This is a genomic window from Paracidovorax sp. (assembly GCF_057642795.1).
The window spans coordinates 110657-224357 of record NZ_JBXYZY010000040.1; the positions used below are offsets into that span (position 1 = coordinate 110657).

At 68.2% G+C, this 113701-nt stretch carries 92 protein-coding genes (2 of these 92 cut by a window edge); 46 read left to right on the plus strand and 46 right to left on the minus strand.

What is annotated here, in order from left to right; translation table 11 throughout:
* On the plus strand, window positions 1–469 hold the 3' portion of the coding sequence (locus tag AC3A84_RS16665; RefSeq protein ID WP_487971150.1) for a LysR substrate-binding domain-containing protein. Its footprint begins 449 nt before the window's first position; the window shows 469 of its 918 coding nt (coding positions 450–918); its start codon lies beyond the left edge, outside the window; it ends in the stop codon at window positions 467–469.
* Between the two features lie 42 nt (window positions 470–511).
* On the opposite strand, the gene purT is transcribed toward AC3A84_RS16665, so the two are convergent.
* From purT to AC3A84_RS16680, 3 genes are all read right to left on the minus strand, one after another.
* Window positions 512–1753, minus strand: a complete 1242-nt coding sequence (gene purT / locus AC3A84_RS16670; RefSeq protein ID WP_487971151.1) for a formate-dependent phosphoribosylglycinamide formyltransferase — start codon at window positions 1751–1753, stop codon at window positions 512–514.
* 179 nt (window positions 1754–1932) lie between these two features.
* Window positions 1933–2376: a cyanase gene (cynS, locus tag AC3A84_RS16675; protein ID WP_487971152.1), complete on the minus strand. Its 444-nt coding sequence runs from the start codon at window positions 2374–2376 to the stop codon at window positions 1933–1935.
* Between the two features lie 106 nt (window positions 2377–2482).
* Entirely contained in the window at window positions 2483–4075 is a 1593-nt protein-coding gene (locus AC3A84_RS16680) for a GMC family oxidoreductase (protein WP_487971153.1), read from the minus strand.
* A gap of 167 nt (window positions 4076–4242) precedes the next feature.
* Between AC3A84_RS16680 and AC3A84_RS16685 the strand changes: the two genes are divergently transcribed.
* The 4 genes from AC3A84_RS16685 (at window position 4243) to AC3A84_RS16700 (ending at window position 7563) form a co-directional block, all read left to right on the plus strand.
* Window positions 4243–5091 (plus strand): 3-hydroxybutyryl-CoA dehydrogenase, encoded by an 849-nt coding sequence (locus AC3A84_RS16685; protein WP_487971154.1) that lies wholly within the window; start codon window positions 4243–4245, stop codon window positions 5089–5091.
* A 259-nt stretch (window positions 5092–5350) separates the two neighbouring features.
* Window positions 5351–5830 (plus strand): MarR family winged helix-turn-helix transcriptional regulator, encoded by a 480-nt coding sequence (locus AC3A84_RS16690; protein WP_487971155.1) that lies wholly within the window; start codon window positions 5351–5353, stop codon window positions 5828–5830.
* 99 nt (window positions 5831–5929) lie between these two features.
* Window positions 5930–6346, plus strand: a complete 417-nt coding sequence (locus tag AC3A84_RS16695; RefSeq protein WP_487971156.1) for an organic hydroperoxide resistance protein — start codon at window positions 5930–5932, stop codon at window positions 6344–6346.
* Between the two features lie 143 nt (window positions 6347–6489).
* On the plus strand, window positions 6490–7563 hold the full coding sequence (locus tag AC3A84_RS16700; protein WP_487971157.1) for a serine/threonine protein kinase: 1074 nt from the start codon (window positions 6490–6492) through the stop codon (window positions 7561–7563).
* 46 nt (window positions 7564–7609) lie between these two features.
* Here AC3A84_RS16700 and AC3A84_RS16705 read toward each other — a convergent pair whose 3' ends face one another.
* The 7 genes from AC3A84_RS16705 to AC3A84_RS16735 all read right to left on the minus strand — a co-directional run bounded on the left by AC3A84_RS16705 (window position 7610) and on the right by AC3A84_RS16735 (window position 17981).
* The gene (locus AC3A84_RS16705; RefSeq protein ID WP_487971158.1) at window positions 7610–10549 is read right to left on the minus strand and encodes a YjbH domain-containing protein; all 2940 of its coding nucleotides are present in this window, start codon (window positions 10547–10549) and stop codon (window positions 7610–7612) included.
* Between the two features lie 34 nt (window positions 10550–10583).
* Window positions 10584–11258, minus strand: coding sequence for a YjbF family lipoprotein (locus tag AC3A84_RS16710; RefSeq protein ID WP_487971159.1), 675 nt, complete (start codon window positions 11256–11258; stop codon window positions 10584–10586).
* A gap of 82 nt (window positions 11259–11340) precedes the next feature.
* Window positions 11341–11637, minus strand: coding sequence for a hypothetical protein (locus AC3A84_RS16715; RefSeq protein ID WP_487971160.1), 297 nt, complete (start codon window positions 11635–11637; stop codon window positions 11341–11343).
* Between the two features lie 134 nt (window positions 11638–11771).
* Window positions 11772–13730 (minus strand): molecular chaperone HtpG, encoded by a 1959-nt coding sequence (gene htpG, locus AC3A84_RS16720; RefSeq protein WP_487971161.1) that lies wholly within the window; start codon window positions 13728–13730, stop codon window positions 11772–11774.
* A gap of 144 nt (window positions 13731–13874) precedes the next feature.
* Window positions 13875–14603 (minus strand): pseudouridine synthase, encoded by a 729-nt coding sequence (locus tag AC3A84_RS16725; RefSeq protein ID WP_487971270.1) that lies wholly within the window; start codon window positions 14601–14603, stop codon window positions 13875–13877.
* Between the two features lie 379 nt (window positions 14604–14982).
* Window positions 14983–17349, minus strand: coding sequence for a putative bifunctional diguanylate cyclase/phosphodiesterase (locus AC3A84_RS16730; protein WP_487971162.1), 2367 nt, complete (start codon window positions 17347–17349; stop codon window positions 14983–14985).
* A complete protein-coding gene (locus AC3A84_RS16735; protein WP_487971163.1) occupies window positions 17346–17981 on the minus strand; it encodes a methylamine utilization protein in 636 nt (211 codons plus the stop codon). Before AC3A84_RS16735 ends, AC3A84_RS16730 begins: the two co-directional genes overlap by 4 nt.
* Window positions 17982–18260: 279 nt before the next feature.
* Between AC3A84_RS16735 and AC3A84_RS16740 the strand changes: the two genes are divergently transcribed.
* A complete protein-coding gene (locus AC3A84_RS16740; RefSeq protein WP_487971164.1) occupies window positions 18261–19973 on the plus strand; it encodes a methyl-accepting chemotaxis protein in 1713 nt (570 codons plus the stop codon).
* Here the strand turns inward: AC3A84_RS16740 and AC3A84_RS16745 are convergent.
* The 3 genes from AC3A84_RS16745 to AC3A84_RS16755 all read right to left on the minus strand — a co-directional run bounded on the left by AC3A84_RS16745 (window position 19960) and on the right by AC3A84_RS16755 (window position 23287).
* Window positions 19960–20763, minus strand: a complete 804-nt coding sequence (locus AC3A84_RS16745) for a Crp/Fnr family transcriptional regulator (RefSeq protein ID WP_487971165.1) — start codon at window positions 20761–20763, stop codon at window positions 19960–19962. The genes AC3A84_RS16740 and AC3A84_RS16745 overlap by 14 nt on opposite strands.
* A 145-nt stretch (window positions 20764–20908) precedes the next feature.
* Window positions 20909–21610, minus strand: a complete 702-nt coding sequence (locus AC3A84_RS16750; RefSeq protein ID WP_487971166.1) for a general secretion pathway protein GspB — start codon at window positions 21608–21610, stop codon at window positions 20909–20911.
* Window positions 21611–21616: 6 nt separating this feature from the next.
* Window positions 21617–23287: an ExeA family protein gene (locus tag AC3A84_RS16755; RefSeq protein WP_487971167.1), complete on the minus strand. Its 1671-nt coding sequence runs from the start codon at window positions 23285–23287 to the stop codon at window positions 21617–21619.
* 250 nt (window positions 23288–23537) lie between these two features.
* Between AC3A84_RS16755 and AC3A84_RS16760 the strand changes: the two genes are divergently transcribed.
* The 8 genes from AC3A84_RS16760 to AC3A84_RS16795 all read left to right on the plus strand — a co-directional run bounded on the left by AC3A84_RS16760 (window position 23538) and on the right by AC3A84_RS16795 (window position 33666).
* The gene (locus AC3A84_RS16760) at window positions 23538–25475 is read left to right on the plus strand and encodes an AMP-dependent synthetase/ligase (protein ID WP_487971168.1); all 1938 of its coding nucleotides are present in this window, start codon (window positions 23538–23540) and stop codon (window positions 25473–25475) included.
* A gap of 35 nt (window positions 25476–25510) precedes the next feature.
* Window positions 25511–26299 carry an ABC transporter ATP-binding protein gene (locus AC3A84_RS16765; RefSeq protein ID WP_487971169.1) on the plus strand — a complete coding sequence of 263 codons (789 nt, stop codon included), beginning with the start codon at window positions 25511–25513 and terminating at the stop codon, window positions 26297–26299.
* 8 nt (window positions 26300–26307) lie between these two features.
* The gene (locus AC3A84_RS16770; protein WP_487971170.1) at window positions 26308–27237 is read left to right on the plus strand and encodes a branched-chain amino acid ABC transporter permease; all 930 of its coding nucleotides are present in this window, start codon (window positions 26308–26310) and stop codon (window positions 27235–27237) included.
* A gap of 31 nt (window positions 27238–27268) precedes the next feature.
* Complete coding sequence (locus AC3A84_RS16775; protein WP_487971171.1) at window positions 27269–28345, plus strand: branched-chain amino acid ABC transporter permease; 1077 nt, start codon at window positions 27269–27271, stop codon at window positions 28343–28345.
* A gap of 182 nt (window positions 28346–28527) precedes the next feature.
* Window positions 28528–29853, plus strand: coding sequence for an ABC transporter substrate-binding protein (locus AC3A84_RS16780; protein WP_092941250.1), 1326 nt, complete (start codon window positions 28528–28530; stop codon window positions 29851–29853).
* A gap of 205 nt (window positions 29854–30058) precedes the next feature.
* Window positions 30059–30868: an ABC transporter ATP-binding protein gene (locus AC3A84_RS16785; protein ID WP_487971172.1), complete on the plus strand. Its 810-nt coding sequence runs from the start codon at window positions 30059–30061 to the stop codon at window positions 30866–30868.
* A 319-nt stretch (window positions 30869–31187) separates the two neighbouring features.
* A complete protein-coding gene (locus tag AC3A84_RS16790) occupies window positions 31188–32435 on the plus strand; it encodes a phenylacetate--CoA ligase family protein (protein ID WP_487971173.1) in 1248 nt (415 codons plus the stop codon).
* A gap of 241 nt (window positions 32436–32676) precedes the next feature.
* Complete coding sequence (locus tag AC3A84_RS16795) at window positions 32677–33666, plus strand: tripartite tricarboxylate transporter substrate-binding protein (RefSeq protein WP_487971174.1); 990 nt, start codon at window positions 32677–32679, stop codon at window positions 33664–33666.
* A gap of 112 nt (window positions 33667–33778) precedes the next feature.
* Here AC3A84_RS16795 and AC3A84_RS16800 read toward each other — a convergent pair whose 3' ends face one another.
* Complete coding sequence (locus AC3A84_RS16800; RefSeq protein WP_487971175.1) at window positions 33779–34102, minus strand: DUF1840 domain-containing protein; 324 nt, start codon at window positions 34100–34102, stop codon at window positions 33779–33781.
* 22 nt (window positions 34103–34124) lie between these two features.
* A complete protein-coding gene (locus AC3A84_RS16805) occupies window positions 34125–35417 on the minus strand; it encodes a class I SAM-dependent methyltransferase (protein WP_487971176.1) in 1293 nt (430 codons plus the stop codon).
* 161 nt (window positions 35418–35578) lie between these two features.
* Between AC3A84_RS16805 and AC3A84_RS16810 the strand changes: the two genes are divergently transcribed.
* Window positions 35579–35749: a hypothetical protein gene (locus AC3A84_RS16810; RefSeq protein ID WP_175518563.1), complete on the plus strand. Its 171-nt coding sequence runs from the start codon at window positions 35579–35581 to the stop codon at window positions 35747–35749.
* Between the two features lie 108 nt (window positions 35750–35857).
* Here AC3A84_RS16810 and AC3A84_RS16815 read toward each other — a convergent pair whose 3' ends face one another.
* Window positions 35858–36541: a DNA-3-methyladenine glycosylase I gene (locus AC3A84_RS16815; protein WP_487971177.1), complete on the minus strand. Its 684-nt coding sequence runs from the start codon at window positions 36539–36541 to the stop codon at window positions 35858–35860.
* Window positions 36542–36594: 53 nt separating this feature from the next.
* Between AC3A84_RS16815 and AC3A84_RS16820 the strand changes: the two genes are divergently transcribed.
* Window positions 36595–37767: an aminopeptidase gene (locus AC3A84_RS16820; protein WP_487971178.1), complete on the plus strand. Its 1173-nt coding sequence runs from the start codon at window positions 36595–36597 to the stop codon at window positions 37765–37767.
* Complete coding sequence (locus tag AC3A84_RS16825) at window positions 37760–38086, plus strand: polyhydroxyalkanoic acid system family protein (RefSeq protein WP_487971179.1); 327 nt, start codon at window positions 37760–37762, stop codon at window positions 38084–38086. The genes AC3A84_RS16820 and AC3A84_RS16825 overlap by 8 nt, the downstream gene beginning before the upstream one ends.
* Before the next feature lie 86 nt (window positions 38087–38172).
* On the opposite strand, the gene AC3A84_RS16830 is transcribed toward AC3A84_RS16825, so the two are convergent.
* From AC3A84_RS16830 to AC3A84_RS16845, 4 genes are all read right to left on the minus strand, one after another.
* Window positions 38173–38427, minus strand: coding sequence for an acyl-CoA-binding protein (locus tag AC3A84_RS16830; RefSeq protein ID WP_343592272.1), 255 nt, complete (start codon window positions 38425–38427; stop codon window positions 38173–38175).
* Between the two features lie 64 nt (window positions 38428–38491).
* On the minus strand, window positions 38492–40117 hold the full coding sequence (locus AC3A84_RS16835; RefSeq protein WP_487971180.1) for a methyl-accepting chemotaxis protein: 1626 nt from the start codon (window positions 40115–40117) through the stop codon (window positions 38492–38494).
* Between the two features lie 276 nt (window positions 40118–40393).
* Window positions 40394–41614 (minus strand): M20 aminoacylase family protein, encoded by a 1221-nt coding sequence (locus AC3A84_RS16840; RefSeq protein ID WP_487971181.1) that lies wholly within the window; start codon window positions 41612–41614, stop codon window positions 40394–40396.
* Window positions 41615–41760: 146 nt separating this feature from the next.
* Entirely contained in the window at window positions 41761–42903 is a 1143-nt protein-coding gene (locus tag AC3A84_RS16845; protein ID WP_487971182.1) for an ABC transporter substrate-binding protein, read from the minus strand.
* 203 nt (window positions 42904–43106) lie between these two features.
* Between AC3A84_RS16845 and AC3A84_RS16850 the strand changes: the two genes are divergently transcribed.
* Entirely contained in the window at window positions 43107–45167 is a 2061-nt protein-coding gene (locus AC3A84_RS16850) for a molybdopterin-containing oxidoreductase family protein (RefSeq protein WP_487971183.1), read from the plus strand.
* 111 nt (window positions 45168–45278) lie between these two features.
* Here the strand turns inward: AC3A84_RS16850 and AC3A84_RS16855 are convergent, their stop codons facing one another.
* From AC3A84_RS16855 to AC3A84_RS16870, 4 genes are all read right to left on the minus strand, one after another.
* Entirely contained in the window at window positions 45279–46019 is a 741-nt protein-coding gene (locus tag AC3A84_RS16855; RefSeq protein WP_487971184.1) for an SDR family oxidoreductase, read from the minus strand.
* Window positions 46016–46990 carry a Bug family tripartite tricarboxylate transporter substrate binding protein gene (locus tag AC3A84_RS16860; RefSeq protein WP_487971185.1) on the minus strand — a complete coding sequence of 325 codons (975 nt, stop codon included), beginning with the start codon at window positions 46988–46990 and terminating at the stop codon, window positions 46016–46018. Before AC3A84_RS16860 ends, AC3A84_RS16855 begins: the two co-directional genes overlap by 4 nt.
* Window positions 46991–47068: 78 nt before the next feature.
* Window positions 47069–47839, minus strand: coding sequence for an SDR family NAD(P)-dependent oxidoreductase (locus AC3A84_RS16865; protein ID WP_487971186.1), 771 nt, complete (start codon window positions 47837–47839; stop codon window positions 47069–47071).
* Between the two features lie 10 nt (window positions 47840–47849).
* Window positions 47850–48695 carry an ureidoglycolate lyase gene (locus AC3A84_RS16870; protein WP_487971187.1) on the minus strand — a complete coding sequence of 282 codons (846 nt, stop codon included), beginning with the start codon at window positions 48693–48695 and terminating at the stop codon, window positions 47850–47852.
* 93 nt (window positions 48696–48788) lie between these two features.
* Here AC3A84_RS16870 and AC3A84_RS16875 point away from each other — a divergent pair, with 93 nt between their 5' ends.
* Window positions 48789–49739, plus strand: coding sequence for a LysR family transcriptional regulator (locus AC3A84_RS16875; RefSeq protein ID WP_487971188.1), 951 nt, complete (start codon window positions 48789–48791; stop codon window positions 49737–49739).
* Between the two features lie 26 nt (window positions 49740–49765).
* Here the strand turns inward: AC3A84_RS16875 and AC3A84_RS16880 are convergent, their stop codons facing one another.
* Window positions 49766–50731, minus strand: a complete 966-nt coding sequence (locus tag AC3A84_RS16880) for a LysR substrate-binding domain-containing protein (RefSeq protein WP_487971189.1) — start codon at window positions 50729–50731, stop codon at window positions 49766–49768.
* A 119-nt stretch (window positions 50732–50850) separates the two neighbouring features.
* Between AC3A84_RS16880 and AC3A84_RS16885 the strand changes: the two genes are divergently transcribed.
* From AC3A84_RS16885 to AC3A84_RS16905, 5 genes are all read left to right on the plus strand, one after another.
* A complete protein-coding gene (locus AC3A84_RS16885; RefSeq protein WP_487971190.1) occupies window positions 50851–51879 on the plus strand; it encodes a TRAP transporter substrate-binding protein in 1029 nt (342 codons plus the stop codon).
* 111 nt (window positions 51880–51990) lie between these two features.
* Complete coding sequence (locus tag AC3A84_RS16890; protein ID WP_487971191.1) at window positions 51991–53772, plus strand: IlvD/Edd family dehydratase; 1782 nt, start codon at window positions 51991–51993, stop codon at window positions 53770–53772.
* Between the two features lie 16 nt (window positions 53773–53788).
* Window positions 53789–54973 (plus strand): fumarylacetoacetate hydrolase family protein, encoded by a 1185-nt coding sequence (locus AC3A84_RS16895; protein ID WP_487971192.1) that lies wholly within the window; start codon window positions 53789–53791, stop codon window positions 54971–54973.
* A 94-nt stretch (window positions 54974–55067) separates the two neighbouring features.
* Complete coding sequence (locus AC3A84_RS16900) at window positions 55068–55685, plus strand: TRAP transporter small permease (protein WP_487971193.1); 618 nt, start codon at window positions 55068–55070, stop codon at window positions 55683–55685.
* 14 nt (window positions 55686–55699) lie between these two features.
* Entirely contained in the window at window positions 55700–56980 is a 1281-nt protein-coding gene (locus AC3A84_RS16905; RefSeq protein WP_487971194.1) for a TRAP transporter large permease subunit, read from the plus strand.
* Between the two features lie 138 nt (window positions 56981–57118).
* On the opposite strand, the gene AC3A84_RS16910 is transcribed toward AC3A84_RS16905, so the two are convergent.
* Window positions 57119–57841 (minus strand): pirin family protein, encoded by a 723-nt coding sequence (locus AC3A84_RS16910; protein WP_487971195.1) that lies wholly within the window; start codon window positions 57839–57841, stop codon window positions 57119–57121.
* A gap of 162 nt (window positions 57842–58003) precedes the next feature.
* Between AC3A84_RS16910 and AC3A84_RS16915 the strand changes: the two genes are divergently transcribed.
* Both AC3A84_RS16915 and AC3A84_RS16920 read left to right on the plus strand, forming a co-directional pair.
* Entirely contained in the window at window positions 58004–58906 is a 903-nt protein-coding gene (locus tag AC3A84_RS16915) for a LysR family transcriptional regulator (RefSeq protein WP_487971196.1), read from the plus strand.
* A 307-nt stretch (window positions 58907–59213) separates the two neighbouring features.
* The gene (locus tag AC3A84_RS16920) at window positions 59214–60386 is read left to right on the plus strand and encodes a GGDEF domain-containing protein (RefSeq protein WP_487971197.1); all 1173 of its coding nucleotides are present in this window, start codon (window positions 59214–59216) and stop codon (window positions 60384–60386) included.
* A gap of 54 nt (window positions 60387–60440) precedes the next feature.
* Here the strand turns inward: AC3A84_RS16920 and AC3A84_RS16925 are convergent, their stop codons facing one another.
* Window positions 60441–60590 carry a hypothetical protein gene (locus tag AC3A84_RS16925; RefSeq protein ID WP_487971198.1) on the minus strand — a complete coding sequence of 50 codons (150 nt, stop codon included), beginning with the start codon at window positions 60588–60590 and terminating at the stop codon, window positions 60441–60443.
* A gap of 463 nt (window positions 60591–61053) precedes the next feature.
* Here AC3A84_RS16925 and AC3A84_RS16930 point away from each other — a divergent pair, with 463 nt between their 5' ends.
* From AC3A84_RS16930 to AC3A84_RS16940, 3 genes are all read left to right on the plus strand, one after another.
* Window positions 61054–62337 carry an AAA family ATPase gene (locus tag AC3A84_RS16930; RefSeq protein WP_487971199.1) on the plus strand — a complete coding sequence of 428 codons (1284 nt, stop codon included), beginning with the start codon at window positions 61054–61056 and terminating at the stop codon, window positions 62335–62337.
* Window positions 62338–62562: 225 nt separating this feature from the next.
* Window positions 62563–63327 carry a hypothetical protein gene (locus AC3A84_RS16935; protein WP_487971200.1) on the plus strand — a complete coding sequence of 255 codons (765 nt, stop codon included), beginning with the start codon at window positions 62563–62565 and terminating at the stop codon, window positions 63325–63327.
* The gene (locus tag AC3A84_RS16940) at window positions 63324–64979 is read left to right on the plus strand and encodes a DUF262 domain-containing protein (RefSeq protein ID WP_487971201.1); all 1656 of its coding nucleotides are present in this window, start codon (window positions 63324–63326) and stop codon (window positions 64977–64979) included. Before AC3A84_RS16935 ends, AC3A84_RS16940 begins: the two co-directional genes overlap by 4 nt.
* Window positions 64980–65483: 504 nt before the next feature.
* Here the strand turns inward: AC3A84_RS16940 and AC3A84_RS16945 are convergent.
* The 4 genes from AC3A84_RS16945 to AC3A84_RS16960 form a co-directional block, all read right to left on the minus strand.
* Window positions 65484–66200, minus strand: a complete 717-nt coding sequence (locus AC3A84_RS16945; RefSeq protein WP_487971202.1) for a type 1 glutamine amidotransferase domain-containing protein — start codon at window positions 66198–66200, stop codon at window positions 65484–65486.
* Window positions 66201–66322: 122 nt separating this feature from the next.
* The gene (locus AC3A84_RS16950) at window positions 66323–67306 is read right to left on the minus strand and encodes a Bug family tripartite tricarboxylate transporter substrate binding protein (RefSeq protein WP_487971203.1); all 984 of its coding nucleotides are present in this window, start codon (window positions 67304–67306) and stop codon (window positions 66323–66325) included.
* A gap of 108 nt (window positions 67307–67414) precedes the next feature.
* Complete coding sequence (locus AC3A84_RS16955; RefSeq protein ID WP_487971204.1) at window positions 67415–68461, minus strand: TraB/GumN family protein; 1047 nt, start codon at window positions 68459–68461, stop codon at window positions 67415–67417.
* Between the two features lie 5 nt (window positions 68462–68466).
* On the minus strand, window positions 68467–69477 hold the full coding sequence (locus tag AC3A84_RS16960; protein WP_487971205.1) for a fumarylacetoacetate hydrolase family protein: 1011 nt from the start codon (window positions 69475–69477) through the stop codon (window positions 68467–68469).
* A gap of 106 nt (window positions 69478–69583) precedes the next feature.
* On the opposite strand from AC3A84_RS16960, the gene AC3A84_RS16965 reads away from it, so the two are divergent.
* The 3 genes from AC3A84_RS16965 to AC3A84_RS16975 all read left to right on the plus strand — a co-directional run bounded on the left by AC3A84_RS16965 (window position 69584) and on the right by AC3A84_RS16975 (window position 72309).
* Window positions 69584–70402, plus strand: a complete 819-nt coding sequence (locus tag AC3A84_RS16965; protein WP_487971206.1) for an IclR family transcriptional regulator — start codon at window positions 69584–69586, stop codon at window positions 70400–70402.
* 24 nt (window positions 70403–70426) lie between these two features.
* Window positions 70427–71728: a DUF3108 domain-containing protein gene (locus tag AC3A84_RS16970; protein ID WP_487971207.1), complete on the plus strand. Its 1302-nt coding sequence runs from the start codon at window positions 70427–70429 to the stop codon at window positions 71726–71728.
* Between the two features lie 287 nt (window positions 71729–72015).
* Window positions 72016–72309, plus strand: coding sequence for a BTH_I0359 family protein (locus AC3A84_RS16975; protein ID WP_487971208.1), 294 nt, complete (start codon window positions 72016–72018; stop codon window positions 72307–72309).
* 33 nt (window positions 72310–72342) lie between these two features.
* On the opposite strand, the gene AC3A84_RS16980 is transcribed toward AC3A84_RS16975, so the two are convergent.
* Both AC3A84_RS16980 and AC3A84_RS16985 read right to left on the minus strand, forming a co-directional pair.
* Window positions 72343–73002 (minus strand): nitroreductase family protein, encoded by a 660-nt coding sequence (locus tag AC3A84_RS16980; RefSeq protein ID WP_487971209.1) that lies wholly within the window; start codon window positions 73000–73002, stop codon window positions 72343–72345.
* Window positions 73002–75467 carry an adenosylcobalamin-dependent ribonucleoside-diphosphate reductase gene (locus AC3A84_RS16985; protein WP_487971210.1) on the minus strand — a complete coding sequence of 822 codons (2466 nt, stop codon included), beginning with the start codon at window positions 75465–75467 and terminating at the stop codon, window positions 73002–73004. Before AC3A84_RS16985 ends, AC3A84_RS16980 begins: the two co-directional genes overlap by 1 nt.
* 253 nt (window positions 75468–75720) lie before the next feature.
* Here AC3A84_RS16985 and AC3A84_RS16990 point away from each other — a divergent pair, with 253 nt between their 5' ends.
* A complete protein-coding gene (locus AC3A84_RS16990) occupies window positions 75721–76380 on the plus strand; it encodes an NAD(P)H-dependent oxidoreductase (protein WP_487971211.1) in 660 nt (219 codons plus the stop codon).
* Window positions 76381–76484: 104 nt separating this feature from the next.
* On the opposite strand, the gene AC3A84_RS16995 is transcribed toward AC3A84_RS16990, so the two are convergent.
* Window positions 76485–79109: a sensor domain-containing protein gene (locus AC3A84_RS16995; RefSeq protein ID WP_487971271.1), complete on the minus strand. Its 2625-nt coding sequence runs from the start codon at window positions 79107–79109 to the stop codon at window positions 76485–76487.
* A gap of 146 nt (window positions 79110–79255) precedes the next feature.
* On the opposite strand from AC3A84_RS16995, the gene purU reads away from it, so the two are divergent.
* From purU to AC3A84_RS17015, 4 genes are all read left to right on the plus strand, one after another.
* Entirely contained in the window at window positions 79256–80104 is an 849-nt protein-coding gene (gene purU / locus AC3A84_RS17000) for a formyltetrahydrofolate deformylase (RefSeq protein WP_487971212.1), read from the plus strand.
* A gap of 10 nt (window positions 80105–80114) precedes the next feature.
* On the plus strand, window positions 80115–81062 hold the full coding sequence (locus AC3A84_RS17005) for a LysR substrate-binding domain-containing protein (RefSeq protein ID WP_487971213.1): 948 nt from the start codon (window positions 80115–80117) through the stop codon (window positions 81060–81062).
* Between the two features lie 104 nt (window positions 81063–81166).
* Window positions 81167–83170: a UvrD-helicase domain-containing protein gene (locus AC3A84_RS17010; RefSeq protein ID WP_487971214.1), complete on the plus strand. Its 2004-nt coding sequence runs from the start codon at window positions 81167–81169 to the stop codon at window positions 83168–83170.
* Between the two features lie 198 nt (window positions 83171–83368).
* Entirely contained in the window at window positions 83369–84892 is a 1524-nt protein-coding gene (locus AC3A84_RS17015; protein WP_487971215.1) for an FAD-linked oxidase C-terminal domain-containing protein, read from the plus strand.
* Window positions 84893–84933: 41 nt separating this feature from the next.
* On the opposite strand, the gene AC3A84_RS17020 is transcribed toward AC3A84_RS17015, so the two are convergent.
* The 4 genes from AC3A84_RS17020 to AC3A84_RS17035 form a co-directional block, all read right to left on the minus strand.
* Complete coding sequence (locus AC3A84_RS17020; protein WP_487971216.1) at window positions 84934–86250, minus strand: DUF445 domain-containing protein; 1317 nt, start codon at window positions 86248–86250, stop codon at window positions 84934–84936.
* Window positions 86251–86311: 61 nt separating this feature from the next.
* Window positions 86312–87445 carry a pyridoxal-phosphate-dependent aminotransferase family protein gene (locus tag AC3A84_RS17025; protein WP_487971217.1) on the minus strand — a complete coding sequence of 378 codons (1134 nt, stop codon included), beginning with the start codon at window positions 87443–87445 and terminating at the stop codon, window positions 86312–86314.
* 261 nt (window positions 87446–87706) lie between these two features.
* Window positions 87707–89056, minus strand: a complete 1350-nt coding sequence (locus tag AC3A84_RS17030) for a sulfatase family protein (protein ID WP_487971218.1) — start codon at window positions 89054–89056, stop codon at window positions 87707–87709.
* A 17-nt stretch (window positions 89057–89073) separates the two neighbouring features.
* Complete coding sequence (locus tag AC3A84_RS17035; protein ID WP_487971219.1) at window positions 89074–90027, minus strand: tripartite tricarboxylate transporter substrate-binding protein; 954 nt, start codon at window positions 90025–90027, stop codon at window positions 89074–89076.
* Window positions 90028–90253: 226 nt separating this feature from the next.
* On the opposite strand from AC3A84_RS17035, the gene hemE reads away from it, so the two are divergent.
* A complete protein-coding gene (gene hemE / locus AC3A84_RS17040) occupies window positions 90254–91369 on the plus strand; it encodes a uroporphyrinogen decarboxylase (protein WP_487971220.1) in 1116 nt (371 codons plus the stop codon).
* 633 nt (window positions 91370–92002) lie between these two features.
* Window positions 92003–94180, plus strand: a complete 2178-nt coding sequence (priA, locus tag AC3A84_RS17045; protein WP_487971221.1) for a replication restart helicase PriA — start codon at window positions 92003–92005, stop codon at window positions 94178–94180.
* A gap of 204 nt (window positions 94181–94384) precedes the next feature.
* On the opposite strand, the gene AC3A84_RS17050 is transcribed toward priA, so the two are convergent.
* From AC3A84_RS17050 to AC3A84_RS17065, 4 genes are all read right to left on the minus strand, one after another.
* Entirely contained in the window at window positions 94385–96355 is a 1971-nt protein-coding gene (locus AC3A84_RS17050) for a gamma-glutamyltransferase family protein (RefSeq protein WP_487971222.1), read from the minus strand.
* 186 nt (window positions 96356–96541) lie between these two features.
* A complete protein-coding gene (locus tag AC3A84_RS17055) occupies window positions 96542–97372 on the minus strand; it encodes a ChbG/HpnK family deacetylase (RefSeq protein ID WP_487971223.1) in 831 nt (276 codons plus the stop codon).
* Between the two features lie 35 nt (window positions 97373–97407).
* A complete protein-coding gene (locus tag AC3A84_RS17060) occupies window positions 97408–98442 on the minus strand; it encodes a glycosyltransferase family 2 protein (protein ID WP_487971224.1) in 1035 nt (344 codons plus the stop codon).
* A 66-nt stretch (window positions 98443–98508) separates the two neighbouring features.
* Window positions 98509–100047, minus strand: coding sequence for a glycosyltransferase family 39 protein (locus AC3A84_RS17065; protein ID WP_487971225.1), 1539 nt, complete (start codon window positions 100045–100047; stop codon window positions 98509–98511).
* A gap of 143 nt (window positions 100048–100190) precedes the next feature.
* On the opposite strand from AC3A84_RS17065, the gene AC3A84_RS17070 reads away from it, so the two are divergent.
* The gene (locus AC3A84_RS17070; RefSeq protein WP_487971226.1) at window positions 100191–100475 is read left to right on the plus strand and encodes a cupin domain-containing protein; all 285 of its coding nucleotides are present in this window, start codon (window positions 100191–100193) and stop codon (window positions 100473–100475) included.
* Window positions 100476–100539: 64 nt separating this feature from the next.
* Here the strand turns inward: AC3A84_RS17070 and AC3A84_RS17075 are convergent, their stop codons facing one another.
* Complete coding sequence (locus AC3A84_RS17075; protein WP_487971227.1) at window positions 100540–101502, minus strand: AEC family transporter; 963 nt, start codon at window positions 101500–101502, stop codon at window positions 100540–100542.
* A 170-nt stretch (window positions 101503–101672) separates the two neighbouring features.
* Here AC3A84_RS17075 and AC3A84_RS17080 point away from each other — a divergent pair, with 170 nt between their 5' ends.
* The 3 genes from AC3A84_RS17080 (at window position 101673) to AC3A84_RS17090 (ending at window position 106245) form a co-directional block, all read left to right on the plus strand.
* The gene (locus tag AC3A84_RS17080; RefSeq protein WP_487971228.1) at window positions 101673–103739 is read left to right on the plus strand and encodes an ATP-dependent helicase; all 2067 of its coding nucleotides are present in this window, start codon (window positions 101673–101675) and stop codon (window positions 103737–103739) included.
* 669 nt (window positions 103740–104408) lie between these two features.
* Complete coding sequence (locus tag AC3A84_RS17085) at window positions 104409–105635, plus strand: phospholipase A (protein ID WP_487971229.1); 1227 nt, start codon at window positions 104409–104411, stop codon at window positions 105633–105635.
* 223 nt (window positions 105636–105858) lie between these two features.
* Window positions 105859–106245: a hypothetical protein gene (locus AC3A84_RS17090; RefSeq protein ID WP_487971230.1), complete on the plus strand. Its 387-nt coding sequence runs from the start codon at window positions 105859–105861 to the stop codon at window positions 106243–106245.
* 58 nt (window positions 106246–106303) lie between these two features.
* Here the strand turns inward: AC3A84_RS17090 and AC3A84_RS17095 are convergent, their stop codons facing one another.
* Window positions 106304–106798, minus strand: a complete 495-nt coding sequence (locus AC3A84_RS17095; RefSeq protein ID WP_487971231.1) for a universal stress protein — start codon at window positions 106796–106798, stop codon at window positions 106304–106306.
* A 96-nt stretch (window positions 106799–106894) separates the two neighbouring features.
* Between AC3A84_RS17095 and tgt the strand changes: the two genes are divergently transcribed.
* From tgt to AC3A84_RS17110, 3 genes are read left to right on the plus strand one after another with little or no spacing between them, the layout of a single operon-like run.
* On the plus strand, window positions 106895–108067 hold the full coding sequence (gene tgt, locus AC3A84_RS17100; RefSeq protein ID WP_487971232.1) for a tRNA guanosine(34) transglycosylase Tgt: 1173 nt from the start codon (window positions 106895–106897) through the stop codon (window positions 108065–108067).
* 16 nt (window positions 108068–108083) lie between these two features.
* Window positions 108084–109631, plus strand: coding sequence for a GGDEF domain-containing protein (locus tag AC3A84_RS17105; protein WP_487971233.1), 1548 nt, complete (start codon window positions 108084–108086; stop codon window positions 109629–109631).
* A gap of 31 nt (window positions 109632–109662) precedes the next feature.
* Entirely contained in the window at window positions 109663–110352 is a 690-nt protein-coding gene (locus AC3A84_RS17110; RefSeq protein ID WP_487971234.1) for a glutathione S-transferase family protein, read from the plus strand.
* A gap of 395 nt (window positions 110353–110747) precedes the next feature.
* On the opposite strand, the gene AC3A84_RS17115 is transcribed toward AC3A84_RS17110, so the two are convergent.
* Entirely contained in the window at window positions 110748–112274 is a 1527-nt protein-coding gene (locus AC3A84_RS17115; RefSeq protein WP_487971235.1) for a chemotaxis protein CheW, read from the minus strand.
* Window positions 112271–113701: the 3' portion of a PAS domain-containing protein gene (locus tag AC3A84_RS17120; RefSeq protein ID WP_487971236.1), read on the minus strand. The gene runs 654 nt beyond the window's last position; the window shows 1431 of its 2085 coding nt (coding positions 655–2085); its start codon lies beyond the right edge, outside the window; it ends in the stop codon at window positions 112271–112273. The genes AC3A84_RS17115 and AC3A84_RS17120 overlap by 4 nt, the downstream gene beginning before the upstream one ends.

Genomic DNA, 113701 nt, shown 5'->3' on the forward strand with positions numbered 1-113701 from the left:
CGACGGCGCCTACCCGGGCTTTCAGAGCACCCCGCTGGTCGAGGAAGACATTTTCCCGGTCTGCGCGCCCGAGCTGCTGCAGGGCCGCCCCGCCCTCACCCGCCCGGAGCAGCTGGCTCACTACCCGCTATTGCACGACATGACCGCCTGGCGCGGCAGCCAGCCCTATGCCGAGTGGGAACGCTACCTCAAGGCCGTGGGCGCGCCGCAGGTGGATGTGCGACGCGGCTACATGTTCAACCGCAACCACATCACCATCCAGGCGGCCATGGCGGGCATGGGCGTGGCGATCGCGCGGCGCATGCTGACCACCAACGAGATCGCCAGCGGCAAGCTGCTGGCACCCTTCGGAACGCAGGCCGTGCCCACCGGCAAGCGCTATTGCCTGGTCTATCCGGCCGGCGCCCTGGACGACCGGCGGGTGCAGGCGGTGCATGACTGGATCGTGGAGCAGGCACTGACCGCCTGACCGAGTGACCTCCTGAGCGCGGCCGGCTGGCCGCCCCGCGGATCAGGCCTGGCGCGGCTTGACCTTGCTCGCGGCCAGCTTGGCGTTGGCGCGGGCCGTGTCCACATCGGCTGCGCGGGCGACGGCCACGCCCATGCGGCGCTTAGTGAAGCTCTCGGGCTTGCCGAAAAGGCGCAGGTCGGTGCCCGGCACGGCCAGGGCTTCATCGACGCCGTCGAAGGCGATGCCCAGGGCATCGACGCCACCGTAGATCACGGCGCTGGCGCCGGGGTTGCGCAGGCTGGTGTCCACTGGCAGGCCCAGGATGGCGCGGGCATGCAGCTCGAATTCGCTCTGGTGCTGGGTGGCCAGGGTGACCAGGCCCGTGTCGTGCGGGCGCGGGCTGACTTCGCTGAACCAGACTTCGTCGCCCTTGACGAACAGCTCCACGCCGAAGAGGCCCAGGCCCGAGGGCTGGCCGTCCAGGCCCCGGCCCAGGTCGTCGGTCACGGCCCGGGCGATGTCCTGGGCGCGCTGCAGCGCGAGGGACGGCATGGGCTGGGGCTGCCAGCTTTCCACGTAGTCGCCGCTGACCTGCTTGTGGCCGATGGGTTCGCAGAAGGAGGTCTGGATGCTGCCGTCGGCGGCCTTGGCGCGCACGGTGAGCAGGGTGATCTCGTATTCGAAGTCGATGAAGCCTTCGACGATGACGCGGCCATGGCTCACGCGGCCGCCGGCCATGGCGTAGTCCCAGGCCTTTTGCACATCGGCCGGACCGTCGAGCTTGCTCTGGCCCTTGCCGGAGCTGCTCATCACCGGCTTGACCACGCACGGAAAGCCGATGGCGGGCTGGCCATCGGTACCGTCGATGGCGGCCTGCAGTTCCTCGGCCGAATCGCAGAAGCGGTAAGGGCTGGTGGGCAGGCCCAGGGTCTCGGCGGCCAGGCGGCGGATCCCTTCGCGGTCCATGGTCAGGCGCGCGGCGCGGGCGGTGGGGATGACGCGCACGGTGCCGGCGGCTTCCAGCTCTTCGAGCATGGGCGTGGCGATGGCCTCGATCTCGGGCACGACCAGGTGCGGGCGTTCGGCCTCGATCAGGCTCTTGAGCTGCGCCGGATCGCTCATGGTGATGGTGCGCGCGTGGTGGGCCACCTGCTGGCCGGGCGCGTTCTCGTAGCGGTCCACCGCCGTGGTTTCGACGCCCAGCCGCTGCAGGGCGATGAGGACTTCCTTGCCCAGTTCACCGCTGCCGAGCAGCATCACTTTGGTGGCGGAGGGCGAGAGGGGGGTGCCGAGGGTGGTCATGGGCGAAGCGGTGCAAAAGTATGGACAAGGAGGGACCGGAGAGTGCCCGCCGGGCGGGTACTGCAGCCGGCGATGATAGAGCGACTGCGTGTCCCCGCGCCCATGCAGTTCACGCCGCGGCCTCCCGCACCCAGACGCTGCGGGAAAAGCCGCGCAGCCGCCCAGGCGGCGTGTTCCCCTCAATAGGCCTTGTACGGCAGGAACTTGCCCGACAGCACCACGTTCACGCGGTCGCCCTTGGGGTCGGCCTCGCGCTGGATGTCCATGCTGAAGTCGATGGCGCTCATGATGCCGTCGCCGAACTCCTCGTGGATCAGCTCCTTGATGGTGCTGCCATATACGCTCACCACCTCGTACCAGCGGTAGATCAGTGGGTCGGTGGGCACGGGCGTGGGCAGCGACCCCTTGTAGGGCACCACCTGCAACCACTTCTGCTCTTCGTCGGTCAGATCGAAGATCTTGCCCAGCACTTGAGCCTGTTCGGGCGATGCGGTCATCTGGCCCAGGCAGAGCGCCGTCGTCCATTCCTTGGACTGGCCGACCTGGCTCGCGATGTCGTGCCACTGCAGGCCTTTGAGCACCTTGGTGCCGATGATTTTCTCGGTGACGTCGTTGCGATTCATGGGCTGAAAACTTCCGTGTCGGATAGGCCCCCAACCCAAGCAACGTGCGTGCCACCAGACATGTTCTTGAGCACATCCAGCGGCGCAGCCACCGCCCTTTCGCGCTTCAGCCGCCGCCGTGCAGCAGGTCCACCGCCTTCTCCGCAATCATGATCGTCGGCGCGTTGGTATTGCCGCTCACGATGCGCGGCATGACGGAGGCATCGACCACGCGCAGGCCCTGCAGGCCATGCACGCGCAGCTGCGCATCCACCACGTCGAGCGGACCGGGGCCCATGCGGCAGCTGCCCACCGGGTGATAGACCGTGTCGGCATGCCGGCGGATGAAGGCGGCAATCTCGGCATCGCTCTGCGCACCGGCGGATCGGGCCAGCTCGCGCCCGCCCAGGCCGGCCAGCGCGGGCTGCGAGAGGATCTCGCGCATGCGCCTTACGCCACGCACCAGGCGATGCAGGTCGTCTTCGTCGGCAAGGAAGGCAGGGTCTACCAGCGGCAGGGCGTGGGGGTCGGCACTGGCCAGCGTCACGCGACCCCGGCTGCGCGGCTGCAGCAGGCAGACGTGGCACGAATAGCCGTGGCCCCAGCTCAGCTCGCGCCCGTGGTCCAGCAGCTTGGCGATGACGAAGTGCAGCTGCAGATCGGGCGCGGGCTCCTCTGGGCCGCTGCGAATGAAGCCACCGGCTTCCGCGAAGTTGGTGGTGAGCGCGCCGGTGCGGCGCGCGCGCCATTCGAGCGCGCCGCGCAGCAGCTGGCGCGCCCCGGTGAGCGAGAGGCCGAACAGATCGGTGAGCGCGGGCGCATCCACCACCTGCACCACATCGGGATGGTCGTGCAGATGCTCGCCCACGCCGGGAAGTTCGTGCAGCACGGCGATGCCGTGGCGTTGCAGCTGCGCAGCCGGGCCCACGCCCGAGAGCATCAGCAGCTGGGGCGAAAGCAACGCGCCTGCCGACAGCAGCACCTCGCGCGCGGCGCGCACGGTGTGCAGCGTGCCGCCCTGCAGGTACTGCACACCCACGGCGCGGCGGCCGTCGAAGAGGATGCGCGTGGCCCGGGCGCCAGTTTCCACACGCAGGTTGGCGCGGCCGAGGTGGGGCGTGAGATACGCCTTGGCGGCGCTGAAGCGCTCGCCCCCGCGGTGCGTGACCTGGTAGAGGCCCACGCCTTCCTGCGCGGGGCCATTGAAGTCCGGGTTGTGCGGGTGACCGGCCTGCACGCCCGCCTGCACGAAGGCGCGCGCCACCCGGTGCGGCGCCTGCAGGTCGGCCACATTCAGCGGGCCGCCCGTGCCATGCCAGTCGCTGGCGCCACGTTCGTTGTGTTCGGCGCGCAGAAAGTAAGGCAGCACGTCGCGCCAGCCCCACCCAGGATTGCCGGCCTGCTCCGCCCAGTGGTCGTAGTCGGCCGGCTGGCCGCGCACGTAGATCATGGCGTTGACGGAGCTGGAGCCGCCCAGCACCCGGCCGCGGGGCTGCAACCCACGGCGCCCGCCCAGGCCGGGCTGCGGCGTGGTGTGCTGGTTCCAGCTGAGCGAGGGGATGCGGTTCAGCCCGGCCAGCCCGCCCGGGCAGTGGATGAAGGCGCTGGCGTCGGGCGGCCCGGCTTCGAGCAGGCAGACCCGCACGGCCGGGTCCTGCGTCAGCCGGCCCGCCAGCACGCAGCCGGCCGAGCCGCCGCCGATCACGATGTAGTCGAACATGGTGGATGCCTCCTGCCTGCGCTTGTACCACTGCGGGACCGACCGGGCCATGGCGGGCTGTCACCCGCATTGCGGCCGCTGCGTGGATTGCCGATTACCATGCGGCAGGGCCTGCCGGCCCCCCCTTTTCCTTCCAGCCAACCAGACAGACACGCAAGGACATTCACATGACGATCACGACCGTCGGCATCATCGGCGCGGGCACCATGGGCAACGGCATCGCACAGGCGTGCGCGGTGTCGGGCATCGACGTGGTGATGGTGGACATTTCCGAGGCCGCCGTGCAAAAGGGCCTGGCCACGGTGGCCGGCAGCCTGGACCGGCTCATCAAGAAGGAAAAGCTCACCGCCGCCGACAAGGACGCGGCGCTGGCGCGCATCAAGACATCCACCCGCTATGACGACCTGAAGGCCGCGCAGCTCATCATCGAGGCAGCCACCGAGAACCACGAACTCAAGGTGAAGATCCTCACGCAGGTGGATGCGATCGCAGCGCCCGAGGTGATCGTCGCCTCCAACACCTCGTCGATCTCCATCACGCAGCTGGCCGCGTCCACCTCGCGGCCCGACCGCTTCATCGGCATGCACTTCTTCAACCCGGTGCCGATGATGGCGCTGGTGGAAATCATCCGCGGCCTGCAGACCAGCGACGCCACGCACGATGCGGTGAAGGCCCTGGCCGAGCGCCTGGGCAAGAGCCCCATCACGGTGAAGAACGCGCCGGGATTTGTGGTCAACCGCATCCTGGTGCCGATGATCAACGAGGCCTTCTTCGTGCTGGCCGAAGGCCTGGCCACGCCCGAGGACATCGACGCTGGCATGAAGCTGGGCTGCAACCAGCCGATCGGCCCACTGGCATTGGCCGACATGATCGGCCTGGACGTGTGCCTGGCCGTGATGAACGTCTATCTGGACGAATTCGGCGACAGCAAATACCGCCCCTGCCCGCTGCTCAAGGAAATGGTGGCGGCGGGCCGCCTGGGCCGCAAGACGGGCCAGGGCGTTTACAGCTACTGAGCTGGTCCCGGGCCCGTGCCGCCGCTGCGGGCAGGCGGGGTTCTCGGCGGGGGTTCCGGGCGCATGGCGGCTGTGGACCCCCACGAAATGGCTACCGCTTCGCGGCGCAGCGGTATCTGACCCATTTCAGCCCGCTGCCCAGAGGCGCCGGGCGCCAGGTATCGGGCGCCGGGCGTCAGAGCAGCAAAGACCATTCCTCGCAGAAGGTCTCCCCGCATTTAAGTTTTGCACAATTTAATTGCCAGCAATAATTCAACCCATGCCCCGCCCCCCAGCCACCGCCGCGATACCCAGCACCGCCCTGCTGCAGCTGGACAACCAGGTCTGCTTCGCGCTGTATTCGGCATCGCTGGCCATGACCAAGTTCTACAAGCCGCTGCTCGACGAGATCGGCCTGACCTACCCGCAGTACCTCGTGATGCTCGCCCTCTGGGAGCGCGACGGTGTCACCGTCTCCGAACTGGGCGAGCGCCTCTTCCTCGATTCGGGCACGCTGACCCCGCTGCTCAAGCGGCTCGAAGCCTCGGGCCACCTGAATCGGCTGCGCGATGCCGAAGACGAGCGCCGCGTGCGCATCAGCCTCACGGCACAAGGCCGGGCTCTGCGTGAGCAGGCCGAGCGCATTCCCAACTGCGTCCTGGAACGCACGCAATGCACGCTGCCAGAGCTCACAGCCCTGACCGGGCAGCTGACCGCGCTGCGCGACCGCCTGACCCGCCAGGCCGCACGGCCTGCCTGAGACGGCAGCCACAGCCGCCGTCTGCCCGGCCTCTTCTTTCGTTTCACACCGGCCTGTTAGGCTTTTTTCTCCACCCCAAGCAACCTCAAGGAACGCACCATGACCACGCTCGACAAAGTTCTCTACACCGCCCGCGCCCACACCACCGGCGGCCGCGATGGCGCATCGCGCACCGACGACGGCCGTCTGGACGTGAAGCTCTCGTCCCCCGGCACCAGCGGCACGGGCACCAACCCCGAGCAGCTGTTCGCCGCCGGCTACTCCGCCTGCTTCATCGGCGCCATGAAGGCCGTCGCCAGCAAGGTGGGCGTGACGGTGCCGCAAGACGTGTCGATCGACGCGGAAGTGGACCTGGGCCCCATCCCCAACGCCTACGGCGTCGCCGTTCGTCTGAACATCTCCCTGCCCGGCGTGGACAAGGCCAAGGCCCAGGAACTGGTGGACGCAGCCCACCAGGTCTGCCCCTACTCCAACGCCACCCGCGGCAACATCGACGTGACCATCACCCTGGTCTGATCGCCGGCGCGCGGGGCCCGGGGTTCTGCCGCTATCGAAAAAAGAGCTGCCAGCGCTTTTCCATCAAGCGCTGGCGGCTTTTTTCATGCGTGCTTCACACCCCTGCATCGGCCCGCCCCGGCGCAGAGGCAGACAATGCACGCATGCAGATGCCTCCCGCCCCCTCCCCCTCTTCCGACGCCACGCCCGGCAGCAACCACCATCCCTACGCGGTCCTCACGCCGGACCTGGTGCTCGATGCGCTGGCCAGCGTCGGCCTCTACGGCGACGGCCGGCTGATGGCCCTGGGCTCCTACGAGAACCGGGTCTATCAGGCCACGCTGGAAGACGACGGAGCTCGGGTGGTCGCCAAGTTCTACCGCCCGGGCCGCTGGAGCGAGGCGCAGATCCTCGAAGAACACGCCTTCGCGGCTGAACTGGCTGAAGCCGAAATCCCCATGGTCGCGCCCCTGTCCATCGCGGGCCGCACGCTGCACCGGCATGCCGGCTTCGCGTTCTCGGTCAGCCCCTGGCGCGGCGGGCGCACGCCCGAGCTGGACGACTTCGAGGTGCTGGAATGGATCGGCCGCTTTCTCGCGCGCATTCACACCGTGGGCGCCGCACGGCCCTTCGTCCACCGGCCGGCGCTGGATCTGCAGGCCCTGGCCCAGGAGCCCCTGGCATGGCTCACGGAGCACGAGATCGTCCCGCTGGACCAGCGTTCGACCTGGCAGGGCGCATGCCAGAATGCTATTAATTTAATAGCTGAATGCCTTGATGGCAAGAGCGCCCATGGCCGTTTTGGCTTGAAAGACGCGCAGCTGCTGCGCCTGCACGGCGACTGCCACCCGGGCAACGTGCTCTGGACGCCGGTGGATGAAGACACCGGCCGTGGCGGCCCGCACTTCGTGGATCTGGACGATGCCCGCACCGGCCCGGCCGTTCAGGACCTCTGGATGCTGCTCTCGGGCGATCGCCGCCAGCGCACCATGCAGCTGTCGGCACTGCTGGACGGCTACGAGCAGTTCCGCCCGTTCGACCGCCGCGAGCTGGCGCTGATCGAGCCGCTGCGCACGCTGCGCCTGATCCACTACAGCGCCTGGCTGGCGCGGCGCTGGGACGACCCGATCTTTCCGATCAACTTCCCCTGGTTCGGCAGCAGCGACTACTGGCGTGGCCAGGTGGACATGCTGCACGAGCAGATCGAGGCCATGGGCGAGGCGCCCCTGGCGGCGTAAGCAGAGGGGCAGACGCCCCCTGCCCCGCCCGCAGGGCCGGGCTGAATCAGTCCTTGCGCGGCGTGAAGACGTCATCGCCCGAGCGCAGGCGGTCCTCCGGCGGCGGGCCGGCGCTGAAGGCGTCGAGCGCGCGGGCCGAGGTCACCGAATACAGCGTCTGCGTGCGCGCCAGCCGCGCGCCGCCATCCCGCGTGAGCGGCGTCCAGAAGATGGTGCCGGTGGTCGGCGTGGAGCGCGGCAGGATGGCATCGAACGGGAAGGACACGTAGAGGCCCTTGTCGAAGCTGCCCTCGCCGAACTGCGCGGCCGACACGTTGGTCTTGGTGGCATAGGCGCCGATGACGACGCCGTTGGCGAAGCGCCGGCTCACGTCCAGCGTCGCGCCCTTGTCGCCCGCCAGATACTGGCCCGCGCTCAGGCGCACGTTGACGCCGTTCCAGCCCGTGTCCCAATAGATGGAGGCATGGCCGGTGGTCACCTCGTAGTCGCGGAAGCTGAAGTTTTGCTCGAAGGCGCGCTGGCGCACCCGGTTCACATCGACGCCAAAGGCCCAGCGGCTGCGCAGCGGGCGATAGAGGTACTCGGCTCCCACGCCGCCGTACATCGGCTCCAGCAGGCCGCCGTAGATGCTGGCGAAATGGTTGCCGCCCAGCTGCTCGGCATGGGTGACCTGCAGGTTGCTCAGCGTGAAGCGCGAGGTGGTGACGAATTCACGGGCCAGTGTGCGCACGCGCGGCAGATTGCTGGGCGCCGTGTACTTGAACTTGTCGTAGTTGTCGATCAGGCGCAGGTTGGCCGAGGCATTCACCCAGGTGCTGCGCGTGAGGCGGTACTCGGCATCGCCCTTGATGCCGATCTGGTAGAGCACGAAGCTGTCCGGACCGCCCAGGGTCTGCCAGAAGCTCGGGCCCAGGCCGCCGGTGAAGCGGCCGTCGGCACTGCGCCAGAAGCCGGCATACGTCTTGGCGCCGGCCGGGGTGGGCGCAGCAGGCGCGGCGCTGGCCTGCCGCTGCGGCGGCTGCGCCGGGGGTGCGATGTCGGCAAGCGGGGCCGTCGGCACGTCGCCGCCGAGCGCCTGCCGCTGCGCAGGCGACTTCGCCTCGGTATGGAGCGCGACCCAGTCGGCGCGGTCGATGGTCTTGCTGCCCATGACCATGCCGTGCTCGACGAAGTCGATGACGAAGCGGTTCACGTCGGCCGCGGAATCGCGGTGCAGATAGGCGACCAAGCGGTCGAAATGCCCGGAGCGGTACAGGCCGGTGGCGCCGCTCACGCTCACGCGCAGCGTGTCACCCTCACGCACCGCCTCCGTCACGCGCCAGCCCGTGTCGCGGTTCATCTGCGAAGACAGATCGTTCCAGGACGCCTGGGCCGCGGGCCGCGCGGCCTGCACGGCGGGCGCCGGCGTATCGAACAGCTTGGGCGATTGCAGGCGGTTCAGCCCGCCGTGGAAGGTGATGCCGAAGCTCACCTTGTCGCCGCGCTCCACGCCCGCCGAGATGTCGATGTGCGGGGAATAGCGATAGACCACGCCGACGTTGATCGGCACGCGCTGCTTGAAGGTGGCGGCAAAGGGCTCGCGCTGGTAGTTGTTGCCGTCGTATTCGAGCTTGACGACCAGCGGCTGGTAGGGCGACTGCCACTGCACGCCGCCGAAGAGGCTGGTCGGCCCGCGGAAATAGCTGGTGGTGTTCGCCAGGCCGGTTTCGCCGGCCGCGGCGCCGGGGCGCGTGGAAAACTTGTCGCTGATGAACGAGAGCGGATTCTTCAGATTGCCTCGCGCGCCCAGATAGCCCCAGCCCAGGCCCAGGCTCCAGTCGAAGTTGCCGGTGCGCTTGTTGGCCACCACGTATTCGCCCGAGAAAAGCCCCGTGCCGCCCACATCGCGCGCACCCACCGCGATGCTGGGCAGGTAGCGCGATTCTTCCCAGAGGCGCAGCTTGACGTCGAGATTCTTGTCCTTGTAGGACTGGCTGGAGCTGGGAATGCCGTAGGGCCGACCACTGACGCTGATGTAGCGGAAGCCGAACTCGATCCAGTCCAGCGGCTGGAACATCACGGTGGCGCGCGTGTAGGGCGTGGTGCGGCTGATGCTCAGGCGCGCATCCCCGGCGGCTTCCATGCGCGCGGTAGGGGTCTGCAGCAAGCCGATCTCGCCCCAGTCGCTGGCCGTGAGCGGCAGAGCGCGCTGGCGCACGCCGCCGCCGTCGGGCAGGCTGTCCGCGACGGGCGGCACGGAATAGCCCTGGGTGTCGGGCGCCGCGCCCTGGGTCGCCAGCAGGCGGATCAGCGCATCGGACAGAGAGGCCGGGATGCGGCTCTGCCGCGCCGGCGCCCAGATCCAGGCGCCTGCGGCCGGAGGATCCTGCGCCTCGCCATTCCAGAGGCCTGTGCCGTAGCGGTAGGTGCGCCCATCCGGCTGGGCGATCCAGACCACGTCGCGATCGGCGGCATCGGTCACGCAGGCGCGCACATAGTCGAAGGCCATGACGCCGGCCTGCGCGGGCACGCGGCAGCGCTCCCCGTTCTCGAGCACCACCGTCACGGTGCGTGGACGCACGGGCAGTTCCAGAGAGTCGCCTGCCTGGCGCAGCACCGGGTCCTGGTCAGGATGGACCTCCAGCCAGCGCCCATCAGCCGATGCCAGCGTCGCTCGGCCGGTCACCGGTAGCTCTGCCAGCCAGTCGGCCAGGCGCGGCAGGCCATTTGCGGAGTCCAGCGGCAGGGCGCGCAGGCCGTCCACGACCTGGTTGCGCAAGGCCTGCTGCGCGGGCTTTTCCGCCGGCACCAGCCAGGCGGCGCCCCCGTCGTAGCGCTCCGCGGGCTGCCGCAGCAGCCAGGCGCTTGCGCGCTCGGGCGCCGTGGGGGCAGGGACGGGCTCGGTGGCCCAGGCATCCAGCCCCAGGCCCGCGAGGAGCGAAGCCGCCAGGGCGGAGAGGGGCCAGCGGCGCCGGCACGACAACGAACAGGTCAACGATGGGCGCACGAGGACATCCGGCTAGCTAAAGGGGAAGACGAAATCAGCGCGCGGCCGCAGCAGCGGGCGCTGGCGCGGCTGCTGCCATCGGCCGCAAGGCCAGGCACAGATCGACGGCCAGGCACTGCTGCGAATACACCACGCGCTCGGCGCCGTTCGACAGATCCACGGCAAACAGCGACGCCGGCAGCTGCGCGGCCGGCGGGCGTGTGACGGCCACCTCCTCGAACCACTGCACGGACGCCGGCACCTGCACCGACACCAGCGTTTTGCCGGGCGCGGCAATGGGACGGATGGTGACGGAGTCCTTCACGCCGGTCAGCGCGCCGGGCATGCTGTCACGCGCACGCTGATAGGAGCCCATCGATGGGCGCTCGAGCACGCTGCGCCAGGACGGCACGGCAGAGAAGCTCACGTCGCGCCATTCACGGGGCAGTCCGGCGGCACCGGCGAGCCGGCCATGGCGCAGCCGCAGCACCTCCTTGGAGGCGCTGTACCAGACTTCTTCGGGCGCGCCCTGGGGGTCGTCCTTCACGGGATCGAGGTAACCCAGCGCCATCAGGGCCGCGCCCCCCTGGGAGGTATCGACGCGCAGATAGCGCAGGCGCGGGTCCAGCTGTGCCTGGGCGAGCGGATCGCCGGGCAGCACGTAGCGGCTGACCATGCCCTGCAAGGTGGAAGAACTCGCGCTGCACCCCGCCAGCACTGCGGCAATCACGCAGGCCGACGGCACAAAAAACAAAACCCGGTAGAAACCGGGTTTTGACTGGGCGGCAGACAGCTGCACCAGCGGAAAGGGCTTAGCGGGTGGTGCCCGTGGTGCCCGTGGTGCCGGAATCGCTGGACGAACCGGCGACGGCAGCGATAGCAGCCACTGCGACCACGCCGACGGCGATGGTGCCGGCGGCCACGCCGCCCACAGCGCCCACGGTGGCAGCGGAGCTGCCGCCCGCGCCGGCACTGGCTGCCGAGGAGGACGAGGAAGAGGAAGAGGAGGACGTGGAAGCACCAGCTCCCGCAGCCTGAGCGTGCGACAGCGCGGGAGCAGCCACCAGTGCTGCGGCAGCGACGAAGTAACCGAGTTTCTTGAAGTTCATGAATTTCTCCCAATAAAAAAGGACGAGGCGTGCCAATCCTAACGCCAAGCCCTGATTTCGTGGTCTTTTTCCGGAACAACCAGACAAATGAGCCTCAGAAATCGCTTTTTTCCGACAAGGCTCTTTGTAATAACTTACAACAAAAGGGCGTTTACCCGCTTCACGTAAGCCGCGGGGTCTTCCGGCAGCCCGCCTTCGGCCAGCAGGGCCTGGTCGAAAAGGATGTGCGCCAGATCGTGGAAATGTACGCTGCCCTCGAGCTTCTTGACCAGGGCATGCTCCGGGTTCACCTCCAGCACCGGCTTGGTGTCGGGCGCCTGCTGGCCGGCCTGCTTGAGGAGGCGCGCCAGCTGGGTGCTCATGCCGTCCTCGGTGGTGACCAGGCAGGCGGGTGAATCGACCAGGCGGGTGGTGACGCGCACGTCCTGCGCCTTGTCCTTCAGCGCTTCCTTGAGTTGGGCCAGCACGGGCTTGAAGCTTTCGGCGGCTTCCTCGGCGGCCTTCTTCTCGGCCTCGTCCTGCAGCTTGCCCAGGTCCACAGCCCCCTTGGCCACGGACTGCAGCGGCGTGCCGTCGAAGTCGTGCAGGTAGTTCAGGGCCCACTCATCCACGCGGTCGGCCATCAGCAGCACTTCGATGCCCTTCTTCTTGAAGACTTCGAGCTGCGGGCTGTTCTTCGCGGCGGCCAGCGTGTCGGCGGTGATGTAGTAGATGGCCTCCTGGCCTTCCTTCATGCGGGCCTTGTAGTCGGCCAGCGACACGGTGGCACCCTCGGTCGTGGTGGACGGGAAGCGCAGCAGCTTGGCGATGCGCTCGCGGTTGGCGAAATCCTCGCCCAGGCCTTCCTTGAGCACCGCGCCGAACTCGGCGTAGAACTGGCTGTACTTGCCTTCCTTGGCCTTGTCTTCCTCGCTCACCACGTCGGTCACGCCGTCGGCGCCCTCGCCGGCGTCATGGCGGTCATGCTTGGCCAGATCTTCCAGCATGGCCAGCACGCGCTTGGTGGAGCCCTCGCGGATGGCGCGCACATCGCGGCTTTCCTGCAGCAGCTCGCGGCTCACGTTGAGCGGCAGGTCGCTGGAGTCGATCACGCCCTTGACGAACCGGAGATAGGTGGGCATCAGGGCCTCGGCGTCGTCCATGATGAAGACGCGCTTGACGTAGAGCTTCACGCCGGCCTTCTTGTCGCGGTTCCACAGGTCGAACGGCGCCTTGGCGGGGATGTACAGCAGCTGCGTGTATTCGGTATTGCCCTCGACCCGGTTGTGGCTCCAGGTAAGCGGGTTCTCGTGGTCGTGGCTGATGGCCTTGTAGAAGTCCTGGTACTGCTCGGCCGTCACGTCCTTCTTGGGGCGGGTCCAGAGCGCGCTGGCCTTGTTCACGGCCTCCCACTCGCCGGTCTTGACCATCTCGCCGGGCTGATCGTTCTCGCCATCCTTCCACTCTTCCTTTTCCATCAGGATGGGCAGGCTGATGTGGTCGGAATACTTGCCGATGATCGATTTGAGCTTCCAGGCGTTCAGGAACTCTTCGGCGTCATCGCGCAGGTGCAGGATGATGCTGGTGCCGCGCTGGGCACGGTTGATGGTCTCGACCTCGAAGTCGCCCGTACCGCCGCTGATCCAGCGCACGCCCTCTTCCGGCTTCAGGCCCGCGCGGCGCGATTCGACGGTGATGCGGTCGGCCACGATGAAGCCCGAATAAAAGCCCACGCCGAACTGGCCGATCAGCTGGCCCTGCTCGCTGGCGGTTTGCTTCTGGTCGCCGGAAAGGCGGCTCATGAAGTCCTTGGTGCCGCTCTTGGCGATGGTGCCCAGGTGGTCGATGGCCTCCTGCTGGCTCATGCCGATGCCGTTGTCGGTGATGGTCAGGGTCTTGGCGGCCTTGTCGAAGGACACGCGCACTTCGAGGTTGGGCGCGTCTTCATAGAGGGCGCTGTCGTTGAGCGCCTCGAACCGCAGCTTGTCGCACGCATCGGAGGCGTTCGAGATGAGCTCGCGCAGGAAGATTTCCTGGTTGGAGTACAACGAATGGGTGACCAGGTGCAGCAGTTGCGCCACTTCGGCCTGAAAGGAATGGGTTTGCTTGCTCATGGTTGGAACGATCTGACGAAAAAAACAGGTTCAGATAAACACGACGCCGGGGCAGATAGGGCCGGGGCAGGAATTATCAAGAGGTTCGAGGCGGCTGGGCAGGCGAAACCTGCGGCGCCGCGCAGCAGACCGGAGCGCCGCGGGTCAGAAACGCTCGTGGGGACCCAGATAGCGCCACTGGCCCACCGGCAGGTTGCCCAGCACCACACGGCCGATGCGGATGCGCTTGAGACCCACCACCTTCAACCCCACCAGCTCGCACATGCGGCGGATCTGGCGCTTTTTGCCCTCGGTCAGCACGAAGCGGAGCTGCTCGGGGTTCTGCCAATCCACCTTGGCAGGCTTGAGCGCCTGCCCGTCCAGCGACAGGCCATGACACAGGCGCGCCAGCTGCTCGCGCGGGAACACCGACTGCACGTCGGTGGCCACGTCGCCGTACTGCACGCGAACGAGGTATTCCTTGTCCACCTCGGAGTTCTCGCCGATGAGCTGGCGCGCCACGCGGCCGTCCTGCGTGAGCACCAGCAGGCCGACCGAGTCAATGTCCAGCCGGCCGCAGGGGGCGAGCCCCCGCAGCTGGGGCGGCGAAAAGCGCATGCCGCTCGGGTCCTCGCGCCAGTGGGTGCGCGGGTTGATGAGCGCCACGGCCGGCGTGTGGCCGTCTTCGGCCTGGCCGCTCACGTAGCCCATGGGCTTGTGCATGAGGATGGTGACCTTCTGCTCCTGAAAGCCCTGCGCCACGCGCTCGACCTCGATGCGGTCGCCCGGGCGCACCTGCAGCCCCATGGGCGCGACCTCGCCGTTCACCTTGACCCATCCCTGGGCGATCCAGTCGTCGGCCTCACGCCGCGAGCACAGACCCAGCTCGGCCATGCGCTTGTTGAGCCGCTGGGTGTCACCAGGCCGCGCTGCCGCCGCAGGCGCAGCCGGGGCGCGCACCGTGGCCGGCGGGCGGGCGGACGGAGCCTGCGGACCGGACCGCGGCGGCACACGCGGCACGGCACCGCTGCCGGGGGCGGCGAAGCCGCCGCGCCCGAGCCCGCCCGAGGCGCCGGTTCGCGGAGCAGGGGTGGCCCCCCGGCGCACGGGCGCCGACGCAGGCGGGGCGGCGGCCGGCCGGCACAGCGTGGAACGGGCGGGCGCGCTCTGCGGCCCGGGGGGGGAAGATGCAGGACCGCTGCTGGAGGCGGGCCGGTCGGTGCCGGCAGGCGGAGAAGACGGAGTGCGGCGGGGCGGCGTATCGGACATGCCGCTATTGTGTCGCCCCGGACGGTGCAGGCGCCGCCTCCTGCGCACGGGCGCGCTCCATCCAGGCCAGGAAAGCATCCTCCGGCAAGGGCCGGCTGATGAAGTAGCCCTGCGCCTCGTCGCAGTGCAGCGCCTGCAGGTGCTGCAGCACCTCTTCGGTCTCCACGCCTTCGGCAACCACCGTCAGGCCCAGGTTATGCGCCAGGTCGATGGTCGAGCGCACGATCTGCGCGTCGCCATCGGCCGAGGCCATGTCCATGACGAACGACTTGTCGATCTTGAGTTCGTGCACCGGCAGGCGGCGCAGGTAGCCCAGGGATGAATAGCCCGTGCCGAAGTCGTCGATGGACAGGCGAAAGCCCATATCCGCCAGCCGCTGCAGCATGGCAGCGGCGCGCGCGGGGTCGTCCATGATCGCGCTTTCGGTGATCTCCAGCCCGAACGACCGGGCAGAGAGCCCTTGCCGCCGCAGCACCTCGCCCAGTTTGTTGTGCAGCTCCGGGTCCAGCAGGTCGTGGGCGGAGAGATTGACCGACACGCGCAGCCCCGAGCCCTGCAGCGCGGGCCCGGACAACAGGCGGGCCACCTCGCCGAACACCCAGAGCGTGAGCTGCCGCACGAAGCCGGTCTGTTCCGCGAAGGGGATGAACAGCATCGGCGGCACCAGGCCGCGCTCGGGGTGCTGCCAGCGCAGCAGCGCCTCGGCGGACACCGCCGGCGAACCCCTCAGGCCCACCTTGGGCTGCAGATGGACCCGCAGCTCGCCCTGGTCCACCGCGCGCCGCAGGTCGGTCAGCATCGACAGGCTCTGCGGACTCGACGAGTCCATGGACGTGTCGTACTGCCTGATGCCACCCAGATGCTGCTTGGCTGCGTACATCGCGATCTCGGCATGGTTGAGCAGGGTGTCGGCATCCTTGGCCGGCCCCGGGCAGCATGCGATGCCGATGCCGGCGCTGATGTCCAGCGTCTGGTCGCCCAGCGCCAGCGGTGTCTCGAAGGCGCGCTGCACCCGCTGCGCGACGGCGGCGGCCTCTTCGGCGCTGGCGCCCGGCAGCAGGATGCCGAACGCATTGCCGCCAACGCGGGCCACCACATCCGCCTCGGTGCGGAACTGCCCGGCGATTCGCTCGGCCACGGAGCGCAGCAGGTGGTCGCCGACCGCATAGCCCAGCACGTCGTTGACGTGCCGGAAACGGTGCAGGTCCAGCGACAGCACGGCCAGGCGCGCGTCAGGCCCCTCGTTCTCCAGCGCCTGCACCACGAGGCGGCGGAAATGTTCTCGATTGGGCAAGCCCGTGACCCGATCGGTGTGGGCCAGCCGGTGGATCTCGGCCTGCTGACCGGCAATGTCCACGCGCATGTGGTCGAAAGCGCGCGCCAGGTTACCGATCTCGTCGCGGCGCTCCATGTGCTCCATGGGAACGGCATAGTTGCCGCTGGACAGCCGCTGGGTGCCCGCGATCAGCGAGCGCAGCGGAATGGTGAGGCGGTGCGCCATCCAGGCATTGGCCGCAGCGAACAGCAGCAGGCCCGCCAGCGTGATCGCGCCCAGGAGCACCTGCAGCCGGCGGTAGGGGGCAACGACCTCGTCCACCGAGCGCAGGATCACGGCCTCCACCTGTCCTCCGACGCTGTCCATGGGAACCACGCGGGCCAGCAGCACGCCCTGCGCAGTGTGCAGCTCGCGCACGGCACCTGTCCGGCGCAGCTCGTCCGTCGCATCGGCCGGCAGGGTACTGACCGGCACCGACAGGCTGCCGTCGGCGAGCCTGACCACCAGCGCGATGTCCACCGAGCGCAGCCGCTGAAGCTCTTCAAGCTGCGCTTGGCTGATCGGAAAGCCCATCAGCACCCAGCCGATGGTGAGCGGCGCCCGCATGGGCACCATCACGAACTGATAGGGCACCCCCTCCACCACCACGATGCGGCCGATGTCCGAGGTGGCGCCGACCTGGCTCACCGCCTGCAGCAGCGCCGCCGAATGGTCGCCGCTGACGTCCTTGGTGCTCGAGGCCACCAGCACCCGACCCAGGTCCAGCATCGCCGTCACAGTGGCGCCGATGCGGCGCCCATGGTTGTCGAGCACCGACTGCATCGTCTCCACGTCGCCCGACAGCACAGCAGAGCGGAAACCATAGTCGGACGCCAGCAGGGTCGCGCCCTGTGTCAGGCGGTCGGCATTGTGCTCAAGCACGCGCGGCCAGGCACGCTCGTCGCCGTAGAGCGCGGCATCGATCTGGGCATGCGCGTTGCGGTCGATGGTCGCGCGCACCACCGCGAAGCCGGCCAGCTGCACGATCAGCAGCAGCAGCAGGGACAGGCCCACCAGTCGGAAGATAAGGCTGCGCGGCAGCGCCAAGCGCTTCACGGTTTCACCGCTCCCAGACGCACCACGACGGGCGCTCCGCCGGGCTCGGAAACCGTCAGGGCCTGGGCATGGGCGCCCACCCCAACCGGCAAGGTCTCGTGCCACACGCGCAACTGGTAGCTGCCGGCAGGCACGTTGTCCAGGCGCAGGCTGCCGTCGGGCGCTGTGCCCTGGACGTAATAGGGCGTCTCCATCACCAGCACCCAGCCCACCATCTGATCGTGGATGTTGCAGCCCAGCACCACCACGCCCGGCTGATCGAACAGCACCGGATTGGCCGGAACGCCCGCATAGAGCTTGAGCTCGAACTTCTTGGCCGGCGAGAAGGAGTACACGTGGTGCCGCACGGTGTCGTGGTTGGGGAAGCGCACCGCCGTGCCCGCGGGCACCACCAGCACGTCCGGGTTGAAGCGCAGCTTCTGCTGGACGATCTCCGCCCCCGCCAAAGGCCGCACCAGGCGCTTGGCCTCGGGCGACTCCAGAAACGCCACTGCACCAGGCAAGGGCTTTCCAGCCCCATCCTGCACGATGACCTGCACGGTGGCGGCGCATGCCTGCACGGACAGCCCCAGAGACAGGGCGACCATCGAAATCTGGCCGACAAGCCGGCCGACGCCGCTCACGGAACGCATGCAAAACCCTTACGTGTTACACAAACAGCCATGATAGAACCGCCAGCTCACGTAGCGAGCGGCTCGGCCAAGCATTATGAATGCTACTGAATTGATAGCTAAAAATTACGCCACGGCTTGGCACGGTTGATACTCTAAATGGTTATGGTCAGACACGTGCTGCCAGCTGTCATTGTCAGGGGCTGCCCGAGGGCTCTCTTTTTTTGTAACAGAAGAGTGAAAATCAAGGCATCTATCTTGCTGCGGCCCATGGCAGCAATTCCCCGAACGTCATACAACATGTCCCAATCGAACCGCCTTCGGTCCCTTTCCATCGCCACGCGCCTCTGGCTGGGGTTCGGCTGCATGCTGGTGCTCGTACTTGCCATCGCGCTGGTGGGGCTGTGGGCGCAGTCCTCCATCCAGACGCAGATGCAGTACATCACCGCCACCAGTGCAGCCAAGACGCGTTTGGTCAACAGTCTGCTGGACAGCGTGAGCGCGATGGGCCTGCACAGCCGCTCCGCAGCCATGCTCTCGGAGATGGACCCCCAGCGCGCCAACGAGCAGATCGCAGCCACCAGCAAGGCCCTGGACAACTACACGCGTGACGAAACCCGGCTGAAGGCGCTGCTGGACGAGGCGGGAAGCACCCCGCAAGAGCAGCAGATGTTCGCCGAAACGCAGGCCCTGGCTCGCAAGGTGACGCCGGAAGTGATCGCCTCGGGCAAGGCCATCGCAGATGGCGACACCGTCACCGCCACGCTGGGCCTGATGACACGCGTGGCACCGCTGGAATCCGCATGGCGCACGCAACTGGGCAAGATGGAACAACTGCAGCAGACGCTGAACGCCACGGCCGTGGAAACCGCCAGCGCCACCCAGCAACGCGCGCGCCTCACCAGCGCGCTGCTGGTGGTGGTCGCCCTGGCGCTGGGCTGCTTGATCGCCTGGCGAGCCACGCGCAGCATCACGCAGCCCATCGGCCGCGCCGTGGTGGTGGCCGAGCGCATCGCCCGGGGCGACCTGACCTCGCAGGTCGAAGTCCGCATCCACGACGAGACCGGCCGGCTGCTGCTCGCCATCGCCGCCATGCAAGACCGCTTGCGCGCGCTGGTGGGCGAGATCAGCACCACGGCCGGATCCATCCTCGGGGCCAGCGGCGAGGTCGCCTCCGGCAACCTGGACCTGAGCCAGCGCACGGAACACACCTCGCGCAGCCTGCAACAGGCCGCATCCGCCCTGGGCGAGGTCACGCACACCGTGACGCAAAGCGCCGAAGCCTCGCACCAGGCGCATCAGATGACCACTGCCGCCTCCGAAGCGGCCACGCGCGGCGGCGAAGTGGTGGCGCAGGTAGTCCACACCATGGACACCATCAGCGCCAGTTCGCGCAAGATCGGGGACATCATCTCGGTGATTGACGGCATCGCCTTCCAGACCAACATCCTCGCGCTCAATGCCGCCGTGGAAGCAGCCCGCGCAGGCGAACAGGGCCGGGGCTTTGCGGTGGTGGCCAGCGAAGTCCGGGCGCTGGCCGGCCGTTCTGCCGATGCCGCGCGCCAGATCAAGGAACTGATCCTCGCCAGCGGCCAGCAGGTGGACCAGGGCAGCACCCTCGTCGGCCACGCGGGCCAGACCATCCGCGAGCTGGTGGATTCGGTGCGCCGCGTCTCGGACATCATGGGCGAGATCACCGCCACAGCCCAGTCGCAGAGCCAGAGCGTGATGCAGGTGAGCCAGGCGATGGGCGAACTCGACGGCATGACGCAGCAGAACGCGGCCCTGGTCGAGCAAAGCTCGGCCGCCGCCACCAGCCTGAAGGAGCAGGCAGACCGGCTGATGCATGCGGTCGGCCAGTTCCGCCTCTCACGCGACCCGGACCAGGGCGGCAGCGGCAGCGGCAACAGCGACGCCCGCCTGCCTCTCGCTCCTTCAACGCGCCCCCAGGTCCAGCCCGCAATGCGGCTGCAACCGGCCGCACCACGCCGGCCTCAGCTCAGCAACCACTGAGCGTCAGCGCAGCCGCCGTGCGCGCCCGGCGGCTGCGGCGGGCGCGCGTGCCGGTCCCGGTGGCGGCAGCCTCCGCAGCGGCAGCGAAGTCCCCGCTGCGCAGCGCCGCCAGATCAAGCACCCGCAGCCCGCCGTATTCCACGCGGATCGCCCCTTGCGCCTCCAGCGCCGCCAGGGCCTCGTTCACGCGTTGGCGCGATAGCCCCACCAAGTAGGCAAGCTCCTGCTGGGTGATGCGCAGCACCGCACCCACGCCGGGATAGAGCACGGGATTGAAGAGCGCCGCCAGGCTGCGCGCCACGCGCAGGTCAGGGTTGGTCATGCGGTCGATCTCGCGGGCGGCGATGAACTGACCGAGCCGCTCGTTGAGCTGCCCCATCACGAACCGGTTGAAGCCGATGGAATGATCGAGCAGCCAATGGAAGGTCTCCAGCGGCAGGCCCGCCACCACGCTGCGGCGCAATGCGCGCACGTGGTAGCGATAGGGCTCGCGCTTGACCACCGTGCCCTCGCCAAACCAGCCGCCTGGCGGCATTCCTGCAAAGGTCATGGTCTGGCCCTGCTCGTTGTCGGTGCTCATCTTCAGGAGCCCCTCCACCACGCCGAACCAGTACGTGACGGGCCGCCCGACCCGGCACACGTAGTCGCCCCCCAGCGCATCGCCCACGCAGAGCGCGCGCACCGCCCGCTCCCGCTCCAGTGGCAGCAGCGCGTCCAGCCACGGAATGCCGGCGAGTTCCTGCGCCGTAGGCGCGCGGCGGCGCTGATGCAAGGAGAGATCCTGGTTCATCCGCCCGAGCATGGAACAGGATGTGGCCCGGGCGGATGGGGGAATACCACGATGGCCCGGTGCGGCGGCCCGAATGCTACGAATTCAATAGCGCAAAGCCGTGGATGGGAAAAGGCCGCAAGCCAATACCACTCTCAGAAAGCAGCTATCTGGAGGGCACGGCGTAGCGATAGCCCTGGAAGCCCCAGACCGTACGGCCCGGCTCCACGCGCTCCAGCGTGAGGCCCGGCGCGGCGGCATCGCCCTCGTGCAGCACCTGGCCGTTGACGATGGCCATGCGGTAGGCCGGGTTGGACGAATAGGTCACCCCGGCGATCTGCAGCGTGGGCAATTGCTCGCGCACCGAAGCCGGCAGATCGCCCGGCGCGAAGACGGTGCCAGCGGTCGCGCCAGGCCGGGCCGGCGCCGGTGTGGCGGGCCGGGCCAGTGCCGCTTCGGGGGCCACCGATTGCCGGGCGGCCGCCGGCGGCGGTGCAGAAGGCGACGGCACCGTACGGCTTTCAGCAGGCCGGGGAGCAACGGGTGGCCTGACGGGCGCCGGAGCGGGTGCCGGCGCAGGCGGCGGGGGCGGAGGCAGCACCGCTGCCGCCCCGGCGGCCGGAGCACGGGCATCGGAGGCGGCGCGCGCGGCCGGACCCGCCGACCTCTGCCACCACCACATGCCGCCTGCAGCCAGCGCCGCTGCGGCGACGGCTGCCAGCGCGGCCACCGCCACGGCCTGGGCGCGGCCGGGCGTGGCGCCATCCGCCTGGCCCGGCGCAGGAGTGCCCGGGGTGTGCAGGCCGGGCACGGCGCCGCGCCCGCGTTCGGCTTCGGCGCGCCGCAGCGCATCAAGGATGTAGGACATGGTGTTTCAGTTTCCGGTGCTGAGGCGCGGTTCGCTCACGCCGGCGGCGCGGTTGAGTTGCATGAGGGTGAGCGGCCCGGCGCTGCCATCGGGCGTGAGGCCTTGGGCTACCTGGAAGCGGCGGATGCGCGCGCGGCGTTCCTGCTCCGAACCGCCTTCGCGCCCGGCTGCGGCGTCGGGCGGCAGATGCTGGTCGATCCAGTCGCGGCCTGCAGGCAGGATGGCCACATCCCGCCCGGTTGCCACACCCTCGGGCGCGCGCCAGAGGGTGACCATATCGCCCCGCCAGACCTGCGCGAGCTCGGCCACCGGCACGCGCACGGTGCTGCCTGCCGCGCCTTCGAGCGTGGCGAACTTGCCGTCCAGCTGGCGCAGCACGGCCGCGACGGGCGCCGCGCCGCCGGCGGGGTGCAGGGTCAGCAGCGCAGGCCGGTCGAGCTGGCGCAGCAGGCTCAGGCTGGCGCGGGGTACGGCGTAGCAGGCCAGGCGGGCCGCAGCCAGCCAGGCCGGGCAGTCATCGCCGTGCGCGGCGGCCGCGCCAGCAGGGGGGGCGGCGCCCCAGGCGCGGGCCAGGTCGGACCATGCCGTGCCCTCGCCCGCCGGCTGCGCTGCCAGAAACGCCGTCAGCCCACGCACCGCAGAGCCCGCGGCCGATGCAGCGGAAGCCGGTGCCGAGGCGCCGGCCAGGGCCGTCCCCGCCGTCGCAGACGGTGCCGCAGGAGCGGCCGAAGCAGCGGGCCCCTGCGCCTGCCAGGCCCAGACACCCGCAGCCACCACGGCCGCGCCGGCCAGCGCGCCCAAGGAGCCCACCACGGCGGCAGGCCAGCGGCGCGCCCGATGGTCGGCTGGCCCCGGCGCGGCGCCGAACACCTCGCGCGCGGCACGGCGCACGATGGCATCCGTCACCACGCGCACGCCGGCCGCATAGGCGCCCAGCAGCGCGCGGTCGCACAGCAAATTGATGCGGCGGGGCACCCCGCGCGCCAGCCGGTGCACGCGCTGCAGGGCGCGCCGATCGAAGGGCTGCGGCCCGGCCAGGCCCGCCACACCCATGCGGTGGGAGATGTACTGGGCGGTTTCCTGCTCGCTGAGCGCGTCGAGGTGGAAGCGCGCGATCACGCGCTGCGCCAGCTGTTCCAGCTCGGGGCTGGCGACCATGCCGCGCAGCTCGGGCTGGCCGATCAGGATGATCTGCAGCAGCTTGCGCTCGCTGGTCTCCAGATTGGTCAACAGGCGCAGCTGCTCCAGCACGTCGGGCGCGAGGTTCTGCGCCTCGTCGATGATGAGCACGTTGTTGCGTCCGGCCGCGTGCTGCGCCAGCAGGAAGGCGTTGAGCGGGTCCAGGCAGTCCTTGACGGTCTCCGCGCCCGGCACGGCCGGGGCGTGGGCCACGCCGAACTCGTCGCAGATCGAGCGCAGCAACTCGGTGGCCGTGAGCTTGGGATTGAAGATGTAGGCGACATTGCAGTGCGCCGGGATCTGCTCCAGGAAGCACCGGCACACAGTGGTCTTGCCGGTGCCGATCTCGCCGGTGAGCAGCACGAAGCCCCCGCCTGCGTCCAGGCCGTAGAGCAGGTGGGCGAGCGCCTCGCGGTGGCGGTCGCTCATGAAGAGGTAGTGGGGGTCCGGCGCGATGGAGAACGGCGCGTGCTCGAGGCCGAAGAACGGGGCGTACATGGGGCGCGAGGATACCGCTGCCGCATGGCGGATCACCTCCTCAAAGCCCCTCGCTTGCTGCGCTGCAGCGCAGGGTTAGACCCGTCAGGTGTTTCCCGCAAATTGTCGTCGTGAAGACAGGTTGGCGTCAAAGTGATTCCTACCATGGGCTCAACGCAGGGCAGGAAGTCTGCGGACTGCCCCTGCCCCGCACTGCGGCGCCCCCAGCCTTGCGGCCCGGCACGCCCCCACCCCACCCATAGGAGCCGGAATGACGACCACGTTCCCCCACCTGCTGCTGCGCCATGCCGCCGAGCGCCCCGACGCGCCGGCGCTGCGCGAGAAGGAATACGGCATCTGGCAGACCCGGACCTGGCGCGAGGCCGCGAGCACGGTGCGGCACATGGCCTGTGGCCTGCGGGCGCTGGGCTTCGAGCGGGGGCAGAACCTGGCGTTCGTGAGCGACAACCGGCCGCACGTCTATCTGGGCTTCGTCGCCGTGCAGAGCGTGGGCGGCGTGCCGATCCCGCTCTACCAGGACGCAGTGGCCGCCGAGATGGTGTTCGTCATGCAGGACGCGGACGTGACCGTCGCCTTCGCCGAGAACCAGGAGCAGGTGGACAAGCTGCTCGAAGTGCGCGAATCGGTGCCCGGCATCGCCCACATCATCTACGACGACCCGCGCGGCCTGCGTCATTACGACCAGCCGGGTCTCATCAGTACGGCCGAGCTGCTGGCGCTGGGCGCCGCGTGGGACCGCGAGCACCCCGGCGCCTGGGAGGCCCTGGCCGCGCAGGTGGCGCCCGACGACGTGTCGGTGATCCTCTACACCTCGGGCACCACCGGCCAGCCCAAGGGCGTGTGCCAGACGCACGCGAGCTTCATCGCCTCGGCGCGCGGCGGCGTGGAGGTGGACGGCCTCTCGCCCGCCGACAACGTGATCTCGTACCTGCCGCCGGCCTGGGTGGGCGACCACCTCTTTTCCACCGCGCAGTGGCTGGTGGCGGGCTTCACCATCAACTGCCCCGAATCAGCGGCCACGGTCCAGATCGACCTGCGCGAGATCGGCCCCACCTACTACTTCGCGCCGCCGCGCGTGTTCGAGGGCATGCTGACCTCGGTCTCCATCCGCATGGAGGATGCCTCGGCCGCCAAGCGCTGGCTGTTCGAGCGCTGCATGGCGCTGGCGCGCCGCGTGGGCGCCGACCTGCTCGACGGCAGGCCTGTGGGCGGCTGGGACCGTTTCTGCTACGCGCTCGCCGACGCGGCCATCTACGGCCCGCTGCGCAACGTGATGGGCCTGTCGCGCATCCGCGTGGCCTACACGGCAGGCGCGGCCATCGGGCCCGATCTGTTCCGTTTCTTCCGCTCCATCGGCGTGAACCTCAAGCAGCTCTACGGCCAGACCGAGACCTGCGCCTACGTCTGCATCCAGCGCAACGGGCAGGTGCAGCTGAACACCGTGGGCGCAGCGGCGCCGGGCATCGAGCTGAAGATCGCCGACAACGGCGAAGTGCTGGTCAAGGGCGTGTCGGTGCTCAAGGAGTACTACAAGCGCCCCGACGCCACGGCCGAGGTGATCGACGCAGCCGGCTGGTTCCGCACCGGCGATGCGGGCGTGATTGATGCCGCCGGCCAGCTGCGCATCATCGACCGCGCCAAGGACGTGGGCCGGCTGGCCGGCGGCGCCATGTTCGCGCCCAACTACATCGAGAACAAGCTCAAGTTCTTCCCGTACGTCAAGGAAGCCGTCTGCTTCGGCCACGGGCGAGATCAGGTCTGCGCCTTCGTCAACATCGACTTCGAGGCCGTGGGTAACTGGGCCGAGCGCCAGGGCCTGCCCTACGGCGGCTACGTCGATCTGGCCGCCAAGCCGCAGGTGATCGCGCTCATCGGCGACTGCATCGCCCAGGTGAATGCCGACCTCGCCGCCGAGCCCGGCATGGAGGACACGCAGGTGGCGCGTTTCCTCGTGCTGCACAAAGAACTGGACCCCGACGACGACGAGCTGACCCGCACCCGCAAGGTGCGCCGCAAGTTCGTGGCCGAGAAATACGGCGTGCTGGTCGATGCGCTCTACGCCGGCAGCACCGAGCAGTTCATCGAAACGCAGGTGAAGTTCGAGGACGGCCGCAAGGGCAGCGTCAGCGCCACGCTGCAGCTGGCCGACGCCCGAACCTATCCCGCCGCCGCGCAGCGCGCCGCCTGACGCGATCCCCTCTCAAGCACCGCAACGACGGCCCCATGACCACACCCAAGAAGATCGGCGACGTCATCCTCGACGTGCGCAACATCAGCCTGCGGTTCGGCGGAGTGAAGGCGCTGACCGACATCTCGTTCGACGTGCGCGAGCACGAGATCCGCGCCATCATCGGCCCCAACGGCGCGGGCAAGAGCTCCATGCTCAACTGCATCAACGGCGTCTATGCGCCGCAGGAAGGCTCCATCACCTTCCGCGGCCAGACCTTCTCGCACATGAACAGCCGGCAAGTGGCCGAGATGGGCGTGGCGCGCACCTTCCAGAACCTGGCGCTCTTCAAGGGCATGAGCGTGATCGACAACATCATGTCGGGCCGCAACCTGAAGATCAAAAGCAACCTGCTACTGCAGGCGCTGCGATGGGGGCCGGCCGAGCGCGAGGAGATCCGCCACCGGGAATTCGTCGAACACATCATCGACTTCCTGGAGATCCAGGCCTGGCGCAAGACCCCCGTGGGCCAGCTGCCCTACGGCCTGCAAAAGCGCGTGGATCTGGGCCGGGCCCTGGCCATGGAGCCGCAGGTGCTGCTGCTGGACGAGCCGATGGCGGGCATGAACGTCGAGGAAAAGCAGGACATGTGCCGCTTCGTGCTCGACGTGAACGACGAGTTCGGCACCACCATCGTGCTCATCGAGCACGACATGGGCGTGGTGATGGACATCTCCGACCGCGTGGTCGTGCTGGACTACGGCAAGAAGATCGGCGACGGCACGCCGGACGAAGTGCGCAGAAACGAAGACGTGATCAGCGCCTATCTCGGCACATCGCACTGAGGACCACCATGGCATTCTTTCTGGAAACCCTCATCGGCGGGCTCATGGCCGGCATGCTGTATTCGCTGGTGGCGCTGGGCTTCGTGCTGATCTACAAAGCCTCGGGCGTCTTCAACTTCGCGCAGGGGGCGATGGTGCTGTTCGCCGCGCTCGCGATGGCGCGGCTCTCGGAATGGATTCCGAAGTGGACCGGCATCGAGAGCGTCCTTTTCGCCGGCGTAGTGGCCTTCATCCTGGCGGGCGCGCTCATGTTCATCGTGGCCTGGTGCATCGAACGTCTGGTGCTGCGCCATCTGGTGAACCAGGAAGGCGCTACCCTGCTCATGGCGACGCTGGGCATCACCTACTTCCTGGAAGGCCTGGGCCAGACGATTTTCGGCAGCGACATCTACAAGATCGACATCGGCATGCCCAAGGAGCCGATCTTCGCGTTCGATTCGATCTTCGAAGGCGGCGTACTCATCAACAAGGAAGACGTGATCGCCGCCGCCATCGCCGCCGGCCTGGTGATCCTGCTGAGCGTCTTCTTCCAGAAGACCTCCACCGGCCGCGCGCTGCGCGCCGTGGCGGACGACCACCAGGCGGCGCAGTCCATCGGCATTCCGCTCAACCGCATCTGGGTGATCGTGTGGTGCGTGGCGGGCGTGGTGGCGCTGGTGGCCGGAATGATCTGGGGCAGCAAGCTGGGCGTGCAGTTCTCGCTCACCACGGTGGCGCTGCGCGCACTGCCGGTGGTGATCCTGGGCGGACTCACCTCGGTGCCGGGCGCCATCCTGGGCGGGCTGATCATTGGCGTGGGCGAGAAGCTCTCCGAGGTGTACCTGGGTCCGTTCGTGGGCGGGGGCATCGAGATCTGGTTCGCGTATGTGCTGGCGCTGGTCTTCCTCCTCTTCAGGCCCCAGGGCTTGTTCGGAGAGAAGATCATTGACCGCGTGTAACCCATAACGACCAGAACACAGGAGACACGCCATGATCTACCGCGAAAACGGCCAGTTCAAGACGAGCTACCGCGCCGACCAGCAGATCTTTCCCATCGCGCAGGACCGCATCGCCATCGCGGTGCTGCTGGCGGTGGCCTTCGTCGCCGTGCCGATGCTGGCAAGCGACTATTTCTTCCGCGCCATCCTGATCCCGCTGGTCATCATGTCGATGGCGGCGCTGGGGGTGAACATCCTCGTGGGCTACTGCGGGCAGATCTCGCTGGGCTCCGGCGCCTTCATGGCCGTGGGCGCCTACGGGGCCTACAACTTCTTCGTGCGGCTGCCGGGCCTGCCGCTCATTCCCGCCATCGTGCTGGGCGGGCTGTGCGCCACGTTCTTCGGCATCCTCTTCGGGCTGCCGAGCCTGCGCGTGAAGGGGCTGTACCTTGCAGTGGCGACGCTGGCAGCGCAGTTCTTCAGCGACTGGATGTTCCTGCGCATCAAGTGGTTCACCAACCATTCCGACTCGGGCTCGGTGTCGGTCAACGGACTGCAGGTGCTCGGCATGCCCATCGAGAGCGCGCAGTCCAAGTACCTCTTCTGCCTGGCCCTGCTCGTGGTGGTGGCGCTGCTGGCCAAGAACCTGGTGCGCGGCGCGGTGGGCCGCGAGTGGATGGCCATCCGCGACATGGACGTGGCCGCCGCAGTGATCGGCATCCGCCCCATGTACGCCAAGCTCAGCGCCTTCGCCGTCAGCTCGTTCATCGTCGGCATGGCCGGCGCGCTGTGGGCCTTCGTGCACCTGGGTGCGTGGGAGCCTGCTGCGTTCTCGGTCGAGGTGTCCTTCCGGCTGCTGTTCATGGTGATCATCGGCGGACTGGGCTCGATCATGGGCGGCTTCTTCGGTGCGGCGTTCATCGTGGTGCTGCCCATCGTGCTCAACCAGTTCCTGCCGGCACTGCTCGGCCTGTTCGGCATCGGCATCTCCACGGCCGGCGTGTCGCATGCCGAGCTGATGATCTTCGGCGCGCTCATCGTGTGGTTCCTCATCGTCGAGCCGCACGGCCTGGCCAAGCTGTGGTCCACGGCCAAGCAGAAGCTGCGCCTCTGGCCCTTCCCGCACTGACATGACACACCACCCTGAGTCGCTTCGCGAATCCCCTTCTCTCGCTACGCGGGAAGGGGGACGACGCCCTCGCTGCGGGGCGGCCCTTGCTCGGCGTCCCACCGATGTACCGCGCCCGCTGGACTGAAAGGCTTGCCCATTCCCCCCGTGCTTCAGACCATTCAATTTCCAAGGAGAGACAAATGAAGCTTTCGAAACTCGTGATCGCTGCCCTCGTGGCGGCAGGCAGTGTGTCCGTGGCGACCAGCGCCTTCGCGCAGGCCAAGGAGCAGTTCTTTCCGCTGCTGTCGTACCGCACGGGGCCGTATGCGCCCAACGGCGTGCCGTGGGCCAACGGCAAGCAGGACTACATCAAGATGATCAACGCCCGGGACGGCGGCGTGAACGGCGTCAAGCTCACGTTCGAGGAATGCGAGACCGGCTACGCCACCGACCGCGGCGTGGAGTGCTATGAGCGCCTGAAGAGCCGCCCCGGCGTGGCGCTGTTCGACCCGCAGGCCACCGGCATCACCTTCGCCCTGACCGAAAAAGCCCCGGTGGACAAGATCCCGCTGATGACGCTGGGCTACGGCCTGTCGGTCGCGCAGGACGGGATGGCCTTCAAGTGGAACTTCCCCTTCATGGGCAGCTACTGGACGGGCGCGGACATCCTGATCCAGCACATCGGCAAGCAGGCCGGCGGACTGGACAAGCTCAAGGGCAAGAAGATCGCGCTGGTCTATCACGACAGCCCGTTCGGCAAGGAGCCCATTCCCGTGCTGCAGGAACGCGCCAAGATGCACGGCTTCGAGCTGCAGATGCTGCCCGTGACCGCCCCTGGCGTCGAGCAGAAAGCCACCTGGCTGCAGGTGCGCCAGAGCCGCCCCGACTACGTGCTTCTGTGGGGCTGGGGCGTGATGAACTCCACAGCGCTGAAAGAAGCGCAGGCCACGGGTTTCCCCCGCGACAAGCTCTATGGCGTGTGGTGGGCCGGTGCCGAGCCCGATGTGCGCGACGTGGGCGAAGGCGCCAAGGGCTACCACGCGCTGGCGCTGAACGGCTACGGCACGCAGTCCAAGGTAATCCAGGACATCCTGAAGAACGTGCACGACAAGGGCCAGGGCACGGGGCCGAAGGACGAAGTGGGCTCGGTGCTGTACACGCGCGGCGTGATCATCCAGATGCTGGCCGTGGAGTCCGTGCGCCGCGCGCAGGAGCGCTTCGGCAAGGGCAAGGTCATGACGGGCGAGCAGGTGCGCTGGGGCATGGAGAACCTGGCGCTCGACCAGAAGCGGCTTGACGCGCTGGGCTTCACCGACATCATGCGGCCTCTGTCCACGAGCTGCTCCGACCACATGGGATCGACCTGGGCGCGCGTGCACACCTGGGACGGCAAGAAGTGGAACTTCTCCTCCGACTGGTACCAGGCGGATGAGCAGATCCTGAAACCCATGATCAAGGCCGGCTCCGACAAGTACCTGGCCGACAAGAAGATGACGCGGCGCGACGCAGCCGACTGCCAGTCTTGAGATCCCCCCCTGAGGCGCTGCGCGCGTTCTCCCTTCTCTCTTGGCGCTGCGCGCCGCGGGAAGAGGGACGACGCCAGCAGCCCGGCAAAGCCGCTTCTGCGGCGTCTGCTGCCGTGGTCCGCGCCGGTTTTCCAGGCTGTTTTACAGCCGCCAGCCGAAAGCGCTGCACGGCAGCCCTTCCGATTGGCACAGCGAAGGCAACACCATGGAACCCAAGAACATCGTCCTGAACGTCAACGGCATCGAGGTCATCTACAACCACGTGATCCTGGTGCTCAAGGGCGTTTCGCTGCAGGTGCCCGAAGGCGGCATCGTTGCCCTGCTGGGCGGCAACGGCGCGGGCAAGACCACCACGCTGCGCGCCATCTCCAATCTGCTGCAGGGCGAGCGCGGCGCGGTCACCAAGGGCAGCATCGAGCTGCGCGGCGAGCGCATCGAGAACCTCTCGCCCGTCGATCTGGTGCGGCGTGGCGTGGTGCAGGTGATGGAGGGGCGCCACTGCTTCGCCCACCTGACCATCGAAGAGAACCTGATGACGGGCTCGTACACCCGCACCGACCGCGCCGAGATCGCGGCCAATCTGGAGAAGGTGTACACCTACTTTCCGCGCCTGAAGACCCGCCGCACGTCGCAGGCGGCCTACACCTCGGGCGGCGAGCAGCAGATGTGCGCCATCGGCCGCGCACTGATGGCCAACCCGAGCGTGGTGCTGCTGGACGAACCCTCCATGGGCCTGGCGCCGCAGATCGTCGATGAGGTGTTCCACATCGTCAAAGACCTGAACGCCCGGGAGAAAGTGACCTTCCTGCTGGCCGAGCAGAACACCGGCATGGCGCTGAAGTACGCCGACTACGGCTACATCATGGAAAGCGGCCGCGTGGTGATGGACGGCGCCGCCAGCGATCTGGCCAGCAACGAGGATGTCAAGGAGTTCTACCTGGGCATGGGCGGCGGCGAGCGCAAGAGCTTTCGCGACGTCAAGAGCTACAAGCGGCGCAAGCGGTGGCTGGCCTAAAGATGAACAACCCCCTGAGGCGCTGCGCCCCTCGGCACCGATGCTGGAAGCATCGGCTCTTCGGGCACGTCCAAGCCTGCGCAGGCAGGCTCGGAGCCGCGACCCTCAGCCCCTTCTCTCGCACCGCTGCGCGATCCGGGAAGGGGGACGCAGCCGGCGCGGCGGGGCGGCCCTTGCGCGGCTGCCGCTGGGCTAGGCCGTGCGGCGGTGAATGCCGTGCCATGTGGCTTTAGCCATCCTTTCAATTGCCATAGCAACTCGCGCTTGAGATACAGGCGCCAGCGGCAGATTCGTACAAAACACACGCAGGAGTTCCGGCATGAGCACCTTCCACGACGCCCTGGAGACCCGCAGCCCGCAGGAGCGCGAGGCCGCGCTGCTGGCCGCGCTGCCGGGGCAGATCGCGCAGGCGCAGCGGCGCTCGCCCGCGTTAGCCGAGATCCTGGCAGGCGTGGAGGCCGGCGGCGTCACCAGCCGCCAGGCGCTGGCCCAGCTGCCCGTCACGCGCAAGCACGAGCTGCTGGAGCGCCAGCAGGCGCAGCGCGCGCGCGACGTGTTCGGCGGCTTCAGCGCGCTGGCCTTCGGCGCGGCCATGCCGCGCGTCTTCGCCAGCCCCGGCACGATCTACGAGCCCGAAGGCACGCGGCGCGACTACTGGCGCATGGCGCGGGCGCTGCACGCGGCGGGCTTTCGCGCGGGCGAACTGGTCCACAACAGCTTCAGCTACCACTTCGTGCCGGCCGGCTCGATGATGGAAGGCGGCGCGCAGGCGCTGGGCTGCACCGTGTTCGCGGGCGGCACCGGCCAGACGGAACAGCAGGTCCAGGCCATGGCCGACCTGCGCCCGGCCGGCTACACGGGCACGCCGAGTTTTCTCAAGATCCTTCTCGAAAAGGCCGCCGAGCTGGGCGTGGCCCTGCCCGGCCTGACCAAGGCGCTGGTGTCGGGCGAGGCCTTTCCACCCTCGCTGCGCGACTGGTTCGCCGAGCGCGGCGTGGCCGGATACCAGTGCTACGCCACGGCCGACCTGGGCCTGGTGGCCTACGAGACCACCGCCCGTGAAGGCCTGGTGCTCGACGAAGGCGTGATCGTGGAGATCGTGCGCCCTGGCACCGGCGACCCGGTGCCCGAGGGCGAGGTGGGCGAGGTCGTGGTCACAACGCTCAACCCCGACTACCCGCTGATCCGCTTCGGCACGGGCGACCTCTCGGCCGTGCTGCCCGGGTCCTGCCCCACGGGCCGCACGCAGACCCGCATCCGCGGCTGGCTGGGCCGGGCCGACCAGACCACCAAGGTGCGCGGCATGTTCGTGCATCCCGGCCAGATCGCCGCGGTGGCCAAGCGCTTTCCGCAGGTGCTGCGCGCGCGGCTGGTGGTGAGCGGCGAGATGGCCAGCGACCAGATGGTGCTGCGGGTCGAATCGGCCGAAACCTCCGGCGGCCTCGCCGAGCAGCTCGCGGCTGCCGTGCGCGAAGTGACCAAGCTGCGTTGCGAGGTGCAGGTCACGCCGCCGGGCTCGCTGCCCAACGATGGCCGCGTGATCGAGGACGTACGCAGCTATCGCTAATCGCGGATGCAGGCCTGCCAGCCACCGCCCCCGGGCAGGCCCGTGCGGGTTGCGTGCCAGCGCACACCGCCAGCGCATACGTAGTACCCACATGCTCCGCTTTTAATAGCATTACATCAAGGATACAAAAGGGCTTCGAGGCAAAAACATTTGAATACGAATGCCCCTGCGGCTAGTGATTACCTTAATGCCAAGGGTTGGGTCCGATGACATCATGGCGCCTCTTTTCTGTAGGAGCATCATGAAAAAGCCGTTCCAATTCGCACTGTCCGCCATCGCTGCCACCGTGGCCTTCGGCGCCTTCGCCCAGGACTTCCCGGCCAAGGACCGCACAGTCACCATCGTGGTGCCTTTCTCCGCTGGCGGCCCCACCGATCGCGTGGCGCGTGACCTGGCAGAAGCGCTGCGCAAGCCGCTGGGCGGCGTCAGTGTGGTGATCGAAAACGCTGCCGGCGCTGGCAGCACCATCGGCACGGCCAAGGTGGCGCGTGCGACTGCCGACGGCTACACGCTGCTGCTCAACCACATCGGCATGGCCACCATGCCAGCGCTGTACCGCAAGCTGCCGTTCAGCGTGCCCAACGACTTCGAGTACCTGGGCATCGTGAACGACGTGCCCATGACGCTGATCGGCCGCCCCACGCTGCCAGCCAACAACTACAAGGAACTGGCCACCTGGATCGAGCAGAACAAGGGCAAGATCAACTTGGGCAACGCCGGCCTGGGTGCCGCCTCGCACCTGTGCGGCCTGCTGTTCCAGAGCGCCACCAAGGTCGAAATGACCACCATCGCCTACAAGGGTACGGCACCGGCCATCACCGACCTGATCGGCGGCCAGATCGACCTGCTGTGCGACCAGACCACCAACACCACCTCGCAGATCGAGGCCAAGAAGGTGAAGGCCTATGCCGTGAGCACGGCGCAACGCCTGAAGACGCCCTCGCTCAAGGACCTGCCCACGCTGGCCGAGTCTGGCCTGCCGAACTTCGAGGTGACCATCTGGCACGGCCTCTACGCGCCCAAGGGCACGCCCGCCCCGGTGCTGGCCAAGCTGAACGAGGCCGTGAAGGCCGCCGTGAAGGACCCGGACTTCATCAAGAAGCAGGAAGGCCTGGGCGCCGTGGTGGTGGCCGACAAGCGCGTCGAGCCCGCCGAACACAAGAAGTTCGTGCAAGCCGAGATCAACAAGTGGGGCCCCATCATCAAGGCCGCCGGCACGTACGCAGACTGACCTCCGGCTGCTGAATCACTCGCCGCCTGCGCACCCGAGCCAGGCGGCTTTTTTGCGCCCGCAAAACGCCAAAGCAAAAGCCGCGGGGCCTCCGCTGCCCGCGCGCCTCAGATCACCAGATAACGTCGGCCTTCTCGGCAGCACTGCGGCGCAGCATGTCGATCAGCGGGGCGGCGCGCTGGTACAGATGCACGGCGGGCGCGGCCTTCTCGCTGCCGGAGCCCTTTTCGCCCTGGTCCTCCTCCTCCGATGCCTTGGAGCGGGCCTGGTCCTGCGAGACGGCTGCCTGCAGCGCCTCCAGGGCGGCAGGAATCTGCGCCACGGTGACGATGCCATGCGCGTCGGGCGATTTGCCCATGATCTCCAGCAGCTGCCGGCCGTTGGCCTCCAGCATGATCACGTCGGCGGTGGCGCGGGATTTGAATTTGTAGAGCATGGTGATGAGGTGCCGCACGTCGTCACGGCGCCGGAAGTGGGTTCGTAAGCCCCGAATATAGGGACTCGCGGTGGAACGGATAGTCGGACTGCGCGCCGACCATCGTTCCCGTCTGCAGGTGGCCATCCGGCCGGATGGCCACCATCTGGTGCAGGGCCATCCAGCCCCGCTCGAAACCCATGGCGCTGCCGGCCAGGTAGAGCCGGTAGGCGCGCAGCGCGCGGCCCGCCGCCTCGGGCCCCTGCTGCCGGGACAGCACGGCCAGGGCTTCGTCCAGCCGGCTCTCCAGCGCGTCGGACCAGGCCCAGAGCGTGCGCGCGTAGTGCGGCCGCAGGTTCTCGGTGTCCACCATCTCCAGGCCCGCCCCGGCCATGTCGTGCAGCACGGCGCTCACATGCAGCAGCTCGCCGCCAGGAAAGATGTATTTCTCGATGAAGTCCCCCAGACCGGCGCCCAGCTGGGCGTTATCCACGCCGCCGGCGGTGATGCCGTGGTTCATCAGCAGGCCACCCGGTCGCAGCAGGCTGCGCACGTGGCGGAAGTATTCGGGCATGTGCGCCCGGCCCACATGCTCGAACATGCCGACCGACGCGATCTTGTCGTAGCCGCCGCCTTCGGCCTCCAGCTCGCGCCAGTCACACAGGCGCACGCGCACACGGCCTTGCAGCCCGCTTTCTTCGATCAGGCGCTGCACATGGGCATGCTGGTTGCGCGACAGCGTGATGCCGGTGGCGTCCACGCCATAGCGCTCGGCCGCCCACAGCAGCAGCCCGCCCCATCCAGCGCCGATGTCGAGCAGGCGCTCGCCCGGCGCGAGCCGCAGCTTGCGGCAGATGAGGTCGAGCTTGGCCTCCTGCGCCTGCGCGAGCGTCATGTCGGCCCGGGGGTAGTAGGCGCAGGAATAGACCCGGCGCGGGTCCAGCCACAGCGCGTAGAAGTCGTCGGAAAGGTCGTAATGGAACTGCACCTGCCGCGCGTCGCGCGCGATGGTGTGGACCGCGCGCGATCGCGCCCGGGCCATCATCTGCTGCCACCAGCCGGCGTTGGCGCGCGCCGGGTCGCCGCGCAGCAGTCCTGCGGCGGCGGCCATCAAATCACGCATGGAACCCTGCAGCAGCACCCGCCCTTCGACGATCGCAGCGCCTACGTCGCCGATCTCGCCCAGCACGAGCGCGGTGAGCGAGCGCCGGTCATGAAAGCGCAATGCGACAGGTGCGTCGGCTGGGCCGACCTGCTGGCCGCCGGGCAACTCCAGCGCCAGACCCACAGGCAGCCCTTCCAGCCGGGCCTGCAAGGCATCGGAAAAAGCGTTCATGCGTTTATGTATGCCTTTTTAGAGGCGGGAGTCAAACCGTAGCGCCCTACAAATCACTGCGCCCAGGGTCTCGGCGAAGCCCCTGTTGGGCAGGCGCCGCAGGCTATGGCCTAATAGCGGGTTCTCATTTCTTGAAATTTTCTTCTGCAGGAGCTGCCACCATGGGCAACAAGATCGTTACCGAAGCCGACCGCAAGCGTACCCCCCGTCCCGTCACCCCTCCCGGCGTGACCCTGGCAACGCCCGGCCGTGGCCAGCGCGTGAGCCTGGAGCGTGGCGTTGCCACGCGCAGCAAGAAGAACCCCGGCAAGCGCTCCAAGAAGGGCGGCTGATCGGGCGGCGCCTCGCGCGCGCCTGCTCGCGGCGGCTCCACCGGGGCCCCCGCGCCGTATCCCGAGCCCTCCCCTGCGGAGGGTTTTTTTTCGCCCGCGCTTCGCGCTTCAGGCCCGCGGCACCTGGAAGTCAGCCCGCGCATCCAGCGCTTTCTGACGGACGTGGCAGCCGTCGAAGTGGTCATTGACCAAGCCCATGGCCTGCATGAAGGCGTACATAGTGGTCGGCCCCACGAAACGGAAGCCGCGCTTTTTCAGGTCCTTGGAGAGCGCCAGCGCCGCAGGCGAGGTGGTCAGCGTGCGCGCCACTGCGGCCGTCAGGCGTGGCGGGCGCCCTTGCTGGGCCAGGGGCTCGAAACGCCAGATGTAGTGCGCGAGGGAGCCGAATTCCCGGCGCAGCTCCAACACGCACTGCGCATTGCCGATGGCCGATTCGATCTTGCCGCGATGCCGCACGATGCCGGCGTCGGCCAGCAGGCGCTCCACGTCCGCCGGGCCGAAACGTGCCACCTGCTCGGCATCGAACTGCGCGAAACCGGCGCGAAAGGCCTCGCGCTTGTTCAGGATGGTGATCCAGCTGAGGCCGGCCTGGAAGCCTTCCAGGCAGAGCTTCTCGAAGAGGCGCCGGTCATCGGCCACCGGGAAACCCCATTCGTGGTCGTGATAGTGCCGGTAGGCCGGCGTGGCGCGGCACCAGCCGCAGCGCGGACAGCCGCCCTCGTCGGAGAAAAGGCCGGTGGCGGCATCCACGGCGGTGGGCTGCGGGTCGAGGGGAGCGGCGTGGGTAGGCATGGCGCCATTCTCGGGCCATCGCCGCGCAGGCGAGGATCGCTATGCTTGGCCCCATGCCACGTCTTCGCGCCCTCGCCCTTGCGCCCACCTGGGTGCCCGCCATCGCCCTGAGCCTGCTGCTCGCGGGCTGCGCCGGCACCGGCCAATCGCTGGCCTATTACTGGCAGTCCGCGCGCGGGCACCTGCAGCTGATGAGCGCGGCCGAGCCCATCGACGACTGGCTGGCGCGCCCGACGACCAGCGCCGCGCTGCGCGAACGCCTGCAGCTGGCGCAGCAGGCCCGCCGCTTCGCCGTGACCGAACTGGGCCTGCCCGACAACGCCAGCTACCGCCGCTATGCCGACCTGGGCCGCCGCGCCGCCGTGTGGAACGTGGTGGCGGCCGGGCCCTACAGCCTCACGCTGCACACCTGGTGCTTTCCGGTCACCGGCTGCATCGGCTACCGGGGCTATTTCGACGAGAACACCGCCCGCGCCGAGGCCGAGCGCCTACAGGCCCAGGGGCTGGAAACCAGCGTCTATGGCGTGCCGGCCTATTCCACGCTGGGCTACATGAATTGGGCCGGCGGCGACCCGCTGCTGAACACCTTCATCGGCTGGCCCGAGGGCGACTTCGTGCGGCTGCTGTTCCACGAACTGGCGCACCAGGTGGTCTATGCCCAGGGCGACACGCGCTTCAACGAATCCTTCGCCACCGCCGTCGAGCGCATGGGCGTGCAGCGCTGGCTGGGCGAACGGGCCACGCCCCAGGCGCGGGCCGACTACGCCGCCAGCGAGGCGCGCCGCCAGGCTTTCCGCGACCTCACCCGAGCCACGCGGGATCGGCTGGCCACCATCTATGCGTCAAAACCGGGCCCAGCCCAGGAAAAATCTGCGCTTGAAGCTATGAAAAAGAGAGCATTCGAGCAATTCCGCGACGACTACGCCGCGCTGCGCGCCCGGTGGCTGTCTGGCGGCGCCACGCCCGCGCAGCTCGCCGGGCTGGACCAGTGGGTGCGCACCGCCAACAACGCCAGCTTCGGCGCCCAGGCCGCCTACGACGATCTGGTGCCCGCCTTCATCGCTCTGTTCGAGCGCGAAGGCCGCGACTGGCCGCGCTTCTACGCCGCCGTGCGCACCCTGGCCAACGCGCCGCGCGCCCAGCGCGATGCGGACCTGCACGCACTGATGCCGGCGTCCTCCTCCCCCGACCACCCACCCCACCGCACGGAGCCCCCGCTTGCCTGACCACAACACCCTGCACATCCACCGCCCGCACGCCCTGGGCCTGCCCGCTGCACGCCAGGCTGCCCATCAATGGGCGGAGAAGGCCCAGGCCAAGTTCGACATGCAATGCACCTATGCCGAAGGCCCGGCCGATGCCGGCGACACCCTGCACTTCAGCCGGCCCGGCATGGAAGGCACGCTGCAGGTGACCGGCGAGCGCTTCGAGCTGCAGGCCGAGCTGGGCTTTCTCTTCGCCGCCTTCAAGGACCGCATCGCGGCCGAGATCGAAGCGCAGTTCGACAAGCTGCTTGCCGCACAGCCAATGCACCGGACGGCCTGAGCCCCATGCAAAACGCCCCCGCGCCACAGCGTGGCGGACGGGGGCGTGCATAGCCGCAGCCGTTGCGGCAGCAGGGCCGCGAGCGATCAGCTCAGCGATTCGATCAGGTCGATGTACTGCTGGCGGGCGGCGTCGCCGCTCGTGCCCTTGAGCTTTTCCCAGGCGTCCCACTTGGCGCGGCCCACCACGTCGGTGAAGCTGGGCTTCTTCTCGGCGTTGTCGCCGGCCGTGGCCTGTTTGTAGAGCGCGTAGATCTTCAGCAGCGTGGGGTTGTCAGGGCGCTCGCTCAGGTTCTTGGACTGGGCAACGGCGGCCTCGAAGGCAGCGTTCAGGTCGGACATGCAACGGTCTCCGTGTGGTTGGGTAAAAGGGCATGGTAAGGCAAGGCAGAGCGCCTTGGCCCCATCACCCCGCCAGCCTGCGCGCCTGCGTGACAGGCACCGCCGGCCCGGCCTGCATCAGGCCGCCCTCCTCGCCCGCCAATCGAAACACCGCCGTGGCCCGGACCAGCTCATGGGCCTGTGCGCTCAGGCTGCTCGTGGCCGCGGCCATCTCCTCGACCAGCGCGGCGTTCTGCTGCGTCGCCTGGTCGATGTGGGCGATGGCCTCGCCGACCTGGTCCACGCCCGAGCTCTGCTCGGAACTGGCCGCGCTGATCTCTCCCATCAGATCGGTCGCGCGGCGGATGGCGGCGACCACCTGGTGCATGGTCTGGCCGGCCTGGTCCACCAGCTGGCTGCCGGCATCCACGCGCTGGCCGCTGTCGGTAATGAGCTGGCGGATCTCGCGCGCCGCGTCAGCGCTGCGCTGGGCCAGTACGCGCACCTCAGAGGCCACCACGGCGAAGCCCCGGCCCTGCTCGCCCGCGCGGGCCGCTTCCACGGCGGCGTTGAGCGCCAGGATGTTGGTCTGGAAGGCGATGCCGTCGATCACGCCGGTGATATCGCCGATGCGGCGGCTGGAATCCTGGATGCCGCGCATGGTCTCCACCACCTGGGCGACCACAGCGCCGCCCTCCTCGGCCACAGTCGATGCGTTCTGCGCCAGCTCGTTGGCAAGGCGGGCGCTGTCGGCGTTCTGGCGGACGGTGGAGCCCAGCTCCTCCATGGATGCAGCCGTCTGCTCCAGCGCTGCGGCCTGCCGCTCGGTACGCACGGAAAGGTCGTGGTTGCCGGCGTCGATCTCCCCGCTGGCGTCCGACACGTTCTGTGCGCTGGCGCGCACCGTGCGCACCACATCGGCGAGCTGCGCGCTCATGCGGGCCATCGCCGCCATGATGCTGCTGCTGTCGCCCGGGCGCAGCGCGATGTGGGCCGACAGATCACCGCGGGCCACCGCATCGGCCGCCCGGCGCAAGCGATCCGGGTCGCCACCCAGCTGCCGCACTATCGAACGCAAGTAGGCGCCCAGGCCCAGCAGGCAGGCCCCCAGCAGCAGCATGGCGGCAAGGGTGATCACACGGTCGGTGGCGGCCAGCTCCGTCACCTCGCTGATGCGGGCCGCGAGGCCCTCGCCCTGGCGGTCCTTCTCCCGACCCAACGGCGCCAGCAGGCGGTTACGGGCTGGAATGGTCTGGTCCACCAGGAAGGCGAAAGCGTCGTCCTTGCGGCCTTCCCGGATGAGCTGGATGTTGCGCTCGCCCATCGCCCAGAATTCCTGCATCAGTCCAGGCAAGGGAGCAAAAGCACTGCGCCCTTCTTCCGAGATCATGCCGTCGCCGAAGGCCTGCAGCGTGCGTTGCAGCACCTGGCGCTTTTCGCCGATGTCAGCCAGCGCGGCGTCCATTTCCTGCGGGTTGCGCGACAAGATCGCGTGCCGCAGCTGCAGCGATACCCGCGTCACGTTGAGCTCCAGCTCCGCGATGCGCTGCAGCTGCGGCACGCTGCTGGCCCGCACCTCCTGGGCATCGACGATGAGCCGCCCCATCATGAACCAGATGGCAACGCCCGTGGAGACCAGCAACAGCAGGATTACGCCGTTGGCCAGCAACAGGCGGCGGGCAACGGTACTGGATGGCGGTGCCGTCATCATGGTCCGAATCCTCACGGTCAAGGTTTTCCAGGCAGTGCCAGCGCCCCGTCCATGAAAAACAGCACGGCACGGTGGCCGTAACATTTTCAAACAGCCGGGAGTGGCGCACCACGGGAAGAGTCGCCCACGGGACAAATTCCGCGCCGTTCCGGCCCGCGGAAAGCGATTCCAGCTGCCGCGGCAAGCATCACCAAGCGAAGAGGCGACAAAAAAGGCGGCGACGGCTCACACGCCACCGCCGCCTTTCTTCAGGCCTGAACCACGAGGTGAGACCGCTCAGGCAGCCGGTGCGGCTGCCGAGCGCGCCGCCAGCCAATCCTGAGCGAGTCGCACCCAGTAGGTGGCGCCCATCGGGATCAGGTCGTCATTGAAGTCGTAGCTGGGGTTGTGCAGCGTGCAGGGGCCGCCGCCATGGCCCATGGCGCGGTGGTCTCCGTCGCCGTTGGCGATGAAGCAATAGGCGCCGGGCTTGGCCTGCAGCATGTAGGCGAAGTCTTCCGCGCCCATGGTGGGCTCCTGCGGCACGACGTTGGCCTCGCCCACGATGCCCTGCATGACCTTGCGGGCGAACTCCGCTTCGGCCGGCGAGTTGACGGTAGGCGGGTAGTTGCGCACGAACTCGAATTCGCAGGTCGCGTCGTGCGCGGCACAGGTGTGTTCGGCCACCTGCTTCATGCGGCGCTCGATCATGTCGAGCACCTCGATGGTGAAGGTGCGCACCGTGCCCTGCAGTTCGCAGCTGTCGGGCACCACATTGGTGGCCTCGCCCGTGTGGACCATGGTGACCGAAATCACGCCCGCATCCACCGGCTTCTTGTTGCGGCTGATGATGTTCTGGAAGGCCAGCACCATCTGGCAGGCCACCGGCACCGGGTCGATACCCATGTGCGGCATGGCGGCGTGGCTACCCTTGCCGCGGACGACGATCTTGAATTCGTTGCTGGAAGCCATCACCGGGCCGGGGCTCACGGCGAACTGTCCGGCCTTCATGCCAGGCCAGTTGTGCATGCCGAACACCGCCTGCATGGGGAACTTCTCGAACAAGCCGTCGCTCATCATCTCGCGCGCGCCGCCGCCGCCCTCTTCGGCCGGCTGGAAGATCAGATAGACGGTGCCGTCGAAGTCGCGGTGCCTGGCAAGGTGCTGCGCCGCAGCCAGCAGCATCGCGGTGTGGCCGTCATGGCCGCAGGCGTGCATCTTGCCCGCGTGCTTGCTGGCGTGCTCGAAGGTGTTGAACTCGGTGATGGGCAGCGCGTCGATGTCCGCGCGCAGGCCGATGGCATGGCCCGAAGCCCCGCCATCGCGCCCCTGGAGGATGCCGACCACGCCGGTCTTGCCCAGGCCCCGGTGGATGGGGATGCCCCACTCTGTGAGCTTGGCGGCGACCAGGTCGGCGGTACGCACTTCTTCGAAGCAGAGCTCGGGATGGGCGTGGATGTCGCGCCGCAGGGCGGCGATGGATGCGGCCTGCGCGACGATGGAGTCGATGACTTTCATGGGCAAAAGTGTTCCTTGGCTGTTCTGCGGAGTCTAGGCCCGCGCACGGCGGGCGGCCATGCGGGGTTATTCGGACGATGGGAAATCAGGCACTGCCACTGCAGCATGAATCGCGCCACGCTCGCCCCGGCACGCGCCGCAAGGCATCAGACCAGCACGCGCCCGTCGCCCGTCAACATGGACATCTCGACGAAGCGCGAGCCCGCATGGCTGCTGGCGCTGAAGCTGAGCGGAAAGCCCGACACACCCTGCGGCCCGATGGACTCCAGCCCGGTGATGAGGCCCTCGCGCGTGGGCCGCTCGCCCGCACGGCGCAAGCCTTCGCCGAACACCCGGCCAGCCAGATAGCCCTCCAGAGTGGAATAGTTGGCCTGCACCTTCCCGCCGCCCTTCTTGATCGCATCGAGGAATTCGCGCGTGATCTGCTTGGTGGTCTGGTAGGGCGAGGGCATGACCTGCGAGACGACCACGCCGGCGCCTTCCTTGCCCAGCGCGTCGGCCAGCGCCTGCGTGCCGACGAAGGACAGGTTGTAGAAGTTGCCGCCGTAGCCGGCCTTGCGTGCCGCCCGCGTGAAGGCGGCGCTCGCCCCGTAGGTGCAGACCAGCACGATCGCCTCCGGCCGGGCCGCCACCAGGGTACGCACACTCGCCGTCACATCGCCTGAATTGCGCTCTACGGTGGCACGGGCAACGGGCTCCAGGCGCTGCTCGGCCAGCGCGCGCACCATGCCGTCCAGCCCCGCACGGCCGTAGCTGTCGTTCTGGTGCAGGACGGCGATGCGCGTAAGGCCCAGATGCGTGAGCTGGCGGGTGATGAGCGCGGTCTCGTCGTCGTACGAGGCCCGCACGTGAAACACCAGCCGGTTGAAGGGTTGGCGCAGTGCTCCCGCCCCGGTGAAGGGGGCGAAAAACGGCAGCCTCGCCTGCGTGGCGAGCGGCAGCGCGGCCAGGCTGGTGGGCGTGCCGATGTAGCCGAAGAGCGCGAACACGTCGTCCGCGATGAACTGGCGGGTGTTGGCAACGCAGCGCTCGGGCTCGTAGCCATCGTCGAGGCTGCGCAGTTCCACCGGCCGCCGCGGGCCTTGCGCGTTGTACTGGTCGAAGAAGAGCTTCGCCCCCTGCTGGAACTGCAGGCCCAGCTGCGCAGCCGGCCCGGACAGGGCCGCCGACTGGCCTAGCACCAGCGGGCCATCGCTCTGGGCCTGCACGCTGGCGAAACCGCCCAACGCCGCAGCGCCCAGGCCGATGGAAAACTCTCTTCGCCCGCTAGGCGTGTGGTTCTGCTTCATGGTGAAATGTCCCGATTCCGGTGAATCTGGCTGAGGGGCGGGGCGGCCTGTCATGCAGGCCGCCCCGCCGCGCCCGATCGCAGCCCCTTGTGCATTCCCTTGGGTTCTTGGATTGCGATCACCCCAGCAGTTTTCCTCCCCCACCGGGCAGTTTAGCGACCGCCCCCTACTTTTCCCTCCGGCCCCACGACATCATTACGCCGATGACCGCCACCACCGCCTCCACCCCGCAGACCGTGCGCGGGGCCTGCCCCCACGACTGCCCCGACACCTGCGCGCTGCTGACGACCGTCGAGAACGGCATCGCCATCCGTGTGCAGGGCAACCCCGCGCACAGCCACACCGACGGCGTGCTGTGCGCCAAGGTCTCCAAATACGCAGAGCGCACCCACCACCCGGAACGCCTGCTCACCCCCCTGAAGCGCAGCGGCCCCAAGGGCAGCGGGCAGTTCATCCCCGTCAGCTGGGACGATGCCCTGGACGACATCGCCGAGCGCCTGGGCGCCATCGCTGCACACGACCCACAGGCCATCCTGCCCTACAGCTACGCCGGCACCATGGGCCTCGTGCAGGGCGAGAGCATGGACCGTCGCTTCTTCCACCGCCTGGGCGCCTCCCTGCTGGGCCGCACCATCTGCGCCTCAGCCGGCGGCGAAGGCCTGAACCAGACGCTGGGCGGCAAGGTCGGCATGAAGGTCGAATGGTTCGCAGAATCGAAGCTGATCCTCATCTGGGGCAGCAACTCCATCGGCAGCAACCTGCATTTCTGGCGCTACGCGCAGCAGGCCAAGCGAGAAGGCGCTCGGCTGGTGTGCATCGACCCGCGCAAGAGCGAGACGGCCGACAAGTGCCACGAACATCTGCAGCTGCTGCCCGGCACCGACGCCGCCCTGGCGCTGGCGCTGATGCACGAACTCATCGCCAACGACTGGCTGGACCACGACTACATCGCCCGCCACACGCTGGGCTGGGCGTCCCTGCGCGAACGCGCCCTGCAGTGGCCTCCCGAGCGCGCCGCCGAAGTCTGCGGCCTTCCCGTCGAGCAGATCCGCCGCCTGGCGCGCGACTACGGCACCACCGGCCCGGCCGCCATCCGCCTGAACTACGGCATGCAGCGCGCCCGCGGCGGCGGCAACGCCACCCGCGCCGTGGCCTGCCTGCCCGCGCTGGTGGGCGCCTGGCGGCACCGGGCGGGGGGTCTGCTCATGTCCAGCTCCGGCATGTTCCCCGTGCAGCGCGCCGCGCTGCAGCGACCCGACCTGATGCCCGCGGGCCAGCCGCCGCGCACCTTGAACATGTCCACCATCGGCGACGACCTGCTGCGGCCCGCGTCCGACGCCTTCGGCCCGCGCATCGACGCGCTGGTGGTCTACAACAGCAACCCGGTCGCCGTGGCCCCCGACTCGGCCAGGGTGGTGGCCGGTTTCGCGCGCGAAGACCTCTTCACCGTGGTCCTCGAACACTTCCAGACCGATACCGCCGACTACGCGGACTACGTGCTGCCCGCCACCACGCAACTGGAGCACTGGGACATTCACGTCGCCTACGGCCACACCGATGTGCTGCTCAACCGCCCGGCCATCGCCCCCGTCGGCCAGGCCCGCCCCAACACGCAGATCTTCCGCGACCTGGCCGCGCGCATGGGCTTCACCGACCCCTGTTTTGCCGACAGCGACGAAGATCTGTGCCGCCAGGCCTACGGCAGCCATGTGGACTTCCAACAGCTGCTGGACGAGGGCTTCGCCACCCTGCCCGCGCCCGATGCACCCTATGCCGAAGGCGGCTTCCCCACGCCTTCGGGCCGGTGCGAATTCCACAGCGAACGCCTGGCCGCACAGGGGCTGGACCCGGTGCCCGACCACCTGCCCAACCGCGAGCGGGCCGGCGTGTCGGCCGAATACCCGCTGGCCATGATCTCGCCGCCGGCACGCAACTTCCTCAACTCCACTTTCGTGAACGTCAAGAGCCTGCGCAATATCGAGACGCAGCCGGTGCTGGAAATCCACCCCGACGACGCCGCCGCGCGCGGCATTTCCGACGGCGGGCGGGTGCGCGTCTTCAACGCCCGCGGCAGCTACGAATGCCATGCCGCCGTGAACCAGCGCGCGCGCCCCGGCGTGGTCAACGGCCTGGGCATCTGGTGGCGCAAGTTCGGCGTGAGCGGCACCAACGTGAACGAGCTGACCAGCCAGGCCCTGACCGACCTGGGCGCGGCGCCCACGTTCTATGACTGCGTGGTGCAGGTGGAGGCGGTCGAAGCCTGATAGCGGCTGACAAGGCCCGGCGAAACGGATATGGCCCGGCGCTACATCGCAGGCAGTACGAGTAGTACGACAAGATGGGGCAACCACGCCAGAAAGGTTTCGTTAGGCGCCCTAAATCGTGATCCCGCCATCGATGCCGTAGTTCTGCCCCGTGACGAACGAAGACTCGTCGCTGGCCAGGAACACCACCAGAGGCGCGATCTCGTCGGCCGTGGCGAGCCGCCCCATGGGCTGGCGGGCCACGAACTGGCGGCGGGCCGCCTCGGCATCGCCCATGGCGGCGATGCGCCCTGCCAGCGAGGGCGTGTCCACCGTGCCGGGGGAGATGCTGTTGCAGCGGATGCCCGCGCCCACATAGTCCATCGCCACCGACTTGGTCAGCCCGATGACGGCCGCCTTGCTGGCGCCATAGACGCAGCGGTTGGGCAGCCCCTTCACCGAACTGGCGACGCTGGCCATGTTGACGATGCTGCCCGCGCCCTGTTGCAGCATGCGTGGCAGCGCCGCGCGGATGCTCCAGAACTGCGAGCGCACGTTGAGGTCCATGGCCTGCGCCCAGTCATCGTCGCTGGCCTGCAGCACGGTGCCGGAATGCACCATGCCCGCGCAGTTGAACAGCACGTCGATGGCGTCGAGCCCGGCGAAGAAGGCATCGATCGCCGCGCGGTCGCAGACGTCGAGCACGGCCGTGCGGATGCCTGCCGAGCCCTCCAGCGAGGCCAGCGCGGCAGCGCTGATGTCGGTGGCCCAGACCTGGGCGCCTTCGCGCGCCATGGCGAGGGCCGTGGCTCGGCCTATGCCCTGGCCGGCGGCGGTGACCACGGCGGTCTTGCCTGCGAGCCGCCCGGTCATTTCTGCAGCCCCAGGCGGGGTACCAGTTCGGCGTAGAAGGCACGGTCGTGGTCAATCACCTTCTGGAACGCGTCGGCATCGGCATAGGCCCAGCCCAAGTTGGCCTTGGCCAGCGTGTCGCGGAACACCGGGTCGGCCGCGGCCTTGGCCGCCACGTCGCTGAGCGTGCGGACGATGTCGGGCGGCGTGGCCTTGGGCACGGCCAGGCCCCGCCAGACGCCGATGGACAGATCGATGCCGCGCTCCTTGAGCGTGGGCACCTGCTGGAAGAGGCCGCCCACGCGCTGGTCGGCCATCACGGCCAGCGTGCGCAGCTTGCCGGCGGCGACGTGCGGCGCCACCTCGCCCGGGCTGACCGCGATGGCATCCACATGCCCGCCCAGCAGCGCGACGGCCGCCGGCGCCGCGCCCAGGAAGGGCACATGGTTCACCGGCAGCGCCAGCTTCTCGGCGAAGGCCGCTGCCGCCATGTGCCAGATCGAGCCCATGCCCGCATTGGCGATGGACACCGGCTCCTTGCGCTTGCGCGCGTCGGCGATGAATTCCTCGATGTTCTGCCAGGGCGCATCCGCGCGCACCGTGATCGCGGCCGGGTCGGCATTGAGCCGCGCGATGGGCCGCACGTCGGCAGCGGTCTGCTTGGTGATCCCCAGGTTCGGGATGATGGCGATCTCGCAGATGATGATGCCGATCTTGTAGCCGTCGGGCCGGGCGTTGATCAGCTCCGCCGTGCCGATGGCGCCGCTGGCGCCGGGCTTGTTGACCACGATCATCGGCTGCTGCGGCAGGTATTTCTTGGCCGATTCCGCGAAGGCCCGGCCCACGATGTCGGTGCCGCCGCCGGCCACCACGGGCACGATGAGCTCGATGGGTTTGGAGGGATAGTCGCTGGCGGCCCTCGCGAGCGAGGCCCCGCTGCCCAGTGCCGCGGCGCAGGCCGAGGCGATGATCTGGCGTCTGTTGAAGTGCATGGCGTTGTCTCCGTTGTGAATTCTTTTTTTCGCGCCGGACCGGCCGTGCCCCAGGGCACGGCCGGCCGTCCGCCGGTATCAGTAGGTGGCGCGCCCGCCCGAGAGGTCGAAGACCGCCCCGGTGGTGAAGGAGTTCTCCTCGCACACCAGCCAGGCCACCATCGCCGCGACCTCGTCCACCTCGACGAAGCGTGCGCGCGGGATCTTCGAGAGCATGTAGTCGATGTGCTGCTGCGACATCTGCTCGAAGATCCGCGTGCGCGCCGCCGCCGGCGTGATGGCGTTGACCGCCACGTTGCTCAGGGCGGTCTCCTTGCCCAGGCTCTTGGTCAGCGCGATCACGCCGGCCTTGGAGGCGCTGTAGGCCGAGGCATTCGGGTTGCCCTCCTTGCCCGCGATGGAGGCGATGTTGACCACCCGGCCGTAGCCACGCGCCACCATGCCCGGCACGATGGCCTTGTTGACGTGGAAGGCGCCATCCAGATTGATCGACAGCACCTTGCGCCACTCGTCCAGCGGGTAGTCGCCCAGCGGCATGTTGGCGCCGGCGATGCCCGCGCTGTGCACCAGCATGGCGATGGGGCTGCCACCATGCTCGGTCTGCCGGACGGCGACCTCGACCTGGGCGAAGTCGGTGATGTCCACCGTCACGCCGGCCACGGCGCTGGCCACCGTGCCCGGGCCCACGCCAACGAGGGCCTGCTGCGCGGCCGCGATGGCCTCGGCATCGCGGTCCCAGAGGCAGACCCGGGCGTTGCCCGCCAGCAGGCGGCGGGCCACCGCCAGGCCGATGCCCTGGGCACCGCCGGTCACGACCGCCGTGCGGCCTGCATAGTCGTAATGGACCATGGCGCCGGCCTCAGGCATCCACAGCCGTCTGCCGCTGCTCGCCCAGGCCCTCGATGCCCAGCCGCATGGTCTGGCCCGCGCGCAGAAAGACCGGCTCGGGCTTGACGCCCATGCCCACGCCGGGCGGCGTGCCGGTGGAGATCACGTCGCCGGGCTGCAGCGTCATGAAGCGGCTCAGGTAGGCGACGAGCTGCGGCACCTTGAAGATCATGGTGCGCGTGTTGCCGTTCTGGAAGCGCCGGCCGTCCACCTCCAGCCACAGATCGAGCGCATGCGGGTCGGGCACCTCGTCGGCCGTCACCAGCCAGGGGCCCGTGGGGCCGAAGGTGTCGCAGCCCTTGCCCTTGTCCCACGTGCCGCCGCGTTCGAGCTGGTAGCTGCGCTCGGAGACGTCGTTGACCACGCAATAGCCCGCCACGTGGCGCAGGGCGTCGGCCTCGTCCACGTAGTTCGCGGTGCTGCCGATGACCACGCCCAGCTCGACCTCCCAGTCGGTCTTCTCCGAGCCGCGCGGGATCTTCACGTCGTCGTTGGGGCCGACCACGGCCGAGGTCCACTTGTTGAAGACGATGGGCTCGGCGGGAATCGGCATGTTGGACTCGGCCGCGTGGTCGGCGTAGTTCAGGCCGATGCAGACGAACTTGCCGATGGCGCCCACGCATGCGCCGATGCGCGGCGTGCCAGGCACGGCGGGCAGCGTGGAGGGGTCGATGGCGCGCAGACGGGCCAGCGAATCCGGCGAGAGGGCAGCACCGCCGATGTCGGCCACATGGGCCGAAAGGTCGCGCAGCGTGCCGGCCGCATCGAGCAGGCCAGGCTTTTCCTGGCCCAGCGGGCCGTATCGAAGCAGTTTCATGAAGAGTTCTCCTTGCGAGTCGGATTCTGGACAGCGCCCTGCATGCTGCATAGTGAGAGCTATGCATGGGGTAATAGCTTCAAGAAATCACCGATGATCCCGAGCCTGTCTTCGATCACGTCACGCCTGCGATTCCGCCAGCTCAACCTGCTGGTGGCGCTGGAGGAATGCGGCAGTCTGCACCGCGCGGCCGAGCGGCTGGGCATGACCCAGCCCGGCCTCACCAAGGCGCTGCGCGAGGTGGAATCCACCTTCGGCACCGAGCTGTTCGTGCGAACCCAGCAAGGCGTGAGGCCCAACGAACTGGGCCAGTGCCTGATCCGCCATGCCCGGCTGGTGGATGCCGACCTGGAGCACCTGCGCGAAGAGATGAATGGGGTGCTGCGCGGCAGCGGCGGCCGGGTGGCGGTGGGCGCCATCACAGGCGCGCTGCATTCGGTGCTGATAAGCGCCGTCTCCGAGCTGCGACGGCTGCAGCCCGCGCTCTCGATCGAGATCCGGGAAAGCACCAGCCTCGAACTGCTCAATGCGGTCAACGAAGGCCGGCTCGATCTGGCCATCGGCCGCACCACCGTATCGAGCAACGTGGAGCAGTTCGACTACGAAGAACTGATGGACGAATCGGTCGCTGTGGCCGTGGGCCCGCAGCACGGGCTGGCGAAATCGCGGCGCGTGACGCTCGTGCAGCTGGCCCGCTACCGCTGGGTCTTCTATCCGGGCAACATGCCGCTGCGCAAGCTGCTGGAGCGCGAATTCCGCGAGGCCGGGCTGGAACTTCCGCCCTACCCGATCGAAACCTCTTCCTCGCTGGCCACCATGCTGATGCTCAAGGAAGACCCGCACCTGGTCGCGCTGATGTCGTCGGCGACGATGGACTTCTGCGAAGAGCACGGCATCGCGCGGCGGCTGCCGCTCGCCATCGGCTCGCGCCACGAGGCTTTCGGCATCGTCACCCGGCGCGGCGCGCGCCTCACGCCCGCAGCGGCGATGCTGGTGGAGTGCCTGCGGCGGGCCGCCGGCCAGCCGGCGCGGGAAGGCGGCTGAAATGAAGCCCCCGGCCCGGCCGCCGCTCACCCCTGGCGCGGCATGGGCACCACGCGGCCGCCCGCCACATCGCGCAGCACCGCCATGAAAGCCTGGGCGGCCGGCGTGGGTGTTTCGCCCAGGCGCACCAGCATGCCGTAGTCGGGCATCGCCCGGGGCACGTCCACGTGGATTTGCGCGAGCAGCCCCTGGGCGACGTACTTGTCCGCCAGCGCGCTGGGCTGCAGCGAGAGCATGTCGGTGGCGCGCAGCGATTCCAGCGCGAAAAGGAAGGACTGCGTCTCCATCACGCCCGAAGTCGGCGTCATGCCGATGGCGCGGAAGATGTCGTCGGACACTTTGCGCAGCGCCGTCGATTCCGGGTAGAGCAGCCACGGCCAATGCGCCAGGCGGCCGACCTCCAGCCCCTGGATGCCGCGCAGCGGGTGGTGCGGGCCGCCCACCACCTGCAGCGTCTCGCCCGAGAGGCGCTCGTACTGGAAGTGCGCCTGCTGCGCCTCGTCGGTGAAACGGCCGATCATCAGGTCGATCTTGCGTTCGCCCAGCCAGGCGATGAGCTGGTCGCTGCTCCGCTCGCGCACCTTGAGCACCAGCAGCGGCCGGCGGCGCTGCATCTCGGCGATGGCGGTGGTCAACAGGCGCGCCGCCGACCCGGAGATGGCGCCGATGGCGAGCTGGCCATGGCCGCCCTGCTTGAGCGCGTTGAACTCATCCACGAACCGGGCCTGGCCCGCCAGCGCGGACGCGGCATAGCCCAGGGCGAAGAGGCCCAGCTCGGTCGGGCGCATCTCGCGCGGCAGGCGTTCGAAGAGGCGCGCATCGAAGATCTCCTCCAGGTCCAGCAGGATCTTGGTGGCGGCCGGCTGGGTCACGTGCATCTGCTCGGCGGTGAGCCGCAGGTTGCGGGTACGGCCCAGGATGTCGAGGAACTGCAGGTGCCTGGCACGCAGGCGGCTGCAGGCGGTGGCGATGGATAAGGGTTTTCCCGTCATTTTGGGGCGCCCGATAACTGAATGGAATGACCCGTCCAAAAACACTGATTGGACGGCGTATGCGGTGGCCCGTAGTCTGCACCTTCAAAGCCTCATGAGACATACACAGGAGACACGACATGGGATTGAACGCAGGCAACAGCAGCATCATCAAGACCTTCGCGCTGGCCACCGCGCTGGCGGCCCTGATGGCGGCACCGGCGCTGGCGCAGGTGCGCGAGCGCAACTTCAAGATCGGCACCGGCATCACCGACGACCATCCGCAGGCCCAGGCCTCCCGGCACTTCGCCGAGGTGTTGTCCGCCAAGAGCGGCGGCAAGATGCGCGCCAAACTCTTCGCCAACGGCACGCTCGGCAACGACGTGACCATGATCTCGGCGCTGCGCGGCGGCACGCTGGAGATGACGGTGCCCGACAGCTCCACCCTGGTACCGGTGGTCAAGGACTTCGGCGTGCTGAACCTGCCGCTGACCTTCAACAATGAGCAAGAGGCCGACGCGGTGCTCGACAGCGACTTCGGCAAGAAGCTGCTGGCCAGGCTGCCCGAGAAGGGCCTGATCGGCCTGGGCTACTGGGAAAACGGCTTCCGCCAGATCACCAACTCGCGCCGCCCGATCCACAAGGCCGAAGACCTGGCCGGCCTGAAGATCCGCGTGATCCAGAACCAGCTGTTCATCGACAGCTTCAACGCGCTCGGCGCCAACGCCACGCCCATGCCCTTCACCGAGCTTTATTCGGCCATGGAGCAGAAGGCGGTGGACGGCCAGGAGAACCCGAACGCGACCATTCTGACCAGCAAGTTTTACGAGGTGCAAAAGCACCTGGTGCTGTCGCGCCACATCTACAGCACCTGGGTGTTCCTGATGTCCAAGAAGACCTGGGACACGCTCTCGCCCGAAGAGCAGAAGATCGTCCAGGAAGCCGCGAACGAGGCCACGGCCTTCGAGCGCAAGGCCATCCGCGCGCTCAGCGACAAGGCGCTCGGCGAGCTGAAGAAGCTCGGCATGCAGGTGACCGAGCTGCCCGCCGCGGAGCAGGCGAAGCTGCGCGACAAGCTGCAGCCCGTGGTGGCCAAGTACAGCAAGGAATTCGGCGAGGACAGCACCCGCGAAATGTTGGCCGAGCTGGAAAAGGCCCGCCGCAAGTGATCCCGAGGGCGCCCCTGGCGCACCTCGTACCGCCACTGAGCCATGCCGCGCAGCCACGGGCCGGCATGCATCCTGCCACCCACCCCTCACCCCGCTGCCCTCCAGAACGCCATGACGACACCCGAAGGCCGTCGCTTCCGCTCGCGCGACTGGTTCGCCGATCCGGCGCGCTCCGACATGACCGCGCTCTATCTCGAACGCTTCATGAACTACGGGCTCACGCCCGAGGAACTACGCTCGGGCCGCCCGATCATCGGCATCGCCCAGACCGGCAGCGACCTCTCGCCCTGCAACCGCATCCACCTCGACCTGGCGCGCCGGGTGCGCGATGGCATCCGCGACGCGGGCGGCATTCCGCTGGAATTCCCGGTCCATCCGATCTTCGAGAACTGCCGCCGCCCCTCGGCCGCGCTCGACCGCAACCTCGCCTACCTGGGACTGGTGGAGATCCTCTACGGCTACCCCATCGACGCAGTGGTGCTGACCACCGGCTGCGACAAGACCACGCCGGCCGGCATCATGGCCGCCTCCACGGTCGATATCCCGGCCATCGTGCTCTCGGGCGGGCCGATGCTCGACGGCTGGCATGAGGGCGAACTGGTGGGCTCGGGTACCGTGATCTGGCGCAGCCGCCGCATGCTGGCGGCCGGCGAGATCGACGAGGAGGAATTCCTGCAGCGCGCCTGCGACAGCGCGCCCTCCGCCGGCCACTGCAACACCATGGGCACGGCCTCCACCATGAACGCGGTGGCCGAGGCGCTGGGTCTCTCGCTGCCCGGCTGCGCGGCTATCCCCGCGCCCTACCGCGAGCGCGGCCAGATGGCCTATGCCACCGGCCGCCGCATCGTCGAGATGGCGCACGAAGACCTGCGCCCTTCGCGCGTGCTGACCCGCGAGAGCTTTCTCAACGCGCTGGCCGTGGTCAGCTGCGCAGGCGGCTCCAGCAACGCGCAGGTGCACATCCAGGCCATGGCGCGCCATGCCGGCGTCGAGCTGCATCCGCGCGACTGGACCGACCACGCCTACGACCTGCCGCTGCTGGTCAACATGCAGCCCGCAGGCAAGTACCTGGGCGAGCGCTTCTTCCGCGCCGGCGGCGTGCCGGCCGTGATGTGGGAGCTGCTGCAGGCGGGCCGCCTGCACGGCGGCTGCGCCAGCGTCACCGGCCGCAGCATCGCCGAGAACCTGCAGGGCCGCGAGGCCAAGGACCGCGAGGTGATCCGGCCCTTCGCCGAACCGCTCATGGATAAGGCTGGCTTCCTCGTGCTCTCGGGCAACCTGTTCGACTTCGGGATCATGAAGACCTCGGTGATCTCCGAAGCCTTCCGCGCGCGCTACCTTTGCGAGCCCGGCAACGAGGGCGTGTTCGAGGCCCGGGCCGTCGTCTTCGACGGCGCCGAGGACTACCACGCGCGCATCAACGACCCCTCGCTCGCGATCGACGAGGACTGCATTCTGGTGATGCGCGGCGCCGGCCCGCTGGGTTGGCCCGGCTCGGCCGAAGTGGTCAACATGCAGCCGCCCGACGCACTGATCCAGCGCGGCATCCGCGCGCTGCCGACGCTGGGCGACGGCCGGCAGTCGGGCACGGCCGACAGCCCCTCGATCCTCAACGCCTCGCCCGAGAGCGCGGCGGGCGGGGGCCTCAGCTGGCTGCAGACCGGCGACCGCCTCCGCATCGACCTGAACCGGGGCCGCTGCGACGCACTGGTGCCCGAGGAAGAGATCGCCCGCCGCCGCCGCGAGCTGCCGCCCCCGCCCGTGCCCGCCAGCCGCTCGCCCTGGGAAGCGCTCTACCGCGAAAAGACCGGCCAGCTGGCCGATGGCGCCACGCTGGACTTCGCACTGCAGTTCCGCCGCATCGCCGAACAGACGCCGCGCCACAACCACTGACCGAGGAAACGAACGCATGAACGACGATCGCACGGGCCTGCTGCCCGAAGACGGCCTGGCCGGCACGCTGGTGGCCCGGGTCTGGATGAGCGCCGCGCCCGCCGGCCCCGCCGTGGTGGCGCTGCGCCCCGAGGGCGTTTTCGACATCAGCCGCGCCTTTCCCACCATGAGCACCCTGCTGGACGCCGAGCGCCCCGCAGAGGCCGCACGCGCCGCCACCGGCGAGCGCCTGTGCGCGGTGGAGGAACTGCTGAACAACAGCCGGCCCGGCACCCGCGACCCCGCCCGCCCCTTCCTGCTTGCGCCCTGCGACCTGCAGGTGGTGAAGGCCGCCGGCGTGACCTTCGCAGCCAGCATGGTCGAGCGGGTGATCGAGGAACAGGCGCGCGGCGACGCCTCGCGCGCGCAGGAGCTGCGCGGCAAGGTACAGGCGCTGATCGGCGAGAACCTCGCCGCCATCCGCCCCGGCTCCGACCAGGCGATGGCCCTCAAGGCGCTGCTGCAGCAGCAGGGGCTGTGGTCTCAGTACCTGGAAGTCGGCATCGGCCCCGACGCCGAGGTCTTCACCAAGGCCCCGGTGCTGGCGTCCGTCGGCAGCGGGGAGGAGATCGGCATCCGCAGCGACTCGGCCTGGAACAACCCCGAGCCCGAGGTGGTGCTGGCCGTGAACGGCCGCGGAGACATCGTCGGCGCCACGCTGGGCAACGACGTCAACCTGCGCGACATCGAAGGCCGCAGCGCCCTGCTGCTGGGCAAGGCCAAGGACAACAACGCCTCCTGCGCCATCGGCCCGTTCATCCGCCTGTTCGACCGCAGCTTCGGCATGGACGAGGTGCGCCGCGAGACGGTGCATCTGGAGGTGCGCGGCACCGACGGCTTCGTGCTGCGCGGCATCAACACCATGGCCAGCATCAGCCGCGACCCGGAGGACATCGTCGCCCAGACCCTGGCCGCGCACCAGTACCCGGACGGCTTCATGCTGTTTTTGGGCACGCTCTTCGCGCCCATCGAAGACCGCGACCAGCCCGGCGGCGGCTTCACCCACAAGCTGGGCGACGAGGTGACCATCCGCAGCGCCCGGCTGGGCGTGCTGCGCAACCGGGTGACGCACAGCGAGACCGCGCCGCCCTGGCGCTTCGGCCTGCGCGCCTTCATCGCCCACCTGGCCGCGCGCGGGCTGCTGGACGGCCGCAGCCTCTGACCCGACGACTGCCGCCCGCCGCCGCTGCACGCACGCACGCACGCACGCACGAAGAACGGAACGGGATCGAACCCCGTCCACAAGGAGACGAACCATGAAACGTTGGATGGATGGCTATTGCCGCATGCTGGACTTCCTCATGGCCGGCGCGCTGGCGGTGATGGTGGTGATGGTGTTCGGCAACGTCGTGCTGCGCTACGCCTTCAACACCGGCATCACCGTGTCGGAAGAGGTCTCGCGCTGGCTCTTCGTCTGGCTGACCTTCCTGGGCGCGGTGGTCGCCATGAAGGACCACGGCCACCTGGGCGTGGACATGCTGGTGAGCCGGCTGCCCGACGCCGGCAAGAAGGCCTGCGTGGTTGTCGGCCAGGTACTGATGCTCTGGGTCTGCTGGCTGGTCTTTTCGGGCAGCTGGGACCAGGCCTGGCTCAACCGCGATGTGACCGCGCCAACGACCGGCTGGTCCATGGGCGCCTTCTATTTCGTGGGCGTCGTCTTCGCCGTGTCGGCCGCTGTATTCCTGCTCTATGACCTGTGGCGGGTGCTGAGCGGCCAGCTGCAGGGCGACGCGCTGGTGATGGTCAAGGATTCGGAAGAGACGGCGGAATTCGACGCCCTGCAGGCACGCCTGGCCGAAGAGGACCGGCTGGCGGCGCAGGGCCGCAACGAGGCCGGCGAGGCCGCACCCGGCCCTGCGGCCGGAAAGCGCTGAAGGAGGCTGGCACCATGACCATCGCCGTCTTCCTCCTCTCGCTGCTGGGCGCCATGGCGATCGGCATCCCCATCGCCTTCTCGCTGCTGCTGTGCGGCGTGGCGCTGATGTGGCACTTGGACATGTTCGACGCCCAGATCCTGGCGCAGAACCTGATCAACGGCGCCGACAGCTTCCCGCTGCTCGCCGTGCCCTTCTTCATGCTGGCCGGCGAGATCATGAACACCGGCGGCCTCTCCAAGCGCATCGTCGATCTGGCGTTGACCCTGGTCGGCCACGTGCGCGGCGGGCTGGGCTATGTCGCCATCGTCGCGGCCTGCGTGCTCTCGGCGCTGTCGGGCTCGGCGGTGGCCGATGCGGCGGCGCTCTCGGCCCTGCTGATTCCGATGATGGTCGCGGCCGGCCACGACAAGGCCCGCTCCGGCGGCCTGATCGCCGCGGCCGGCGTGATCGGCCCGATCATCCCGCCTTCGATCGGCTTCGTGATCTTCGGCGTGGCGGCCAACCTGTCGATCAGCAAGCTCTTCCTGGCGGGCATCTTCCCCGGCATCCTGATCGCCGGCGCGCTCTGGACGACCTGGTGGTGGCTGGTGCGCAAGGAACACATCGTGCCGCCGCCGCGCCGCTCGCGGGGCGAGGTCTGGCTCGCGTTGCGCCAGGCCGGCTGGGCGCTGATGCTGCCGCTGATCATCCTCGTCGGCCTGCGCTTCGGCGTCTTCACCCCGACCGAGGCTGCCGTGGTGGCCGCGGTGTATTCGCTCTTCGTCGCGGTGGTCATCTACCGCGAACTCAAGCCCTCGCAGATCTACGGCGTGTTCGTCACCGCCGCGCGCACCACGGGCGTGGTGATGTTCCTGGTGGCCGCGGCGCTGGTGTCGGCCTGGCTCATCACCGTGGCCGACCTGCCGGGCAAGGTAGTCACGCTGCTGGAGCCCTTTATCGGCAGCCCCATGCTGCTGATGGTGATGATCATGCTGCTGGTGATCGTGGTCGGCACGGCGATGGACATGACGCCCACCATCCTGATCCTCACGCCGGTGCTGATGCCGGTGGTCAAGGCCGCGGGCATCGACCCGATCTACTTCGGCGTGCTGTTCATCATCAACAACTCGATCGGGCTGGTCACGCCGCCGGTGGGCACGGTGCTCAACGTGGTGGCCGGCGTCGCGCGCATCCGCATGGACGACGTGATCCGAGGCGTCTGGCCCTTCATGCTCGCCGAGTTCGCCATGATGTTCCTCATGGTCGCCTTCCCCGCGCTGGTCATCTGGCCCGCGCGCCTGCTCTACGGCTGAGGCGCGCAGGCCACCGGGCAGCTTTGGAGCGGCGAACAAAACCCAGCGAAGCGGTTCTGGCTAGGCGCTGCATCGCAGGCAGTACGAGTAGTACGACAAGATGCGGCAACGACGCCAGAAGGGTTTTGTTCGCCGCTCTCAAGGCATCGTCGGCAGCTCGTTCGGCCGCAGGTCGAAAACCAGCACCTCGGCACCCTCGCCCCCGGTGAAGCGCAGCGGCCCGGCGTTGCGGATGCGGGCGCCGTCGCCGTCCGAGAGGCGCTCGCCATTCACCTCCACGCTGCCGCGCGCCACATGCACATAGACGTTGCGGTTCGGGCCCACGGCCAGCTCGGCGGACTCATCGCCGTCGAACAGGCCGGCATAGACCCGCGCATCCTGGCGCACGGCCAGGGCGCCGTCATCGCCCTCGGGCGAGATGATCTGGCGCAGGCGCCCGCGCTTGTCGGCCTCGGAGAAGTGCACCTGCTGGTAGCGCGGCTGAGCGCCGCGCTGGTTGGGCACGATCCAGATCTGCAGGAAGTGCACGGGATCGGTGCCCGAGTGGTTGAACTCGCTGTGCTGCACGCCGCTGCCGGCGCTCATCATCTGCACGTCACCGGGGCGGATGACCGAGCCCGTTCCCATCGAGTCCTTGTGTTCCAGCGCGCCTTCGAGCACGTAGGAAAAGATCTCCATGTCGCGGTGGCCATGGGTTCCGAAACCGTTGGACGGCGCCACGCGGTCGTCGTTGATGACCAGCAGGTCCGAAAAGCCTTGCTGGTTCGCATCGCGGTAGTGGCCGAACGAGAAGGTGTGGCGCGACTGCAGCCAGCCGTGGTTGGCGATGCCTCGTTGCTGGGCGCGGCGGATATCGAGCATGGTGTCTTTTCCTTCTTTCTTCATCGATGGAATTCACACTGAAAGAAAGCGCTTTCAGTGCTGCGATGGAAGAAGTATCGGCCTGCGCTGCACCCTGCAGGTTGAAAGGTGTGGCGCGCCATCATCGATAATTTCGATGATTCACCACACCCCGGGAGCCGCATGCTCAAACTCACGCTGGAAGCCATCGAACTGGTGGATGCCATCGCCCGCAGCGGCTCGTTCGCGGGCGCATCGGAACAGCTGCACAAGGTGCCCTCCACCATCTCTTACGCCGTGGGCAAGCTGGAGGAACAGCTGGGCTTCGCGCTCTTCACGCGCAACGGCCCGCGCGTGGCGCTGACGCCCGCCGGGCAGGAGCTGATCCGCGAAGGCCGCTGGCTGCTGGCCGCCGCGCGCCAGCTCGAATCGCGCATGCGGCAGGTGGCGACCGGCTTCGAATCCGAAGTGCGGCTGATGCACGATTCGCTGATCCCCACCGAGGCCTTCAACCAGGACATCTGCGCCTTCGAAGACCTGCAGTGCGGCACCCGCCTGCGCATCGCCAGCGAGGCCATGACCGGCACCTGGGAAGCCCTGCGCGAAGGCCGTGCCGACCTCATCGTGGCCGCCGGCGAAGGCCCGGCCGGCGGCGGCTACAAGGCCGTCGCCGTCGGCAGCCTGGCCTTTGCGTTCTGCACCACGGCCACCCACCCGCTGGCCCGACTGCAGCGCCCGCTGACCCGCGCCGACCTGCTGGAGCACACGGCCGTGGTGGTGGGCGACGGCGCCCGCTCGCTCGCCGACCGCACGGTGGGCCTGCTCTCCGGCCAGCGCCGCATCACGATGCCGAACATGCAGGCCAAGATAGCCGCCCAGGCCGCCGGCCTGGGCCACGGCTTCGTGCCGCGCGCCTGCGTGCGGGTGGAGCTGGAAACCGGCGTGCTGGTGGAACTGCCCGTGGAAGAGCCGCGCCCGGACGAAACCTTCTGGCTGGCCTGGCGGCCCGAGCATATGGGGGAGGCGCTGAAGTGGTGGAGCCAGCGGTTGAACCGGCCGTTGCTGCCGGGGATACTTCCGTATTGATGGGTGGCGTTGGCGGGCATGTCTGCAAGAGCCAGGACTGCGACGCGTCGTCTTCGCTGCGCCCTCACCCGCGCGCAAAGGTGCTTGACGACTCGGGGCTTGGCCTCTGTCGGATACTCTTTCATCAACCCCATGACGGCGTCCCACTCTTGGAGAAAGGTCCAGATGCGGGACGGAACAGGCAACCGCTAACCCACTTCCGCCGCGGCCCAGCAGTTGCCCCGTTCCCGCTTATCGCCCCAGGCGGAATAGCCGTCGCATCAAGCACGGCACGGCCTGCCCGTCCCGATACATCCCCGCATCGCCCATGGTTCTCGATCCCGTCACCCTGCTCGTCATCACCGCCGCGATGGCTGCTGCCTCTGCGCTGTACCTGGTTTCTGAGTGGAGCAGCGTGCGCGAGCGCTCTCTGCTGCTGTGGAGCGCTGGGTTCGCCGTCATCGCCGTCGGCAGCGTCCTGGCCCTGCTGCGTTCCAGCGGCTTCGTGTTCGTGGGCATCTGGTTCTCCAACGGCTTGTTGATCGTTGCCCACGCGCTGTTCCTGGCCGGCGTTGGAGCGTTCAGGCGCGCCCGGTTGCCGCGCGCATGGTGGTGGTGGTTGGCCGCCGTCTGGCTGGCCATGCTGATGCTGCCCGACGGACCCTGGTGGTCCAAGACGATGCTGGGCGTGCAGTCGCTGCTCATCGCCGCCATCACCCTGCGCGCCGGCCTGCTGCTGCGCCCGCAGGCCGGCGCCGCTTTAAGCGTGGGCGCGGCGCAGCTGCGCTGCGTCCTGTGGGCCCACGGCCTGTTCTACCTCGCCAAGGCCGCTTCGGTGGTGGCGCTCGACGCATTCGTCAACCTGGCAAGCTTTCGGGGCGTGGTGATCCAGGTGTCGCTGGTGGAAGGCGTCATGGCGACCATGCTGCTCGCCATGTCCATGACGGGCACCGAGCGCTATCGCCGCGAGGAACGCATGGCGCAGATCGCCGCCCTCGACCCCCTCACCGCTTTGAACAACCGCCGCGCGCTCTATCTGCGCGCCCCGGCGCTGCTGGAGCAGGCCTCGCCCGCCCGCCCGGGTGCCTTGCTGCTGATGGACATCGACCACTTCAAGCAGGTCAACGACCTGCACGGCCACGATGCAGGCGACCGCCTGCTCATCACGCTCAGCAACCTGATCCGCAGCACGCTGCCCAGCGACGCGCTGGCCGCGCGGCTGGGCGGGGACGAATTCGTGATCCTGCTGCGCAATGCATCAGCTTCAGCCGCGCACGCACTGGGCCAGGAGCTGCGCCAGGCCTTCGCACAGCAGGCGAGCACCATGTTCGCAACCCCGGAGCCCGTGTCCCTCAGCATCGGGGCGACCTTGTTCGACCAGCCCGATGCCGAGCTGTCGCATTGGCTCAAGCGGGCGGACGAAGCGCTGTATGCATCGAAGCGGAAGGGGCGGGATCGGATGGAGCTGGTTCCGCCGACTCTGGCAGGGCGGCCGCAATGATGCGCCCTGGCTCGACAGACAGGATTGGGTAGGCCACCCTGCCGTCTTTCACCTTTAGCGGCGGCGTTCTGGCACGATGGTGCACGCGAGCGTGCGGGTATTTTTGAATTCAACGCCGTCATCGAACAGTTCGCCTGCAGTCACCAGCGAACGCCGAGGAACCGACCTTGGCGAGGCGGCTTCAGGCTGGTTGTGGTAGTTCACCAATGTCGGTTTTTGGGTGCGTAAGTGCCGATGAACAGCTCCCGAGAGCCGAGCGTCCCTATCCCGGAAGAAGGCGAGCCATTAACCCTGACGTCCGCTCGACTTGTACGGCGGGAGGGGTCGGTCAGAATCGCTCAAGGAACTCAGCTTGGTTAACCCCGCGCGCCTGCGCATATGCTTCGTATCGGGAAGGGTAATGAACGTCGAATCGGCTGGGGGCGAACTGCATCAGCGCGGGAGGCCGCCGAATCAGAGCGCAATGTTGGCGTGTGTGGCGAAGCCATTCGCCTTCAACAGATCACGACCGGAGCCAACTTGAAGGACCAGTTTCATGTCCGGCGATGAACGTCGGCCCATGGAAAGCTAAGCACGCAAATTGCCCAAGAACGCCTCATTTTGTTAGACCGGGCGCCAGTCGGTCAGTCGTCCACTACATTTAAGGCAACAAGACAAGGATGCCGGCATGAAAATATCAAGAATTTCAGTTGAAAACTATCGCGCTTTCAATGAGCCAGCGGCGCTTTCACTGGCTCCGCTAACCCTCATCTTTGGCCAGAATAACGCGGGAAAGAGCTCGCTCGCGCGACTACTTCCGTCGATTGCAAACTCTTGCAGCGCCAATGAGAGATTTTCATTTATCCCTGTAACCACGTCCGAATGGGAGACAAACGGTCGTGACTTTCTCTACGGCAGAGGCAAGTCCCCCACGCTTCGTCTTGAAATTTGGTTTCAGCATTCTCCTGAAATTCAATACAAGGCAACTTATGAGATATCGCTACTTGCCGACAGAGAATTATCCTTGGTATCCAATTTAATTATCGAATTGGGCGATGTGAAAGTGGCGGAGCTTATTTGGTCCGCCGATAATATCTCCACATCACACCCACACCGAAACCGGTATCTCGTTAAATCCTCGGGCGGAGAGCAAGATGCATTTATCGAATTTGATGGACTTGTTCCTCGCCATCAAGTTGAAGCTGGCGCATATAAGTTCGCTCTTGATGCTCTAGCCTCGGCCCTTGACGCCTTTGCAAAAAGGGTGCATTGGCTCGGCCCATTGCGCCACATTCCAGACCGAATCGAGCGTCGCGCCTACCAAGGCGTAATCTTAAACTCGACTGGAAAACAGGCCACACAAATCCTCGCTACTAGCTGGAAATCAAAAACGCCACTTTTTGGCAGGGTCAGCGGATGGTTTGAACAGGCCTTGGGCCAATGCCTTGTTTGCATTGATGGCGCGTTCGATGGCGACGAACTATTTAGCATTGCCTTATCACCTACTCCCACCAGTCCAATTCGAGTGCCAATTGCGGATTCGGGCGCAGGGATTGCACAAGTCCTTCCCATCATCGTCCTTGGAATGTTGGCATTCGAAGGCAATTTAGGGGAAGAGCCAATTTTAGTATTCGAAAATCCAGAATTGCATCTCCACGACTCCTTGCATGATGATATTGGCAAGTTCCTGGTACAAGTATCAAAAGCAGCCTGCAACCCAATCATCTTGGCCGAGACCCACTCCGAAAATGTGCTTCTGGCAGTCGAACTGGCCGTCGCGAAGAAGGACCTTGGCGCCGAACAGGTCGCCATCAACTGGGTCCGGGCAACCCACGAAGGAAGCGCTGTAGAGGCAGTTGCGCTCGACGACACTGGGACGCCGTCCAACCAGTGGCCTCGCGAAGCCTTTGAGACAGCATCAAATCAGGCGAAAAAACTATTTCTACTGAGACAGGGGTCTAGCGAAAGGTAGGCGATGCTTTTTATTCTCGTAGACGAAATATTTAAACCCCAGCACTCGACCGATATCCTGGCACTCATCTCCGGAGCCGCCAGATCCAGTCGACACTACGTCGTCCCGGCAAACCCCTTCTCTAAATCACTTCTAGGTTGGCTCAATTCACTAGGCGGAAATCTGGCGCCCGGTGTAAGCTCAACTCTAGACACTAATATTCGGTTCGTCGCATCGAACCGGGGCATGAGAATCCGCAAGGTTTCCGCGACGGCAACAGGTCAAAACACGATTGCACTTTCTCATGCGCTACAGCTAGTTCACGCCCCGCTTTCAATATATGTCGAGAATTCTCGCAATGACCGGAGCTTCTTGCTTTCAGTCTGCACCGATAGTCAAAATGAATATTTGACCAAACTCGAAAGGAATGGCGAAATCCGCTTCATCAATGGAGGCGGCATATCGGAACTGTTACAGCAACTCGATGCAGAATATCGAAATGGGACATTACGACCAGAAGAGTCGTTTGTTCTGTTTGATAGTGACTCATTGCTACCGGGACGAATTAGCGATCAAGCGGAAGCATTGAAAGCCAAATGCCTACAACTAAAGCTAAAACACGAGTGCTTGAAGCGGCGCGCAATCGAAAATTATCTCACCAAATCCACGCTACGCTATTGGGCTTACGCCAAGAGCGGCAATCGATCCTCGCCGCAATACAGGGCACGCACCGAAGCATTTGCCGCATATATCGAAATGAGGCCAGACTTCCGAAATCATTTTAATATGAAACATGGAATCAAAGGCGACAAAGCTCGCAAGGACCTTCCAAAGGGTGTGGATTTGTATTTCGGAATTTCTGCCGAGCATCAGTCAGCACTTGCAGAGGGGTTCGGGCGAGATGTTGCATCCATGTATGAAGATAACCGAATGCAAGAAAGCGAACTAAAATCGGACGGCAGCTGGGATGAGCTTCAAAATTTGATTGTGGAGATGGAGAACTTTCTATGAATTTCGGTCAAAATCCGTCCTCCGCTTCGTATTACAGCGAACCTCATATTCAATTCCTTTCTCAATTGTTAGTGGAAATTGCTCGGGGAGAGCTGCTCATCCCGAGATTTCAAAGACCTTTCGTTTGGCGGCCGCAACAGCAACTCGACCTATTGAATAGCATTCGGCAGGGAATTCCAATTGGCGCGATTATGGTCTGGCGCACGGCAGTCAGTCAGATTTCTTGCTACGACACGCTGGGCCCATTTTCACTTCAACGGCGAGATATCATCGGCACCAGGGACTACCTACTGGATGGTGTACAACGTCTTTCAACTCTCTTCGGCGCCCTGAATTCACCATCAGATTCGGCCGGCGACTATAAGGAAGAATTTGATGATGAATACGTCGGCGAGCCACCAGAGAAGGTTGTATTTGACCTCCAACGGCGGGAATTTTGCTTCCTCAAAAGCGAGGAATCTCTGCTGCCTTTTCAATTGCCGTTAAGCATACTTCTAGACAGCGTAGCGCTACTCAGATTCCAACGCTCACTCAGCCACAGTGTTTTGCACGAAGCAGACGCCATGATTTCTGAAAGCGATAAGCTCGCGGCAGCATTTCGACAATACAAGATTCCAATCATTCCAATTGCGACAGATGACTTGGGCTTAGCCACCTTGACTTTTCAGCGGGTGAACAGTCAAGGGCAAAAGATGAGCGATTACCACATGCTCCACGCGCTCACTTGGTCGCCGACCTTCGACCTTCTTCAGAGAGTTCGAGAGTTAAGAAGCGAGTTTTTGAGCCCGCACGGCTGGGATGAGTTAGACGACGACCCAATTCTTAAGGTGGTCAAGCTGCGCTTAGGCCTTGATATTTACAAAGCAGACATTGATGAGCTCAGCAATCGACTGGTCGCGCACCCAACGGCACTTGAGAGCGCATTTCGGTCACTCTCAAAGGCCGCGGATTTTCTTCGCTGCGAACTACACATTCCCACACCAGAATTAGTGCCATATCAATTGCAGATTGTTCTGCTGGCGAACGTTCTTTATGATTTCGACGCACAAACCAAACATCAACACGAGCTTCTCATCAGTTGGTTTTGGTTCACGACATATGCGGAGGCATTCTCCAGCATCTCCGATGATAAGCTTCGATTAGCAATAGACGATTTGAGGCAAAGCATTCTGGAGTCAAAGACAATCTGGAGGAATAAGCATGAATTCACTAAACTTAAGCCCCTCGTTAGATTCGATTTTAGAGCCGCGAGAACCAAGAGCTTCATCCTGCATTTGGCTAGAGAGCGGGCGAAGATAGACTCGCAAGCGGAAGTAACGCGACTTCTTGAGGAATTTGGACGAAGAGCTGTGCAGCAGCTGTATTCGGGAAACTCGCTTGTGCCGCTCGACCGAGCGCTCCTTGGTTCTTCCGGCAACAGAGTGCTTTGCTCCCCGCAGGAATTGAATAGCCTGAGGCTTTGTCAAAACTCCGGTCAAGCGCCGCAGCCTTCTGCGTTTGGGATGTCAATGATGAACGCCCTTGGAGCCGAGCCTCGTGAGGTTATTCAGGGCAGGGAGAAATATCTCTTTGAAACAGAATCTGATTTCGCAGAGTCTACTGCCGGGCAATTTTGGGCGAACTCACAACGGAAAGGTAGGTTTGGAATTTGAGTGGCAAAAAAACTGTCACGATTTCGCGTCGGCTTGTCAAAATCTGAGCTGCCTTCGCCCAATCCTGCATTTCTTAGGTTTCCGGACGATAACACTTCGGAGCGGCGCGACTTCGAAGCAGAAATACGAGTGATGTGCGTCCGGTGTGCATCAAATCTGTCCACGCCTCGTAGGTGAATGCGGCAAGGGTGGGTAGGTAACTTTAGCTTGAATGTCTAATTCGTTCTACTAAGCGCCTACGGTGCCAGATAAATTCGAGAGTTGAAAGACCGCTCGCGGGCGTCGAATTTGGAAAAGCGCAGGACCGCACTCGCTGCAAAGCTGACCTCCGCACGCATAAACAGTAGGACTAAGACCAGTCCGCAGTGGCCCGGCTGGTGCCCCGTCAAGCCCTCGTTCGGGGATCTACAAGGTCGGAGGTGGTGCGCAAAGCCATCCGACCATAGCGCCAGCGCTTCCCCCTGAAGCGCTGGCGCTCATTTCAAACACAACCCAGCGGCAGCCTCACTTCAACAACTGCAGCAACGCCTCAGCCGCCGGCTCCGACGAAGCCGGGTTCTGCCCCGTCACGAGCTTCCCATCGGTCAGCACGAACGGCGCCCAATCGGCGCCCTTGGCGTATTCGCCGCCATTCGCCTTGAGCATGTCTTCGACCAGGAAGGGCACCACCTTCGTGAGCTGCACGCCCTCTTCTTCGCTGTTGGTGAAGCCAGTGACCTTGCGACCCTTGACGAGTGGTTCGCCGCCGGGCGCCTTGGTGTGGCGCAGCACACCGGGGGCGTGGCAGACCAGGGCCAGGGGCTTCTGGGCGGCGAAGGTCTTTTCGATCAGGGTGATGGAGCGGGCGTCTTCGGCCAGGTCCCACAGCGGGCCGTGGCCGCCGGGGTAGAACACGGCGTCGAATTCTTCGGGATCGACGCTGGCGAGCGGCACGGTGGAAGCCAGCTGCTTCTGCGCGTCGGCATCGGCCTTGAAGCGGCGGGTGGCGTCGGTCTGGGCGCTTTCGTCGTCGCTCTTGGGGTCCAGCGGCGGCTGGCCGCCGTGGGGGGATGCCAGGGTGATGGTGGCGCCCGCGTCCTTGAAGACGTAGTACGGGGCGGCGAATTCTTCGAGCCAGAAGCCGGTCTTCTTGCCGGTGTCGCCCAGGCGGTCGTGCGAGGTGAGCACCATGAGGATGCGGGGTGCGGAAGAAGACGAAGAGGAGGTGTTGGGGTTGTTCATGCGTTGGCACTCCATGCAAAGGCGGGGACGAAAGCCCCCGAGCCCTGCAGTGTCGCCACCTGATGCCCGGCACCCGGTAGGACGCAGCCGCTAACGCCCTTCCCCTCCGGCGGCGGCCTGCGTCAGTCCAGCTTGATCCCGGCGGTCTGGATGATGGGGCCCCAGCGTTTCGCCTCGGCACGCGCCATGGCGCGGAACTGCTCGGGCGTGCCGGGCAGCGCCTCCATGCCGAAGCCTTGCAGGCGCTGGCCCACGGCGGGCGTGGCCAGGGCCTTGTTGATCTCGGCATTGAGCTGGCCGACGATAGCCGGCGGCAGACCGGCCGGGCCGAGCACGCCCTGGAAGGCATAGACCTCGGCATCGGCCACGCCCACCTCGGCCAGCGTGGGCACATCGGGCAGGCTGGCGGCGCGGCGGCTGGAGCCGATGGCGAACACCCGCACCTTGCCCGACTGGATCACCGGCAGGCCGGCCGCCAAGTCCAGGAACATGCAGGGCACCTGCCCGCCCATCACGTCCTGCAGCGCCGGGGCCGCGCCGCGGTAGGGGATGTGGGTGAGGAAGGTCTTGGTGCGGTTCTTGAACATCTCCATCGCCAGGTGGTGGGGCGAGCCGTTGCCGGGCGAGGCGTAGTTGAGCTTGCCCGGGTTGGCGCGGGCGTAGGCCAAAAATTGCGCGAAGTTGCGCGCCTCGAAGGCCGGGTTGACCACCAATGCGAGCGGAAAGCGGCTGAGCCCGCCCACGTAGCTGAAGTCCTTTTCCGGGCTGAAGGGCAGCTTGCTGAAGAGGTGCTCGTTAAAGGCCAGCAGGGCGTTGTCGGCCGACATGAGCGTGTAGCCGTCGGGTTTGGCGGTGGCGACCAGCTGCGCGCCGATGTTGGTGGAGGCGCCTGGGCGGTTGTCCACCACGATCTGCTGGCCCAGCGGCACGCGCAGCGCCTCGGCCATGGTGCGGGCCAGCACGTCGGTGCCGCCGCCGGCCGGGTACGGCACGATCCAGCGGATGGGCTGCTGGCTGGGGTAGCCGGGCTGGGCGAAGGCGGCGGGCGTGGTCGCGGCGGCGCCCGCGAGGGCGATGGCGTTCTGGAGGAGCTGTCTGCGCTGCATGGTGTTTGTCTCCTGGGTTGCAGGCGGGAGGGGCAGGTGCGCCGCGCTATTTCTTTGATAGCTGCTGGCGCTTTTCTTTAAAGGGCTATAGGCACTTTGGGCAAGAAATCAATCGGCCGGTGTGGCGGACGGGAATGGCACACGCTCCACCTTGAAGCCCTGGTCGGCCAGCAGCGCCGGCAGCCCCTGCGGGCCGACCAGGTGCAGCGCACCCACGGCGGCGAACACGCTGTGGCCAGCGCGGTGCTGGGCCTCGATGGCAAGGGCCATGCCCGGATTGCGGCCAGCCACCAACTGGTCGAAGGCCTTGCGTTCGGCGGGCGTCTTCATGCAGGCGCACCAGCCAGGGTAGGTCTCCAGCAGGGCGGCGCGGCCGTCGGACCAGGCCGTGGCCAGGGTGGCGAGGGCATCGCCCGCTGCGTGGCTTTCCAGCTGGGCCAGCCCGGCTGCGACGTCGGCCGCCGTTTCCTGTGGATCGTCGGAGGCCAGCAGGCGCATTTGCTGCTCGGGCGACTCCAGCGACAGCACGGGCTTGCGCAGGCCGCGGGCCAGGCCGTCCAGTACCAGGTCGATGCCGTAGGCCGGATCGAACCCCTCGCGCCGCGCAGACAGGGTCAGCAGCGTGCTCACCTGCAGTTCTGGCCTCAGCTGCGCCATCGAGGGATCGACACAGGCGGCCTCACGCTGCGCGGCCAGGCGCCGGGCCAGCTCGGGCGGCAGCGGCGGCGCATCGGCGGGGTTGCGCATGGCGGCCAGCAGCGCCTGCATCACGGCCGGGTCCAGCAGGTCCAGCTCCAGCGCCACGCGGTCGCTGGCCTTGACGGCGGCGAGCACGGTGGGGCCGGGCAGCATCCAGTCGCGCCGGGCCGCATGGACGGTGCCGTAGAGCCAGCTGGTGTGGCCGCCCTGCTCCACGCGCCAGAGCAGGCCCCGGTCGTGGGCGCGGCGCAGCGCCTGGGGCACGGTGCGCGGATCGAGCGGCCGGGGCAGCGGCGGGCAGTCCGCGCTGCGTGGCGCGGGGGTCGGGGCAGTGGCCGCGGGCGGTTCGGCAGGGGAAGGCCCCGCCACCTGGGCCGGCACGAGCGCGGGCCATGCCAGGGCCAGCAGCCCGGCGGCGAAGATCCGGCGCAGGGCGGCGGGCAGCGGCGATGTCATGGGGGTCACTCCGTCAGGCTGGCGATGGTCTGGTCGATGGCGCCGAACAGGCTCTGGCCGGCGGCGTTCTTCATCTCGATGCGGATGGTGTCGCCGAACTTCATGAATTCGGTGGCGGGCTGGCCGTTCTGGAGGGTCTCGATGCAGCGCTTTTCGGCGATACAGCTGTAGCCCTTGGGCCATTCCATGCGGCCGTTCTTCTCCACGCCCTGGTTGCTGACGGTGCCGCTGCCCACGATGGAGCCGGCGCGCACGTTGCGCGTCTTGGCAATGTGGGCGATGAGCTGGCCGAAGTGGAAGGTCATCTCAGGCCCCGCGTCGCACATGCCGACCTTGCGGCCGTTCCAGGTGGATTCGAGCGTGAGATGCAGGCGCCCGCCCTGCCAGGCCGCGCCCAGCTCGTCGGGCGTGATGGCGACCGGCGCGAAGGCCGTGGCCGGCTTGGACTGGAAGAAGCCGAAGCCCTTGGCAAGCTCGGCCGGGATGAGGTTGCGCAGGGAGACGTCGTTGGCGATGGTCACCAGGCGGATGCCGTCCAGCGCCTGCTCGGGGCTCGTGCCCATCTTCACGTCGCCGGTGATGACGGCGATCTCGGCCTCGAAGTCGATGCCCATCGCCTCGCTGGGCACGACCACGTCGTCGCAGGGGCCCAGGAAGTCGTCGCTGCCGCCCTGGTACATGAGCGGGTCGGTGTAGAAGCTCTCGGGCACCTCGGAGTTGCGCGCCTTGCGCACCAGCTCCACATGGTTGAGGTAGGCCGAGCCGTCGGCCCACTGGTAGGCGCGCGGCAGCGGTGCCATGCACTGGGCCGGGTCGAAAGGAAAGGCGTGGCGGGCGCGGCCGGCGTTGAGCTGGTCGTAAAGGTCCTGCAGCTGCGGCGCGAGGAAGTTCCAGTCGTCCAGCACCTGCTGCAGGCGGCTGGCGATGCCGGTCGCATAATGGGCCGAACCCAGATCGCGGGAGACGACCACCAGCTGGCCGTCGCGGGAACCATCCTTGTAGGTGGCGAGTTTCATCGCTGCGTGCTCCTTGTCTCCGGTCTTCGTTCGGGCAGCCCGCCCTACGCGAATTACGAATGGGTGAATTGATTTACCTAAACAGAACTCACAAATTCTAGTGCAGATGGATAAGGAACGGGCCGGCATCCAGTCGGTGGAAGTGGGGTTCGCGCTGCTGGACGGGCTGACCCGTTCGCGCGGGCCGCTCATGCTCAAAGACCTGGCCGCCGCCGCCGGCATGAGCGCGGCCAAGGCGCACCGCTATCTGGTGAGCTTCCAGCGGCTGGGCCTGGTGGTGCAGGACGCGCGCACCGCCCGCTACGACCTGGGCCCCGCCGCGCTCAAGCTGGGCCTGGCCTCGCTGGCGCGGCTGGACGCCATGAAGCTGGCCCGCGAACGCATGCCCGCGCTGATGGAGACCGTGGGCCACACCCTGGCGCTGGCCGTGTGGGGCAACCGCGGGCCGACCATCGTGCACTGGGAGGAATCGCCCCAGGCCGTCACCGCCAACCTGCGGCTGGGCGACGTGATGCCGCTGCTGGCCTCCGCCACCGGCCGCTGCTTTGCGGCCTACCTGCCGCGCGAGGTCACCGCCTCGCTGGTGCAGGAAGAGCTGCAGCACGCCGCCCGCCTGCGCCGCACCGACCTGCCCGCCGACGCTGCCGGCGTGGACGCCCTGCTGCGCGAAGTGCGCGAGCGCGGCTGCGCCCGGGTGGTGGACACGCTGCTGCCCGGCATCGTGGCCTTCTGCGCGCCGGTGTTCGATGCCGACGGCCATCTGGCGCTGGGCATCACCACGCTGGGCTCCGTCGCCACCTTCGATCCCGCCTGGGGCGGCGCCGTGGAAGCGCCGCTGCGCGAGGCCGCAGAGCGCCTCTCGCGCGACCTGGGCCAGGCCGACGCCGCCGCCGCCCGGGCCCCCGCAGCGGCGGCGCCGCGCTGAGCGGCCCGGCCAGGACCGCCGCCGATGCCGCGCCGCGTGATGCTCGTCCTCGCCTGCGCCGTGCTGGCGCTGCACCTGCTGGTGATCAGGCAGCTGCCGCTGGGCGGCACCGCGGCGAGCGACAAGCCGCAGCAGCAGCTGGCATTCCAGACGCGCATGGTGGAGCCGCCCGCGCCTGAACCTGTCGCCGTGGCCGCGCCAGCGCCAGTCCCGGCGCCACCGCCGCCCCCCAAGCCCAAGCCACGCCACCGCCCGGCCCCCAAGCCGGCCCCCGCACCCCCGCCGGCCGAAGCACCCGCGCCGGAACCGGAGCCCGCGCCGGCTGAAGCCCCCACCGCGCCCACCGCGCCCGCCGCGATGCCGGCACCTGAGCCGGCCGCCACGGCCGATGCAGTATCTCCTCCGCCCGCGCCGGACGATGCCGCCGCGCCAGCGGATTCGGCTGCGGCAGCAGCACCAGCCACCGCACCGCAGCAGGATGCCTCCGCCGCCGTAGCCCAGGCACCCGCTCCGGCAGACACCGCCAGCGCCCCCACTTCCGCCCCGCCCACGGCGGCATCCAGCGCCCCGGCTGCCAATGCCCCTGCGCCCACGGCTCCTGCCACCACCGACACCCAGGCCGGCGTCACCATCCAGTCCCCGGGCAGCGGCACGCCGCCGGTCGATGCTTCGGCAGCCCCGGTGCGGCTACCGCCTTCGGCCCGCCTGAGCTTCGACGTGACCGGCGAAGCCAAGCGCTTCCACTACAACGCCAGCGCCGAACTGCTCTGGCGCAACCTGGGCGCCACCTACGAGGCGAGGCAGGAGGTCAAGGCCTTCCTGCTGGGCTCGCGCTCGCAAACCAGCACTGGCCGCATCACCGCGCAAGGGCTGCGGCCGATACGCTTCGGCGACCGCGCCCGGGCCGAGCAGGCCGCGCATTTCGACTACGACCGCAACCTGGCCACCTTCAGCGCCAACACGCCTGACAGCCCCATCGGCCCCGGCGCGCAGGACCGGCTGAGCGTGTTCATCCAGCTGGGCGCGCTGCTGGCGGCCGCGCCGGAGCGCTATCCGCCCGGCACGCGCATCACGCTGACCACGGTGGGCGCGCGCTCGGCCGACCGCTGGAGCTTCACGGTCGAAGGCACCGAAACCCTGGACCTGCCCGCCGGCCCCACGCCCGCGCTGAAGCTGCAGCGCCTGCCCCGCGCCGACAAGGACCGCGACCAGCAGGCCGACCTGTGGCTGGGCACCGGACTGGGCTACCTGCCGGTACGCATCCGCATCACCCAGGCCAATGGCGACTTCGCCGACCTGGCGCTGAGCGGGCACGAGACGCCCTGAGAAGGTGAACACGTTCTGAGAACCCGCCAGCGCCAGCGCATCGAACAGCCCCTTTGTGCGTCTGCACTCACACAGCCGTGGGACACCGCGCCGATTCGTGCAAGGCCAATCCCCCGCGAGCCCGAAACCCGCGCCAATCCGTGAAATACTGTGTTCCAGCAGCACTCCCGGTGCAGGCGTCTTGAAGTCAGCACCGGGGCTGCCATCTGAGTGGTGCGAGAGCCGCCGTCCGAAGCCTTCGGTGCGAACGGCCCTCGTGAATGCAATGCACTGACAGGGGGAACGCCATGCACATGCTCTACGACTCTGAATCCTTCGTGGTGGTCCACATGCAACCGGACGCCGCCGACGCCCAGGCAGATACCCCCGCTGCCTCTGCCCTCGTGCCCCAGCTCGCCCGCCACGGTTTCGAGATCGTGGACAAGCGCTCGGGCAAGGAGGTCTATCTGGACGGCTCCTGGGCCGAGATGTTCCAGGAGCAGATCCTCGCGTGGCAGCGCGACACGCCCACCCAGGAAGAGGTGGACGACACGCTCGACGGCTACGTGGGCCTGGCGCAGAACCCGGTCGTCATCCACTGAACCGAAACCAATGCGCCGGCACGCAGGGGTGCCTCAGGCACCCTGCTTCGACCCCGGCACGGCCAGCGTCGAAAGATAGGCCTCGGGCCCGGGGCGCTGGCGCGCCGCCTTCGGGGCGGCGGCACTGCCCACACTCAGGAAACACAGCGGCTCCTCGCCATCGGCGAGCGCGAACAACTGCCGCACCGCGCCGGAATTCAGCGCCTTGCCGCTGGTGAGCGCCGAGCCGAAACCCAGCGACGTCGCCATCAGCAGCATGTTCTGCAGCGCGCAGCCGGCCGCCACGATGCGCTCGGCGGCGGGAATGGCCGCATCGCCACGCGCCAGATCCACCACAGCCAGGAGGAGTACGGGCGAGCGGTAGGCCTTGTCGCGGGCCTGTTCGATCTGCTCGGGCAGCGCTTGGGCGTCCCGCTCGATCAGCGCCTGGGCGAAGGCATCGGCCAGCGCCGGGCGGGCGTCCCAGGGCACCAGCACCAGGCGCCAGGGCTGCAGGCGGCCATGGTCGGGCGACTGCCCGGCCGCGGCGACGATGGCCGCGAGCTGCGCGGCGTCGGGCCCGGGCGGGCCCAGGCGCTTGGGCAGCAGGGTCTGGCGCTTGTGCAGCAGAGCCATCAGGGCTGCGCCGTCGCCAGTCTCGGCCGTCAGCACCGCCGCTGGCGCCTCGCCCTTTTCCATCACCTTCCGATCCATCAGCCGCAGCTCCCCAGGTGGCCGCACTGCGTGCAGTAGTCGCAGCCGTCCTTGCGGATCACGGCATGGGCCCCGCATTCGCTGCATTTCTTGCCGGCCATGGCGGGCGGCATGCCGGTGGACAGGGGCGGCTCGTCCAGCGGCAGCACCTGCTGCTGCATGGGCTGGTCGGCGCGCCGCGCCAGGATGTTCTGGATGGCATAGGCCATGGCGGCGACTTCCGATTCGTGCCAGAGCGGCACGGGCGTGCCGTCGTCCTTGCGGTGGGTGCCCAGGCGCACGGGGCCGCGGTCCCAGGCGACCTTGCGCATGTCGGACAACGCCCGCTCCAGGAAACCGCCGCGCGCGGCCAGCGACAGCAGGCGCATGCTGGAGGTGATCCACTGCTGCGATTCGCCGCTCTGCCCCACGGGCATGAAGAACTCGATGGCCCGGTCCACCGTGCCGCCGCGCCCGTCGGGAACGGGCAGGAAGGAGACGACGAGGTAGAGCGTCTTGTGGCCTTCCTGCGTCCAGTATTCGAGCTTTTCGGCGACGGCGGAAAGACCGCCCTTGGGCCGGCTTTCGATCACGGCGCGCATCGGGTCCACGGGCGCCGCCATAGCTTCGGCAGGCGGCGGCGGCGCAGGCACAGCAGCGGGCGCTGTGGGCGCCGTGACCTCCAGCACCGATCCCAGGATGGTGTTGGGCCGGTAGGTGGCCAGCCCCTTCAGGCCCGCCTGCCAGGCCTGGCGGTAGAGGCTCTTGAAGTCTTCGTACGGGTAGTCCGCCGCCACGTTCACCGTCTTGGAGATGGCCGTGTCCACATAGGGCTGCACGGCCTGCATCATGGCGATGTGGTCGGCCGCCGGCATCTCCAGCGCCGAGACGAAGTAGTCCGGCAGCCGGTCCACGTCGCCTCCCAGCAGGCGGTAGAGCCGCCAGGCGTGGTCTTCCACCGCGTATTCGCTGGTGCTGCCATCGGCCTCTCGCTTGCGGCGGGTGTAGGTCCACGAGAACGGAGGCTCGATGCCGTTGGAGGCGTTGTCGGCGAAAGCCAGGCTCACCGTGCCGGTGGGCGCGATGGACAGGAGGTGGCTGTTGCGGATGCCGTGCTGGCGGATCAGCGCCTGGATGTCGGCCGGCAGCCGGCTGGCGAAGGTGCCTTCTTCCAGGTAGCCGTCGGCATCGAAGCGGGGGAAGGCACCCTTTTCCTGCGCCAGCGCCACCGACGCGCGGTAGGCCGCATCGCGCAGATGGCGGGCGATGCGCACGGCCATGGCGCGGCCCTCGGGCCGGTCGTAGCGCAGCCGCAGCATGGCCAGGGTGTTGCCCATGCCGGTGAAGCCCACGCCGATGCGCCGCTTGGCGCTGGATTCCTCGCGCTGCTGCGGCAGCGGCCAGAAGGTGAGGTCGAGCACGTTGTCCAGCGCCCGCACCTGCGTGGCGACGGCGGCCTCGAAGGCGCCGAAGTCGAAGGCCGGCTCGCCGCCCTGCAGGCCGAAGGGCTGGCGCACGAAGCGCGTGAGGATGATGGGGCCGAGGTCGCAGCAGCCGTAGGAAGGCAGGGGCTGTTCGCCACAAGGGTTGGTCGCCGCGATGTCTTCGCAATAGCGCAGGTTGTTGTCTTCGTTGATGTGGTCCAGGAACAAAATGCCCGGCTCGGCGAAGTCGTAGGCCGACTGCATGATGGTGTCCCACAGCTCGCGGGCGGACACGGTGCGGTACACCCAGAGGCCGTCGGCGCGGCGCCGGGCGCCCTGGGCCTGCAGCGCCGCGCCGGGTTCGGCGCGGTGGACGAGTTCCCAGTCGCCGCCCGCCTCCACGGCGGCCATGAACGCGCCGGGCACGCCGACCGAGACGTTGAAGTTGTTCCAGCGGCCCGGCGTGCGCTTGGCGGTGATGAAGTCCAGCACGTCGGGGTGGTCGATGCGCAGCACTCCCATCTGCGCGCCGCGCCGCGCGCCCGCGCTCTCGACCGTGGAACACGACTGGTCGAACACGTTGATGTAGCTGCACGGGCCCGAGGCCTGCGAGGCCGTGCCCTTGACGATGGCGCCGCGCGGGCGGATGCGCGAGAAGTCGTAGCCCACGCCGCCGCCGCGCCGCATGGTTTCGGCGGCCTCGCGCAGGGCTTCGTAGATGCCGGGGTAGCCGCCGTCGTCCACGCCCTGGATGCAGTCTCCCACGGGCTGCACGAAGCAGTTGATGAGCGTGGCCTGGATATCGGTGCCCGCGGCGCTCATGATGCGGCCCGCACCGATGGCGCCGGCGCGCAGGTTGGCGAGGAACAGCGCCTCGTGACGGGCGCGCTGCTCCGCCGGCTCCACGCTGGCCAGCGCCCGCGCCACGCGGGCGAAAAGCGCTTCGGCGTCGGGCTCGCCATTCTTCAGATATTTCTCGCGCAGCACGTCCAGGCTGATGGGCTGCGGCGTGTCGGTGGGCTGCGCCGGGATGTGAAGGTCGGGATGGAGGTCGCGTTGCATGTCGGGAGGCCCTATTGCGCAAGGCTGCCCGGCAGGGCAGCGGGCGCTCTTTTTACACCCGGGCCCGCACCACGGATAGCCCCGAAGTCCAAGCCCATCCATGCGGCAGGGACGTCGAAGCAGAGTCCTTGCGGCAGCGCAAGCGGGGCATTGGTTCTCCCCATGCAACGCAGTGTTGTTCCAGGCGCCACTGGCAAGACGACGTGGAGCCCCTACATTCTCAGGCCCTTACAAGATTCAGAAAGCTGTCTCCATGTCCGATACGCACACCACCGATGCCTCTTCGCTGATCGAGCGCCTGAACTGGCGCTATGCCACCAAGAAGATGGACCCGACCCGCAAGGTGCCGGCCGACAAGCTGGAGCGCATCATCGAGGCCGCCCGTCTGGCCCCCACTTCCAGCGGCCTGCAGCCCTTCGAGCTGCTGGTGGTGACCGACCCGGCCGTGCGCGCCCGCATTCAGCCCATCGCCTGGAACCAGGGCCAGATCGTGGACAGCTCGCACCTGCTGGTCTTCGCTGCCTGGGACAACTACACGGCCGAGCGCATCAACACCATGTTCGACTACACGAACGAAGTGCGTGGCTTCACCAACGAAGGCTGGGAGAACTACCGCCAGCAGCTGCTCAACGCCTACCCGCAGCGCGATGCGGAAGTGAACTTCGAGCACGCCGCTCGCCAGGCCTACATCGCCCTGTCGGCCGCCCTGATGGCCGCCGCCTACGAAGGCGTGGACAGCACGCCCATGGAAGGGTTCGACCCGAACGCGCTGGACGAGATCCTGGGCCTGCGCGCACGCCACCTGCGCAGCGTGGCTGTGCTGCCGCTGGGCTACCGACTGGCCGAACAGGACTGGCTGGTGAATCTGCCCAAGGTGCGCCGCCCGCGCGAGCGCTTCGTCACCGAAGTCTGAGCGCCGCAGCATGGGGCCGGGTGACATAACCGGCCCCCGCCCTTTGATTGCCAGGGCAGTTAGCTATCAACTCCATAGCAAACCAACCCCGCTGCCTGCGGGGCTCAGCGAGCTGGTGCCTGCCCGCGCAGCAGCTCGCTGAATTCCTCGGCCGGCAGCGGCCGGGAGCAGAGGTAGCCCTGAAAGCTGTCGCAGCCGCGCGCATGCAGAAAAACGCGCTGATCCTCCGTTTCCACCCCCTCGGCCAGCACTGACAGCCCCAGGCTGTGGCCCATGGCGATGATGGCGGCGCAGATGGCCATATCGTCGGTGCTCTGGGGCAGGTCGCGGATGAAGCTGCGGTCGATCTTGAGGACGTCGATGGGGAAGCGCTTGAGGTGCGCCAGCGACGAATAGCCGGTGCCGAAGTCGTCCACCGCCAGCCGCACGCCCAGCTCGCGCAGGCGCAGCAGCAGCTGGCGCGCCTCTTCCGGGCGCTCGGCCAGGGCGCCCTCGGTGATCTCCAGTTCCAGCCGGTCGGCCGGAAAGCCGCTGGCGTGCAGCGCGCCGGCCAGGCCCGCGACCAGGTCGCTCAGATGGAACTGCCGGGGCGATAGGTTGATCGCCAGCGTGCCCGGCAGAAGACCCGCATCGAGCCAGATCCGTCCCTGTCGGCACACCTCCGCCGTCACCCAGTCGCCCAGCGGCCCGATGAGACCGGTGCGTTCGGCCACGGGGATGAAGCGCGTGGGCGCGATCGGGCCCTCGACCGGGTCGGTCCAGCGCACCAGCGCCTCGGCGCCGACGATGCGGCCGCTGGCGATGTCCACCTGTGGTTGGTAATGCATCTGGAGGTGGCCTTCGGCCATCGCCAGGCGCAGCCGGGCCTCGAGCGCCAGCCGTTCGCGCGCCGCGGCCCGCAGTCCCTCGTCGAAGAAGCACCAGGCGCCGCGGCCGTGCGCCTTTGCGCCATGCACGGCCGCATGCGCGCCCTGCAGCAGCGCCTGCGCCGTGGTGCCGTGCGTGGGAAAGAGGCTGATCCCCACACTGGCTCCAGCCACCACCTCGAAGCCCTCGGGCGAGCGCCAGGGCTCGGCGGCAGCCGCGATCATGGTCTGGGCGATGGTGCCGGCGTCCTCGGGCCGAGCCAGGTGGCGCGCCAGCACGCCGAGCTCGTCGCCGCCCATGCGGCCCACCAACGCGTCCGCCCCCATGGCCAACTGGACCTTCCGGGCGATGTGCTGCAGCACCTGATCGCCCACGGCATGGCCGTAGCTGTCGTTCACGTCCTTGAAGCGTTCGAGGTTGAGCAACAGCACGGCCATCTGCTCTCCGCTCGGTCGTGCGGCCTGCACGGCCTCCTCCAGGCGCTCCGCGAAGTGGCTGCGGTTGACCAGGGTGGTAAGAGGGTCGTTGTGCGCAAGGAATTCCAGCCGCTGGTACTGGGCTTTCTCTTCGGTGATGTCGGTGAACACGCAGACGTAGTGGGTGGTCTGGCCCGCCGCATCGCGCACGGCCGACAGCGACATGTGCTCGGGGAACACTTCGCCGTTCTTGCGCCGGTTCCAGATCTCGCCCTGCCAGTGGCCCGAACGGCCCAGGCGCCCCCACATCTCGGCATAGAAGGCGCGGTCGTGCCGGCCGGACTTGAAGATGCGCGGCGTCTGGCCCAGCAGTTCGTCCTCGGTGTAGCCCAGCAGCCGGGTGAAGGCGGAATTGACCCAGAGGATACGGCTCTGCGCATCGGTCACGACCACGCCCTCGACGGTGTTGTCCACCACGGCGATGGCCAGGCGATGCCGCTCCTCGTCGCGGCGCTGCTCGTCCTCGTCGGCCAGGGTGCCCAGCAGGCGGCGGGGCCGGCCCTGGGCGTCGAGCTGGCGCCGGCCATGGGCGCGGAACCAGCGGTATCGCCCGTCAAAGCAGCGCAGCCGCAAGCTTTCGGAAAACGGGCCGTCCGACGCCAGCGCATGGCGGGCCGCGACCAGCAGGCGCGGTCGATCGACCCGCAGCACGCGGGACAGCAGGTGGAAGTCGTGCGCGAAATCGTCGCCCTCGTAGCGCAGCAACCGCTCCACCCCGCCAGCGAAATCGAGCCGGCGCCGGCGCAGGTCCCAATCCCACACGCCGATGCCGCCGCCGTAGAGCGCCTGCTGCAGCCGCGCCTCGCTGCGCTCCAGCGCGCGGCGGGTGGCGCGGGTGTCGGTCAGGTCCTGCAGCACGCAGAGCAGGTGCTCGGGCGCGTCGTCGGTGGCGGGGATCAGGCAGGTCGTGCCCAGCAGGGGGATTCCGGCCTCGTCGTCATCATCGCCATCGTCGCCCTGGGCGCCCGGCGCCCGGCGCAGGCGGTACTGGGCCACGTCGTTGTCCACGGTGCCCGAGCGCAGGCGTTCGGTCAGTCCCGCCACGGCCTGCGGCTCCACCGGCTGCACCAGTGCGTGGAAATCGAAGCCCTCCGGCACGGCGCCGTCTCGGGGCAGGCCCAGCCACTGGCGCAGGCAGGCGTTCATCCACAGCAGGCGCCCGCCCAGCGCGATGTGCGCCATGCCTACCGGCAAATGCCGTGCGAGCTGGTCGTGCTCGCGCTGGGTGGCCTGCCGGAGGGCCTCGCCGCGCCGCAAACGCAGCAGCAGCCAGCCTGCCAGCGCGGCCCACAGCCCCACGCACAGCAGACCGCCGGCACCGTGCAGGAACGCGAGCTGCGGCGCATCGCTCGCCCAGGCATGAAGCGCGGCTTCGCCTGCCAGCACCCCCAAGATGCCAGCGACCAAAGATAAGAAGGCCCTGCGCCATGCAGAGCCCTTCGGGCCCGAGCCCTTGCTGTCCATTGATTTCCTCGTTGCGTAGACCCGCCAGCGCGGCACCCGCGCTGCGGTGCTGCGACAATCGCCCGGCTATGACCCAAGCCTACATTCTCACTCTGTCCTGCCCCGATCGACTGGGGCTGGTGCATGCCGTTTCCGGTTTTTTGCTGGAACAGGACGGCAACATCGAAGAGGCCGCGCAATACAACGACCACGACACCGGCCTGTTTTTCATGCGCCTGCAGTTCGCCTGCGCCACGCACGACCAGGCCACGCTGCGCGAGCGCCTGGCCGCCTTCGCCGCGCCGCACCAGATGCGCTGGCACCTGCACGCGGCCAGCGAGCCGGTGCGCACCGTCATCATGGTCAGCCGCGAGGGCCACTGCCTGAACGACCTGCTGTTCCGCTGGAAGTCGGGCCTGCTGCCGGTCCACATCGCGGCCATCATCAGCAACCACCGCGACTTCTACCAGCTCGCGGCCAGCTACAACGTGCCCTTCCACCACATCCCGGTCACCAAGGACAACAAGGCCCAGGCCGAGGCGCGGCAGTTCGAGATCATCCAGCAGGAAGGCGCCGAGCTGGTGGTGCTGGCGCGCTACATGCAGGTGCTGTCGGACGACCTGTGCCGCAAGCTCGAAGGCCGGGCCATCAACATCCACCACAGCTTCCTGCCCAGCTTCAAGGGCGCCAAGCCCTACTACCAGGCGCACGACCGCGGCGTGAAGCTGATCGGCGCCACCGCCCACTATGTGACGGCCGACCTCGACGAAGGCCCGATCATCGAACAGGACGTGGCCCGCGCGGACCACACCGACACGGTGGAAGACCTCACGGCCCGCGGCCGCGACACTGAGAGCCAGGTGCTGGCCCGCGCCGTCAAGTGGCACACCGAGCGCCGCGTGCTGCTCAACGACCACAAGACCGTCGTCTTCCGCTGAAGCCCCCGCCATGGCCACCGGCAGCAGCACCCCGAAGGACGCCTTCTCCACACGCGGCCAGGACGGCGCTGCCGCCGGCTGGGCCAGCGGCGCCCGGCGCATCCCGCCCATCCAGTGCCTGGTCACCTTCGAGGCGCTGGCCCGGCTGCGCAGCGTGACGCAGTCGGCCGAGGAGCTGTGCGTGACGCCCAGCGCGGTGAGCCACCGCGTCAAGCAGCTCGAACAGATCCTGGGCACGCGGCTCTTCGGGCGGGCGGACTTTTCCCTCACCACCGAAGGCAGCGCCTACCTGGCCCAGGTGCGCGAGGGCCTGAGCGCGCTGCAGCGCTTTCCGGGCAGCGACGCCACGCCGGGCAAGCGCCGGCTCAAGCTGGCCGTCACGCCCACGTTCGCGCGCGCCATCCTGATTCCGCGGCTGCGGCAGTTCACCGAGGTCTATCCCGAGATCGACCTGGCCCTGCAGGTGTCCATCCCGCTGCTGGACGTGGTGGCCGAGGACGCCGACCTGGTCGTGCGCTTCGGCCCCGGCCACTACGCCGACATGGAGCACGTGGAGATCGCACGCGACATGGTCACGCCGCTGGCCTCGCCCGCCTTCCTGCGCGAGCACGGCCCCTTCGAGCGGCCCGAGGACCTGGAAGGCACCCCGCTGCTGCGCAGCCCGCTGGAGCCCTGGCGGACCTGGTTCGCCGCCTGCGGCCTGGACTGGCCCGCGCCCAGCGAAGGCTCGCAGTTCAACGACATCGGCCTGATGTGCGATGCCGCCGCCGCCGGCATGGGCGTGGCGCTGGTGCGCCTGAAGCTGGGCGCCCCCTGGCTGGACCAGGGCACGCTGGTGCGCCTCTTCGACGTGCAGGCGCCCAGCCCGCATGCGCACTACCTGTGCTGGCGCACCGGCACCATGGACCGCTGGGAATGCGCGGCCTTCGCCGAATGGCTGCAGCGGGCGATGAACTGACCGGGCCTCCGGCAGCCCCTTGCTGCCACTTTCGGCGGCAGCGCTCACCCCGCCGCGCCAGCTGCTATTAAAAAAATAGAGGAATCCTCTCCCTCTCATCGCCCATGGCCCAGCCCCCCCACGACGCCCCCGCCGCAGCCGCCGCCTTCAAGAAGCGCTACCCCACGCTGGAGCAGAACGCCGTACTCAACGCCACGGCGCGCACGGTGCTCATCAGCGCCCTGGCGGGCACGGGCAAGACCACCACGCTGGCGATCAAGGCCGCCGACCTGGTGCAGACCCGGGGGGCGCGCCGCGTGCTGATGCTGGCCTATTCCGACGCGGGCCTCGCCGCCATCCACGACCGGCTGGCGCGCTTCATGTCCTCCGACGCGCGCGAAGTGCAGATCATGACGGTGGACCAGCTCTGCGCCGGCCTGCTGGAAGCGCAGGGCCTGCCCGTGCAGCGCCTGACCGAGCCGCTGGAGCGCAATCTGCTGATCCGCCAGGCCCACGCCGCGCTGCAGCAGCAGGCCGACGCACCGCCCGAGGCGGCGGACTTCCTGGCGCGCGAGCTCGACGTGCAGGCCTTCACCGACTTCGAGGCCCTGGCCAAGCAGCGGCTGCTGCAGCAGGGCATCGCCCGCGATGGCCTGAGCGCCGCCGCCTACTGCCGCGAGCAGGCGCTGGACTACGGCCTCTACCTGCTGCTGCGCCAGTACGAGCGCCTGCGCCGGGGCCCGGACGACGAGCCCCTCTTCTACGCCCCGGGCGACTGCACCTACGAAATCGCCCGTCAGCTCTGGGAGCTGGACTTCGGCGACGCCTACGCCCCGCTGCAGGGCCGCTACGACGCGGTGCTGTTCGACGAGCTGCAGGATCTGGACGAGGCCGCCATGCTGGTGCTGCGCCACCTGGTGGCCGGCGGCAATGGCGTCTTCGTGGGCGCGGGCGACTTCAACCAGCACATCCTGCCCGGTGCCTTCTCCGTCTTCGGCGACGGGCTGGAACGCATCCGCCAGCAGCTGCCCGAGCCGCCCGAGGTGCTGACGCTCAACACCACCTACCGCTTCGGACCGGCCATCTGCGACGGGCTCAACCCGCTCTTCGGCGTGGACTTCGCCGCGCACTACGCCACCAAGCCGGCGCGCTTCGAGCGGCTCTCGTATGCAAGCGACGAAGACTGCGCCCAACAGCTGCTGGCCATCCACCAGGCCGTGCGGCGCGAACCGCCCGCCGCGAACGGTACGGCGCCCTGCCTGCACGTCGTGCTGCGCTCGCCCGAAGATTCGGTGCTGCTGGAATGGCGCTTCGCCCACGAGGGCGTGCACTACGCCTGCAAGGGCCTCAAGCGCTTCTACCAGCGCCGCGAGATCGCGCTGGTGCTGGCGCTCTTCTGGGCCCTGCCGGGCTGCGGCAGCCAGGTGCGGCTCACCCAGGGCATTCTCAGCAGCGCCATCGAAGGCCTGCTGCGCTACGTGCGCCGCGCCAGCCGGCCCGACGCCGACCGGCTGGCCAACGGCCTCTTCGACCTGCAGGCGCTGGCGCAGACCTCCGCCGCCGAGGTGGACACCCGCGCCGTGGCTGCCGAGCTGCTGGCCCAGCAGGAACGCATGCGCGGCTTCCTGCTGCGCGCCAGCTTCGACCCGAACGCGCCCGTGGCCTCCGCCGCATGCGAGGCCTGGCTGGCGCTACCGCCCGAAGTCTGCGCCGACGCCGGCCGGCTCTGCCGCCACCCGCTGCTGCACCGGTTTTTCACCGAGGCATCCATCAGCCCCGAGGAACTGCGCCAGTGCCTGGACAGCCTGCAGGCGCTCTCGCGCATCTGCGCGGGCCTGAGCGTGGATGAATTCCTGGGCCAGCTCGCGCTCATGGTGCAGTCCAGCATCCGCCAGCACCGCCAGAACGAGGCGCCCAGCCTGCAGCTGCTGACGGTGGAGCGCTGCAAGGGCCACGAATACGAGCACGTCGCCGTGCCGCTGGTCGAGCGCGGGCGCTTTCCGCGCACCGCCGCCCCGCAGGAGGCCTACCGCGAGCGCAACATGCTCTACGTGGCCCTCACCCGCGCCACCCGCCGCCTGTGGCTGCTGGAGGGCCGCGACCGGCCGGTGAGCCCCGGGCCGGTGTAAGCGCCTCTCAATTACTGAAGGAATCAGGCCACAGCCTGCCATCTACCTGGGCATGGCGCTCATCTATCCATAGCAAACACAAGCCGCAGCCCTGGTGCAGCCCCGATGCCGCCGGCCTGCGCCCGCGATGCCGCCCTTCACGCGGCGCTGAAAGAAAACTCACGCACCGGCGCGCGTCCATCCTCTACAGTGGCGGGCATGAGCGCCGCCGTATCCCTTCCCTCCGCTTCCGCCCCTGACTCCGCCCCCAGCGCCGCCGAACGCGCCGCCCGGCAGGCGCAGGTGGTGCAGGCCCTCTCGGCCCACCTGCCCGCGCATATGCTGCTCTGGCATGCGGAAGACACCACGCCCTACGAATGCGACGGCCTCACCGCCTACCGCCAGCGCCCGCTGGTGGTCTGCCTGCCCGAGACCGAGGCGCAGGTGCAGGCCGTGCTGCGCACCTGCCATGCGCTGGGCGTGCCCGTGGTGGCGCGCGGTGCGGGCACGGGCCTGTCAGGCGGGGCCATGCCGCACGCCCTGGGCGTCACGCTGTCGCTGGCGCGCTTCAACCGCATCCTGGGCATCGACCCGGTCAGCCGCACCGCTCGCGTGCAGTGCGGCGTGCGCAACCTGGCCATCAGCGAGGCGGCCGCGCCCTGGCAGCTCTACTACGCGCCCGACCCATCCAGCCAGATCGCCTGCACCATCGGCGGCAACATTGCCGAAAACTCCGGCGGCGTGCACTGCCTGAAATACGGTCTCACCGTGCACAACGTGCTGCGCGTGCGCGGCTTCACCGTGGAAGGCGAGCCGGTGGAATTCGGCAGCGAGGCGCTCGACACCCCCGGCTACGACCTGCTGGCCGCCGTGATCGGCAGCGAAGGCATGCTGGCCGTGACCACCGAGGCCACGGTGCGCCTCATCCCCAAGCCCCAGCTGGCGCGCTGCATCATGGCCAGCTTCGACGATGTGCGCAAAGCCGGCGACGCGGTGGCCGCCGTCATCGCGGCCGGCATCATCCCGGCCGGGCTGGAGATGATGGACAAGCCCATGACCGCCGCCGTGGAGGACTTCGTCAAGGCCGGCTACGACCTCACGGCCGAAGCCATCCTGCTGTGCGAAAGCGACGGCACGCCCGAAGAGGTGGAGGAAGAGATCGGCCGCATGAGCGAGGTGCTGCGCGCGGCCGGCGCCACCGCCATCACCGTGAGCGAGAACGAGGCCGAGCGCCTGCGCTTCTGGAGCGGCCGCAAGAACGCCTTCCCGGCCAGCGGCCGCATCAGCCCCGACTACATGTGCCTGGACTCCACCATCCCGCGCAAGCGCCTGGCCGACATCCTCCTGGCCATCGCCGAGATGGAGAAGAAATACCGCCTGCGCTGCTGCAACGTCTTCCACGCCGGCGACGGCAACCTGCACCCGCTGGTGCTTTTCGACGCCAACGACCCCGACGAGCTGCACCGCTGCGAGCTCTTCGGCGCCGACATCCTGGAAACCAGCGTGGCCATGGGCGGCACCGTCTCGGGCGAACACGGCGTGGGCGTGGAAAAGCTCAACAGCATGTGCACCCAGTTCACCACCGAGGAGAACGCGCAGATGTTCGCACTCAAGGCCGCGTTCGACCCGGCCGGCCTGCTCAACCCGGGCAAGGTCATCCCGACGCTGAACCGCTGCGCGGAGTACGGAAAGATGCTGGTGCGCGGCGGGCAGATCGCGCACCCGGACCTGCCGCGGTTCTGACGCGGCGCCGCGCGAGCCGCCTGGCATCTGCTCCAGCGAAGTCAGATGCTGGCGAGCACCGCGCGCGCAGCGTCCATCAGCTCCCGGGCGTGCGACAGCGCGAAGAGCAGCAGCCCCACCAGCCCGCCCACCACCGTGCCGTTGATGCGGATGTACTGCAGGTCGCGGCCGATGTGCAGTTCGGCCAGGCGCGCCATCTCGCGTGCATCCCAGCGCTCGACAGTGGCGCGGATGTGGTCGGCCACCGAGCGCGACACATCGGGCGCCCACTGGGCGGCCCAGAGTTCGAGCCGCACGTTCAGGCGCACGCGCAGCGCCGCATCGCCGGCCAGCGACATGCCCAGCCACTGGCCCATGGCGGCCACCTGGCGCGAGACCTCGGAATGCTCGTCGTTCAAGTCGCGGCGCAGCGCCTCGCGCACCCGGCCCCACAGCTCCGCCACATAGGCGCCGAGCTTGGGGTCGTCCTGCAGATAGGCGCGGATCTCCTCGCCGCGCCGGGCCCAGTCGGGGTCGGTCTGCAGTCGGTCCACCAGGCGCTGCAGGGCGGTGTCCAGCGCGTCGCGCAGCTGGTGGTGCGGGTCCTGGGCGACTTCTTCGAGCAGGCTCTCGATGGCGTGGGCGATGGCGCCGGCACCCTTGGCGCCCAGCCAGTCGGTGGGCAGCACCTTTTCCTTCAGCGGGTGCTCGCGCCGGATCCACTGCACCAGCGTGTCGGCGATGAAGGCGCGCGTCTCGGCCGACTGCAGCATGCCGCCCAGGCGCAGCAGCAGGTCGTCGAGCAGCGCCTGGTGGCGCCCGCCCTGGGTGAGCGCGCCCAGGGCCGCGCCCATGGACCGGCTGAGGTCGATGCGCCCGAGCAGCGCGCGCGCCGCCTGGCCCAGCAGTTCCTGGATCTTGGTGTCTTCCACGGTGTCGAGCGCGGCGGCGGCCAGGCGCGCGACCTGCCGGCCCAGCAGGCCGGCATTGGCCGGTGCCGTGAGCCACTGGGCCAGCATGTCGGCCGGGTCGTGCCGGCGGATCATGCTGACCATCGAGGGCGCGTCGAGGAATTCCCCGCGCACGAACTCGGCCAGATTGCCGCCGATGCGGTCCTTGTTGCGGGCGATGATGTCGGTGTGCCCGCCGACCCAGGGCAGCGGGATGCGGCGGAACAGCGCGGAGACGGCAAACCAGTCGGCCAGCGCGCCGACCAGGGCGGCCTCGGCCACGGCGCGAACGCAGTCCACGGCCAGGCCGCGCGGGAAGAGATAGGTGGCGGCGAACACCGCCACCACCATCAGCAGCAGGCCGGTGGCCTGGCGCTTGGCGCGCTGCAGCAGCGCTTCTTGGTCCTGTCGGGGGGCTTGCAACGGCATGGCCCAAAGAATAGCCGCCGGGGCGGCGCCGCGCCAAGGCGCGGCCTCTTTCCCTGCAGGGTCAGCGGGGGATGACCTGATCGAGGGCGGTGCGCAGATGGCCCACGGTGCGCTCCACGTGGTGCCACTTCTCCAGCCCGAAGAGGCCGATGCGGAAGGTGCGGAAGTCCGCGCCCTCGCCGCACTGCAGCGGCACGCCGGCGGCGGTCTGCAGGCCCGCGGCCGCGAACTTGGAGCCGTTCTGGATGCCTGGGTCGGTGGTGTAGCTCACCACCACGCCGGGCGCCTTGAAGCCTTCTGCCGCCACGCTGGGCAGGCCGCGCGATTCGAGCAGCTCGCGCACCTGGGCGCCCAGGGCGATCTGCTCGGCGCGCACCTTCTCGAAGCCGTAGTCGCGGGTCTCCAGCATCACGCCCCGCAGCTGCACCAGCGCGTCGGTGGGCATGGTGGTGTGATAGGCGTGCTGGCCCTTTTCGTAGCCTTCGGCGATCTGCATCCACTTCTTCAGGTCGCACGAGAAGCTGGAGCTCTGCGTGCCTTCGATGGCCTCGCGGGCGCGCTCGCTCAGCATCACCATGGCGCAGCAAGGCGAGCCGCTCCAGCCCTTCTGCGGCGCGCTGATGAGCACATCCACGCCAGTGGCGCGCATGTCCACCCACATGGCGCCGGAGGCCACGCAGTCGAGCACGAAGAGCGCCCCCACCTCGTGCGCGGCGTCGGCCACGGTGCGCAGGTAGTCGTCCGGCAGGATGATGCCGCTGGCGGTTTCCACGTGCGGCGCAAAGACGACCTTGGGCCGCTCGGCGCGGATGGCCGCGGCCACCTCGTCGGCCGGGCATGGCGCCCACGGGGCCTGCGCGCCCTCGCCCTGCTGGCGGGCTTTGCACACCACGGCGCCGCCACCCAGGCCGCCGGCGTCGAAGATCTGGCTCCAGCGGTAGCTGAACCAGCCGTTGCGCACGATCAGCACCTTCTCGCGGTTGGCGAACTGGCGCGCCACGGCCTCCATGCCGAAGGTGCCGCTGCCCGGCACCAGCACGGCCGTGTGGGCGCCGTACACCTGCTTGAGCGTGGCGAGGATGTCCTGCATCACGCCGGTAAAGCGCTTGGACATGTGGTTGAGCGCACGGTCGGTATAGACCACCGAGAATTCGAGCAGACCGTCAGGGTCGATATGGGGCAGCAGGCCGGGCATGGAAGGGTTCTCCGAATCGCAGACGAACAAGTCGCGGGGCAGCTTAGCACGCACCTCTTGCACCCTCTGTCGCGTTCCATTCGAGACCCTCGAGCCGCCGCTGAAGCGCGCCGCGTGAGAGTGGCCGCCTGCTGGCGCAGGCCTTGAAGGCCAGTCCAGCTCCCACGACACGCATCCCACCGTCCACCCAATACCTCCATCCCGTGCGGTACCGGTGGGCCTCACAAGGCACGCCGATCAGGCCCCGCACACACCTCCAGCTCACCGCTGCGGCATATCCTTGTCCGTGTAGCAAAGGCTCACCGTCGCATCCTGCGGAATGGCCGGCATGCTCGCATTCCACGCCTGCCACGCCTGCACCATATCCGCCAGCCGTCCGGGCTGCAGCGGCGCCAGATTCGCCCGCTCGCGCTCGTCCTGCGACAGATTGAACAGGTAATCGACCCCATCCACCCGCAGGTATTTCCAGTCGCCGTGCCGCATGGCGCGCTGGCCGCGGTGGTTCATGCGCCAGAAGAGCGGGCGGTCGGCGGCGCCCCTCCAGGCCGGGTCTTGCAGCAGGGGGGCCAGGGTCTGGCCATCCCATGGATAGTCGGCAGGAGGCCGGGCGCCGCCCAGCTCCAGCATCGTGGCGGACCAGTCCATGGTCAGGCAGGGCTGGGCGCTGGTGCCGCCGGGAGGGATGGTGGCGGGCCAGTGGGCGATCCAGGGCACACGGATGCCACCTTCCGTCAAATCCATCTTGCCGCCCACCAAGGGCCAGTTGTCGGAGAAGCGTTCGCCGCCGTTGTCGCTGGTGAAGACGACGAGGGTGTCGCGCTCCAGGCCGTGGGCGCGCAGGGTGGCGACGAGCTTGCCGATGCCTTCGTCCATGTGGTGGATCATGCGGCGGTAGGTTTCGACGTTGCCGCCGGCCAGGTGGTAGATGGCCTGCTTGATTTCGCGCAGTTCGTGGGCCAGGGCTTCGTCGTCGCGGGTTTCCCACGGCCAGTGGGGGGCGGTGTAGTGAACGCTCAGGAAGAAGGGCGTGCCCTGCTTCGCGCCTTCGGCCATGCGCTCGATGTAGTCCACCGAATGCTCGGTGATGAGGTCGGTCAGGTACCCCTCGTGCGCCTTTTCCTCTTCGCCGAACCAGAGGTCGTGCGTGCCGTTGGCACCGCAGTGGGTGAAGTAGTCCACCCCGCCGGACATGGGGCCGAAGAATTCCTCGTAGCCCGACTTCAAGGGGCTGAAGTGCGGCGGGTAGCCCAGGTGCCACTTGCCCATCAGGGCGGTGCGGTAGCCGGCCTCCTTGAGCAGCGAGGGCAGCGTGGGATGCGCGGGCGGCAGGCCCAGGCGGTCGTTGCCGCGCGTGGCGGTGCGGATGGGTTCTTCGGCCGCGCCGCGCAGGCGGTACTGGTAGCGCGCCGTCATCAGCGCGAAGCGGGTGGGCGAGCACACGGGCGAGTTGGAATAGCCCTGGGTGAGCTTGAGCCCGCCCGCGGCGAGCGCATCCAGCACGGGCGATACGGGGCCGAAGGCGGCGTCGCGCCCGCCGTAGCACCCTAAGTCGGCATAGCCGAGGTCGTCGGCCACGATGAAGACGATGTTCGGGCGTGGGGGTTGCGGCATGGCGGCCATCTCCGGGCTCAGGGGCGGTAGCCCGATTCGCGGATGACGGGCACCCACTGCTTGCGGTAGGCGGCCAGGCTCTGGCGGGTCTGGGCTGGCGTGCTCACCACGGGGTCGAGGTGGTTGGCCTTGAACTGGCGGACGACCTCCGGGTCCTTCATCACCTTCTGGATGGCTTCGGCGTAGCGGTCGGCCTGCGCGGCGGGCATGGAGCGGGGCGCGAACACGGTGTTCCAGCCCGATGCGGCCAGATCGACGCCGGCCTGCCGCAGCGTGGGCACCTTGGGCAGTTCGGGCACGCGCTGTTCGCTGGAGACGGCCAGCAGGCGCAGCTTGCCGCCTTCGAACTGGGGCTGCAGGGCGTCCAGCGTGTCCACGGCGACGGGCACCTGCCCGCCGATCAGGTCGGTGATGAGCGGAGCGGAGCCGCGATAGCCCACGGCTTCGATGGGGACACCGGCCTTCTTGCCCAGCATGAGCGCGAAGAAATGCGGCAGGCTGCCGGTGGCCGGCACGCCGATGTTGGCCTGGGCGGGGTTGGCGCGCAGCCAGGCCAGCAGGTGCTGCAGCTCCTGCACCGGCACGGCCGAGGCCACGGCCACGCCGAACACGTAGCTGTTGACCTCACTCAGGGGCACGAAGTCCTGCTCGGGCTGGTAGCCCACGTCGGGCACCACCAGGGGCGAGACGACCATCACCGCCGGGTTGGCCAGCAGCAGCATGGGCTGGCTGGCGGGGGCGCTCTTCACGTACTGGGCCGAGATGCGGCCGCCCGCGCCCACCTTGTTCTCGACGATCACGGCTTGGCCCAGCACGCGCTGCAGCCCGTCGGCCACGATGCGGGCGACGCGGTCGGACGAGCCGCCGGGCGGGTAGCCCACCACGATGCGCAGGGGACTGTCCTGCGCCCAGACCGGCGCGCAGGCGGCCAGCAAGGCGGAACGGGCGAGGAACTGGCGGCGAGAGGTCATCACGGGAACTCCAGGCTGTGGATGAACGCAATAAGGGGAGAAAAGAGCGAAGAAGGGAACGCCGTCCGCCATCGTGCTCTCAGTAGGCAGCCGACGGCGCATGCTGGCACAGAACTGATCATCCCGCGTTATGTCGACAGGCCGGAGCGAGGGAACGCACCGATTCCTTGATCCGAGGCAAGACCGCGGCCGGCCCGGGCCAGCCGGCCCTGCGACAATGCCCGCCATGAGTTTCGCCCCGCTCCAGAACGACACGTTCCTGCGCGCCTGCCGGCGCCAGGCCACCGACTACACGCCGCTCTGGCTGATGCGCCAGGCCGGCCGCTATCTGCCCGAGTACAAGGCCACGCGCGCGCGGGCCGGCAGCTTCATGGGGCTGGCCACGAACGTTGATTACGCCACCGAGGTCACGCTGCAGCCTCTGGCCCGCTTCCCGCTGGACGCGGCGATCCTCTTTTCCGACATCCTCACGGTGCCCGACGCCATGGGCCTGGGCCTGTCCTTCGCCGAGGGCGAGGGCCCGCGCTTCGCCCAGGTGGTGCGCGACGAGGCGGCCGTGGGTCGCCTTGCCGTGCCCGACATGGACAAGCTGCGCTACGTGTTCGACGCGGTCACCTCCATCCGGCGGGCGCTGAACGGCCGGGTGCCGCTGATCGGTTTTTCGGGCAGCCCCTGGACGCTGGCCTGCTACATGGTGGAGGGCAAGGGCAGCGACGACTACCGGCTGGTCAAGACGCTGATGTATTCACGTCCCGACCTGATGCACCGCATCCTGGCGGTCAATGCCGATGCCGTGGCGGCCTACCTGAACGCCCAGATCGACGCGGGCGCGCAGGCGGTGATGATCTTCGACAGCTGGGGCGGCGTGCTGGCCGACGGCGCCTTCCAGCAGTTCAGCCTGGACTACACAGCCCGCGTGCTGGCACAGCTCAAGCGCACCGGCACGGATGGCACCGACGTGCCGCGCATCGTCTTCACCAAGGGCGGCGCCCTGTGGCTGGAGGCCATGGGCGGGCTCGATTGCGAGGTGCTGGGCCTGGACTGGACGGCCAACCTGGCCCGCGCCCGCGACCTGGTGGGCGGCGCCGTGGGCGGCCCTGGCAAGGCGCTGCAGGGCAACATCGACCCGAACGTGCTGTTTGCCCCGCCCGACGCCATCGCCACCCAGGTGCGCGCCGTGCTGGACAGCTTCGGCACGCCGCACACCGACCGCGCCACCACCGGCCCCACCCACATCTTCAACCTGGGCCACGGCATCAGCCAGTTCACCCCGCCCGAACACGTCGCCGCGCTGGTGGAGGCCGTACACAGCCATTCCCGCGCCCAGCGCAACGACGCCTGACGCAGGCCCCCTCGTCCGGGGGCTTGACTTATGCACACCTGCAAGCGAGCGGCGGCCCGCGTGAAGCGCTGTGGGTGCCGCGCTTTGGGATAGATCAACTTTCCGCAAGCCCACGCTAAGTGGTTGATTTATATAGAGGCATGCCCACTGCCGTTTTTGCGTGCAACCAGCAGAAACCTAATGTTTTCAAGGCTCTTGCACGATTGGGCCGGATGTATCAACAAAGTTATCCACAGAAAACCAGGATTTCTCGGCAAACCTCGAAGAATCAAGCACTTGGCATCGAAACTGCACGCACAATCCTGCAGCACGGCACCGGGCTACCACAAAAACCGGCCTCGCCCAGCCCTTGACAAGCGCACTTATGCACACATCCCAGGCAGCGGCGGGTTTTCAAGCGGGTTGCCACGCCATCCCCTGGCACACGCTGCACTGCAGCAAAGAGCGTTGATTCCTATACGTTTTTAAGAAACGCCCGTTTCACAGGCAAACTGCCGCAACCGAGCGCCGATGCGGCTTGCACGCCGGCATGAAGCAGATGTCAACAAAGTTATCCACAGAAAAGCCGAAGAGCTGTGGATTACCCGAAAAATCAAGCACTTAGCCCCCTCACCCGCCCCATCTTCTGAAGAAGTGCCCGCAAGTCCATCGTCCCCCCCCCTGAGTGCCGAGCCGGCCGGCCATGCGGCCGCGCTGGTCCACGTGGCTGTGCAGACGCCTGCGCACAGCGGGGTGGGCCACCTGCTGAGCTACGCCAGCGAGGGCCCGCTCACGCCCGGCACGCTGGTGCGCGTGCCCTTGGGCCGACGCGAGGTACTGGGCGTGGTGTGGGATGCACCCGCACAGGGCGACGCCGGGCTGCCGCCGGGCTTCGTGCCGCGCGCCATCGCGGGCGTGCTGGAAGGACTACCGCCGCTGGGCGCGCCCTGGCGCCGGCTGGTGGCCTTCGCCGCGCGCTACTACCAGCGCTCGCTGGGCGAGATCGCCCTGGCCGCCCTGCCGCCGCAGCTGCGCGACCTTTCGCCCGAGCAGCTGGCGCGCCGCCTGCGCCGCCCGGCCGCGCCGGCGGGCGATGCGGCGGACGCGGGCGATGCCGCGGCCGCCATCGCGCTGAGCCCGGAGCAGGCTGAGGCCACCGCGCAGATAGAGGCCCAGCCGGGCCCCTTCCTCCTCTACGGCAGCACCGGCAGCGGCAAGACCGAGGTCTATCTGCATGCCGTGCAGCGCGTGCTGGCGGCCGACCCCGCCGCGCAGGCGCTGGTGATGGTGCCCGAGATCAACCTCACGCCGCAGCTGCAGGAGCGCTTCGAGGCACGTTTTGCCGGCCGCTACGGCGCAGGCAGCGTGGTCAGCCTGCACAGCGGAATGACCAACCCGCAGCGCCTGAAAAGCTGGCTCGCGGCGCATGCCGGCACGGCGCGCATCGTCCTGGGCACGCGCATGGCCGTGTTCGCCAGCCTGCCGGGCCTGAAGCTGATCGTGGTGGACGAGGAGCACGACGCCAGCTACAAGCAGCAGGAAGGCGCCCGCTATTCGGCGCGCGACCTGGCCATCTGGCGCGGGCGCGAGCAGGGAGCCAAGGTGATCCTGGGGTCGGCCACGCCGTCGCTGGAGACCTGGCACGCCAGCCGCCCGCCGGAAGGCGACGACCCGGGCGGGCGCTACCTGCGCCTGGCCATGCCCAGCCGCATCGGCTCGGGCGCCCTGCCCCGCGTGCGGCTGGTGGACCTGGCCCAGCAGCCCCGGGGCTCCGTGTTCTCGCCCCCGCTGATCGCCGCCATCACCGAGCGGGTGGAGCGCGGCGAGCAGTGCCTGGTGCTGCTGAACCGGCGCGGCTTCGCGCCCGTGCTGCACTGCACCGAATGCGGCTGGAAGAGCGACTGCCCGCACTGCAGCGCGCACCAGGTGTTCCACAAGATCGACCGCACGCTGCGCTGCCACCACTGCGGCTGGGCGCAGCGCGTGCCCTTTGCCTGCCCCACCTGCGGCAACCCGGACATCGCGCCCATCGGCCGGGGCACGGAGCAGCTCGAAGAGCAGCTCGCGGCACTGCTGCGCAACGTGATCACCCCCGAGCGCCGCGCCGCGCGCGTGGCCCGCATCGACGCCGACACCACCCGCGCCAAGGGCGCGCTCGAGGAACAGCTGGCCCAGGTGCATGCGGGCGAGGTGGACGTGCTGGTGGGCACGCAGATGATCGCCAAGGGCCACGACTTCCGCCGCATCACGCTGGTGGCGGCGGTGCAGCCCGACGGGGCGCTCTTTTCCAGCGACTTCCGCGCGCCCGAGCGGCTCTTCGCCCTGTTGATGCAGGCCGCCGGCCGCGCCGGCCGCGACGCGCAATACGTGGCCGCGCAAGGCGGCCGCCCCAGCGAGATGTGGGTGCAGACCTGGCACCCGGAGCACGCCCTCTACGCTGCGCTGCGCCGCCACGACTACCCGGCTTTCGCTGCCGCCCAACTGGCCGAGCGCGTGGAGGCCGGCATGCCGCCCTTCGCCTACCAGGCCCTGGTGCGCGCCGACGCCCGCACCCAGGAGGCCGCGCAGGCCTTTCTGCGCGCCGCCGGCGAGGCGGCCCAGGCCGCCGCCCTGCCGGGGATCGAGCATGTCTTCATCTTCCCGCCTGTGCCGCTGGCCGTGCAGCGCGTGGCGAACGTGGAGCGCGCCCAGATGCTGCTGGAAAGCCCGATCCGGGCCGCGCTGCAGCACTTCCTCTCGGCCTGGCAACCGCTGCTGCACGCCACGCGGGCCGCGCCCGAGCACAAAGGGCTGGTGCGCTGGTTGGTGGATGTCGATCCGCTAGCGATCTGAGCACCTGTTCAGCGTGCTTGAGAAGATCTCGCAGCCCGCGTGAACCGGCGTGAGAGCGCGCCCGTCTGCGCGGCAGCGCTGCGGCACAGAACCCTCCAATGGCCGAAAGCCGCTGTATTTCCTTGGCCCTACGCTCTCCAAAAGAGAGCAAAAAGCGCTATGCCCGGCCACCCGCGGTGCAGCGGGGCGGCCGGGGGATTACGGTCAGAGCGCGCCGTCGCCCAGCACGATGCCTTCGCGGCGCGGGTCCACTCCGCCTTCCAGTTGCAGCGTGGCGCCGCCGCTGCGCTGGACCCGCATGATGGTGGACACGCCGCTGGACTGAGCCGAGGTGGACACCGTGTGGCCCTTGGCCTGCAGCCCGCTGACCAGGCCGGTGAGGTCCAGCGCGGTGTTGGACCCATCCACGTTGGTGGTCGTGCTGTTGGTCGCGCCGAAGTTCACCAGCGACGTGGCCTGCTGCGCGTTCAGCTTCCAGTCCACGGCCCCCACGACCGTCTTCAGCACGTACTGGATGATGGTGCCGCCGCCCGGCGAGCCGGTGGCCATGAGGAAGTCGCCCGGCGCCGTGCCCTTGAACACCAGGGTCGGCGCCATGGTGCTGCGCGGACGCTTGCCCGGGGCCACCCGGTTGGCCACCGGCGTGCCGGAGCTGTCGGCGGGCTGGGCCGAGAAGTCGGTCAGCTGGTTGGTCAGCAGGAAGCCGCCGACCATGTGGAAGGAGCCCATGCTCGACTCCACGGTGGAGGTCATGGACAGCACGTTGCCGTAGGCATCGACGATGGAGAAGTGCGTCGTGCCGTGCTCGACCGTCTTGTCCACGCCCAGCGGCACCGAGCCCAGGTCACCCGCTGCGACTACGCCGAGGGAGTTGCCATTGGGTCGGATCAACGCTGCGCGCTGCTTCAGGTAGGCCTTGTCGAGCATCGTTGCCACGCCCTTGCCGGGCAGGGGTACGAAGTCGGTGTCGGCCACGTACTTGTCGCGGTCGGCATAGGCCAGGCGCTCGGCCTCGGACACCAGGTGCACGCCCATCACGCTGGGCACGCCGCCTTCGTTGGCCGGGTTGGACGGCGCGTACTGCGACAGGTCGAAGTTCTCCAGGATGCCCAGCGACTGCGCGATGGCGATGCCGCCCGAGGACGGCGGCGACATGGTGCAGACGTAGTAGGCGTCGCGGTAGGTGGTACACACCGGCTCGCGCTTCTTGGCCTGGTAGTTGCGCAGGTCGTCAGCCGTCATCAGGCTGGGGGTGATCGGTGTCCGGGCAGCGTCGTCGCCCACCGATTGGGCAGCCTTGGCGACGATGGCCTGGGCCATGGGGCCGCTGTACATCGCGCCCGCGCCCTGGCTGGCCAGGGTGCGCAGCGACTGAGCGTAGGGCGCATTGGTCATGGTCGTGCCCGCCGCGCGCGGCGTGCCATCGGGGTTGAAGAACACCGCCACGGCGTTGGCGTCGAGCCGCAGGCTGGCCGCGTTGCCGCTGATGGCGCTGCCCATGCGGGCGGGGATGGTGAAGCCGCCGGACGCCAGGCGCACGCCCTCGTCGAACAGGCCGCTCCAGGCCAGCCGGCCATAGTCGCGGTGGGCCATGTCCAGCATGCGCATCACGCCGGGCACGCCGATGGAGCGCCCGCTGCGGCGCGCGTTGGGCACTGGGGCCGGGGACGCGGCGCTGGACTGGTCCTGCCGTACCAGGTAATGGCCGGTGGCGGCGGCGGGCGCCGTCTCGCGGCCGTCGTAGGCGACGACCTTGCGGCTGGCCGCGTCGTAGTACATCAGGAAGGCGCTACCGGCGATGGTGCTCGACTGCGGCTCCACCAGGCCCAGCACGGCCTGCACGGCCACCGCGGCATCCACCGCGGTGCCGCCGGCCTTGAGCACGTCGCAGCCGGCCTTGGTGGCCAGCGGCGTGTTGGCGACCACCATGTAGCTGTTCGAGTACTTGGCCTTGTTGCCCAGGCGGTAGCCGGAAGCGGGTTCAGGTGCTGCCGGGTCACCCGAGGCGCCGGAGCCGACCACCACCGCCGAGCCGGTGCTGGAGAGCACAGAGCAGCTTTGCGCGTTGCTGTCCACAATCGCCGGCGCCATGCCGGAGCCCCCGCCGCCGCAGCCATAGAGAGCCGCCGCCAAGGCCAGGGGCGTAATCGCCCAAAGCCACGTTTTCTTTGCCATACATTGAGTCCTGTGGTGTGTGGTGATGATCTACCCGGCCCGTACCGGCCGCCCCGGCATTCAAGCAAAGATCATGCCTCTGAAGACACACACACGGGGCGTACACCTGTCGCTGCCGGGACGGCACGGAACGCACACCCCATGCGCCCGCATAGCTGAAGGCGTGCAGCGATCGTTGGCGACGCGTCAGGCCGCCTGCGCGAGCAGCACGGCGATGGCCTGCGGCCCCTGCTGGACCACGCAGCCCGTGCGCTGCAGCAGTGCGCCAAACGCCTCAGAGGCCAGGTAGGCGGCCTCCACCGGGCGCTGGTTGCCGATGGCGTCGCCAGGCACCGCGCCCGATGCCGGGTGGCACATGAGCAGACCGCCATGCGGCACCTGGGGCAGCCACGCGTCCATCTGCGCGCCGTAGTCGGCCTCGGTGGCCGCGTCGAAGCCATAGACCCCGCCAAAGCCCTGGTTCATCGCCACGCCGGCGCGGCGTAGCCGGCGCGTGGCCGTCCAGCCGCCCAGCAGCGCGATCACGGCGGCCTTGGGGCTGCGCCACAGGCGGCCGGCGGGCGCGGTGGAGCGCACCCAGGGCCGCTCGTGCGGCGCGTAGCGGGACTGCAACTCGGCCAGCAGCGCATCGCGCAGGCCGGGCAGCTGATGGACGTGCTGATGGCCGTCGATGAAGTCCGGAGGCGTGCCCAGGGCGCGCTCGAAGGCATCGAGCTGCCCGCACCACGCGGCGCGCAGCGCACCGGCGGCCGGCCGGCGCAGATACGCCTGGCGGATCACCGCGCCCAGCGCCTGCGCGGGATGGGCGCCACCATGGGCTTCGGTCAGATTGAAGTGCAGGCCCACGGCCAGCTGGGGACGCAGGGCAGTCAGGCGCGCGGCAGCGGCCGGCCAGCGCGGCGAAGTTGCCATGCAGCTGGTGGCCGAGAGGCGCCCCGCCCGCGCCAGACGCTCGACCGCTTCATCCACCAACGGGTGCAGCCCGTAATCGTCGGCGCAGAGAACGATCGAACGCAACCGGTCTCGTGCCTGCGCATCTGACTGCGCTGCCATCATGTGTGATGGTCTCCGCCGCGCAGCGGGCTATGGTCTTCGTCGCGGGCGACGAGGTACTTGGGCCGGCGCTTGACCTCGTCGTAGATGCGGCCGATGTACTCGCCCAGGATGCCAATGGACATGAGCTGTACGCCCGAGAACAGCATGATGCTCACCGCCAGCGTGGGCCAGCCGTCCAGCTCGCTGCCGAAGGCCAAGGTAGCGACGGCGATCCATAGGCCATAGGCCAGGGCCACCACCGAGATGGCACCGCCCAGCAGGCTCCACATGCGCAGCGGCAGCGTGGTGAATGAAGTGAGCCCCAGCATGGCGAGCGAGCCCAGCTGCCGCAGCCGGAAACTGGACACCCCCGCCGCCCGCTCCAGCGGCACGAAGGGCAGTGCAGCGGTCTTGAAGCCGACCCAGGCATAAAGACCCTTCATGAAGAGGTTGCGCTCGGTCAGCGACCGGAGCGCATCGACCACGCGGCGGTCCAGCCAGCGGAAGTCGCCTGCATGCGGAGGCACCTTGACGGAGTTGCCCAGGTTCATCAGCCGGTAGAAGACGTTGGTGCCCACGCGCTTGACGCCGCTCTCTGCGCAGCGGTCGGCGATCACACCATAGATCATCTCGTAGCCCGACTGCCAGAGCGCGTGCATCTCGGGCAGCAGGTCCAGCGGGTGCTGGAAGTCGGCGTCGATCAGCAGCACGGCGTTGCCGCGGGCGTGGTCTATACCGGCCGAGAGCGCGGCCTCCTTGCCGAAGTTGCGCGACAGGGCGATGTAGCGCACCGGGAGTTCGGCTGCCAGCGCCAGCGCGACCTCATGCGTGGCGTCGCGGCTGCCATCGTTGACCACGATGATCTCGAAGTCGGGCGTGAGCGCCGCGACCGACTGCGCCAGGGCGCGCACGAAGCGGTCCAGGTTGAGCGCCTCGTTGTGCGCGGGCACGACGCAGCTCAGCCGCAGGGGCGCGCGCGGCAGCGGAGCCCGGGGCGCGTGCGGGGCGAACTCGGCATAGAACTGGGGTTCGGCAGCGGGCTGGAAGGACATGGGCAGGCGGGCGTTATGGGGTCAGGTCGATGGATCGGTGTGCAGAGGATTCAACGGTATCGGGGATCAGGGCAGGGGAGCGCAGGCCGCCGGCACGTAGGTGCGCCAGTGCATGGCCATCGGCGCGCCAGCGCGCTTTTCGGGCCAGTCCACGATCCACACACCCTGCTGCACTCGCATGCCGGCGTCGGCGCCCAGGCGCTCCACCCAGGGCGGCGGCACGTCGCTGCCCAAGCCCACCCATAGCGTACCGTGCGCAGCCAGGCGCTGCGGCGTGATCCAGGGTGAATAACGCTCGTCGCCCGCGATGAAGACCGAAGGCCGCTGGGGCAGTTGCGCCGCCAGCAGTCCCACCAGCCAGTAGTCGCCCGACACCGAATCGATCACGCAGCGCGACTGCGCCTGCCAGGTGGCTGCCGCCTGCTGCGCCATCGCGGCCTGGGGCCAGTCCATGCGCGAGGGGCGCTGGCGCCACTGGGCCCCGTAGGCCAGGAAGGCGAAGGTCACCAGCGACACGATCACCAGCCACACCGCCAGCCCGCGCAGCAGATACGTCTGCATGGCGCGCAGCCCGGCCGAAGGCAGACACGCAGCCACCAGCAGCCCGCTGAAAACCCACATGGGCACGCCCCACATGTCGCGCACGCGCAGGCCCATGGCCAGGCCCAGCCCGGCCACTAGAAGCGCTGGACCCACCGACAGTGCCAACAGATAGGCCGGCATGGATGTGTGCAAGCGCCAGCGCGCATCCGCCGAGTCGGCTGCAGCCGGATTGCTGCGCCGACCCCGGGTGCAGAGCACCGCCACCAGCACGATCAGCGCGAGCGGCACATGGTTAAGCGCCTGCACGAGCAGAAAGTTGAGCGCGTCCGCCCGGCTGACCTCGCCGTCGGTCGCCGCGCGGCTGCTGGCATAGGCCATGGGCATCCAGTCGGTGAACTGCAGCCAGCGCAGGTGTGGCCAGAAGATGAGCGCCATCAGCGCTGCAGCGAGCCACGGGCCCGGGCGTAGCATCTGGCGGCGCGCCGGCGTGGCCAGCAGGTAGATCGCCAGCGTGACCAGCAGCGCGCCCACCGAATACTTGGTGATGAGCCCCAGGCCGCCCGCCACGCCCACCAGCGCCCAGTGGCGCAGCCGCCCGTCCTTCTGCAGCGCGGCCGTGACGCCGTAGCCCACGGCGGCCCAGAACGGCATCTGCGCGATGTTGTGGTTGAACTCCAGGGCCGGGCGGGTGTAGTAGACCACCCCCATGGTCAGCAGCGTGCCGATGAAGGCCCGCTCGCGCGACATCAGCCGGCAACCCGTGCGCCATACGATCCAGAGCGTGGCAACGATGAAGAGCTGGCTCAGCAGGAACGGGCCGGCGTGGCCGAAGGCACGATAGGCCAGCTCCAGCAGCACCGGCGCCAGCGGCGGGTGCTTGTAGTAGCCCCACTGCCACTCATGGCCCCACGACAGGCTCTCGGCCACGTCCAGCGGCATGCTGGAGCTGAGCAGCGGCGGCAGCAGCGACCAGGCCAGCACATAGACGAGGGCGAAAAGCGCGACGGCGCGCAAGGGTGCGAAACGCTGCGGCGCGCGGGGCGTCGAGGAGTGGGCTGGCATGGGGTGGGGAGATGCAGCTGCGCGCTGCGAGGCGAAGAGGACGCGATTGTAAAATTTGCAACATGCCTGACGGCCGATAGGGCTTGTGCCCACTCCGGTGAGGCGCCTTTCCCAGCACACTCCACCACGCTACACCCAACGCCATGGACGCTACCACCTTCCAGAGCCAGCTCAACCAAGAGGGCTTCGATCACATGGTGCGCGTGGAACGCGAACCCGGCGGCATGTGGGACGACCACAGCCACGAATTCGAGGCCAAGGCGCTGATCGTCTCGGGCGAGATCCGCATCCGCACCGAGGACGGCGCCGAGCGCACCTACCGCGAAGGCGAGGTCTTCCACCTGGGCGCTGCGCAGCCCCATGCGGAGTGGTACGGCCCCGAGGGCGTGACTTATCTGGTGGGCCGGCGCGTGCCGGCCGGAGGCTGAGTTTGCAGCATTCCAGCCACCAGCGCGCACGGAACCTGCGCACCATGCTATCAATTAAATAGCATCAGACTTTCAACGCCACGGCCGCCGAAAAGCTCAGGAAGGCCAGCGCGGTCGATACCAGGATGATCCGCGCGATGCGCCCGTTGTGGGCGCCGAAGCGCTCGGCCAGCAGCGACACGTTGCTGGCGCTGGGCAGCGCCGCCGCCAGCACCAGCGCGGTGTGCGCCAGGGGCGAGAGCGCCAGCCCCGCCGCGATGGCCGCCCCGCCGGCCGCCCACACCAGCAGCGGATGCACGAACAGCTTGGCCAGCGCGATGGGCAGGTAGTCGCGCGGCGCCACGCGCTCGCCGGGGTCGTGGCCGGCCTGCATGCGCGAGCGTGCCAGCACCGCGCCGATGGTGAAGAGCGCCACGGGCGAGGCGGCCTGGGCCAGCAGCGCCAGCGTGCCGTCGATGGGCGCGGGCAGCCGCCATTGCGCGGCCGATGCCACCGCCCCCAGCGCGATGGACCAGGGCATGGGATTGGCCAGCATGCCGCGCAGCGCGCGCCGCAGCGCCACCGCCACGCCGTGCGTGCCCGCGCCGTCGAGCCGAGAGAGTGCGATGCACAGCGACGTGGTGAACACCATGTCCACCAGCATGGTGAGAATCGCCGGCCCTGCCGCCGCCGGCCCCAGCAGCGCGACCAGCAGCGGCACGCCTATGAAGCCGGTGTTGGGAAAAGCCGCCACCAGCGCACCGAAAGCCGCATCGTTCCAGCCCAGGCGCCGCCGCGTGAGCGCCACCGTGGCCGCCACCAGCGCCACGGCGCAGAGCGCATAGACGCCGGCCGCCGCCGGGTCCAGCAGCTGGCCGATGGGCGTCTGCGCCCCGAAGCGGTAGAGCATGCAGGGCAACGCAAAGAAGAGCACGAAGGCGTTCAGCCCCGGAATGGCGGCCTGTGGCAGCAGCCCCCCGCGCGCGGCCAGGTAGCCACAGAGCACCAGGGCGAAGAAGGGGAAGGTGATGGCGAGGACGGAGAGCACGCGCTGCATTCTCCCCGCCCCGGGCGGGAAGCGCCCGGTCTGTATCATTCGCGCTCCGCCCGGCAGCCCGGCGCTCATTGCGAGGCATGGCCGGGCCGCACCCCGCGCAGCACGCCCGCCCGTCTGCCGCCTGCCTTCCTGTCCGCCACCCGATCTCTCCAACGCCGCCCATGTCCGCAGGACTCAACCTCGCCCAGCTTCAGGCCGTCCACTACACGGAGGGGCCCTGCCTGGTGCTGGCCGGCGCCGGCTCCGGCAAGACCCGCGTCATCACGATGAAGATCGGCCGGCTGATCGAGACGGGCCTGGCGCCCAAACGCATCGCGGCGATCACCTTCACCAACAAGGCCGCCGCCGAAATGCGCGAGCGCGCCCAGCACCTGATCGGCCGCGTGGCCAAGGATGTGATGGTCTGCACCTTCCACGCCCTGGGAGTGCGCATGGTGCGGGAAGACGGCCACGTGCTGGGACTCAAGCCCCAGTTCAGCATTCTCGACTCCGACGACGTGACCGGCATCATCAAGGACGCCGCCGGCGGCACCACCGACCTCGCCACCGCCCGCCAGTGGCAGTGGACCATCAGCGCCTGGAAGAACGCCGGCCTGGACAGCGCCCAGGCCCTGGCCCAGGCCAAGGACGACAACGAGCGCAGCATCGCCCTCATCATGCAGCGCTACGAAGAGCGCCTGACGGCCTATCAGAGCGTGGACTTCGACGACCTGATCGGCATGCCGCTGCGCCTCTTGCGCGACTTCCCCGAGGTGCGCGCCAAGTGGCAGGCAGCGCTGGGCCACGTGCTGGTCGATGAATACCAGGACACCAACGCCACGCAGTACGAATTGCTCAAGCTGCTGGTGGGAGAGCGCGGCCGGTTCACCGCCGTGGGCGACGACGACCAGTCGATCTACGGCTGGCGCGGCGCCACGCTGGACAACCTCAAAAAGCTGCCGGTGGACTACCCTCAGCTCAAGGTCATCAAGCTGGAGCAGAACTACCGCTCCACCAGCGCCATCCTGCGCGCGGCCAACAACGTCATCCAGCCCAACCCCAAGCTGTATCCGAAGACGCTGTTCTCCGAGCTGGGCGAGGGCGAGCCGGTGCGCATCGTCGATGCCGACAACGAGGAGCACGAGGCCGAGCGCGCCGTGGCCCGCATCCAGAGCCTGCGCGCCGCGCTCAACCCGCAGCCGACGTGGAAGAGCTTCGCCATCCTCTACCGTGCCAACCACCAGGCCAAGCCGTTCGAAAAGGCGCTGCGCAAGGCCAACGTGCCCTACAAGGTCTCGGGCGGCACCAGCTTCTTCGACCGCGCCGAGATCAAGGACCTCTGCGCCTGGTTCCGCCTCTGGATCAACAACGACGACGACCCGGCCTTCCTGCGCGCCATCACCACGCCGAAGCGCGGCATCGGCCACACGACGCTGGCCAAGCTGGGCGAATTCGCCACGCAGCACAAGGTGAGCATGTTCGGCGCGCTGTTCAACCACATGCTCGAAGCCGTGCTGCCGCGCAAGGCGCACGAAAGCGTGATCGAATTCGGCCGCTACATCAACTACCTCGAATACAAGGCGCGCCAGACGCAGGGCGCCGAGGCCTCGCGCGCCTTCATGACCGACTGGCTCAAGGAGATCGGCTACGAGCAGTACCTCTACGACAGCGAGGAAAGCGAGACCGCCGCCGCGTCGCGCTGGACCAACGTGCTGGAGTTCTGCGACTGGATGAGCCAGCGGGCGGGCGGGCAGATCGAAGACGCCGCCGGCACCGTGATGGCCAAGGAAACCAAGAGCCTGCTGGAAGTGGCGCAGACGATCGCCCTGCTCTCCACCATCAGCGAGCGCGAGAAGGACGAAGATCTCGTGACCCTGTCCACCCTGCACGCCTCCAAGGGCCTGGAATGGCCGCACGTGATGCTGGTGGGCGTGACCGAGGGCATGCTGCCCTTCAAGCTCGACGACGATGAGGGCCGACAGCAGGTGGTGACCGAAGACACCCTGCAGCGCCTGCAGGAAGAGCGGCGCCTGATGTACGTGGGCATCACCCGCGCTCAGCGCAGCCTCGCCGTGAGCTGGACCAAGAAGCGCAAGAAGGGCCGCGAATTCGTCAGCGCCCAACCCAGCCGCTTCATCGCGGAGATGGGCCTGGACAAGAACACCGCCCGCGAAGACCCGCGCGAGAAGCTGCGCGCCTTGCGCGCCGAATTCGCGGCGCGCAAGGCTTCGCCGGCAGCCGGGGGCTAAGCCCCCCGCCCAGGCCTGGTTCAAGGCCGCTGATCCGATCGCACGGCACCTGCTCCTGCGGCCCGTAAACACGCCGGGCCCACGGTTGCCGTTATGGAAGCGAGAGGCGCGAGACCCCCCTGTTTTCGCGGGCCCGGCGCGGAGCGCGGGATTCGTCGCGGCGCACGGCCATGATGACGGTGCGGCAACCGGCATTGCTTGAGACGTTGCGATACCCCTCAGACAGCGTGCGTGCCGTCGCGAGTGGCACCCCCATGACGCTGTCCTGTTCCGCGCGTCGAGATCGCGACTACGGGGCTCCCAGGGCCACCAGGCCGGTGATGAACAAGGTGTGCCAACAGGGGGCTTACCCACGCGCCTGTCGATAGAAAACGGACGCAGATTCGTGTCTTACCAAGCAGGACGCACACCTGCCCGCTGGATATTCAAGGAGAGATGTATCATTTGTATGCCTCTGTGACATTCATCCCTCACCCCTGCACGGCTGGCGGTGGCCGTAACACGATGCTGGCCAAGCGATGCGCTTGAGAGGGCAGCGTACAGGCAGCAAGGCATGACGGCCCCTCGAAGTCGTCCAAGCCGCGGCCAGTGCAGGCGTTCCCAACCCACCGGCCCAGCCCAGAGCCAGGGCCGGCGATACTCGCCGGTCGCCGCTGCCGGCAGAATCCGATGCGCACCATGCCCCTCCCGCCGTTTACTTCCGTTCCCCGCACCACCTCCCTCGCTATCGCCCTGGCGATGAGCGCGCCCATGGGCGCCGCTCTGGCGCAACAAACCCCGGCCGCACTGGCCGCCGGAGGCGACACCGCTTGGCGCCGCTGCGCAGCCATGACCGACAGTGGCGAGGCACGGCTGGCCTGCTTCGACCAGTGGGCCGCCAGCTCGGCGATCAGTGCGCCAGCGGCCTCATCCTCCGCAGCGCCCGCCACCGCCACGTCGGCAGCGCCCGCCGGCGGTGGCAATGCCGCGCTGCCCAAGCCGGTGGACGCCACGCTCCCCGCCACCCGCATCATCGAGGTCGCCCAGACCGACGGCTGCCGCGACGAGCAATACAGCACGCTCTCGCGCTTCTGGGAGCTGGAATCCGGGAGCGACTGCGGCAGCTTCCGCTTCCGCGGCTATCGGCCAATCAGCGTATCGATCACCAAGGCCAGCAGTGTGAACCGCCAACCCAGCTCCGATGCGCCGGGCCACATCGCAGCCACGGCCACCGACTACCGCAGCGCCGAGATGCGCGTGCAGCTGTCGGTGCGCACCAAGCTCGCGCAGAACATCCTGACCTCCGAGAACTCCAACCTGCGTGACTCGCTGTGGCTGGGCTACTCGCAGCAGTCCTACTGGCAGGTCTTCAGCCCCGCCATTTCCCGCCCGTTCCGCACCACCGATCACGAGCCGGAGGTGATCTACGTCTATCCCACCACCGCGCAACTTCCCTTCGGCTGGCGCTGGCGCTATTCGGGCCTGGGCCTGGTCCACCAGTCCAACGGCCAGAGCCTGCCGCTGTCACGCAGTTGGAACCGCGCCTACATGATGACCGGCATCGAGCTCGACAACCGCTGGACGGTCAGCGCCCGGCTCTGGAAGCGCCTGCACGAGAGCACCGCCGACGACGACAACCCCGGCATCAGCAACTACCTGGGCCGCGGCGAAATGACCGTGAGCTGGCAACGCGACCGCAGCAACACGTTCATCCTGACGGGCCGCCACTCGCTGGGCGGCGCCCACCGCGGCTCCGCGCGCCTGGAATGGCTGCAGACGCTGGGCCAGAACGTGGGCGCAGGCAAGAGCAACCTGCGGCTGCACACCGCCATCTTCTCGGGATACGGCGACAGCCTGATCGACTACAACCGCAAGCGCACGGTATTCAGTGTGGGGCTGAGCCTGGTCGATTTCTGAGGTCGGCACCACGGCCGGCGCGCCGGCCCGGCTGAAGGCGTCACAACAACCCGTTACCCTTTGCCCGGCCGCGGGGGCCTGCGACCGCCGGCCGGCACGACACAATGCGGCGACCCGGTAGGCCATTGCGTGACGGCGCTGCGATAAGCGCTGGTTTCTTCTTGTTTTCTTTGCCATGGCCCGCCACGAGCCCCCTGGACAATGCTGCTCGGAGGACGAACCCATGGAAATGCAATATCAACTCAAGTCGGGCAGCTACTACCTGTACGACATGCGTGATGCGCCCAGCGCGGTCACCGGCGAACGCCGGTTCAAACTGAAGACCGACACCGTGGCCATCGCCTTCGACCTGCACACCGGCCAGGTGCATCAGCACGGTAGCCCCCACCGCATCCAGTCCTGGGCCAGCAACACGCGCCGCCGCCTGCGCGCAGCTGGCGCTTTGGAGGCTGCCAACGACATCGTCGTGGTGTCCGGTCCACTGCCGGTGGACGAGCTGAACAAATGCCTCTGGATCAACGGCTACTGCCGCCGCATGTTCAAGCGGCTGTCCAGCCTGCCGCACGGGAAGTTCCAGCGCACAGCAGAGCCCTTCCGCCAGGCGGCCTGACGCGCCGCGGGGACGGACCCTGCGGGCGCAGCGAGGCCCTCCCACTGGCCGGCTGCGGCTAAGCGCTCCGTTCCCGAACTTCTTCCACATCCCCTCCTTCTCCCGTCGCCGCCACCGCATCGGCGTGCTTGACGATGGTCACCGGCACCGGGCTGGCCTGCACCAGCTCCTGCGAGACCGAGCCCAGCAGCGCGCTGGCAATGGCGCCATGGCCGCGCGCGCCGATCACGATGTGCCCGCAGCCCTGCCGCTCGGCGATATCCACCAGCGTGTGCGCGACCTCGCCCACGCCCACCTCGTTGTCATAGGGCACGCCGGCCGCATCAATCAAGGCGCGGGCCGAGGCCATCAGGTGCTGGCCGGCCTCCAGACTGGCCGCGGCGATCAGGTCCGGATCGCGCGACACCACCATTTCATAGAGCGACGCCGGTTCCTGCACATGAGCCAGCACCAGGCTGGCGCGCAGGCCGGACTGCAGCAGCGCCAGCGCATGGCGCACCGCATCGAGGGAAAGGTCGGAGCCATCGACGGCAATGAGGATCTTGAGGGACATGGTTTCACTCCTGAAAGGGATGGGAATGCGTCGATCCAGTGTAGAGCCTGGCCCCGCGCCTCTCTGCCGCGTGCGCCGTCTGGGACAATCCCGCACATGCTTCAGTTCGACCTTCTCAAGACCGACCCCGCAAGCCACGCGCGGCGCGGCACCCTCACCCTCAACCACGGCGTGGTGCAAACGCCCATCTTCATGCCCGTGGGCACCTACGGCACCGTCAAGGGCGTCATGCCGCAGAGCCTGCACGACATGGGGGCGCAGATCATCCTGGGCAACACCTTCCACCTGTGGATGCGCCCAGGGCTGGACGTGATGCAGAGCTTCGGCGGACTGCACGGCTTCGAGCAGTGGAACAAGCCCATCCTCACGGACTCCGGCGGCTTTCAGGTCTGGAGCCTGGGCGCGATGCGCAAGATCACGGAGGAAGGCGTCACCTTCGCCAGCCCCGTCAACGGCGACAAACTCTTCATGTCTCCCGAGGTGAGCATGCAGATCCAGACCACGCTCAACTCTGACATCGTGATGCAGCTGGACGAATGCACGCCCTACGAGACGCAGGGCCGCAAGACCACCGAGGCCGAGGCGCGCAAGTCCATGGAGATGAGCCGTCGCTGGGCGGTGCGCTCCAAGAACGAATTCGAGCGCCTGGGCAACCCCAATGCGCTCTTTGGCATCGTGCAGGGCGGCATGTTCCCCCATCTGCGCGAAGAGTCGCTGCAGGCGCTGGTCGAGATGGATTTCCCCGGCTACGCCGTGGGCGGCGTGTCGGTGGGCGAGCCCAAGGACGAGATGCTGGAGATCATGGCGCACACGCCGCATCGGCTGCCCGCCCACAAGCCGCGCTACCTGATGGGCGTTGGCACGCCCGAGGACCTGGTCCAGGGCGTGGCCGACGGTGTGGACATGTTCGACTGCGTGATGCCCACACGCAACGCGCGCAACGGCACCATCTTCACGCGCTACGGCGATCTCAAGTTGCGCAACGCACGCCACAAGACCGATCACCAGCCGCTGGACCCCACCTGCACCTGCCACGCCTGCGCGGGCAAGGACGGCATCGCCTGGGCAGACGGCGGCCGCGGCGGGTTCAGCCGCGCCTACCTGCACCACCTGGACCGCTGCGGCGAGATGCTGGGCCCCATGCTCACCACCATCCACAACCTGCACTACTACCTGAACCTGATGCGCGAGATCCGCGAGGCGCTGGATGCCGGCTGCTTTGCCCAGTTCCGCCAGCAGTTCGCAGCCGACCGCGCACGCGGGGTCTGACACCCGGCCGCCACCCATGTCCGCAGCCACCCCATCCTCCCTCCCCGGCAGCACAGCCGGTGGACATCAGCAGCCTGCGCGCCGCCTGGCCTGGGCCCGGGCTGCGCGCATGCCCCTGCTGATAGGGCTGGGCGTGCTGCTGGCCTGCCTGGCCGGAATCGCGATGCGGCCCACCGGCTTCTTCTCGTGTTTCTGGCCCGCCAACGCCTTGCTGGTCGGCGTGCTGGTGCGTCTGCGCCTCGTGCGTCGGCCGTCCGTCTGGGCCGGCGCGTTCGCCGGCTACGTGGCGGCGGACCTGATCAACGGATCGACCTGGACGCTTGCCACCTGGCTCACCGGCGCCAACCTGGCAGGCGTCCTCATGGCCGCGCTGCTGTTGCGCCGGCTGGCGGCGCCCGTGCGGCAGTTGCGCTGCCAGCTCTCGGCACTGCACTTGCTAAGGATCTCCGTCGCCGCCTCGGGAGTGGCAGCTCTGGTGGGCGGGGGTGCCGGCCCCGCAGTCTTCGGCACAGCCTGGCTGCCCAGCCTGTCCATGTGGTTCTCTTCCGAGCTGCTGAACTACCTGCTCATCCTGCCGGTGATGCTGACCGCCCCCGCGCGCGGCCGCCTGGGAACGGCATTCGCCACGCGGCACTCCGACATCCCCGCCTGGAAACAAGTGGGCCCGCTGCTCGCAGTGCTCGGCGCAGAAGTGCTGGTGCCCTTCGTCGGCGGGCCCTGGTCGGTGGCGATGGTCGTGCCGGCCCTGCTGTGGTACGCCGTTACCTACAGCCGCTTCGTCACCGCCCTGCTCTGCCTGGCAGTGTGCCTCTGGAAGACTGTGGAGCTGGCCGCCGTGACCGCTCTGGCGTTCAGCCCAGACCAGTGGCAGATGATCCTGGCGCTGCGCCTGGGCATCGCCATGCTGTCGCTGGGCCCGCTGGCCGTCGCCAGCGCCATGGCGTCCCGCGACGCGAGGCTGCTACAGCTGGGCCGGGCCAAGGTCGGCGACGACGACATGGCATCCTTCCTGGCGCAAAGCCCGTTCACGGGGCGGGCCCGGGATTGGCTCGAACGACCACTACCTGAAGGTCAGCGCCGCCCGGTGGGCCTGCTGATGATCGGCGTGGATTCGTTGCCACCCGTCATCGCGCGCCAGGGCCGCACCACCGGCGAGCGCGTGCGCGCCGCTTTCGCGGAAGGCATCGCACCGCTACTGCGCACGGAAGAGCCATTGGCGGCGCTGGGCGAAGAGAAGTTCGTGCTGCTGCTGCCCGGAGCCACCGACTCGGAGGCCATGGCGGCCGCCGAGCGCCTCTGCGCAGCCACCCGCGCTCTGCCCCTCGCGCTGGCCGAGGGACAGCCGCTGACCGTGACGGTCAGCATCGGCGCTGCCTTCTACGCCGACGTGGCGGTGCCCGCCGACGGCACGTCCGAGGCCCTGATCCGCTCCATGCTGCGCGATGCGGACCGGCTGCAGGCGCGGGCGCAGAACGCCGGGCGCGACTGCGTGGTGTTCCGCGCCCTGGACCGGCCCGGCAGCCTCGCGGAGACGGACTGGACGATAGCCGCCCATCCGACATGAAGGTGGTGGGAGCAGCGCCTACGATGCAGGCATGCTGACCGTTCACCACCTCGAAACCTCGCGCTCCCAGCGCGTCCTCTGGCTTCTGGAAGAGCTGGGCGTGCCCTACGCAGTCAAACGCTATGCGCGAAACCCCATCACGCGGCTGGCGCCACCCGAACTCAAGCGCATCCACCCGCTGGGCAAGTCGCCCGTCATCACCGACGAAGGCGAGGTGATCGCCGAGTCCGGCGCCATCCTCGAATACCTGGCCGAGCGCTTCGGAGACCAGGCCCCGCCCGAATTGGCCCAGCTGGAGCCGGCACGCGGCACCACAGCGCACCGCTATTGCCGCTTCTGGATGCACTACGCCGAAGGTTCGCTCATGAACTGGCTGGTCATGAAGCTGGTCTTCAAGACGCTGCCCACCCAGCCCATGCCCTTCTTCGTGCGGCCCGTGGCACGGGCCATCTGCAGCAAGGCCCAGCACAGGCTGGTGGACCCCAACCTCGCCACCGCGCTGGCCTACATGGACGACCACCTCTCGCGCCACCCCTGGTTCGCAGGCGATGCGCTGAGCCTGGCGGACTTCCAGATGAGCTTCCCGGTCGAGGCCGCGCTCTCGCGAGCAGAAGGAGCTGAGCGCCATCCACACCTGAGCGCCTACCGGGACCGCATCCGCGCCAGGCCGGCGTACCAGAGGGCGCTGGACAAGGGTGGGCCGGTGGTGATGGGGTCCTGAGCGACGCGCAAGACACTCCTGCACGGCGTTAGCCGTCAAGAGGTTTTTAGTGCTTGAAATCTGGACCTCACGAGATGCGGCCGGGTGAGACGGCGCGGGGCATTCAAGGCTTTGCAAGCCGCTGCGTGTTCCGCCCAGCGAAACGACCAACCATCGTCGCTGGGCAGGCGTTCATACGCTCGCCCAGCCCCGATTGACCAGCCACGGCACTCCGCAGGAACCAGACTGTCGCTTCCCTCTCTCGGGGATATAGGGGATGACACAGACGATGCGTGCGGGGCCGAGCGAGCCATTGGACCCGTCGATGGCTTGGGGCGAACATGCCAGACGCGACGATGCGCCGGCCTGGCCCTCCCACCCATCCCGATCAATCTCCGGTCCGCCCTGTCGGAACTTCACTCCGGACTCTGCCCGGGCGGCGTCGTGTCCGGCCCCATGAAGCTGCGCAGATCCACTTGCCGGCAGGTCATTGAATCGGCTCCTTGGCCAACCACTAGCATGCGCCCCAGGCCGCTGCCGGAAGGCCTGGCGCCCTCGGCAGGCTCACGCCCCATCTGCTTGGTGGCATCTGCCGCCACGAGCGACACGAGGCTGTCCACCAGAAAACCGCGCAAACGCTCGCCGCGACGCACCACGAGCACGCATGACTGCGGCGAAGCGTCCACCGCCGGGCTGCCCAGCAGGGTGCGCAGATCGAACACCTCCAGCGGCCGTCCCCTGCGCTCGACGAGGCCGCACATGCCGCCACCCGCCTCATCGACGCGCACGGCGGGCGCACGGTAGTCCAGGATTTCCTCCACGTCCACGAGCGGCGTCGCGCAACCGCCACCGGCTCGGTAAACCAGGAACGTGGTGCGCCCGCCTGCACCCTGCGGACCGCCCTGCAGGGCCGCCGCCTGCACCGACGCCTGGATTGCGGCATCGAGATGGGACTCCAGAAAGCCGGCGACGAGAGGATGGGCCAGCAGCGCCGGCACGCGCAGCACGGAGGCAATGCCGTGCCGTGCCGTGCGCAGGGCACCCGCATAGCACTCAGGCTGAAGAATGGCCCCTGTCCCGAGCGGCACGATAGCGTCGGCCGCCACCATTTCCATCCCCAGCAGGGCATCCACCTCCACGCCGATGCGCCGCTCCGCATGCTGCAGCACCATGAGCAAAGGGCGGCCCGACTCTGGCACACCACCCGGCACGCCCAGCAAGCGTTGCAGATCGACGACGGGAACATCCTTGCCGCGCCAAGCCACCAGGCCACGGATGGCACCGCTGGCGGCGAAGAACGAACGCATGGGCGGCATGGGCTGCACGTCGGGTACCTCGGCGAAGTCGAAGGCCAGCACCTGCGATCCCAGACCTGCCAACGTATGCCTGCGCAGCGCAGCCGCAGGCTGCATTGCACCGGCATTCGATCCAGGCACATCGGAGCGTTCGCGGGCGGGCATCACGCCGGGCGTGCGCTCCATCAAGGCCGCCACCTGCAGCACCGGCAGCGCGCGCGCATCAGGGCCGTCCGTGACCAGCCAGCGATCGAACAAGCCGCCCTCCATCCCGCCCATTGGGGTGACGGCAGAAGGCGCGACGCGCAGCACATCGGCGATGGCGTCCACACGGATGGCCAGGCGATGCCCGCCGTACGCGACCACTGCGACCTGCCTGGCAGCACGCTGCGAGGTCTCGGCGGCTAAGTCATTGAGCGGCAGCACCGGCTCAGCCCCAGCGGGCGCCATCAGGCGGTGCAGGTCCAGCACGGGAATCAGCTGCCCCCGCAGCAGGAACATGCCGGCCATCAGCAGCGAAGGCTCGGGCAGCGGCAGCAGTTGTTCAGGCATGTCCACCGCCTCGATCAGTTCGCTGGCGGCGATGGCGATGTCCTGGCCGGCCGTGCGGACGATGCCGTAATGCAGGACCGTCCCGTCGCCACTCATGCGCGCACCGGAGGGGCACTGCCCGACGTGGCGTCGGCGGCCTCGGCGGCGGGGTTGCCGCGCGAGGAGACTCGCGTCAGCTCTTCCAGCAGCGCCGAGACGTTGTCCGTGGCTACCGTCTGCGCGTCGGTGGCGGAAAGGATTCCGGCGATGGACATCGTGGTGCGCTCCACCCCCTGGACGATGCGTTCGAAGTTTTCCGCCGCCTGCGAAGAGATCTCGCCGCCCTGGCGCACCCGCGCCACCGATTCAGCGATCAGCTTGGTGATTTCGCGCGTCGCCTGGGACGACTTCTCGGCCAGCTTGCGCACCTCGTCGGCCACCACAGAAAAGCCCAGCCCGTGCTCACCCGCCCGGGCGGCCTCGATGGCGGCGTTGAAGGCCAGCAGGTTGGTCTGGTTGGCGATGTCGCCGATGACCTGCACGATGGCATGGATGTCGTCGGACGACTCCTGGATGGCCTTGGTGGCATCCAGCGAGCGCAGCAGGGTCTGGCTGCCGCGCCGGGCCTCGGACTGCGTTTGCGCAGCGAGCTCGGTGGATTGCTGCGTCGCGCGCGCGATCTCTCCGATAGTCTCGGTCAGCTGCTGGATGGAGCTGCCCATGGCGTGCACGCGGCTTCGGACGAGTTGTTCCCGCTCCACCTGCCCGCTCACGTCGATGGCGTACTTGATGATTTTCACCGGTGCCCCATTGGGACCGATGATGGGGTTATAGGTCGCCTGGATCCAGACGGGATAGCCGTGCTTGCTGATGCGCTTGTAGAGGCCCGAATAGAACTCGCCGCGGCTCAGGCGTGCCCAGAAGTCGCGGTATTCGGAAGAGCGCACAAACTCGGGCTCGCAAAACATCTTGTGATGCTGTCCGACCACTTCGCGCAGGGTGTAGCCCATCGCGTCGAGAAAGTTGGCATTGGCATGCAGCACATTACCCTCTAGGTCGAACTCGATCACCGCCTGAGCGCGGGACATGGCGTTGACCTTGCCCTCGTATTCGGCGTTGCGGATCTTCGCATCCGTGATGTCGGTGGCGTACTTGATGACCTTCACCTGGCGGCCCTCGCCGTCGAAGATGGGGTTGTACGAGGCCTGCAACCAGATTTCCCGGCCGCCTTTGGCGACGCGGTTGTACACGGAGGACTCGAATTCGCCATCGCCCAGCTTGCGCCAGAAGTCGCGGTAGGCGGGGCTTGCGGCGTATTCAGGGGTGCAGAACACGCGATGGTGCTTGCCCAAAATCTCGTCCAGCGTGTAGCCCGTGGTATCGAGGAATAGCTGGTTGGCGCCCATCACGATGCCATCCAGAGAGAACTCCACCACCGCTGTGGACCGGTCTATGGCCTGAACTCGGCCGGCGTTCTCCGTGGTGCGCAGCTTGCCTTCGGTGATGTCGCTGGCGTACTTGACCACCTTCACCGGGCGGCCGTC

Excerpts from the sequence above, each read along its gene's own strand:
- purT (WP_487971151.1), bottom strand. The coding sequence starts at position 1,753 with ATGACCACCCTCGGCACCCCCCTCTCGCCCTCCGCCACCAAAGTGATG.
- cynS (WP_487971152.1), bottom strand. The coding sequence starts at position 2,376 with ATGAATCGCAACGACGTCACCGAGAAAATCATCGGCACCAAGGTGCTC.
- AC3A84_RS16680 (WP_487971153.1), bottom strand. The coding sequence starts at position 4,075 with ATGTTCGACTACATCGTGATCGGCGGCGGCTCGGCCGGCTGCGTGCTG.
- AC3A84_RS16685 (WP_487971154.1), top strand. The coding sequence starts at position 4,243 with ATGACGATCACGACCGTCGGCATCATCGGCGCGGGCACCATGGGCAAC.
- AC3A84_RS16690 (WP_487971155.1), top strand. The coding sequence starts at position 5,351 with ATGCCCCGCCCCCCAGCCACCGCCGCGATACCCAGCACCGCCCTGCTG.
- AC3A84_RS16695 (WP_487971156.1), top strand. The coding sequence starts at position 5,930 with ATGACCACGCTCGACAAAGTTCTCTACACCGCCCGCGCCCACACCACC.
- AC3A84_RS16700 (WP_487971157.1), top strand. The coding sequence starts at position 6,490 with ATGCAGATGCCTCCCGCCCCCTCCCCCTCTTCCGACGCCACGCCCGGC.
- AC3A84_RS16715 (WP_487971160.1), bottom strand. The coding sequence starts at position 11,637 with ATGAACTTCAAGAAACTCGGTTACTTCGTCGCTGCCGCAGCACTGGTG.
- htpG (WP_487971161.1), bottom strand. The coding sequence starts at position 13,730 with ATGAGCAAGCAAACCCATTCCTTTCAGGCCGAAGTGGCGCAACTGCTG.
- AC3A84_RS16725 (WP_487971270.1), bottom strand. The coding sequence starts at position 14,603 with ATGGCCGAGCTGGGTCTGTGCTCGCGGCGTGAGGCCGACGACTGGATC.
- AC3A84_RS16735 (WP_487971163.1), bottom strand. The coding sequence starts at position 17,981 with ATGCGTTCCGTGAGCGGCGTCGGCCGGCTTGTCGGCCAGATTTCGATG.
- AC3A84_RS16740 (WP_487971164.1), top strand. The coding sequence starts at position 18,261 with ATGTCCCAATCGAACCGCCTTCGGTCCCTTTCCATCGCCACGCGCCTC.
- AC3A84_RS16745 (WP_487971165.1), bottom strand. The coding sequence starts at position 20,763 with ATGAACCAGGATCTCTCCTTGCATCAGCGCCGCCGCGCGCCTACGGCG.
- AC3A84_RS16750 (WP_487971166.1), bottom strand. The coding sequence starts at position 21,610 with ATGTCCTACATCCTTGATGCGCTGCGGCGCGCCGAAGCCGAACGCGGG.
- AC3A84_RS16755 (WP_487971167.1), bottom strand. The coding sequence starts at position 23,287 with ATGTACGCCCCGTTCTTCGGCCTCGAGCACGCGCCGTTCTCCATCGCG.
- AC3A84_RS16760 (WP_487971168.1), top strand. The coding sequence starts at position 23,538 with ATGACGACCACGTTCCCCCACCTGCTGCTGCGCCATGCCGCCGAGCGC.
- AC3A84_RS16765 (WP_487971169.1), top strand. The coding sequence starts at position 25,511 with ATGACCACACCCAAGAAGATCGGCGACGTCATCCTCGACGTGCGCAAC.
- AC3A84_RS16770 (WP_487971170.1), top strand. The coding sequence starts at position 26,308 with ATGGCATTCTTTCTGGAAACCCTCATCGGCGGGCTCATGGCCGGCATG.
- AC3A84_RS16775 (WP_487971171.1), top strand. The coding sequence starts at position 27,269 with ATGATCTACCGCGAAAACGGCCAGTTCAAGACGAGCTACCGCGCCGAC.
- AC3A84_RS16780 (WP_092941250.1), top strand. The coding sequence starts at position 28,528 with ATGAAGCTTTCGAAACTCGTGATCGCTGCCCTCGTGGCGGCAGGCAGT.
- AC3A84_RS16785 (WP_487971172.1), top strand. The coding sequence starts at position 30,059 with ATGGAACCCAAGAACATCGTCCTGAACGTCAACGGCATCGAGGTCATC.
- AC3A84_RS16790 (WP_487971173.1), top strand. The coding sequence starts at position 31,188 with ATGAGCACCTTCCACGACGCCCTGGAGACCCGCAGCCCGCAGGAGCGC.
- AC3A84_RS16795 (WP_487971174.1), top strand. The coding sequence starts at position 32,677 with ATGAAAAAGCCGTTCCAATTCGCACTGTCCGCCATCGCTGCCACCGTG.
- AC3A84_RS16800 (WP_487971175.1), bottom strand. The coding sequence starts at position 34,102 with ATGCTCTACAAATTCAAATCCCGCGCCACCGCCGACGTGATCATGCTG.
- AC3A84_RS16805 (WP_487971176.1), bottom strand. The coding sequence starts at position 35,417 with ATGAACGCTTTTTCCGATGCCTTGCAGGCCCGGCTGGAAGGGCTGCCT.
- AC3A84_RS16810 (WP_175518563.1), top strand. The coding sequence starts at position 35,579 with ATGGGCAACAAGATCGTTACCGAAGCCGACCGCAAGCGTACCCCCCGT.
- AC3A84_RS16815 (WP_487971177.1), bottom strand. The coding sequence starts at position 36,541 with ATGCCTACCCACGCCGCTCCCCTCGACCCGCAGCCCACCGCCGTGGAT.
- AC3A84_RS16820 (WP_487971178.1), top strand. The coding sequence starts at position 36,595 with ATGCCACGTCTTCGCGCCCTCGCCCTTGCGCCCACCTGGGTGCCCGCC.
- AC3A84_RS16830 (WP_343592272.1), bottom strand. The coding sequence starts at position 38,427 with ATGTCCGACCTGAACGCTGCCTTCGAGGCCGCCGTTGCCCAGTCCAAG.
- AC3A84_RS16835 (WP_487971180.1), bottom strand. The coding sequence starts at position 40,117 with ATGATGACGGCACCGCCATCCAGTACCGTTGCCCGCCGCCTGTTGCTG.
- AC3A84_RS16840 (WP_487971181.1), bottom strand. The coding sequence starts at position 41,614 with ATGAAAGTCATCGACTCCATCGTCGCGCAGGCCGCATCCATCGCCGCC.
- AC3A84_RS16845 (WP_487971182.1), bottom strand. The coding sequence starts at position 42,903 with ATGAAGCAGAACCACACGCCTAGCGGGCGAAGAGAGTTTTCCATCGGC.
- AC3A84_RS16850 (WP_487971183.1), top strand. The coding sequence starts at position 43,107 with ATGACCGCCACCACCGCCTCCACCCCGCAGACCGTGCGCGGGGCCTGC.
- AC3A84_RS16855 (WP_487971184.1), bottom strand. The coding sequence starts at position 46,019 with ATGACCGGGCGGCTCGCAGGCAAGACCGCCGTGGTCACCGCCGCCGGC.
- AC3A84_RS16860 (WP_487971185.1), bottom strand. The coding sequence starts at position 46,990 with ATGCACTTCAACAGACGCCAGATCATCGCCTCGGCCTGCGCCGCGGCA.
- AC3A84_RS16865 (WP_487971186.1), bottom strand. The coding sequence starts at position 47,839 with ATGGTCCATTACGACTATGCAGGCCGCACGGCGGTCGTGACCGGCGGT.
- AC3A84_RS16870 (WP_487971187.1), bottom strand. The coding sequence starts at position 48,695 with ATGAAACTGCTTCGATACGGCCCGCTGGGCCAGGAAAAGCCTGGCCTG.
- AC3A84_RS16875 (WP_487971188.1), top strand. The coding sequence starts at position 48,789 with ATGATCCCGAGCCTGTCTTCGATCACGTCACGCCTGCGATTCCGCCAG.
- AC3A84_RS16880 (WP_487971189.1), bottom strand. The coding sequence starts at position 50,731 with ATGACGGGAAAACCCTTATCCATCGCCACCGCCTGCAGCCGCCTGCGT.
- AC3A84_RS16885 (WP_487971190.1), top strand. The coding sequence starts at position 50,851 with ATGGGATTGAACGCAGGCAACAGCAGCATCATCAAGACCTTCGCGCTG.
- AC3A84_RS16890 (WP_487971191.1), top strand. The coding sequence starts at position 51,991 with ATGACGACACCCGAAGGCCGTCGCTTCCGCTCGCGCGACTGGTTCGCC.
- AC3A84_RS16895 (WP_487971192.1), top strand. The coding sequence starts at position 53,789 with ATGAACGACGATCGCACGGGCCTGCTGCCCGAAGACGGCCTGGCCGGC.
- AC3A84_RS16900 (WP_487971193.1), top strand. The coding sequence starts at position 55,068 with ATGAAACGTTGGATGGATGGCTATTGCCGCATGCTGGACTTCCTCATG.
- AC3A84_RS16905 (WP_487971194.1), top strand. The coding sequence starts at position 55,700 with ATGACCATCGCCGTCTTCCTCCTCTCGCTGCTGGGCGCCATGGCGATC.
- AC3A84_RS16910 (WP_487971195.1), bottom strand. The coding sequence starts at position 57,841 with ATGCTCGATATCCGCCGCGCCCAGCAACGAGGCATCGCCAACCACGGC.
- AC3A84_RS16915 (WP_487971196.1), top strand. The coding sequence starts at position 58,004 with ATGCTCAAACTCACGCTGGAAGCCATCGAACTGGTGGATGCCATCGCC.
- AC3A84_RS16920 (WP_487971197.1), top strand. The coding sequence starts at position 59,214 with ATGGTTCTCGATCCCGTCACCCTGCTCGTCATCACCGCCGCGATGGCT.
- AC3A84_RS16930 (WP_487971199.1), top strand. The coding sequence starts at position 61,054 with ATGAAAATATCAAGAATTTCAGTTGAAAACTATCGCGCTTTCAATGAG.
- AC3A84_RS16935 (WP_487971200.1), top strand. The coding sequence starts at position 62,563 with ATGAGAATCCGCAAGGTTTCCGCGACGGCAACAGGTCAAAACACGATT.
- AC3A84_RS16940 (WP_487971201.1), top strand. The coding sequence starts at position 63,324 with ATGAATTTCGGTCAAAATCCGTCCTCCGCTTCGTATTACAGCGAACCT.
- AC3A84_RS16945 (WP_487971202.1), bottom strand. The coding sequence starts at position 66,200 with ATGAACAACCCCAACACCTCCTCTTCGTCTTCTTCCGCACCCCGCATC.
- AC3A84_RS16950 (WP_487971203.1), bottom strand. The coding sequence starts at position 67,306 with ATGCAGCGCAGACAGCTCCTCCAGAACGCCATCGCCCTCGCGGGCGCC.
- AC3A84_RS16955 (WP_487971204.1), bottom strand. The coding sequence starts at position 68,461 with ATGACATCGCCGCTGCCCGCCGCCCTGCGCCGGATCTTCGCCGCCGGG.
- AC3A84_RS16960 (WP_487971205.1), bottom strand. The coding sequence starts at position 69,477 with ATGAAACTCGCCACCTACAAGGATGGTTCCCGCGACGGCCAGCTGGTG.
- AC3A84_RS16965 (WP_487971206.1), top strand. The coding sequence starts at position 69,584 with ATGGATAAGGAACGGGCCGGCATCCAGTCGGTGGAAGTGGGGTTCGCG.
- AC3A84_RS16970 (WP_487971207.1), top strand. The coding sequence starts at position 70,427 with ATGCCGCGCCGCGTGATGCTCGTCCTCGCCTGCGCCGTGCTGGCGCTG.
- AC3A84_RS16975 (WP_487971208.1), top strand. The coding sequence starts at position 72,016 with ATGCACATGCTCTACGACTCTGAATCCTTCGTGGTGGTCCACATGCAA.
- AC3A84_RS16980 (WP_487971209.1), bottom strand. The coding sequence starts at position 73,002 with ATGGATCGGAAGGTGATGGAAAAGGGCGAGGCGCCAGCGGCGGTGCTG.
- AC3A84_RS16985 (WP_487971210.1), bottom strand. The coding sequence starts at position 75,467 with ATGCAACGCGACCTCCATCCCGACCTTCACATCCCGGCGCAGCCCACC.
- AC3A84_RS16990 (WP_487971211.1), top strand. The coding sequence starts at position 75,721 with ATGTCCGATACGCACACCACCGATGCCTCTTCGCTGATCGAGCGCCTG.
- purU (WP_487971212.1), top strand. The coding sequence starts at position 79,256 with ATGACCCAAGCCTACATTCTCACTCTGTCCTGCCCCGATCGACTGGGG.
- AC3A84_RS17005 (WP_487971213.1), top strand. The coding sequence starts at position 80,115 with ATGGCCACCGGCAGCAGCACCCCGAAGGACGCCTTCTCCACACGCGGC.
- AC3A84_RS17010 (WP_487971214.1), top strand. The coding sequence starts at position 81,167 with ATGGCCCAGCCCCCCCACGACGCCCCCGCCGCAGCCGCCGCCTTCAAG.
- AC3A84_RS17015 (WP_487971215.1), top strand. The coding sequence starts at position 83,369 with ATGAGCGCCGCCGTATCCCTTCCCTCCGCTTCCGCCCCTGACTCCGCC.
- AC3A84_RS17020 (WP_487971216.1), bottom strand. The coding sequence starts at position 86,250 with ATGCCGTTGCAAGCCCCCCGACAGGACCAAGAAGCGCTGCTGCAGCGC.
- AC3A84_RS17025 (WP_487971217.1), bottom strand. The coding sequence starts at position 87,445 with ATGCCCGGCCTGCTGCCCCATATCGACCCTGACGGTCTGCTCGAATTC.
- AC3A84_RS17030 (WP_487971218.1), bottom strand. The coding sequence starts at position 89,056 with ATGCCGCAACCCCCACGCCCGAACATCGTCTTCATCGTGGCCGACGAC.
- AC3A84_RS17035 (WP_487971219.1), bottom strand. The coding sequence starts at position 90,027 with ATGACCTCTCGCCGCCAGTTCCTCGCCCGTTCCGCCTTGCTGGCCGCC.
- hemE (WP_487971220.1), top strand. The coding sequence starts at position 90,254 with ATGAGTTTCGCCCCGCTCCAGAACGACACGTTCCTGCGCGCCTGCCGG.
- AC3A84_RS17050 (WP_487971222.1), bottom strand. The coding sequence starts at position 96,355 with ATGGCAAAGAAAACGTGGCTTTGGGCGATTACGCCCCTGGCCTTGGCG.
- AC3A84_RS17060 (WP_487971224.1), bottom strand. The coding sequence starts at position 98,442 with ATGTCCTTCCAGCCCGCTGCCGAACCCCAGTTCTATGCCGAGTTCGCC.
- AC3A84_RS17065 (WP_487971225.1), bottom strand. The coding sequence starts at position 100,047 with ATGCCAGCCCACTCCTCGACGCCCCGCGCGCCGCAGCGTTTCGCACCC.
- AC3A84_RS17070 (WP_487971226.1), top strand. The coding sequence starts at position 100,191 with ATGGACGCTACCACCTTCCAGAGCCAGCTCAACCAAGAGGGCTTCGAT.
- AC3A84_RS17080 (WP_487971228.1), top strand. The coding sequence starts at position 101,673 with ATGTCCGCAGGACTCAACCTCGCCCAGCTTCAGGCCGTCCACTACACG.
- AC3A84_RS17085 (WP_487971229.1), top strand. The coding sequence starts at position 104,409 with ATGCGCACCATGCCCCTCCCGCCGTTTACTTCCGTTCCCCGCACCACC.
- AC3A84_RS17090 (WP_487971230.1), top strand. The coding sequence starts at position 105,859 with ATGGAAATGCAATATCAACTCAAGTCGGGCAGCTACTACCTGTACGAC.
- AC3A84_RS17095 (WP_487971231.1), bottom strand. The coding sequence starts at position 106,798 with ATGTCCCTCAAGATCCTCATTGCCGTCGATGGCTCCGACCTTTCCCTC.
- tgt (WP_487971232.1), top strand. The coding sequence starts at position 106,895 with ATGCTTCAGTTCGACCTTCTCAAGACCGACCCCGCAAGCCACGCGCGG.
- AC3A84_RS17105 (WP_487971233.1), top strand. The coding sequence starts at position 108,084 with ATGTCCGCAGCCACCCCATCCTCCCTCCCCGGCAGCACAGCCGGTGGA.
- AC3A84_RS17110 (WP_487971234.1), top strand. The coding sequence starts at position 109,663 with ATGCTGACCGTTCACCACCTCGAAACCTCGCGCTCCCAGCGCGTCCTC.
- AC3A84_RS17115 (WP_487971235.1), bottom strand. The coding sequence starts at position 112,274 with ATGAGTGGCGACGGGACGGTCCTGCATTACGGCATCGTCCGCACGGCC.